The sequence below is a fragment of the Pedobacter sp. AK013 genome (assembly GCF_014205835.1).
GTDB lineage: Bacteria > Bacteroidota > Bacteroidia > Sphingobacteriales > Sphingobacteriaceae > Pedobacter.
Map to the genome: position 1 here is coordinate 1 of NZ_JACHCQ010000024.1, position 112317 is coordinate 112317.

Annotated in this window: 99 protein-coding genes and 1 riboswitch; of the genes, 46 read left to right on the forward strand and 53 right to left on the reverse strand. The window is 37.2% G+C overall.

Annotated elements, in window-relative coordinates:
- The coding region (locus tag HDC90_RS15965) for a transposase (RefSeq protein WP_184468094.1) at positions 1 to 162 on the forward strand (162 nt) is incomplete at its 5' end.
- Between the two features lie 174 nt (positions 163 to 336).
- Positions 337 to 1689 carry a PhoH family protein gene (locus HDC90_RS15970; RefSeq protein ID WP_184468096.1) on the forward strand — a complete coding sequence of 451 codons (1353 nt, stop codon included), beginning with the start codon at positions 337 to 339 and terminating at the stop codon, positions 1687 to 1689.
- 15 nt (positions 1690 to 1704) lie between these two features.
- Here HDC90_RS15970 and HDC90_RS15975 read toward each other — a convergent pair whose 3' ends face one another.
- Both HDC90_RS15975 and HDC90_RS15980 read right to left on the reverse strand, forming a co-directional pair.
- Entirely contained in the window at positions 1705 to 2097 is a 393-nt protein-coding gene (locus HDC90_RS15975; protein ID WP_184468098.1) for a hypothetical protein, read from the reverse strand.
- A gap of 17 nt (positions 2098 to 2114) precedes the next feature.
- Positions 2115 to 3326: a TCR/Tet family MFS transporter gene (locus HDC90_RS15980; RefSeq protein ID WP_184468100.1), complete on the reverse strand. Its 1212-nt coding sequence runs from the start codon at positions 3324 to 3326 to the stop codon at positions 2115 to 2117.
- A 363-nt stretch (positions 3327 to 3689) separates the two neighbouring features.
- Here HDC90_RS15980 and gyrA point away from each other — a divergent pair, with 363 nt between their 5' ends.
- From gyrA to HDC90_RS15995, 3 genes are all read left to right on the forward strand, one after another.
- Positions 3690 to 6281, forward strand: a complete 2592-nt coding sequence (gene gyrA, locus HDC90_RS15985) for a DNA gyrase subunit A (RefSeq protein ID WP_184468102.1) — start codon at positions 3690 to 3692, stop codon at positions 6279 to 6281.
- 26 nt (positions 6282 to 6307) lie between these two features.
- A complete protein-coding gene (locus HDC90_RS15990) occupies positions 6308 to 7396 on the forward strand; it encodes a lipopolysaccharide assembly protein LapB (protein ID WP_184468104.1) in 1089 nt (362 codons plus the stop codon).
- Positions 7397 to 7499: 103 nt separating this feature from the next.
- The gene (locus tag HDC90_RS15995; RefSeq protein ID WP_184468106.1) at positions 7500 to 8645 is read left to right on the forward strand and encodes a lipopolysaccharide assembly protein LapB; all 1146 of its coding nucleotides are present in this window, start codon (positions 7500 to 7502) and stop codon (positions 8643 to 8645) included.
- A 132-nt stretch (positions 8646 to 8777) separates the two neighbouring features.
- Here HDC90_RS15995 and HDC90_RS16000 read toward each other — a convergent pair whose 3' ends face one another.
- Positions 8778 to 13583, reverse strand: a complete 4806-nt coding sequence (locus HDC90_RS16000) for a RecQ family ATP-dependent DNA helicase (RefSeq protein WP_184468109.1) — start codon at positions 13581 to 13583, stop codon at positions 8778 to 8780.
- 177 nt (positions 13584 to 13760) lie between these two features.
- On the opposite strand from HDC90_RS16000, the gene HDC90_RS16005 reads away from it, so the two are divergent.
- The gene (locus HDC90_RS16005; RefSeq protein WP_184468111.1) at positions 13761 to 14462 is read left to right on the forward strand and encodes an endonuclease V; all 702 of its coding nucleotides are present in this window, start codon (positions 13761 to 13763) and stop codon (positions 14460 to 14462) included.
- 63 nt (positions 14463 to 14525) lie between these two features.
- Positions 14526 to 14678: a PLD nuclease N-terminal domain-containing protein gene (locus HDC90_RS25760; protein WP_184468113.1), complete on the forward strand. Its 153-nt coding sequence runs from the start codon at positions 14526 to 14528 to the stop codon at positions 14676 to 14678.
- A 27-nt stretch (positions 14679 to 14705) separates the two neighbouring features.
- On the opposite strand, the gene hemF is transcribed toward HDC90_RS25760, so the two are convergent.
- The 4 genes from hemF to HDC90_RS16030 all read right to left on the reverse strand — a co-directional run bounded on the left by hemF (position 14706) and on the right by HDC90_RS16030 (position 17717).
- Positions 14706 to 15620 carry an oxygen-dependent coproporphyrinogen oxidase gene (gene hemF / locus HDC90_RS16015; protein ID WP_370576641.1) on the reverse strand — a complete coding sequence of 305 codons (915 nt, stop codon included), beginning with the start codon at positions 15618 to 15620 and terminating at the stop codon, positions 14706 to 14708.
- 110 nt (positions 15621 to 15730) lie between these two features.
- The gene (locus HDC90_RS16020; RefSeq protein WP_184468115.1) at positions 15731 to 16963 is read right to left on the reverse strand and encodes an MFS transporter; all 1233 of its coding nucleotides are present in this window, start codon (positions 16961 to 16963) and stop codon (positions 15731 to 15733) included.
- 101 nt (positions 16964 to 17064) lie between these two features.
- Positions 17065 to 17286 carry a coproporphyrinogen III oxidase gene (locus HDC90_RS16025; protein WP_184468117.1) on the reverse strand — a complete coding sequence of 74 codons (222 nt, stop codon included), beginning with the start codon at positions 17284 to 17286 and terminating at the stop codon, positions 17065 to 17067.
- 122 nt (positions 17287 to 17408) lie between these two features.
- Positions 17409 to 17717 (reverse strand): phosphoribosylpyrophosphate synthetase, encoded by a 309-nt coding sequence (locus HDC90_RS16030; protein WP_184468119.1) that lies wholly within the window; start codon positions 17715 to 17717, stop codon positions 17409 to 17411.
- Between the two features lie 80 nt (positions 17718 to 17797).
- On the opposite strand from HDC90_RS16030, the gene HDC90_RS16035 reads away from it, so the two are divergent.
- The 3 genes from HDC90_RS16035 (at position 17798) to HDC90_RS16045 (ending at position 20465) form a co-directional block, all read left to right on the forward strand.
- Entirely contained in the window at positions 17798 to 18283 is a 486-nt protein-coding gene (locus HDC90_RS16035; protein WP_184468121.1) for a PaaI family thioesterase, read from the forward strand.
- 10 nt (positions 18284 to 18293) lie between these two features.
- Positions 18294 to 18923: a helix-turn-helix domain-containing protein gene (locus HDC90_RS16040; protein WP_184468123.1), complete on the forward strand. Its 630-nt coding sequence runs from the start codon at positions 18294 to 18296 to the stop codon at positions 18921 to 18923.
- Positions 18924 to 19106: 183 nt separating this feature from the next.
- On the forward strand, positions 19107 to 20465 hold the full coding sequence (locus HDC90_RS16045; RefSeq protein ID WP_184468125.1) for an MATE family efflux transporter: 1359 nt from the start codon (positions 19107 to 19109) through the stop codon (positions 20463 to 20465).
- A gap of 141 nt (positions 20466 to 20606) precedes the next feature.
- Here the strand turns inward: HDC90_RS16045 and HDC90_RS16050 are convergent, their stop codons facing one another.
- The 7 genes from HDC90_RS16050 to HDC90_RS16080 all read right to left on the reverse strand — a co-directional run bounded on the left by HDC90_RS16050 (position 20607) and on the right by HDC90_RS16080 (position 26359).
- Positions 20607 to 21341 (reverse strand): hypothetical protein, encoded by a 735-nt coding sequence (locus HDC90_RS16050; RefSeq protein WP_184468127.1) that lies wholly within the window; start codon positions 21339 to 21341, stop codon positions 20607 to 20609.
- Positions 21342 to 21379: 38 nt separating this feature from the next.
- Positions 21380 to 22063 carry a pseudouridine synthase gene (locus HDC90_RS16055; protein ID WP_184468129.1) on the reverse strand — a complete coding sequence of 228 codons (684 nt, stop codon included), beginning with the start codon at positions 22061 to 22063 and terminating at the stop codon, positions 21380 to 21382.
- 41 nt (positions 22064 to 22104) lie between these two features.
- Positions 22105 to 23007, reverse strand: coding sequence for a histone deacetylase (locus tag HDC90_RS16060; RefSeq protein ID WP_184468131.1), 903 nt, complete (start codon positions 23005 to 23007; stop codon positions 22105 to 22107).
- Positions 23007 to 23867: a bestrophin family protein gene (locus tag HDC90_RS16065; RefSeq protein ID WP_184468132.1), complete on the reverse strand. Its 861-nt coding sequence runs from the start codon at positions 23865 to 23867 to the stop codon at positions 23007 to 23009. The genes HDC90_RS16060 and HDC90_RS16065 overlap by 1 nt, the downstream gene beginning before the upstream one ends.
- Before the next feature lie 37 nt (positions 23868 to 23904).
- Complete coding sequence (kynU, locus tag HDC90_RS16070; protein ID WP_184468134.1) at positions 23905 to 25194, reverse strand: kynureninase; 1290 nt, start codon at positions 25192 to 25194, stop codon at positions 23905 to 23907.
- A gap of 65 nt (positions 25195 to 25259) precedes the next feature.
- Positions 25260 to 25865, reverse strand: a complete 606-nt coding sequence (locus HDC90_RS16075) for a DNA-3-methyladenine glycosylase (protein ID WP_184468136.1) — start codon at positions 25863 to 25865, stop codon at positions 25260 to 25262.
- A 14-nt stretch (positions 25866 to 25879) separates the two neighbouring features.
- Positions 25880 to 26359: a GAF domain-containing protein gene (locus HDC90_RS16080; RefSeq protein ID WP_184468138.1), complete on the reverse strand. Its 480-nt coding sequence runs from the start codon at positions 26357 to 26359 to the stop codon at positions 25880 to 25882.
- A gap of 130 nt (positions 26360 to 26489) precedes the next feature.
- Here HDC90_RS16080 and HDC90_RS16085 point away from each other — a divergent pair, with 130 nt between their 5' ends.
- Positions 26490 to 27179 carry a DUF3291 domain-containing protein gene (locus HDC90_RS16085; protein WP_184468140.1) on the forward strand — a complete coding sequence of 230 codons (690 nt, stop codon included), beginning with the start codon at positions 26490 to 26492 and terminating at the stop codon, positions 27177 to 27179.
- Positions 27180 to 27195: 16 nt separating this feature from the next.
- Entirely contained in the window at positions 27196 to 27447 is a 252-nt protein-coding gene (locus tag HDC90_RS16090; RefSeq protein ID WP_184468143.1) for a hypothetical protein, read from the forward strand.
- 592 nt (positions 27448 to 28039) lie between these two features.
- Here HDC90_RS16090 and HDC90_RS16095 read toward each other — a convergent pair.
- The 7 genes from HDC90_RS16095 to HDC90_RS16125 form a co-directional block, all read right to left on the reverse strand.
- Positions 28040 to 28405 (reverse strand): Dabb family protein, encoded by a 366-nt coding sequence (locus tag HDC90_RS16095; protein ID WP_255497711.1) that lies wholly within the window; start codon positions 28403 to 28405, stop codon positions 28040 to 28042.
- 62 nt (positions 28406 to 28467) lie between these two features.
- A complete protein-coding gene (locus HDC90_RS16100; RefSeq protein WP_184468145.1) occupies positions 28468 to 28962 on the reverse strand; it encodes a YMGG-like glycine zipper-containing protein in 495 nt (164 codons plus the stop codon).
- A 126-nt stretch (positions 28963 to 29088) separates the two neighbouring features.
- Positions 29089 to 29814, reverse strand: coding sequence for a diphthine--ammonia ligase (locus HDC90_RS16105; RefSeq protein WP_184468147.1), 726 nt, complete (start codon positions 29812 to 29814; stop codon positions 29089 to 29091).
- On the reverse strand, positions 29804 to 30490 hold the full coding sequence (locus HDC90_RS16110) for a Sir2 family NAD-dependent protein deacetylase (RefSeq protein WP_184468149.1): 687 nt from the start codon (positions 30488 to 30490) through the stop codon (positions 29804 to 29806). Before HDC90_RS16110 ends, HDC90_RS16105 begins: the two co-directional genes overlap by 11 nt.
- A gap of 12 nt (positions 30491 to 30502) precedes the next feature.
- Positions 30503 to 31462, reverse strand: coding sequence for an ABC transporter substrate-binding protein (locus HDC90_RS16115; protein WP_184468151.1), 960 nt, complete (start codon positions 31460 to 31462; stop codon positions 30503 to 30505).
- Positions 31463 to 31639: 177 nt separating this feature from the next.
- On the reverse strand, positions 31640 to 32227 hold the full coding sequence (locus HDC90_RS16120) for a DUF6580 family putative transport protein (RefSeq protein WP_184468153.1): 588 nt from the start codon (positions 32225 to 32227) through the stop codon (positions 31640 to 31642).
- A gap of 41 nt (positions 32228 to 32268) precedes the next feature.
- Positions 32269 to 34137: a TonB-dependent siderophore receptor gene (locus HDC90_RS16125; protein WP_184468155.1), complete on the reverse strand. Its 1869-nt coding sequence runs from the start codon at positions 34135 to 34137 to the stop codon at positions 32269 to 32271.
- Positions 34138 to 34234: 97 nt separating this feature from the next.
- Positions 34235 to 34430, reverse strand: a riboswitch (cobalamin riboswitch).
- Positions 34431 to 34514: 84 nt separating this feature from the next.
- Between HDC90_RS16125 and HDC90_RS25555 the strand changes: the two genes are divergently transcribed.
- From HDC90_RS25555 to HDC90_RS16135, 3 genes are all read left to right on the forward strand, one after another.
- Positions 34515 to 35150, forward strand: a complete 636-nt coding sequence (locus HDC90_RS25555; protein ID WP_255497712.1) for a class A beta-lactamase-related serine hydrolase — start codon at positions 34515 to 34517, stop codon at positions 35148 to 35150.
- A gap of 42 nt (positions 35151 to 35192) precedes the next feature.
- Complete coding sequence (locus HDC90_RS25560; protein ID WP_255497713.1) at positions 35193 to 35762, forward strand: hypothetical protein; 570 nt, start codon at positions 35193 to 35195, stop codon at positions 35760 to 35762.
- Positions 35763 to 35874: 112 nt separating this feature from the next.
- Positions 35875 to 37278: a sigma-54 dependent transcriptional regulator gene (locus HDC90_RS16135; RefSeq protein WP_184468157.1), complete on the forward strand. Its 1404-nt coding sequence runs from the start codon at positions 35875 to 35877 to the stop codon at positions 37276 to 37278.
- Between the two features lie 200 nt (positions 37279 to 37478).
- On the opposite strand, the gene HDC90_RS16140 is transcribed toward HDC90_RS16135, so the two are convergent.
- The 6 genes from HDC90_RS16140 to HDC90_RS16165 all read right to left on the reverse strand — a co-directional run bounded on the left by HDC90_RS16140 (position 37479) and on the right by HDC90_RS16165 (position 44937).
- Positions 37479 to 39269, reverse strand: a complete 1791-nt coding sequence (locus HDC90_RS16140) for a chloride channel protein (protein ID WP_184468159.1) — start codon at positions 39267 to 39269, stop codon at positions 37479 to 37481.
- A gap of 75 nt (positions 39270 to 39344) precedes the next feature.
- The gene (locus tag HDC90_RS16145; protein WP_184468161.1) at positions 39345 to 40067 is read right to left on the reverse strand and encodes an RluA family pseudouridine synthase; all 723 of its coding nucleotides are present in this window, start codon (positions 40065 to 40067) and stop codon (positions 39345 to 39347) included.
- 240 nt (positions 40068 to 40307) lie between these two features.
- Positions 40308 to 40997 (reverse strand): response regulator transcription factor, encoded by a 690-nt coding sequence (locus HDC90_RS16150; protein ID WP_184468163.1) that lies wholly within the window; start codon positions 40995 to 40997, stop codon positions 40308 to 40310.
- A gap of 103 nt (positions 40998 to 41100) precedes the next feature.
- Positions 41101 to 42213 carry a TlpA disulfide reductase family protein gene (locus HDC90_RS16155; protein ID WP_184468165.1) on the reverse strand — a complete coding sequence of 371 codons (1113 nt, stop codon included), beginning with the start codon at positions 42211 to 42213 and terminating at the stop codon, positions 41101 to 41103.
- Positions 42213 to 43676 (reverse strand): Asp-tRNA(Asn)/Glu-tRNA(Gln) amidotransferase subunit GatB, encoded by a 1464-nt coding sequence (gene gatB / locus HDC90_RS16160; protein WP_184468167.1) that lies wholly within the window; start codon positions 43674 to 43676, stop codon positions 42213 to 42215. Before gatB ends, HDC90_RS16155 begins: the two co-directional genes overlap by 1 nt.
- Positions 43677 to 43788: 112 nt before the next feature.
- Complete coding sequence (locus HDC90_RS16165; protein WP_255497716.1) at positions 43789 to 44937, reverse strand: ATP-binding protein; 1149 nt, start codon at positions 44935 to 44937, stop codon at positions 43789 to 43791.
- 357 nt (positions 44938 to 45294) lie between these two features.
- Here HDC90_RS16165 and HDC90_RS16170 point away from each other — a divergent pair, with 357 nt between their 5' ends.
- The 3 genes from HDC90_RS16170 to HDC90_RS16180 all read left to right on the forward strand — a co-directional run bounded on the left by HDC90_RS16170 (position 45295) and on the right by HDC90_RS16180 (position 47129).
- Positions 45295 to 45897, forward strand: coding sequence for a hypothetical protein (locus HDC90_RS16170; protein WP_184468171.1), 603 nt, complete (start codon positions 45295 to 45297; stop codon positions 45895 to 45897).
- A gap of 98 nt (positions 45898 to 45995) precedes the next feature.
- Positions 45996 to 46511, forward strand: a complete 516-nt coding sequence (locus HDC90_RS16175; protein WP_184468173.1) for a hypothetical protein — start codon at positions 45996 to 45998, stop codon at positions 46509 to 46511.
- Positions 46512 to 46619: 108 nt separating this feature from the next.
- Entirely contained in the window at positions 46620 to 47129 is a 510-nt protein-coding gene (locus HDC90_RS16180; protein WP_184468176.1) for a hypothetical protein, read from the forward strand.
- Positions 47130 to 47207: 78 nt separating this feature from the next.
- Here the strand turns inward: HDC90_RS16180 and alaS are convergent, their stop codons facing one another.
- The gene (gene alaS / locus HDC90_RS16185) at positions 47208 to 49853 is read right to left on the reverse strand and encodes an alanine--tRNA ligase (protein WP_184468178.1); all 2646 of its coding nucleotides are present in this window, start codon (positions 49851 to 49853) and stop codon (positions 47208 to 47210) included.
- A 116-nt stretch (positions 49854 to 49969) separates the two neighbouring features.
- Here alaS and HDC90_RS16190 point away from each other — a divergent pair, with 116 nt between their 5' ends.
- From HDC90_RS16190 to HDC90_RS16215, 6 genes are all read left to right on the forward strand, one after another.
- Positions 49970 to 50305 (forward strand): MerR family transcriptional regulator, encoded by a 336-nt coding sequence (locus HDC90_RS16190; protein WP_029274329.1) that lies wholly within the window; start codon positions 49970 to 49972, stop codon positions 50303 to 50305.
- 149 nt (positions 50306 to 50454) lie between these two features.
- Complete coding sequence (locus tag HDC90_RS16195; RefSeq protein WP_255497718.1) at positions 50455 to 52686, forward strand: helix-hairpin-helix domain-containing protein; 2232 nt, start codon at positions 50455 to 50457, stop codon at positions 52684 to 52686.
- Between the two features lie 3 nt (positions 52687 to 52689).
- A complete protein-coding gene (locus HDC90_RS16200; protein WP_184468180.1) occupies positions 52690 to 54777 on the forward strand; it encodes a ComEC/Rec2 family competence protein in 2088 nt (695 codons plus the stop codon).
- A 1-nt stretch (position 54778) separates the two neighbouring features.
- Positions 54779 to 55555: an enoyl-CoA hydratase/isomerase family protein gene (locus HDC90_RS16205; protein WP_184468182.1), complete on the forward strand. Its 777-nt coding sequence runs from the start codon at positions 54779 to 54781 to the stop codon at positions 55553 to 55555.
- A 23-nt stretch (positions 55556 to 55578) separates the two neighbouring features.
- Positions 55579 to 56226, forward strand: a complete 648-nt coding sequence (locus HDC90_RS16210; protein ID WP_184468184.1) for a DUF4412 domain-containing protein — start codon at positions 55579 to 55581, stop codon at positions 56224 to 56226.
- A gap of 98 nt (positions 56227 to 56324) precedes the next feature.
- Positions 56325 to 58493, forward strand: coding sequence for a S9 family peptidase (locus HDC90_RS16215; RefSeq protein WP_184468186.1), 2169 nt, complete (start codon positions 56325 to 56327; stop codon positions 58491 to 58493).
- Positions 58494 to 58526: 33 nt separating this feature from the next.
- On the opposite strand, the gene HDC90_RS16220 is transcribed toward HDC90_RS16215, so the two are convergent.
- Positions 58527 to 59237, reverse strand: coding sequence for a DUF3307 domain-containing protein (locus tag HDC90_RS16220; RefSeq protein ID WP_184468188.1), 711 nt, complete (start codon positions 59235 to 59237; stop codon positions 58527 to 58529).
- Entirely contained in the window at positions 59237 to 59848 is a 612-nt protein-coding gene (locus tag HDC90_RS16225; protein WP_184468190.1) for a SatD family protein, read from the reverse strand. Before HDC90_RS16225 ends, HDC90_RS16220 begins: the two co-directional genes overlap by 1 nt.
- 155 nt (positions 59849 to 60003) lie before the next feature.
- On the opposite strand from HDC90_RS16225, the gene HDC90_RS16230 reads away from it, so the two are divergent.
- From HDC90_RS16230 to HDC90_RS16250, 5 genes are all read left to right on the forward strand, one after another.
- Entirely contained in the window at positions 60004 to 61032 is a 1029-nt protein-coding gene (locus HDC90_RS16230; RefSeq protein ID WP_184468192.1) for a ligase-associated DNA damage response exonuclease, read from the forward strand.
- Positions 61033 to 61034: 2 nt separating this feature from the next.
- Positions 61035 to 62624 (forward strand): ATP-dependent DNA ligase, encoded by a 1590-nt coding sequence (locus HDC90_RS16235; RefSeq protein ID WP_184468194.1) that lies wholly within the window; start codon positions 61035 to 61037, stop codon positions 62622 to 62624.
- Between the two features lie 455 nt (positions 62625 to 63079).
- Positions 63080 to 65557 (forward strand): ligase-associated DNA damage response DEXH box helicase, encoded by a 2478-nt coding sequence (locus HDC90_RS16240; RefSeq protein ID WP_184468196.1) that lies wholly within the window; start codon positions 63080 to 63082, stop codon positions 65555 to 65557.
- 72 nt (positions 65558 to 65629) lie between these two features.
- The gene (gene pdeM / locus HDC90_RS16245; protein WP_184468198.1) at positions 65630 to 66268 is read left to right on the forward strand and encodes a ligase-associated DNA damage response endonuclease PdeM; all 639 of its coding nucleotides are present in this window, start codon (positions 65630 to 65632) and stop codon (positions 66266 to 66268) included.
- 20 nt (positions 66269 to 66288) lie between these two features.
- Entirely contained in the window at positions 66289 to 67413 is a 1125-nt protein-coding gene (locus HDC90_RS16250) for a hypothetical protein (protein WP_184468200.1), read from the forward strand.
- On the opposite strand, the gene trxA is transcribed toward HDC90_RS16250, so the two are convergent.
- The 5 genes from trxA to HDC90_RS16275 all read right to left on the reverse strand — a co-directional run bounded on the left by trxA (position 67403) and on the right by HDC90_RS16275 (position 73885).
- Complete coding sequence (trxA, locus tag HDC90_RS16255; protein ID WP_184468201.1) at positions 67403 to 67699, reverse strand: thioredoxin; 297 nt, start codon at positions 67697 to 67699, stop codon at positions 67403 to 67405. The genes HDC90_RS16250 and trxA overlap by 11 nt on opposite strands.
- Before the next feature lie 160 nt (positions 67700 to 67859).
- Positions 67860 to 68474: a hypothetical protein gene (locus tag HDC90_RS16260; RefSeq protein ID WP_184468203.1), complete on the reverse strand. Its 615-nt coding sequence runs from the start codon at positions 68472 to 68474 to the stop codon at positions 67860 to 67862.
- 83 nt (positions 68475 to 68557) lie between these two features.
- Entirely contained in the window at positions 68558 to 69919 is a 1362-nt protein-coding gene (locus HDC90_RS16265; protein WP_184468205.1) for a dihydrolipoamide acetyltransferase family protein, read from the reverse strand.
- Positions 69920 to 69975: 56 nt separating this feature from the next.
- Positions 69976 to 71220 carry a competence/damage-inducible protein A gene (locus HDC90_RS16270; protein WP_184468207.1) on the reverse strand — a complete coding sequence of 415 codons (1245 nt, stop codon included), beginning with the start codon at positions 71218 to 71220 and terminating at the stop codon, positions 69976 to 69978.
- A 4-nt stretch (positions 71221 to 71224) separates the two neighbouring features.
- Positions 71225 to 73885: a putative LPS assembly protein LptD gene (locus HDC90_RS16275; RefSeq protein WP_184468209.1), complete on the reverse strand. Its 2661-nt coding sequence runs from the start codon at positions 73883 to 73885 to the stop codon at positions 71225 to 71227.
- 74 nt (positions 73886 to 73959) lie between these two features.
- On the opposite strand from HDC90_RS16275, the gene HDC90_RS16280 reads away from it, so the two are divergent.
- The 3 genes from HDC90_RS16280 to HDC90_RS16290 all read left to right on the forward strand — a co-directional run bounded on the left by HDC90_RS16280 (position 73960) and on the right by HDC90_RS16290 (position 76734).
- A complete protein-coding gene (locus HDC90_RS16280; RefSeq protein ID WP_184468275.1) occupies positions 73960 to 74823 on the forward strand; it encodes an N-acetylmuramoyl-L-alanine amidase in 864 nt (287 codons plus the stop codon).
- A gap of 12 nt (positions 74824 to 74835) precedes the next feature.
- Positions 74836 to 75612, forward strand: coding sequence for an N-acetylmuramoyl-L-alanine amidase (locus tag HDC90_RS16285; protein WP_184468211.1), 777 nt, complete (start codon positions 74836 to 74838; stop codon positions 75610 to 75612).
- Positions 75613 to 75780: 168 nt separating this feature from the next.
- Positions 75781 to 76734, forward strand: coding sequence for an MlaD family protein (locus HDC90_RS16290; RefSeq protein ID WP_184468213.1), 954 nt, complete (start codon positions 75781 to 75783; stop codon positions 76732 to 76734).
- A 188-nt stretch (positions 76735 to 76922) separates the two neighbouring features.
- Here HDC90_RS16290 and HDC90_RS16295 read toward each other — a convergent pair whose 3' ends face one another.
- The 4 genes from HDC90_RS16295 to HDC90_RS16310 form a co-directional block, all read right to left on the reverse strand.
- Positions 76923 to 77828, reverse strand: a complete 906-nt coding sequence (locus HDC90_RS16295; protein WP_184468277.1) for a ribonuclease Z — start codon at positions 77826 to 77828, stop codon at positions 76923 to 76925.
- A gap of 67 nt (positions 77829 to 77895) precedes the next feature.
- Positions 77896 to 78273 (reverse strand): STAS domain-containing protein, encoded by a 378-nt coding sequence (locus tag HDC90_RS16300; RefSeq protein WP_184468214.1) that lies wholly within the window; start codon positions 78271 to 78273, stop codon positions 77896 to 77898.
- Between the two features lie 43 nt (positions 78274 to 78316).
- Positions 78317 to 79261 carry a phosphoribosylaminoimidazolesuccinocarboxamide synthase gene (locus tag HDC90_RS16305; protein ID WP_184468216.1) on the reverse strand — a complete coding sequence of 315 codons (945 nt, stop codon included), beginning with the start codon at positions 79259 to 79261 and terminating at the stop codon, positions 78317 to 78319.
- A gap of 104 nt (positions 79262 to 79365) precedes the next feature.
- Entirely contained in the window at positions 79366 to 80325 is a 960-nt protein-coding gene (locus HDC90_RS16310; RefSeq protein ID WP_184468218.1) for a PhoH family protein, read from the reverse strand.
- A gap of 103 nt (positions 80326 to 80428) precedes the next feature.
- Between HDC90_RS16310 and HDC90_RS16315 the strand changes: the two genes are divergently transcribed.
- Together HDC90_RS16315 and HDC90_RS16320 are read left to right on the forward strand one after the other, a co-directional pair.
- Positions 80429 to 81208: an S-adenosyl-l-methionine hydroxide adenosyltransferase family protein gene (locus tag HDC90_RS16315; protein WP_167295546.1), complete on the forward strand. Its 780-nt coding sequence runs from the start codon at positions 80429 to 80431 to the stop codon at positions 81206 to 81208.
- A gap of 180 nt (positions 81209 to 81388) precedes the next feature.
- Positions 81389 to 81907, forward strand: a complete 519-nt coding sequence (locus tag HDC90_RS16320; protein ID WP_184468220.1) for a hypothetical protein — start codon at positions 81389 to 81391, stop codon at positions 81905 to 81907.
- Between the two features lie 177 nt (positions 81908 to 82084).
- Here HDC90_RS16320 and HDC90_RS16325 read toward each other — a convergent pair whose 3' ends face one another.
- The 8 genes from HDC90_RS16325 to HDC90_RS16360 all read right to left on the reverse strand — a co-directional run bounded on the left by HDC90_RS16325 (position 82085) and on the right by HDC90_RS16360 (position 91327).
- Positions 82085 to 83035, reverse strand: coding sequence for a D-2-hydroxyacid dehydrogenase (locus HDC90_RS16325; protein WP_184468222.1), 951 nt, complete (start codon positions 83033 to 83035; stop codon positions 82085 to 82087).
- A gap of 77 nt (positions 83036 to 83112) precedes the next feature.
- Positions 83113 to 84186 (reverse strand): 3-phosphoserine/phosphohydroxythreonine transaminase, encoded by a 1074-nt coding sequence (serC, locus tag HDC90_RS16330; protein WP_184468224.1) that lies wholly within the window; start codon positions 84184 to 84186, stop codon positions 83113 to 83115.
- 217 nt (positions 84187 to 84403) lie between these two features.
- A complete protein-coding gene (locus tag HDC90_RS16335) occupies positions 84404 to 86830 on the reverse strand; it encodes a TonB-dependent receptor (protein ID WP_184468226.1) in 2427 nt (808 codons plus the stop codon).
- An 84-nt stretch (positions 86831 to 86914) separates the two neighbouring features.
- Positions 86915 to 87586 carry a ribulose-phosphate 3-epimerase gene (rpe, locus tag HDC90_RS16340; RefSeq protein WP_184468228.1) on the reverse strand — a complete coding sequence of 224 codons (672 nt, stop codon included), beginning with the start codon at positions 87584 to 87586 and terminating at the stop codon, positions 86915 to 86917.
- 339 nt (positions 87587 to 87925) lie between these two features.
- Positions 87926 to 90061 (reverse strand): polyribonucleotide nucleotidyltransferase, encoded by a 2136-nt coding sequence (pnp, locus tag HDC90_RS16345; protein WP_184468230.1) that lies wholly within the window; start codon positions 90059 to 90061, stop codon positions 87926 to 87928.
- Between the two features lie 175 nt (positions 90062 to 90236).
- Entirely contained in the window at positions 90237 to 90521 is a 285-nt protein-coding gene (gene rpsO / locus HDC90_RS16350; RefSeq protein ID WP_025146265.1) for a 30S ribosomal protein S15, read from the reverse strand.
- Between the two features lie 116 nt (positions 90522 to 90637).
- Positions 90638 to 91114, reverse strand: coding sequence for a hypothetical protein (locus HDC90_RS16355; protein ID WP_184468232.1), 477 nt, complete (start codon positions 91112 to 91114; stop codon positions 90638 to 90640).
- 9 nt (positions 91115 to 91123) lie between these two features.
- Positions 91124 to 91327, reverse strand: coding sequence for a hypothetical protein (locus tag HDC90_RS16360; protein WP_184468234.1), 204 nt, complete (start codon positions 91325 to 91327; stop codon positions 91124 to 91126).
- Positions 91328 to 91425: 98 nt separating this feature from the next.
- Between HDC90_RS16360 and HDC90_RS16365 the strand changes: the two genes are divergently transcribed.
- The 4 genes from HDC90_RS16365 to HDC90_RS16380 all read left to right on the forward strand — a co-directional run bounded on the left by HDC90_RS16365 (position 91426) and on the right by HDC90_RS16380 (position 96613).
- Positions 91426 to 91845, forward strand: a complete 420-nt coding sequence (locus tag HDC90_RS16365; protein WP_184468236.1) for a thioesterase family protein — start codon at positions 91426 to 91428, stop codon at positions 91843 to 91845.
- 277 nt (positions 91846 to 92122) lie between these two features.
- Positions 92123 to 93547, forward strand: coding sequence for an MATE family efflux transporter (locus tag HDC90_RS16370; RefSeq protein ID WP_184468237.1), 1425 nt, complete (start codon positions 92123 to 92125; stop codon positions 93545 to 93547).
- A gap of 313 nt (positions 93548 to 93860) precedes the next feature.
- On the forward strand, positions 93861 to 95648 hold the full coding sequence (lepA, locus tag HDC90_RS16375) for a translation elongation factor 4 (RefSeq protein WP_167294524.1): 1788 nt from the start codon (positions 93861 to 93863) through the stop codon (positions 95646 to 95648).
- Between the two features lie 83 nt (positions 95649 to 95731).
- A complete protein-coding gene (locus HDC90_RS16380) occupies positions 95732 to 96613 on the forward strand; it encodes a bifunctional 5,10-methylenetetrahydrofolate dehydrogenase/5,10-methenyltetrahydrofolate cyclohydrolase (RefSeq protein WP_184468239.1) in 882 nt (293 codons plus the stop codon).
- Between the two features lie 345 nt (positions 96614 to 96958).
- Here HDC90_RS16380 and HDC90_RS16385 read toward each other — a convergent pair whose 3' ends face one another.
- Complete coding sequence (locus tag HDC90_RS16385; RefSeq protein ID WP_184468241.1) at positions 96959 to 97294, reverse strand: Rieske 2Fe-2S domain-containing protein; 336 nt, start codon at positions 97292 to 97294, stop codon at positions 96959 to 96961.
- Positions 97295 to 97401: 107 nt separating this feature from the next.
- On the opposite strand from HDC90_RS16385, the gene HDC90_RS16390 reads away from it, so the two are divergent.
- From HDC90_RS16390 to HDC90_RS16400, 3 genes are all read left to right on the forward strand, one after another.
- On the forward strand, positions 97402 to 98025 hold the full coding sequence (locus HDC90_RS16390; protein WP_184468243.1) for a 7-carboxy-7-deazaguanine synthase QueE: 624 nt from the start codon (positions 97402 to 97404) through the stop codon (positions 98023 to 98025).
- Positions 98026 to 98063: 38 nt separating this feature from the next.
- Positions 98064 to 99950, forward strand: coding sequence for an OmpA family protein (locus HDC90_RS16395; protein ID WP_184468246.1), 1887 nt, complete (start codon positions 98064 to 98066; stop codon positions 99948 to 99950).
- A 298-nt stretch (positions 99951 to 100248) separates the two neighbouring features.
- Positions 100249 to 100899 (forward strand): YceH family protein, encoded by a 651-nt coding sequence (locus tag HDC90_RS16400; protein WP_184468248.1) that lies wholly within the window; start codon positions 100249 to 100251, stop codon positions 100897 to 100899.
- 269 nt (positions 100900 to 101168) lie between these two features.
- Here the strand turns inward: HDC90_RS16400 and fabF are convergent, their stop codons facing one another.
- The 4 genes from fabF to HDC90_RS16420 form a co-directional block, all read right to left on the reverse strand.
- Positions 101169 to 102419, reverse strand: coding sequence for a beta-ketoacyl-ACP synthase II (gene fabF / locus HDC90_RS16405; protein WP_184468250.1), 1251 nt, complete (start codon positions 102417 to 102419; stop codon positions 101169 to 101171).
- A gap of 218 nt (positions 102420 to 102637) precedes the next feature.
- Positions 102638 to 103408 carry an SDR family oxidoreductase gene (locus HDC90_RS16410; RefSeq protein ID WP_184468252.1) on the reverse strand — a complete coding sequence of 257 codons (771 nt, stop codon included), beginning with the start codon at positions 103406 to 103408 and terminating at the stop codon, positions 102638 to 102640.
- A 13-nt stretch (positions 103409 to 103421) separates the two neighbouring features.
- Positions 103422 to 103907, reverse strand: a complete 486-nt coding sequence (locus tag HDC90_RS16415; RefSeq protein WP_184468254.1) for a PaaI family thioesterase — start codon at positions 103905 to 103907, stop codon at positions 103422 to 103424.
- A gap of 38 nt (positions 103908 to 103945) precedes the next feature.
- A complete protein-coding gene (locus HDC90_RS16420) occupies positions 103946 to 104533 on the reverse strand; it encodes a TetR/AcrR family transcriptional regulator (RefSeq protein WP_184468255.1) in 588 nt (195 codons plus the stop codon).
- Positions 104534 to 104679: 146 nt separating this feature from the next.
- Here HDC90_RS16420 and HDC90_RS16425 point away from each other — a divergent pair, with 146 nt between their 5' ends.
- From HDC90_RS16425 to HDC90_RS16440, 4 genes are all read left to right on the forward strand, one after another.
- Entirely contained in the window at positions 104680 to 105591 is a 912-nt protein-coding gene (locus HDC90_RS16425) for an AraC family transcriptional regulator (RefSeq protein ID WP_184468257.1), read from the forward strand.
- 82 nt (positions 105592 to 105673) lie between these two features.
- Positions 105674 to 106513 carry an SDR family NAD(P)-dependent oxidoreductase gene (locus tag HDC90_RS16430; RefSeq protein ID WP_184468259.1) on the forward strand — a complete coding sequence of 280 codons (840 nt, stop codon included), beginning with the start codon at positions 105674 to 105676 and terminating at the stop codon, positions 106511 to 106513.
- 193 nt (positions 106514 to 106706) lie between these two features.
- Positions 106707 to 107558 (forward strand): SDR family oxidoreductase, encoded by an 852-nt coding sequence (locus HDC90_RS16435; protein ID WP_184468261.1) that lies wholly within the window; start codon positions 106707 to 106709, stop codon positions 107556 to 107558.
- A 130-nt stretch (positions 107559 to 107688) separates the two neighbouring features.
- Positions 107689 to 108102: an EamA family transporter gene (locus tag HDC90_RS16440; protein ID WP_184468263.1), complete on the forward strand. Its 414-nt coding sequence runs from the start codon at positions 107689 to 107691 to the stop codon at positions 108100 to 108102.
- Between the two features lie 219 nt (positions 108103 to 108321).
- Here HDC90_RS16440 and HDC90_RS16445 read toward each other — a convergent pair whose 3' ends face one another.
- On the reverse strand, positions 108322 to 110607 hold the full coding sequence (locus tag HDC90_RS16445) for a GH92 family glycosyl hydrolase (RefSeq protein ID WP_184468265.1): 2286 nt from the start codon (positions 110605 to 110607) through the stop codon (positions 108322 to 108324).
- A 424-nt stretch (positions 110608 to 111031) separates the two neighbouring features.
- Between HDC90_RS16445 and mnmA the strand changes: the two genes are divergently transcribed.
- The gene (gene mnmA, locus HDC90_RS16450; protein WP_184468267.1) at positions 111032 to 112123 is read left to right on the forward strand and encodes a tRNA 2-thiouridine(34) synthase MnmA; all 1092 of its coding nucleotides are present in this window, start codon (positions 111032 to 111034) and stop codon (positions 112121 to 112123) included.
- Positions 112124 to 112317: the final 194 nt, after the last annotated feature.

Sequence of the window (112317 nt, forward strand, 5' to 3'; positions counted from 1 at the left end):
ATCCAGTCACATTATCTGTATATCCTTAACTTCTTTATCAACAGAGCAACAAACGCTTCAGCAGAATCTTTCAATGCCAAGATCAAAGCTTTTAGAGCAACCTCTAGAGGTGTAAGGGATATTAAATTCTTCTTATTCAGATTGTCGAAAATATATGCTTAAAACATCCCCCCCAACTTTTCCGCTTGATCCTTTGTTTGGCCTCGCAACAAAGCCTTTCTTCAGCTCGCCGCCGAGTAGCGATCGCATCAGATAATAGCTTAAATTTCTAAACATTTTAGAAATATCATTAAGGGAATTTGCTTTATTTAATCCCTAAAATATTAAATTTACCAAATGGCCAAAAAAGGTAAATCAATCTCCAATCCGTCAAAAAAGATATTCGTTTTAGATACCTCGGTTATTTTATACGATCATGATGCGATAAATAACTTCCATGAGCACGATGTAGCCATTCCCATTCAGGTTTTAGAAGAGCTCGATAATTTTAAAAGCGGCAACGATACCCGAAATTTTGAGGCCAGAAGTTTTATCCGTCTCATTGATGAAACTTCAAAACAAAAACTGATCAGCGATTGGATTTCGCTAAAAAGTCCAGGATCAGGAAAATTTAAAGTAGTTTTAAATGAAAGGCCACTAATCACAAATGCAGAAGAAGTGTATGGGAAAGGCAAAACAGACCATAAGATTTTAAATGCAGCATTAAGTTTAAAAGAAGAATATCCAGATAAAAAAGTAGTGTTGGTATCGAAAGACATCTGCCTGCGGTTAAAAGCAAAAGCTCTGGATTTAAATGCAGAAGATTACGAAACAGGTAAGATTAAAAATGTAGATGAGCTTTACGCCGGGAAGACAGAACTTATAGATTTTCCAATTGAGATTATTGAGGAAGTAAAAAAACAGCCTTTTATTGATGCTGGCGAGATCGAATTACCGCCAAAAAACGCCAATCACTTTTATATTTTAAAGAATAAAAGAAAAACTGCAAACGTATTTTATAACAATAGTTTAAAAACCATTTCTGCGGTTTCTACCGATGCCATATTCAAGATCAAACCTAAAAATATTGAACAGGCTTTTGCCATACATGCGCTGCTAGATCCCAACATTAAACTGGTAAGTATACAAGGAAACGCCGGAACAGGTAAAACTTTGCTGGCTCTGGCAAGTGCTTTAGAGCAACGCAAAAATTTCAGGCAGATCTATGTTACCCGACCGATTGTTTCCCTGAGCAATAAAGACATCGGTTTTTTACCAGGCGATGCCAAATCGAAAACAGACCCTTTTATGGCACCTATCTGGGATAACCTGCGGTTCATTAAGGAGCAATTCATTGGTGATGATAAAATGTCGGAAAAAATTGATGAACTGATTGTAACCGAAAAAATAGCGATTGCACCATTGGCTTTTATCCGCGGAAGAACCCTCACTAAAATTTTCTTTATTATTGATGAGGCACAGAATTTAACGCCTCATGAGGTTAAAACAATAATTTCGAGGGCAGGAGAGCATACCAAGATTGTTTTTACCGGTGATATTTACCAAATTGATACGCCTTACCTCGACTCGGAAAGTAATGGACTTTCCTACCTGATTGAAAATGCAAAGAATCATCCGCTTTATGCGCATATTACCCTGCATAAAGGCGAAAGGAGCGAATTGGCTAATTTGGCCAATGAATTACTTTAAGTCGTCATGGTAAGATTATTTAACTCTTTTCATTCTGATGTCATTAGGATTTGATGTTAGAGGAAAGCCTCTATGCATAAAATAGTAATCATTTCTTATGTTTTTAATTTGTATAATCCAATCACCTTTTTTTATAAATGATAAACCTTTTCCTCTGGTATTTCTCTCGAAAAACAAAGTAATTGTATGCTCGTCAGGAAATTCTGTATTACACAATTGATCCGTAAACTCAGTTGTCACTAAAGCCTTATATTTTGCATTGACTTTATAGATCTTAATTTTAAAATTCGCTTGATAATTTACTGTATACGTTCCCTCCCAGTCAACTACTTTATCTTGAGCACAACATTTATTTTCAATAATAAATAAGGAATAAAATAAAAATGTAAATAGTATTATTTTTTTCATAAAAGAGTAAGTTTTGGTTAATGATACTTCTGCAACGCCCTAATAGCGATAAACAATCCGATTAAAGTTAAAACTGCGCTAAGGATAAACGGTGCGCCTGGAAAATAAACCGGTGCTTTCCCTTCTATAAAATAAGCAAATATATGTGTCATTACCCAAGGCGCAAATATGGCTGCTAAACTCTGTAAACCAGTTAAAACACCTTGCATTTCGCCCTGTGCATTCGCAGGCACCTGATTGGAAATAAGCCCCTGCATAGCAGGCCCGCCGATTCCGGCCAAACCATAGGGGAGCATAAAGGCAAACATCATCCAGCCTTTTGATGCAAAAGCGAAAGCAATAAAGCCGATTATATACAAAACGAGACCAAAATAAACGGCCTTCTTTTCTCCGATTTTTGGTAAAATGATCCTGATTAATCCGCCCTGAACAATGCCGATAACCAAACCCACAAATCCTAACGAATAACCTACCCATGCAGCATTCCACTTAAATTTTTCCATGGTATAAAAGGTCCAGTTAGACTGAACCGAATGACTGGAAAAATACAATAAGAATAACGTAGCCATTAAGCCGGCTAATGCCGGATATTTACCAATACTCCGCAACGAGCCAATGGGGTTTGCTCTTTTCCAGTCAAACGCCCTCCGTTTTTCCACTGGTAGCGATTCTGGTAAGATAAAATAACCATAAAGCCAGTTAATTAAAGATAAACCTGCAGCAATCATAAAAGGGACCCGGGTACCAAAATGACTAAAAACACCACCTAAAACCGGGCCTAAAATAAATCCAACACCAAATGCAGCACCAACAAGGCCGAAGTTTTGTGCTCTTTTTTCAGGAGGTGAAACATCAGCAATATAAGCTTGTGCGGTTGTAAAACTAGCCCCTGTAATCCCAGCAATAATCCTTCCTACAAATAACCAAATAATGGAAGGAGCAAAGGCTAAAAAAATATAATCGATACCTAAACCGAACAAAGAACTTAATAATACTGGTCTTCGTCCGTACCGATCGCTCATCGCACCAATAATTGGAGAGAATATAAATTGTACCGATGCATAAGCAAGTGTGAGCCAGCCACCATATTCTGCGGCCAAACCAAAGCCGCCACCAGTAAAATCCTGTATAAGTTTTGGTAACACCGGAATGATTAGCCCAAAGCCTGTAAAATCGATCAGGAGGGTAACCATAATAAAACTCATTGCAGATTTCTTTTCATTTGCCATATAAAACAAAAGTATCAGAATTACTCAAGAATGTAAATTTTAGTTCTCTACAACCTATCAGGTTTCAAAAAATCTTGGAGCGGTAATAGGCAGCAGACCACCACTCGCGTAGCAAGCTACATTTACAAAAAAAATTACCAGACCAATCAGACAAACTTGGCACGTCTCAAAAAGTTACAAAGTTGAGATCAAAAAACGCTTAAACTAGCCTTCACTAACTTAAAATCATATTGGGCGTAAAAAACCTATAACAAAGGTCAAAACTTTTCCACAATACCTTAATTCGCCTAAATTTTGTTAAATTCGCAAGGTTATAGTAATACCCTTTTTTAATATCGTTTTAAGTAACGAGAATAATAATTTATGGCAGAAGATTTAGAAAATCAACAGAACGACAAAATCATTCCAATTAACATAGAAGAGCAGATGAAATCGGCTTACATTGATTACTCAATGTCGGTAATTGTATCGAGGGCCTTGCCTGATGTACGCGATGGATTGAAACCGGTACACCGCCGTGTTTTATATGGCATGCTCGATCTTGGTGTAACCAGTAATAAACCACATAAAAAATCTGCCCGTATTGTAGGGGAGGTTTTAGGTAAGTATCACCCTCATGGTGATGCATCTGTATATTTCACCATGGTTCGTATGGCTCAGGATTGGAGCTTACGTTATCCAATGGTTGATGGACAAGGAAACTTTGGTCACATTGATGGTGACTCTCCGGCTGCAATGCGTTATACTGAGGCACGTTTTTCGAAAATTGCTGAAGAAATGCTTGCCGATATCAATAAAGATACGGTAGATTTTCAGTTAAACTTTGATGATACCTTACAAGAACCAACTGTTTTACCTGCAAAAATCCCTAACTTATTGGTTAATGGATCTTCTGGTATTGCGGTAGGTATGGCTACCAACATGGCACCTCACAACTTAACCGAGGTAATTGATGGTGTGGTAAACTATATCGACAATAGAGACATTACGATAGAGGAATTAATGAAGTTTGTAAAAGCCCCAGATTTCCCTACTGGTGGTATTATTTATGGTTATACCGGTGTAAAAGAGGCTTTCGAAACAGGTCGCGGCCGTATCGTAATGCGTGCAAAAGCAGAAATCGAGAACATTAAAGACCGTGAGGTAATTATTGTTACCGAAATTCCTTACCAGGTTAACAAAGCACAGATGATTGAGCGCACCGCCGAATTGGTTGGTGAGAAAAAACTTGAGGGTATTTCTAACATTAAAGACGAATCGAACAAAGATGGTATCCGTATCGTTTATGAAATTAAACGTGATGCAAATGCTTCTATCGTTTTAAACAACCTCTATAAGTATACCGCATTACAAACTTCTTTCAGTGTAAATAACATTGCATTGGTAAAAGGCCGTCCACAAATGTTAAATCTTAAAGATTTAATTGTGCATTTTGTGGATCACCGTCATGATGTGATTGTTCGCCGTACCAAATACGAATTAGCTGAAGCTGAAAAACGTGCACACATTTTAGAAGGTTATTTAATTGCTTTAGATCATTTAGATGAAGTAATTAAATTGATCCGTGCATCTGAAACACCAGATGAAGCCCGTTTAGGCTTAATGGAGAAATTCGGACTGAGCGATATTCAGGCCCGTGCGATTTTGGATATGACGCTTCGTCGTTTAACAGGACTAGAGCGTGATAAGATCAAAGAAGAGTATGCCGAATTAATGAAAACCATCGAATACTTGAAATCTATTCTGGCAGATGAAGGTTTACGGATGAAGATCATCAAAGATGAACTTGAAGAAGTTAAACAGAAATTTGGTGATGAGCGTAAAACAACTATCGTTCACTCGGCCGAAGATATGAGCATGGAAGATTTCATCGATGATGAAGAAGTGGTCATCACCATCTCTCACGAAGGTTATGTAAAACGTACTCCAGCAACCGAATTCAGAGCGCAGGGTAGAGGCGGAAAAGGATCTAAAGGCAGTACTTCAAAAAATGAAGATTTTATAGAGCACATGCTCGTGGCTACAAACCACAATTATATGTTGTTCTTTACCGAAGCCGGAAGATGTTTCTGGTTAAGGGTTTACGAAATTCCTGAAGGTTCGCGAACCAGTAAAGGAAGAGCGATCCAGAATATTATCAATATCCCGAAAGAGGAAAAAATTAAAGCCTATATTAAGGTTAAAAACCTTAAAGACCAGGAATACTTAGAGAACAATTTCATTATTATGTGTACTAAAAAAGGTACCATTAAGAAAACTTCTCTTGAGGCGTATTCACGTCCACGTGTAAATGGTATCAATGCCATCAACATTAATGAGGGTGATGTACTGTTGGAAGCTTGTTTAACCAATGGCGAAAGCGAAATTGTGATGGCATTACGCTCAGGAAGGGCAATCCGTTTCAATGAAAAAACAGTTCGTCCGATGGGCAGAACGGCTACTGGTGTACGCGGTGTTAGGCTCGCGCACGATGAGGATGAGGTTGTTGGCATGATTGCTGTAAACAATCCGGAAGTTACCGTGTTAGTAGTATCAGAAAAAGGATATGGTAAACGTACAGATATTGAAGATTACCGCGTAACTAACCGCGGTGGTAAAGGGGTAAAAACAATTAATGTTACTGAAAAAACCGGACAATTAGTTTCGATTAAAGACGTTACAGATAGCGAAGATTTGATGATCATTAACCGTTCAGGCATTGTAATCAGAATTCCGGTGTCAGCATTAAGGGTAATGGGCCGTGCCACTCAAGGTGTTCGTTTGATCTCGCTAAAAGGTGACGACGAGATTGCATCGGTAACCAAAATTGATCACGAAGAGGACGAAGAAGAAACAGTAGATTTAACTGATGTTGTAGTTACAGACGGTGAAGAATTAGAAGCAGATAACACTCCAGAAGTTGACGATACGGAAGAAGAGGCTGATTCAGATAACGAAACGGAAGAAGAAAATTAACTAAAAATAAGATTAGAATAAAAATTATGAAAAGAGTATTTCTAAGTATAGTTCTAGCAGGTGCGGTAAGCGCTGCATTTGCTCAGAAAAGTGAAGTAACCGCAGCAAAAAACGATTGGGGTTTGTTCCAGTTAACTTCTTCAAGTGCATCAACGCCATTGGCGAAGAAACTTGAGTCGTTAGCGAAAGGGTTGGCTCACACAGATAAAGCTATTGCTGATGAAAAATCTAAAGTAATGCCTGAAGCATGGTCTTATCGTGCTTTATTTGCTTCTTCTGCAGCAATTTTAGATTCAACAAGCACTGCAAACGCTGATGCAAATTTGAAAATCGCTCAAGAAGCTATTGTCGAAGCAAAAAAACTGGATACTAAAGGTACTGAGAAAGATAACATTAATTCAGCTGAAATCAATATTAGTAACGCAGTTAGAAATGGCGGTGTAATTGCTTACAATAAGAAAGATTACAAAACTGCTTATGCAAAATTCGTAGCAGCAACAGTGATTAATCCAAACGATACTGCGATGTATCTAAATGCGGGTATTGCGGCAAGGCTTAATGAAGATTATCCAAATATGATTACCCAGTTCAAAAAAGTAATCTCTTTGAATTCTCCACAGTCTAAAGATTTATATTCTGAGATTATCTCAACTACATTAGCTAAACAAAAAGATACAACCGCTGCTTTGGCTATTATTAAAGAAGCAAATGCGAAATTCCCTGATAATACCGACTGGATTAAAACTGAGACTCAGATTTATATTGATAGGGGTGATGCAGCAAAATCTGAGCAAATGTTAGTGGCTTTAGCAACAAAAGAACCTAACAATGCTAACTATCAGGTTTTATTAGGTAATATCTATTTCAGTCAGGCTTTAAAATTACAGGCTGACAGAAATAAAATTGATCCTAAGAAAGTAAAAGAATTTAACGAAGTAACAGCCAAAATGAATGCATTGTTAGATAAATCTCTTCCTTTTTACAAAAAAGCTTTAGAGGTTGATGCCAAAAACCAGGGTGCATTAGAAACCCTGAAAACGATCTACGCTTTTAGAAATGACACTAAAAATTACGAAGACATCAAGAAACGTTTAGATGCATTGCCTAAACAATAATTCTGATACCGATTTAAAAAAAGAGCCCTGAAATTTCGGGGCTCTTTTTTTTATGTTTATTTTTATGGTTTATTACGTACGGTTTTACCACATTATTTATCTTATGCAAAATTGCTTTAAAATATTATTAATTGCCTTAATTTTCGTCTCTTTTAATGCTGTGGCCCAAAAAACTCAAATCCTTATTGCCAGAAATGCTGTGGGTAAACTGCAAGCATCTATTGCCAATAAAGAAGATGAGAAAAAGCAACTTGCTATTATAAATGAAGGTTTAAAGTCAATTGAGTCTGCAGAAAAAGATAATAAAACAAAAAACTGGGCCGAAACCTGGTCAATAAAATCTTACTTAATGTCATTTGCTGCATTAATAGATACCGATCCCAATAATGCAACCAAATTTTACGATAATGCCATTGAGGCTGTTGCCAAAGCAAAATCACTTGATCGCTACAATGACAATGGGGGACTTATTAAGGCATCAGAGCACAACATTCTGATTAAAAAGCAAGATAAAGGCAATGAAGCCTACTTTAACAATGAATTTAAAGAGGCGTTTGCAGACTTAAAAGAAGTATCAGATAATTTTCCAGCCGACACCACTTTAGCATTAAATACCGCAATATGCGCGTTAAACATTCAGTCATATGATGAATCTTTAACTTATTTTAAGCGTGCTAAAGAAAACGGCATTAAAAACCCGTCTGTTTTTCAGAAAATGGCTCAGATGTATGTCGTTAAATCAGAAAACGAAACAGCAATTAAAACATTAGAAGACGGGCTCGCGCTTAATCCATTCAACCGTTTTTTAACGAACGATTATATCAATCTTTTACTCGATACCGAGAATTACAGTAAAGCACAGGGCTTAATTGAAAATAACTTAAAAGTAGAAAAAGGAAGTAAACTACTATATTTTCTTTACGGTTATCTGCAACAAATTGGCGGAAATAATGCTACAGCAATTATAGCTTATGATAAAGCATTGTCTACCGATCAGAATTATTTTGACGCGCTATACCAATTGAGTCTAGCTTATATCAATACAGCCAACGAGACCCTGAGTAAAAATGAAGCAGATAAAGCTGCTAAGTATAATGGACTAATTAATCGCGCGCAGTTCGCATTGCAACGTGCAAATGAAATTAATCCGAACGACAAAAAAACAGTTCAGTTACTGATCGATATCTACACGAAAAAGAAAGCTACCGACAAAGTTCAGGAGCTTAACCGAAAACTTCAGGAACTCTAATTTACAGTTTTTTTTAAGTGGAATAGGGTTGTATTTAAAGATACAACTTAACATAATATTAATTATAAGACAAAAACATAACGCATTTTGCACAATAAAGAATGCAGGGCCCATACCATAAAAACAGTGTACTTATACCTTTTGCAGCAACAACGACGGCAAAATGATCTTAGATTCTTTTTGTTTGGCTTCGTCTTTCCAGTACACTACAAAATTTATCCTGGCAGCAGTAATTTTAAATCCCTGATCGAAGCGCTCCTGTAAGATTGCCCTGAATTTTTGAGAATATTTAAGAATGAGTTCACCCTGGGTATTGGTCAGACCTTCTTGTGATGGCTGCAAAGATGCGCCGCTAAAAAGTGAGTTGACGCGGTATTGTACATATTCGAAATAGCCCAGTTGCACATCTCTAAGGGTGAGGTGCATAGATATCTGTTGCGGCTCCAGGTACAGGTTTTCATCTTCAGTATAAACAAGCCCTTCTGTAGAAAAAGGCTGAAGATACTGGCCCTGGTAGTGTATGCTAAGCTTGGTTTTAGCTCTGGTAATGGCTACATAAAATTGCCGTTTGTGCTCATCCGTAAGTGGTTTAAAATGCTGCAATAAAAGGTATATGTTGTCAAACTCTTTGCCTTTGGCTTTATGAATGGTAGAAGTGTATATCATTACGGTATCAATATCCAGGAAGTCTTCTACTTTAGATTCAAAAAGAAAAGCCTTCCAGTCACTCTTATATTTTCTGGCTGTATTCACTTCTTCAAATGTACGGATGGCAGCAGCAGCCAGGTTTTTCTGTTCACTGGTGTGAATATGTTCCATTAAACGTCGCTTGGCATCAATCCATTCTTCTTCGGTTACCAGCGGGCTGTCTGCATAGCTATCAATCATATCGGAGAAAAAACGCAGCTCGTACAGATTGCAGAGGTTAAAGCCATCGTTTGACTGGATAAGCCTTGCCTGTACCCCTTGTTGCAGGAGCAGACCACAGAGCAGCATGGCCTCGTCGTTGGTTTGGGTGAGTACGCAGGTAGACCCGGATAGTTCTGCCTTGCTTATAATTCCAGCCAGTGGAACGACAATGTGGTTATGAGCATATTGCGTGATGTAAATAGGCCCATTTTGATGTTGGCTGGCAAAGCAAGATTCGGTTTTGAGCCGATGGCTGATGGTGGCGGCCCATTGGTTGGCCAGCGATACAATATTGTTTTTACTGCGGTAGTTTACCGTAAGCTCGTACTTAATTGCATCTTTTTCGGTAATAAGTGCTTGCATATAGGCTGAATCTGCCCCGCGAAACCCATAGATATTCTGGTCGTCGTCACCAACCAATATTACCCGCATATCTTCATTTTGCTGCATCAGAACCTTTACCAGGTCATATTCTTCCCTATTCATGTCCTGCGCTTCATCTACCACCAACACGGATTTGGTGATCCTGAAGGGTTCCATCTCGCCAGCATTTATTTTCTCCACTGCAGTCTGTATAATATTTTCAGATTCTGTAAGGCTTCCTACTCTACCTAACAGATCAAAGCAATAAGAATGAAAAGTTTTGATTTCGGTATAATGGGCTGCATTGCCAATCAGTTCCATCAGTCGTTTTTTAAATTCTGTGGCTGCTGCTCGTGAAAATGTAAGCATCAGCAACTGCTCATGTTTTACATCCTCGGCCATCAGCAAGGAGGCCAGTTTATGTACCAATAGCTTTGTCTTGCCACTACCAGGCCCGGCAGCCACTACAATGTACTGGCTGCTGGTATCGTTAATGATCTTTAATTGCGTTGGCGAAAGCGCACCAAATAATTTCATGAATTTTGCAGGCGTGAGGGTGCGTTTTATTTCATCCTGTCGGCTTCCTGGGAAATATTTAGATAGAAAAGAAGGATAGTTTAATTTGAAATAATCGTCTACAAATTTTAGCGCTTCGTTATAGTTACGGATCATTTTTTGGGCATATTCCCCAACGATATGGATTTGCTGTACTTTTTGCTGATAAAACTGTTTTAACTTGTCGTAGTCACTTTCTTTATATTGTATGCGGTTGTTCTTTTGAATGCGCTCAATGGTGAGCTTATTATGTACAACCATGAAGCCACCTTCGATCTTTATGGCTCCTATGCGCGACAGGTAAAAAAGGCTGTCTTCGACATCATCGATATCAGTATGTATAGAAAACATGCCTTGCTCCTTCTCAACCATCTCTTTAAGTTCCTGTACCGAAAACTCGATCAATACTTCTTCCTGCTGATTATCGGGTGCGACTAGTGCTACTGCTTTTTTGTGCAGGTACTCCGTAATCATCCTGGCGAGTAAATGCCGTTTTTCCTGCTTTTCGCGAAAGGTATTTTTGTCTACCAATAAACCAATTTGGATATGGTTCTTTGTGTGTTCAAGACTGCGGCGATTGATCCATTTTTTTATCGCCCAGAAATTAATAATGGTCTTTAACTGGTTAAGCGAGCTGTCTTTGATGTCTGATTTCAAAAATACCTCAATGATCTCTTTTAAATAGTAAGCAGCTTCTTCGTTTTTTAACTGCGCCAATAAAAGTTCTTCCTGTTTTCTAAAGCTTTCTACTATGGCTAATGATCTGCTGACAGATTCTGTTTTCTTAATAAAAGCGGTCAGATCTTTGGTATGGGCGAGTATATTTTCATCCCGCATTAACTCAATTGCCCGGATTACATGCTCTTTGTTCATGCCCAGCTGATCGGCTATATAATCTACTCTCGACTCAGCCACTTCGTCTGTAGACAATCTTTTACTTTTGCTGGAAAACAGTTTTTTAATAATGCGCACTGCTTGATCCCGCTGATTTTCAGAAAACTTTTCTGATGCGTTGATCCGCGCTATCGCCTCTTGCGCATTTTTACTCAGGATACTGGTGGCAAAAACCCGTGGCATATTTTGCCCTCGCCTTAAATAGCCGGCATCTTCCAGGGCAGCAATAGCAGTGGTCACCCTGGTTTCAATCTCACTAATACCATCGTCCCAGCCTGCCTTCCTGGCAATCTCCAATGCTGAATTGGAAGCCTTATCCCTCGACCTGGTTAATTCCTTTATAGCTTTCCATACCTGGTTAATCTCTTTACTGCTAATTTTGGTTTGATTGAGCAGGATGAAATGTTTGTCCAGATCTTCCTCGTTAAATAGTACGAAACACTCGGCCTGTAACTGTTCATCACGTCCTGCCCTTCCCGCCTCCTGCACGTAATTCTCCAGTGAGTCCGAAATGTCGTAATGGATAACCACACCCACATCACTTTTGTCAACCCCCATGCCAAAGGCAGAAGTAGCCACCATAATATTGACCTCACCATTCATGAAGGCATTTTGATTTTGCGACTTCTCGTCTTTCTCCATCTTGCCATGATAGGCTTTGGCTACAAATCCATCACTGGTTAGCTTTTGAGCTAACTTCCTGGCCCTTTTCGTACGTGACACATATACAATGGTAGGACAATTCTTTTCTTCAATGATGTTCCTTAGCTGATTGTATTTTTCTTCCTCATTATCCCGCTGGTATACCCGGTAATGCAGGTTGGTGCGCGAAGCATCAGCCCGGAATACCCTCAAATCGAGTTGTAATTTCTCCTTGAAATAAGACCGGATATCTTCAATTACCCTTTGCTTTGCGGTAGCCGTGAAGCATGACACCGGAATGGTATGATCGAGCCCTTTCTTTTGCTGGAGATTTTTGATAAAATCTCCAATATACAAGTAATCTACCCGGAAATCCTGCCCCCAGGATGAGAAACAATGTGCTTCGTCAATCACAAACCTAGCGATCTTTCTTTTGAGCAACAATCGTTCAATAGTAACTGAACGGAGCGATTCAGGCGAAATATAAAGTAAGCTTGCATGTCCATTTTCAATGCGTTCAATGGCTTTTTGCCGATCTACCGGATTTAGCAACCCGTTGATGGTAACCGCTTCTGTAATATCTTTCTTCTCGAGATTATCTACCTGGTCTTTCATCAAAGACTGTAAGGGCGCAATTACCACTGTTAAGGCTTTTGCATTTTCACCACTCATCAATGCAGGTACCTGGAAAGTAATAGACTTACCGCCTCCTGTAGGAAATACAGCCAAAATTGATTCGCCCCGGATAGCTGCCCTAACGGCATCTTCCTGCAGCGGTTCATCACCATATTTGCGGAAGCCTGAAAAAGTGAAATGCTTTTTTAAAGCCAGCAGCGGATCATGGGCACGACTGCAGTAATCGCATCCCTCCAAACAGGGATTGTTCCGCATCATGAAAAGCAGACGCTCTACATCGGGGTAGTTTTTTAATACCCATGGTGGAGTAATAGAGAAACGATCATCACAATGAAGCAAGGCTAAAGTATAAGCCAAAGCAACAGGAGTTGTATCTATAAAATGATCGAGTTCACTTTCTTTGCAAATCTTACCTTGAAATAAGGTAATGATATTGGTCTTCAGCTGTTCTTTATTCACTTGTGGGGAATAATCAAAATACCTGAAAAAATTATCAAAGCCGGTTTGATCCCGCAAAAGACCATATAAGATCAACTTAAATGTATCATCAAGCGTTCCAAAAGCGCTTAATTCATCGTAAAACAGATCTCTAGCTTTTTTTGCATCATTTAAAGGATTGTTTCTTTCTTCTGTTTGAACTTTATCATCTTTGAGCAGGCGATGATAGGGCTGCCTCGGAAACAATAAAGGCGATAATAGCAGCGTATCGATAGCCTTATCGAGACCCCATTCAGTACGACCAAAATGCCTCTGCAGGTAAGCCAGATCGTGTGCCACAATATTATGTCCGCAAATAAAACTGCACTGTCCGATAAACTGTGCAAATTCTTCGGGTTGGTTTTTATGAAAGCCTGCCCCATCCGACAAAATACAGCCGATATCAAGCAACTGCTTGCCTGTAGCATTTAGTTCTATATCAAAAAAGGCTATATCGGTCATTTTCAAGACAAAATCTGGTATATACCCCTAAAATACTTAAAGTATTGAAATTTAATACTACTTTCCTAGTTATTACAATTATAGCATTGCTAAAAAAATTAAACCCACACGCTGATGGTTTAACTGTTGCAATTAGGTTTAATCAAACAATTTACAGCATTAACTTGTACTAAAACCATGTATGATCATTTTAGCTTCGAAGATGCAGCCGCTTACCAAGTTGAATTAGCCAAACAGTTAAAGTTTCAATCACTTGATAAAGTCCAAACCATTGCCGGTGCAGATATTTCATTTAATAGAAACAGTACAACCATGTATGCTGGAATAGTGATCTTAACTTATCCTGGCATGGTTTTAAAATCATTTGCTTTAGAAACTTATGAAACCAGTTTTCCATATAAAGCCGGATTTTTAGGCTTTAAAGAAGTTCCTGCATTATTAAAAGTTTGGGAATTGATTGTAGATAAGCCAGATGTTGTAGTGTTGGATGGAAATGGAATTTTGCACCCGAGACGAATGGGCGTTGCTTCGCATTTTGGCATTTTGGCTAATCAAGCCACAATCGGCTGCGCAAAAAGTCTTTTACACGGAAAAAATCATGAGCCAGAAAATGCCAAATATAGTGCTACAGAAATTAAAAATAATGCAGGCGAAATGCTTGGCTTTGCACTGAAAACAAAAATCAACTGCGCGCCTGTTTATATTTCTGCCGGACATTTAATTACGCAAGAAAAAAGTCTTGAGGTGATAAAAAAAAGTATCAGAAATTATAGAATCCCTGAACCAACCCGAATGGCCCATAATGTTGTGAATGATTTTAGAATCGGAAAACTGAAAGCTGGTTTTCATGAGATAGCGCCATCTTTAACCTTGTTTTAAAATTGACTATATTTACGTATGAACGCTTATTTAATAATTCTCGCTATTGTCGTAATGCTCATCATGTTAGTAAATATTTACGTTATTTTAGACATTTCGAAATTTCCATACAGCAAAAGACGTCAAAAATGGATGTGGACCAACGTAGTATTGTTTTTACCACTTTTCGGTTCTCTAATTTATTTTTTGATCGGAAAGAAAACACTCAGCGAATGAAACTTAACGGTTTCTTAGTGATTTCATTTAAACCCAGTTAATCCCTTTTTTAAGCAGCTGCAAAGTTTTATATTCTTCCGAATCTACTGCTGGCTGAACATTATAGCCCCAGTTGGCCTGTGGTGGTAAACTCATTAAAATAGACTCGATCCGGCCATTGGTTTCTAAGCCGAATTTTGTTCCGGAATCATATACCAGGTTAAATTCTACATAACGGCTACGACGCTGATATTGCCATTGTTTGTGTGCTTCGGTAAATTCTTTATCCCGGTTACGATCAATTAATTCGGTATAAATGGGCAAAAATGTTTCGCCAATATTAATGGAGAAATCCAGAATCTGTTCCCAAGACAGATTGGTGTTTTCAGGCTTTAGTCGGTCGTAAAAAATACCGCCAATACCGCGGGTTTCTTCACGGTGCTTAATAAAGAAATAATCATCGGCGTGTGTTTTGAATTTTGGATAAAACTCAGCACTGAAATCGTCGCAAGCCTGTTTTAGTTTATGGTGAAAGAAACGGGCATCGTTTTCGAACACGTAATGTGGTGTTAAATCAATACCTCCACCGAACCAGCGTGTTTCTTCGTTCAGTTCAAAGTAGCGGATATTCATGTGGATAATCGGAACCAATGGATGATTTGGGTGAATCACAATTGAAACTCCAGTAGCAAAAAAATCATCTTCTGTTACATTAAAGGCTTTTTTTACCGCTTCAGGCAACTTACCATGTACAGCAGAGAAATTTACTCCACCCTTTTCGATAATTGCACCATTTTGCATAATCCGGGTACGTCCGCCTCCCCCACCATCTCTTTCCCAAAGCTCCTCTTCAAATTTCCCTTTGCCATCGGCAATTTCCAATCCCCTGCAAATTTCATCCTGTATTTGCTTGTACCGTGCTGCTACTTCTTCTTTAAACATGATGATTTTTTCTATTTCCATACAAATTTAAAGGTATTAAAGCAGCAATATTGATTTATGTTTAGATAGTACATTTTGTTGACATTGCTGTTAGTCTGAAGTCTTTAGTTCTTAATCCAAAGCCCTAAAAATTAATGTTCTAAATAGTTGAGGTCTTTATTAAAGCTTTCTTTTAAAGAAGCAACAGAGATCATGGCAATTACGGTTACAATTCCCATAACTATAAAACCGGCCGAAACAATATTGTAACGGTGTACAAAAAATTCGAAAACAAATGTGATTGGAATTAACGCTCCGCGTACAAAATTTGGTGCTGTAGTGGTAACAGTCGAACGGATGTTAGTGCCAAACTGTTCAGCGGCAATAGTAACGAATGTTGCCCAATAGCCAACTGCAAAGCCCATAAACAGGCAGATCAGGATAAAACTGCTCTCGGTTAAACCTGTACTATTTAAATAAACAAGTACGGTAATCACCGATAAACTTTGAAAAATAAGTACTGTTTTTTTTCGTGATTTTAACACCTGAGCCAAAAAGCCACATACCACATCACCAATGGCAATACCAAAATAGGTGTACATAATCCCTGTACCCGCATTTAATAAATCTTTAGCGCCCAGCGCTTTACCAATTTCTGGCGATTGAGTAACTAAAATACCTACAATAAACCAAAGTGGAAGTCCTAAGCAGATACAGGCCAGGTATTTTAAAAATCTTTTCCGATTGGAGAAAAGCATAAAAAAATTACCTTTCGAAACCTCCTTACTTTGATCGGCATGTTTAAACATACCCGATTCGAAAGTACCTACACGTAAAAGCAATAACAAAAGTCCCATGCCACCCCCTACAAAATAAGAAGTTTGCCAGGTAAAATGTTTGCCAATTGTAGCTGCTGCTGCTGCTCCCAGTAAACCGATACCAGCTACCACCATAGTACCGTAACCACGTTTTTCTTTATCCATGGTTTCGGTAACAAGGGTAATCCCCGCGCCTAACTCTCCTGCCAAACCAATGCCCGCTATAAACCTGATAATGGCATAAGTATGTACATCTGTAGCAAAACCATTGGCTATATTCGCTAACGAATACATCAAAATTGATCCAAATAATACTTTTATTCTGCCAAATTTATCGCCGATAATACCCCAAAGTAAGCCTCCAAGCAATAAACCTAACATCTGCATATTAATCACATACTCTCCTTCGGTACGCATATGCGCTGCAGAGACGCCGATATCGGTAAAACTTTTTACCCGTACAACAGAAAATAGAACAAGATCATAAATGTCTACGAAGTAGCCCAAAGCAGCTACAATAACTAAGAAAATTACATTGCGGTTGTTTGCGTTTGCTTGAAGATCCATTTAATATTTGGTTTAAGCGTTGAAAGTACGCAATAACACAAATATTTAAAATAGTTTTTTAAAATAAAAGCCACTCTTGCGTTAGAGTGGCTTTTACATTCCTACATTGGAGGATTTTTTTTCGTTGTATCAGGTGGCATTTTGGTAGTGTCAGGCACTTTTTTAGCGGTTGTGTCTGGCATTTTTTTAGTTGTATCCATCATTTTTGTAGAATCCGTCGCAGTACTGTCTGAAGAACCAGCCATATTTTTAGACGAATTGCATGCTGAAGCGGCTATCATAAGAGAACCCGCAAAAGCAAGACTTAAGATTATTTTTTTCATAGTTTTTATTGTTATCTATCAAACTAACAACCTTATAATCATTTGGTTTTATTTTTTTTTATTTCACACCGCCAATTTTTTATCGATAATATTGATTATTAATATGTTACAAAATAAAAGTATTATTGATGATGGATCTTTAACTTATTCAGCAATTCTGACGATATATTTTCAGCATATACCCCATAACCATCTACCAATACGCCTTTTAAACTTCCTACATTTGACGAAATGGCGTAAACAACCGAGCTATCAGCCGGATCAGTCATTCCTTCGAAACGGTATACCTCATCTATTTCAAATTCTTCAGGCTTCAGGAATAAATTAACTGATTTACATGCTAAAGCATCAGCCGTTAAATTGAAATCTAAATTATAACCACGACTATCTAAATCTATTAAAGCGTCGGTAATGGTATCATAAACATACATATTTCTAAATTACGGAAATATTACTAAAACAAGATCTGCAAAACTTTAAAAGGTGATAAAACTTTCTGATATTAGTAAGTATGATTATTTCTCAAAATACCCTCAAATGGGTAATGCGTTTTTACCCACCCCTATTTTTTCAACGCATTTGGGTTCAGAGATTTGAAAATGATTTTAGAAGCTGTACGGTTAAGCTTAGTAAGAGTTTTCTGAATAAAAATTATAACGGCTCTATTTTTGGAGGTACTATTTATGCAGCTACAGATCCATTTTATGCCCTGTTATTTGATCAATTAATGCAACGCCGGGGCTTTAAAGTCCGTGTATGGTTAAAGAGTGCCTCTATCCAGTATTTAAAACCCGGTCGTTCTACCTTATACTTTACCATAACAGTAACTGATGATATGCTGAATGAGGCTGAACATGCATTAAAGACCATTGGGAAGTTTGTAAAAGCCTACCCGATGGAAATTACAAATAAGGATGGTGAGCTCTGTGCTACCGTGATGAATGAAGTGTATATCCGAAACCTGCATCAGGGCGAAACGCCTAGAGTTGCTTATTAATTTTTAGATTATGCCGAGTATTAAGAGTTTAATTTTGCAGGGTGAGGGCGTTATGCTCGATTTTAAGAAAACCATTACCAGTACCGAGAAAATTGCCAAGAGCTTGGTTGCTTTTGCCAATAACAAAGGTGGCAAATTATTAATCGGAGTGGCTGATGATGGATCTGTTAAAGGCGTAAAATCAGAAGAAGAGGAAAAATATATGATCTTAACTTCTGCGCACCAGTTTTGCAAACCGGCAATTGAGCCTTACTTCGAGGAAATTTATGTAGATGATAAATTGGTTTTGGTAGTTAATATTCCCGAAAGTGATACCAAGCCACATTATGCACTTGATCATCAAAAAAAATGGTGGGCTTATATCCGCATTGATGATAAAAGTGTTCTAGCTAGCCGGATTATTCTTGAAGTACTTAAGCAGGAATATAAAAACAGTGGGGTTCTTATTTCCTATTCTGAAAATGAAAAAAAACTGCTTGAATACCTGGAGCAAAACGAAAAGATTACCTTAAAAGAATTTAGCAAACTGTTGCGCAGCTCGTACCGCAAAGCCCAGAAAGTATTGGTTAATTTAATTCTGACCAATGTGATCAAATCGCATACCACAGAAAAGGAAGAGTATTTTATTGCAGTGAAGTAATTTTTCTTGCAAGCCCATTACCTGCCCCCCTCATCCTGAACTTGTTTCAGAATCTAAACAAACCGATTTTTTGCATGATAGATGCCGAATAAATTCGGCATAACGATCATCTTTCGAAAACCTTACATTAACTTTTCTACATCCCTATTTTTTGAGTTTTAAAAACCCGACCTTTGCAAACCTATGTTTTCTAAAATTTACACCAAGTACAAGCCCTATTACAAGGAAAATCTTCATTTGGCGCTGCCAATTGTAGGCTCTCAGGTGGGCCATACTTTGGTACATATGGCCGATAGTATTATTGTAGGTCATTTTACGAATACCGTTCAATTAGCTGCGGTTTCGTTAGTGAATAGTATATTTATGCTTATCCTCGTAATCGGGTTAGGCATTTCTTATGGTTTAACACCACTTATTGCACAGGAAAACGGTCGTCAGAATTATGGCGAATGCGGAAAGCTTCTTTCAAACAGTCTCATCATTAATATTTGTGTAGGTATATTTTTATATATACTTGTTCAATTGGGGATATTTTTTGTGATCGATCACCTGGAGCAAACACCTGAAGTAGTACGTTACGCAAAACCTTATCTTAATCTTTTATCTGTTTCGATCATTCCTTTATTAATTTTTCAGACTTTTAAACAGTTTGCAGAAGGCTTAGGCTTTACTAAACAAGCCATGTTTGTTTCTATCTGGGGAAATGCCATCAACATTATTTTAGGAATCATTTTCGTGAAAGGAATGTTCGGTATTAAATCAATGGGTGTTAGTGGTGTAGGTTTAAGCACATTAATCGACAGGATTTTAATGGCTACCGTAATGTGTTTTTATGTACTGCGTTCCCAGCACTTTAAAAAATATCTGATCAGTTTTAAAGCCACTTTCTTTGATAAAATAAGAGCAATTAAGATTGCTAAAATTGGGATGCCAGTAGCCATGCAATATTCTTTTGAAATCAGTGCCTTTAGCGGTGCAGCTGTACTGATAGGCACAATTGGTGCGGTAGAACAGGCTGCACACCAGATCGCGATTAGCTTAGCCGCCATGACCTATATGATTGCCAGCGGTGTAGCATCAGCAGCTACCATTAAGACGGGAAATAACTTTGGCAAGAAAAATTTCGACGATTTACGTCATTCTGCCATAGCCAGTTACCACGTTATTTTGTTGTTTATGTCTATCACAGCAGTGATTTTTGTTTTGGCAAACAACATAATGCCCTTTATTTATACAGAAGATGCTGCCGTTATTCCTATTGCTGCCCAGTTATTGATTATTGCTGGCTTTTTTCAGCTGTTTGATGGCACACAGGTGGTTGGTTTAGGTGTTTTACGTGGTATTGGCGATGTTAACGTTCCTACTTTTATTACCTTTTTAGCTTATTGGGTGGTTGGTATTCCTATAGGTTATATACTGGGATTTCATTTTAATTTAGGTGTTAATGGTATTTGGTATGGACTAACACTAGGTTTGTTAACGGCTTCTATCCTATTGTTTATGCGTTTTCAGAATAAAACAAGGAGTTTGAAAGCAGGGTAATGTTATTTTGAGTAGCCGCAAAGAATCTTAGCTAGTGGTCTTCGACGTGCTGAGACTGACATTTTTTTTATTAATGGATTAAAATACCAGCTAAATTATTTGTTATGCCATCCTGAGCCTGTCGAAAGGGCTTTACTCATACTATTTACCCCCTACATTAACCACAACACCGATGGTAAAGATAGAATTGCCTGCTGACATGTATTTGCGGCTCTTTAAACCAATATTACTGCTTGTGGTATATTGCAACTGAAAAGTTTTACTGAGTGCCATACGCGTAAAGAATACGGGTTCAAAGAAAATATTGTCTTCTTTTGGCTGAACAACGCCATTTAAAAAGAACCTATCCATCTTGATATGACTAATCCTTAATGCCGTACCGTAGTTAATTGGGAAGTCGGTTCCAAATAAATGCAGGTTGTTTTTCTTTTTCGAACTATAATTTACCTGTAAAAATGTTTTCCGGTAATCTACTTCCTGCAATTCGGAACTGATAAGGATATCATCTTTATAATCGCGGAAGGTAATATCGCTCCAACCCTTTCCTACACCTGCATAAACTTCTATAATCCGGTTATTGTCAGGCCCAAAAGTATCAAAATATCCTCCACCAATTTCAATAAGTTTGTGCCCAAAATCCTTGCTTTTTCTTTCGCTATTCATCCTCGATCCGCTAAAAAGCACACCAATATGATCAGAAACGGCATAAGCGCCATTAACACTGGCGTTGCCTTTTAAAGAGATATGTGCACCACCACTAAATTCACCCTGTTTACTCAACATGGGGGTATTTGGAACGTTTGGCATATAAACAGATGAACAACTGGCTGCAAAAAGCGCTAAAACTGGGAGTGTAAAACGTAAGTATTTAATCATAGATGCTATATAAACAGATTTTAATGGCAAAAATTGTGTTACTGTGCCATTTTCATAAAATCCATCACTCTTTTAAACTCATTGTGCAAACCAGCTTTTAAATGGATTTTTGCTTTTGTGATGGGATGAGAGAATGTTAATTCTGAAGCATGGAGCAGCATAGTTGTCATATCCCACTGTTCCTTGAAAAATTTGTTTTGTTTATTGCAGCCGTGCGTTCTGTCTCCAATAATTGGATGTAATATATGGCTAAAGTGCCTTCTCAGTTGATGCATCCTCCCCGTTTTAGGTGTAGCCTCTACCAATGAATACCGCGATGTAGGATGCTTACCAAAAGCTACTGCTACCTCTGCCCTTTGAAGTGTCCTAAACGAAGTGAAAGCATCTTGCATGGTTCCGTTTTCTTTGGCTAACGGATAGTCGATATCCATGGTATCGGGTGTGAAACCACGTAGGATAGCCAGGTATTTTTTATCGGTCTCTGCGTTCATAAACTGCTGATGCACAGCAATTTCAGGCGATTTATCAAAAGCAAACAATAAGATTCCGCCGGTCTTTCTATCCAATCTATGCACCGGACTAACATGTTTGCCAACCTGGTCTCTTAATAACTGAAGCGCGAACTCTGTGGCATCTCTCGCAATGGAAGATTGATGTACCAATAATCCATGTGGTTTGTTAATTGCAATTAGATTTTCGTCCTGATAAATAATCTCCAACATATAGCCGCGAAGATAAGGATATTATGGTTTTGTGTGTGGGCTTAAACAAATAAATCAAAAGCCAGCCGGTAGGTATTACAATGTGCATCTACAATATCTCTGATATCGGCGGAGTAACCACCGCCCATACTCACCTGCACCGGTAGATTTTTATTTTTACAGGCCTGCAGTACCATACTGTCACGTTCTTTGCATCCTGCTTTACTTAAAGCTAGTTTACCCAGTTTATCAGTAAAAAGCACATCTACCCCTGATAGATAAAATACAAAATCAGGCTTTGCTCTTTCGAATGCCTTTTTTAAATTTACACTTAAAGATGACAGATATTCTTCATCTTGTACACCATCATCTAAAGGCACATCCAAGCTTGAAATTTCTTTTCTAAAAGGGAAATTTTTATCGCCATGCATAGAAAAAGTGAATACCCTTGGCTCGTTTTGAAAGATTTCTGCAGTGCCATTCCCCTGGTGCACATCTAAATCGATTATTAAGATTTGTTGAGCTAAATTTTTATTTAACAGATAATTAGCCGCAACGGCCTGATCATTTAGCAAGCAAAAACCCTCTCCCCAGTTGCTGCCTGCATGATGTGTGCCTCCTGCAACATTAAAGGCAATGCCGTTAGTTAATGCAAAATGGGCAGCATCGATTGTGCCCTGTGTAATTCTCAGTTCACGCTCTAAAAGCTGCGCATTTAAAGGAAAACCTATCCTTCTTTGGTCTTTTGCTGATAATGTTAAATCCCTAAGCTGTTCCCAATATGCTTTTTCGTGAGATAGGAGAATAATGTCTTCAGAAACCTGCTCAGGATTAAATAAATTCTGCGATGTTATAGTGCCTTCATGTAAAAGTTGTTCAGGTATCAATTCATATTTAAGCATCGGAAAACGGTGCCCTTCGGGTAAAGGATGCGCGTAGAGTGGATGCCAGGCAATCTTAATCATTAACCTAAAATCTCCTCTACGTGTTTTTCGATGTTCGTACAGATCTGATCTACCGGGAGGTCGTTCGCATCTTCTCCAAACGGGTTCTCTATTTCTTCAGCTATCAGCTCCAAACTCGCTAATACATAGAGAATAAAGGGAACAATCGGCACCACAAAATAACCTAAACTAAATACCCATCCAAAAGGTAAAGTAATAACGTAAATAAAGATAAACTTCTTGATAAAAGCACTGTAAGAATATGGGATCGGTGTATTTTTGATACGTTCGCAAGCGCCGCAGATATCAGTAAATTGATTAAAATCGCCTGAAAACACAATAAACTGCTCCTGTGAGATAGCACCTTTTCCGAGTAATTCGTATAACCTGCTAATCAAGCTCCCTGCAATCTGATTTGGAATGTGTTTACCTTCTTCAACTTCTATTAAAAGACTATTTTTACCAAAATACATTCTTTCGCGTAAATGCTCCTTTAAGGCAAAAGCATATTTTGGAATACCGTATTCAAAAAAGCGAATATCCTCTTCTGTCAATTTAAGCGCTTTTATTTTCATAGCCAGGTTGCGGCTCACATTTGTTAACGAGCCCAATAACTTTCTTCCTTCCCACCATCTGTCGTATGCCGTATTTGTTCTAAAAACCAATAACATCGATAGCACAAAACCCAACAAGCTATGCATCATACCAATATTGGTTACATAACTGCTTTTCGAAAGTTGAAAAAAACTGAGTTCTGCAAATGCTACCAAGCCCGAAAAAACAGCTACTGCAAGCATTAATGGCCACAGTTTCCGAAAAGTGTCGCTTTTGTGAATATGAAAAATGAAGGTGCTCCAGTCTTTAGGATTGTAATTAATCATTTCTTAGTTTTTTTATTTGATGAGCGTTTGCGCTTCTTTATTGTAAAACTGCTTTACTTACTTTTAAAAGTGCTTGTCCGGCATGATAAACATCTTCGAAAGAATTATAAAGTGGGACAGCACTTAAACGGATCACATCAGGCTCGCGCCAATCGCCAAGTATATGATTGGCCATTAAACCATCAAAGATCTGTTTACCATTACGTTGTGCAATGATAGATAATTGCGCCCCTCTATCTTTAGCGATTTTAGGCGTAATGATCTTAAACTGCTCTACACCTATTTCTTTATTTACTTTATTTATAATAAATTCAAGATAAGCAGTTAAAGTAATACTTTTACTTCTTAATGGCTCCATAAAGCCTGCCTGTTCAAAAATCTGAAGAGACGCATGATATAAAGCCATAGGCATTACCTGTGTACAGCTTATCTGCCAACCGTCTGCCCCGGCTTCTGGAACAAAACCTTTTTCCATTTTAAAACGCTTACTTTCCTGGTAACCCCACCATCCGGCAAAGCGATTTAGTTTGGTATTATTGAAATGTTTTTCATGAACAAAGATCCCGCTTATTCCTCCCGGCCCTGAATTTTGATATTTGTATGAGCACCAGCAGGCAAAATCTATACCCCAATCGTGAAGCTTCAAAGGTACATTACCTGCAGCATGGGCCAAATCCCAACCTACAATTGCCCCAATTTCATGCCCTGCTTTTGTAATGGCTTCCATATCATACCATTGCCCGGTGTAATAATTAATTCCACCGAATAACACCAATGCAATTTCACCTGCATTTTCTTTGATCTGAGCAACGATATCTTCAGTACGAAGTATTTCTTCACCTTCTTTAGGAAAAACCTCTATAATCGCTTCTTTTGGATCAAAACCATGAAACCTCACCTGGCTTTCAATAGCGTATTGATCAGACGGGAATGCACCGCCTTCCATAATAATTTTGAAACGCTTGCCTTTGGGCTGATAGAAACTAACCATTAGCAAATGGAGATTTACAGTTAAGGTATTCATTGGGCATACCTCCATTGGAAATGCCCCGACAATCGGAGCTATTAGATCCTTTAGTGCTTTATGATAGAACATCCAGGGCTCATTTCCATCAAACCACCCCTCTACAGCATAGTTCGCCCAGTTATTAAGCTGATTTTCTAAAACTTCACCAGCTACTTTAGGTTGAAGACCTAACGAGTTACCACACAGGTAAATAAAATCTTTTCCATTATGGTTTGGGAATAAAAAATGAGACCGAAAATTACGTAACTCGTCAGCTTCGTCTTGTGTTTGTGCAAATAATAAGTTGTTTTCAAAATTCATCGCCTCAATATTACAAAAAAAGCAGGTATTGTTTCCAAACCTGCTTTTCAATTTATGTTATTTTATTAAACCTTATTTGGTTTACTCACATATTTATTGCCTTTTACAAAGAAGCGCCAAGGCAACAAAGCATGTTCCTGAGCGTATGCAATCCCTACGCGTGACGCAGCTACAATATCTTCGTTTTGATATCGAATAGCATGGTCTTCGATCCAGATTTCATCACCGGTAAGATTTTTGGCATTAAAAGTTTTATCAATCCCTAATGCTTTTGCCGCAGAGCCCGGACCTGCTGAAATGGCGCCTTTTGTATGCGACATGTTTCTCCTCTGCTCAATAATATCAACCCCAACCAAAGGCTCAATACCCCTAATCAAAACAGCATGAGGATCGTTTTCTTTGGAACTTACAATATTGAAGAGATTGTGCATGCCATAACAGAGGTACACATAAGCAATACCGCCACTACCGTACATAGTTTCTGTTCTGTTGGTCCTACGACCACCATAGGCATGTGAAGCTTTATCCTTTATGCCAAAATAAGCTTCGGTCTCTACGATAATCCCTGCGGTAATTTCGTTATCAATTTTGGTATACAATACCTTACCCAACAGATCTTTAGCTAAGCTAACCACATCTTCATTAAGGTAATATTCTTGCTTTAACTTCAATATATTTATATTAACTATCTATTCAATATAACCGATATAACTTTCTCTAAATAAACCTTATCTGTTTCATCAAATTTATTTAAAACTTCGCTGTCCACATCTAGAACCCCTATCACTTCTCCGTTCACCACCAATGGTAAAACAATTTCTGATCTGGAAGCAGATGCACAGGCGATGTGACCAGGGAATTCTTCCACATCCGGAACAATAATGCTTTTTGCCTGTTGCCATGACGTCCCGCATACCCCTTTCCCTTTTTTAATGCGTGTACAGGCTACCGGGCCTTGAAATGGCCCCAGTACCAATTCATCCTCTTTAACCAGGTAAAACCCTACCCAGAACCAGTTAAATTGTTCTTTTAGTGCTGCTGCTACATTTGCAAGATTTGCAATGAAATCTGTTTCACCATAAAGTAAAGCGTCGATCTGCGGGATGATCGATTGATATTGTTCTTCCTTTGATGCGTTTCTGGTGATGGTTAAATCTTCGGCCATTTTTTAATTTCTATAATCAAAGTTAATTATGATTTATGAAATACAGGCTAACCAAGGTTTTTAATGACGAAAATTTGAATGATAACCTATCCTTAAAATTCTTAGTTTTGGCCTAATTAATCATGAGTTTATGATCGTAGCCTTAACCATTACCAAATTCCGCGGCCTCGCCGTGCCTTTTGCCTTTATAGGAATGGCAGTTTTAAGGCTACCATTATGGTTAAATAAAAGATGTAGGTTCTGGAAATTAATGGGAAGCGGGAAAGATGCTCAGGTAGACCTAGCCCCCAATTATAAGCATTGGGCAGTACTTACAACCTGGGATGACCAGAATGATTGTGATGCTTTTTATCGTGATTCTTTTGTACTGAAATGGTTTAGTTTCTTTGGAATTGAAAACTTTTCCATCTTATTAAATCCTTTATCTAGTCATGGTTTATGGTCAGCAGTACAGCCATTTAAAACTGAAGAAACAAACAGAAGTCACTCAGGAAAAATTGCTGTAATTACCAGAGCTGCAATTAAATATAACAGGTTAAAAGAGTTTAGGCAGAATATTAAAAGGGCAGCCGATGCCATGCGCATTGCCCCAGGTTTTATTTTATCAGCAGGTATTGGAGAAAATCCATTTTTCGATCAAGCCACGTTCTCAGTCTGGACTGATTCGGATAGCATGAAGAACTATGCTTACAAATCTATTGATCATGCTGATGTGATTAAACTTACCAGGGAACGCGAATGGTATAAAGAGGAGTTATTTGCCCGTTTCTCGATTGTAGATAGTTGGGGCACGCTAAATGGTATATCTGTTGAATTGTAAATAAAAATATAAATAAATGAGAGTAGTAGCAGAACTTCCACATCCGGAATGTAAGATTACCATTTTTTCGATGAATCAAAAATACATCGTAAAGTTTGAACAAGGTACTTTTGAGCAAAGTTATAAACTTGCAGAACTTGATCTAAGTGGAGGTGGAGTTAATGATGTGTTTGAAATTATAGATGAAGTGTTTATTCAAACAGTAATAGCACGTTTTAAAATAATGCGTTCTGATTTTACATCTGCATATAACAGACATCAATATTAATAATTAAACAATGTAAATAATTGATTATTAATCAATTAACTAGTTATTCGAAATTATATTTTGATTTTATCGCTATTTTTCGCTGCTGGCATCATGCTCAATGCCAGTTTTCATTTAAATGATTTACGGTAACTTATTGATATACTTTATTTTAAATATATTAACAAAATATAATTCTTAATGCTTATTTAACCAAATAAATGGGAGGTTTGGTACTTTAGGCGATAAATTGTTATTTTATCAACGATGACTTATCCATAGTTCAAAGATTTCTTAACTCCGTTATCATTCACAGTTTTTTAAGAAAAGTCGTCATTCCCATTCAAGTGGTAAATCTTAATACAATCTCTGTCATTGAGAAAACTAACAATAAAGATTTTTCACTACCTCTACTACTAGCAGATTCCAATAACGGCTGTCATTCTCGTATGGCATTAAGATTCCCAATCACGTTGGGAATGACGATTTCTTGAGGATTATCACGGCTTAAAATCTCATTGCGATTAATATTGATTTTTATACCAATAAATTATCCCTCAAGATGATGAAACGATGGAATTCCATTTACCCCATGTTTCCTTGGCTAATACGATTAAGAAATGACCGTATCGTGTACCACTACCCTATACCAGTTTTTCGAAAATTTCTCTACAGCGTCCAGATGCGCTTTATCTTCCTGATAAGCATTATGGTCTGCGATGTTGGCGAACGTAATGGTTAGCGAATAAGTAAAAGAGTTATCGGTTACTGGACGTACAGGTGTGTTAGCGGCTAGACCGTAGCTTAATGTTTTGATATATTTGATTGGCTTTAAGCTTTCGAAGAAATTAGCGAAATCTGCAATTTCGGTTTTGGTTAGTTGAGGTTTTAACCAGAACATTACGAAGTGTTGGATCTGTCCTTTATCTGCGGTTTGAGTTTCTATCATGGTTCTTTTTTCGTTAAATATATAAATCATTTTTTTGGGCACAAAAAAAGTCCCGATTTACATCGCGACTCCATATATTTTAAAAACCTTTTTTAGTTTTTAGGCTGCACACGACCAGATTTTCTATCTTCACCTCTGCCGATTAAATATCCGCCACCTGCTCCAACTAATCCACCGATTATAGCACCTCTACCTTTTTTCTTATCGATTAAAGCACCACCAACTGCTCCTGCTGCACCCCCGATAACTGCACCTTTAGCTGCATCACTCCAACCTTTTTTCTTAGCTGTTGGTTGTGCACCACCATAAGCGCCAGTAGAACCACCACCAGAACTTGCATAAGATCTAGATGAGCTTGCCCTTCTTGCAGCAGCTAGTTCTGCCTGATGTTTAGCTTCTTTTTCTTGCTCTACTTTCGCAACTTCAGCTTTTTTAAAGCTATCTAATCTTAAACTATCCTTAATGGCCTTAATAGCCAACTGTTTTTCGGCCTGTTGCTGTTTTAATGCTGCTTCTTCTTTTGCCTTATTGTTACAAGCAAATAACACTGAAGAACTTAATGCGATTACTACCAATATCTTTTTCATAAACCTAATTTTTAATGATACTTGTTTAGCTACCTAACCTTGCTAAACAGGTTTCAAACGATGTGTGATTTAGTTAATTATTATTGTTAAAGAAAAAATGATGCCAAAATGTTTTTAAAAGAAAAATTATTCCAATAAATCTATATACCAGAAGCCAGAAAGTGCAGTGGTTGAGCAGGGTGAATCATCATCAATTGCGGTTTTGCTTGGGGCATTATAGGTTCTGAATACCTTCTCTCCCGTCGTAAAGGCAATTTTATTTTTGAAAATTGGTCCTTCAAATGCAAAGGTATGAAACTCTCCATTTTCGCCACAGGGATCAATATCTGTGGGAAGCTGCTTGATTAAATCAAGGCTGATTACTTTTCCACAGAAATTTTCGAGATTTTGCTGCGTGCAGACAATGATGGTTTTATAGTTCAGGTTTAGAAATTCTTCAATTAAATGTTGTGTTTCTTTTTTCCAAAGCGGGAAAATAGCCTTAAGCCCAATTTCTGCCAATTTGTTTTCGCGATAAGTACGTAAGTCGGCTAAAAAGATATCACCAAAAATAGAATGGGTAATCCCCTCCTCTTTAAATTTAGAAAGATGATGCTTCATGGTACTGTCATAGCTTGCCATATCGGGCATTTCGCTCAAACGGATCTGATACAGTGGAATGCCAATACTTTCAGCCTGTTTGATTAGTAAAGCTTCTCTAACACCATGCATGGAAACACGATTATATTTTTCAGTAACTGTAGTAATCAGGTATCGGATTTCGATAGTGGGATCTTGCAAAGCATAATGCAAAGCCAATGTGCTGTCTTTACCGCCACTCCAATTAAAAATACAAATCTTTTTATCTGGCATTGATTAGGATTTCTTTTAACGCCGCAACGCCTTCTACTGCATTTTTTTCAATGTTGATTACGTTCTTATAACGTTTTACATCGGGTGTTTTTGGATCAATAATGTATTTATTAACAAAGGAAGGCACAAAATCGATTAAACCTGCTGCGGGATAAACAGCTAACGAAGTTCCGATAAGCACAAACAGATCGGCCTGTTTGCAGCGTTTAGCGGCTACCTCAATCATGGGTACGGCTTCGCCAAACCAAACTACATGTGGACGAAGTTGAGAACCTAGCTCACAAAGCTCGCCCATTTTAATTTCTGAACCTACAATGGGATAGGTTAAATCTGTTTTTTTATCAGATTGAGACCTGGTAATTACACCATGAAGATGCGTAACTTTAGTAGAACCTGCCCTCTCGTGCAAATCATCAATGTTTTGGGTAATAATCTCAACATCAAAATCTTTTTCTAATTCAGCCAGTATCTGGTGAGCAAGATTGGGTTTTGCAGCTAAAACCTGACGTCTTCTTTCATTATAAAACGCTTGTACCAATTCCGGATTTCTTTCCCAGGCTTCGGGGGTAGCAACATCATAAACATTATAACCCTCCCATAAACCATCAGAATCCCTAAATGTTTTTAACCCACTTTCGGCACTGATTCCTGCTCCTGTTAAAACAACTAATTTCATAAATATGATTGATTACACAGACTTAAATGATTGCATCGATATTGGTGATTTTATGGATTGCGAAAAGTTAATAAACTTCTTAGCTAAGTTTTTGTCAGCTATAAAAATCTCTGGGTGAAACATACAAGCTAAAGCTTCGATACCCTCAACTAGCGTACCTATACTGGGCTGGGTAAACATATCAAAATCAGCAATATAAACCTGGTTGCTTTTTACGGCCTCTAACTCTTTCCAACCTGTTTTTGAGGTTAGCAGCTCCATTTCTTCCATGCTTCTTTCCATATCAAAACCACATGGGGCAATAACTAAAACCTCTGGATTATATTTCAGAATTTTATCCCATTGCGTTACGATAGAGTCTCCACCGGGATTAGACAGCATATCAACACCACCAGCGGCAGCAATCTGAAATGGAATCCAATGTCCGCAGTTGTAGATCGGTTCGATCCACTCCATTAACATCATCCTTTTTAAAGGCGCACGGTTTGCCCTAAGCTGATCTAAAATATGATCTGTTTTCTTTTGCAGCCCTGCCAGATAGTTTAACGCTACCTCTTCCTTTCCTAAAGCCCTGGCAATGATAATGGCACATTCAAAAACATCCTGTAAGTTATTTGGCGATAAAGGAACGAGTATAGGTTGTTTACTAAGCTTCATTACGGCTGTTTCGGTACAAACCGTATCGATGTTGCACACTTCGCATATATCCTGTGTAAAAACCACATCAGGGGCGATGCTTTCCAATAGTGCATCGTCTACCCAATACAAACTTTTGCCTTGTGCTTTTGATGCTGAAAATATACGGTCTATTTCGACGCTTGAATAGTTTTTGCCTTCTAATATGCAGCGTACAACTTTAGGCTGAACTGCTGCCTCTTTAGGACACTCGAATGTTACCCCATGGAGATATTCTTGCAGGCCCATATCGTAAATCATTTTTGTAGCAGCAGGTAAAAAGGAAACAACTTTCATATCAATATTTTATGTGTTATCCTGAACTTGTTTCAGGGGCTGACAGTCTTTGTTAGATGCTGAAATAACTCAGCATAATGAAGAGTCTAAGTTAAAAAAAATCCTCTTTTGAATCGAATCAAAAGAGGATTTCTATGTTGTTTTCGCTTGATTGGTATTATACCAAACAATGGATATCTACAACTTTTGTCTTTGCAGTTTCAATACTGGGTATCTTGCTTTTAAAATTTCAAAAGCTCCAAAAAGTAATGCACCATAAATCACTGTTCCCTCTAAGAATCTGATCTCGAATGGAATGGCTTTAATTAAACAATCTATAAACCCATTGAAGTTTTGTGTATATAGCGGGTTCTTATACCATGAGCCAATATCACTTACAATCCAATGGATAAATACGATTACAATTGTAGAAAGTAATAAGCTGGCAATATTTACCTTTTTTAATAAGAAACGACTCGCCAAAACCATTAATGCAATTGCAAGGTAGGTCCAAAGTTCCTGAATTAAGAATATATCTACATACTTTTTATAGATGGTTGTATAAAGCACTAAATCGCTTAAAAATAAACTCAATAGCGGAAAAGCAAATGCTTTAAGATGATCTTTAAAATATGCTCCGCCAAATAAAGCTACCGCTCCTATTGATGAAAAATTAGCAAACTTTAATTCATCTGAGTTAAATGTTACCAGCAAACGGAAAGCCGTTATTGCCAATATCATTAACAACAAAATTAAAGTACGTGGATTAAATTTTAAATGAGACATCCTATTTTTGGTTAATATGTATGCTGCAAAGTTAAATTTTATTAGTGTATATTAAAAATTACTCCGGTATTAAAGTTGAAACCTAAGCTATTATAACCAATAATCTCGTTGTATTTTTCGTTCAGGATATTTTTAGCATCGAAAAACAGTTTTACACGTTTTTTAGCCAAAGCGTATTCTGCACAAGCATTTAACAACTTGTAAGCAGGCAAATTATCTACCGTGTAAGTGGCAAAATTACCATCTTTACGCTTACCAAAGTAACGGAAATTGGCACTTAAATATAAATTACTTGTAGCCTGTGCGCCAGCAGTGATCCCAAATGTATGTTTTGGTCTGCGGAAAAGATAGTTAGCAACGGCATTATCAACAAAGTTAAACTCATTCCCTTCTACGTAAGCATAATAACCATTGATGTTAAACACACTGAATTTAGCCCCTGGTTCAACTTCGAAACCTTTAGCTTTCTGACTTACCTGGTTAATATATCCATTAGGATAAGCATAAATGATTGCATCAGTTAAATCTCGCTTGTAACCTGCTAAACGTAAGCTAAATTTGTCGTCAGCAAAGCTAAAATTAACACCAGCCTCGTAATTCTTAGATTTCTCAGGCTTTAAGTCCAAATTAGCCCCAAACTGACCAAAAAGCATGTTCAAGGTAGGCACTTTAAATGCTGTTGAAACTGTTCCAAATAACTTTATTTCCTTAATGATGTTAATACTTGGGGTGATGGAGTAAGTATAGTTTTCGCCATATTGTTCGTGTTTATTGTAGCGTCCGCCAACTTCAAGGTTAAATACACTTAAATCGTGTAAGAATAATGATCCATAAGCAGCAAAAATATTAGTTTCGGGCTTATTCGTTGCTGATGATAATTTCATCACACGGTTATCGATACCCACCAATAAATCGAGTTTGTTTCCTAACTTTTGGTTGTAGAATAAATCCAATAATGATACACGACCTTCATTAACACTAGGATATTGGCTGTGTGCATCGTTTCTGGTACTTTCGAAGCTATAGTTTAAAGTTACTTTACCGGTAGCAAATTCATATTTGGCATTGGTACCTGCAGCAAAGTTTTTCAAAATCGAATAATTGTTGGCGTCGGTGAAAGCACCACCATCAAATTTATAATTACCATAATAATAACGTACAAATGGATTTACCGAGAAATGATTATCCAATTTGATTCCAAAGTTTGCATTTAGGGCATCGGTTTTAAAACCGTCTTTATCAAATATCGCTGCGCTTCCCACTGGTGTTGCTCCTTCTGAAATCCCATCGGTTTTAGCATGGGTATAGTTAATGTTATAAGAAAAACCTTCAACTCCACCGTTTAAACCAATGGTTCCTTTATAAGTTTCGTAACTACCCGCACTGGCCACACCATAAACGGTATTTCCTTTCGGGCCACCCTTTTTGGTGATAATATTGATTACCCCTGCAACGGCATCAGAACCATAAATGGTAGACTGGCCTCCTCTTAAAATTTCAATGTGATCGATCTGATCGATAGAGATCAATCTTAAATCGAATGCGCCTCCGTTTCCTGATGGATCGTTCTGTACAATACCATCAATTAAAACCACTGCATAAGCACTTCCTGCACCTCTAAAAAATACCGACTTGTTTAATCCAGGGTTGCTGCTAGCACCCGCTACAATAATCCCTGCCTGCTCGCTAATAAGTTCTGGCAATGATTTCCCGTTACTGCGCTCCAATACTTCGCGACTGATGATAGTGACCACTTTTCCGGTCTGGGATTGTTTCTGGTCATTTTTGGTTGCAGAAATTACAACATCTTTGAGCTGCAAACTATCTTGAGTTTGAGCATTAGCCACCTGGCCAATCATTAACTGTGCGAGCCCCAGCCCTGCTACAGTTAGCATACTTTTTTTGTTCATTTGATTGTGAGTTTTGCTCACAGCCAACAGATTAGAAAAGGAAATGAAAATACGAACAACGTTAATATCTCAATCCAAGCTTCAATCCCCGAAAGCTATGAAATTAAACGCTAAAGGCAGGTCTTCTGACTTACTCCCGTTTTTTCTGTCTTCCCGCGCAGTAGTTAATTGGGCAGTGACTTAAGAATTGAAAAACGTTATAGAGCTTACAGCTGCGGGACAGTTACAGATTTACACTGTATTCCCTTTTAATCCCGGGTGTAAAGCCGGAAACCAAAAGCGCTGCAAAAGTAACAAATTTAAACAACATGTAAAATGGATGATGGAAAATGGTGGTTTTAATAGAAAAAGCTAAATTAGAAATCAAATTTCTACTCATGAAAAGGATTTTAATTATAGCATATTCGTCAATCAGTATATTTGCTATGGCACAAAAAACAGATACTGTTTTTCTCAAGAAACTGATGGAAACCAAACCAGAACTTTTTTCTTCAGTACTTAACCATCCTGATAAAAACCAGATTCAAATCCTTTATACCCAAGTTAACCGTGATGTAAAAAACAGACCTACTTTTAAAACGCTTAGCTATAATTTAGATCCGCACCATTATTTTTATCCTGCAAGTACTGTTAAACTTGCTGCAGTAATTTTTGCCCTGGAAAAAATAAACCGATTAAAAAATACCGGTTTAACCGCTAAATGCACTATGATTACCGATAGTGCTTATAAAGGGCAAACGAAAGTTTTAACAGACACAAGTGCTAAAAATGGGCTTCCATCGATAGAACATTACGTTAAAAAGATTTTGCTTACCAGTGATAACGATGCCTTTAACCGTTTATTCGAATTTATCGGCCGGGCAGAAATTAACGAAAAATTAAAAGCAAATGGATTAAACGATAGTCGCATTTTAAACCGCTTGGCCATTGGTGATGCTGGAGAATCTGCCAAACATACCAATCCTATTAAATTTTATAATGACAGTCGGTTGATTTATGATCAACCGGCATAATACGATCCAAAAGATTACGAATTGCAGTTAACCAACCTGGTAATGGGCAAAGGCTATTTGGACAGTGCCGATAAATTGGTGAATAAACCATTTAGTCTAGCAGGAAAAAATGCTTTCGCCATCAATGATCAGCAAAAACTGATGCAGAAATTAATTTTCCCTGAGGCTTTTCCAACTAATGAAAGGTTTAACCTGACTGTAGAAGATTATAAGCTGATTTATACCTATATGAGTAAATATCCAACAGAAAGCGATTATCCTAAATACGATCCTAAAGAGTTTTGGACAACCTACGCGAAGATGCTGTATTATGGAAGAGAAAAGATAACACCAGATCCAAACATTAGAATTTTCAACAAATATGGCGATAGCTATGGCTACATCATTGATAATTCTTATTTCGTTGATTTTAAAAATGGGATTGAGTATTTCTTAACGGCGGTGGTACAGAGCAATGAAGATGGCATATTTAACGATAATAAATACGAATACGATACCGTTTGTTTCCCCTTTATGAAAAATTTGGGCAAAAGCATTTATGAAGTGGAATTAAACCGCAAGAAAATGCGCCAAACAGATCTGAGCAGATTTAAACTCGATTATTCCTACTGAGATTAAAACCTTTAAGTCCTTTTCAGGTTTATAGCGTAGAAATTGTATAAAAAACTATACATTAATTAAAAAACAATATATTCGCATTTCAAAATTAAAGAATACATCTCTAATGGCTAAATTATTAATAATTGACGATGAGCGTGCGATAAGGAGTACCTTACGCGAAATTCTAGAGTACGAAAATTACGATGTTGAAGATATCGATAACGGTATTGACGGTCTCGAAATGATCAAAAAAGGAAATTTCGATCTGGTTCTTTGCGATATCAAGATGAATAAGATGGATGGTATGGAAGTGCTCGAACAGGCACAGATCATTAAACCTGATTTACCATTTATTATGATATCTGGTCATGGAACAGTTGAAACTGCCATTGAAGCCAGTAAAAAAGGAGCTTTTGATTTTATTTCAAAACCACCTGATTTAAACCGTTTACTGATTACTGTACGTAATGGTTTAGACAGGGGAAATTTAGTTACCGAAACGAAGGTTTTAAAACGTAAAGCAAGTAAAACCCGTGAGATTTTAGGAGAATCGGAAAGCATTTCTAAAATTAAGGAAACCATTGAGCGTGTTGCGCCTACCGAGGCCCGTGTATTAATAACCGGCGCAAATGGTAGTGGTAAAGAATTGGTAGCCCGTTGGTTACACGAAAAATCTAACCGAGCAGACAGCCCTTTAATTGAGGTTAACTGCGCTGCTATTCCATCAGAGCTAATTGAAAGTGAACTGTTTGGTCACGAGAAAGGCTCTTTCACCTCTGCTGTAAAACAACGTATTGGTAAATTTGAACTGGCTAACGGCGGAACCTTATTTTTGGACGAGATTGGCGATATGAGCCTGTCTGCCCAGGCAAAAGTTTTACGTGCTTTGCAAGAGCATAAAATTTCTCGTGTGGGTGGCGAAAAGGAAATCGAAGTAAATGTTCGCGTTTTAGCGGCAACCAATAAAGATTTATTGAAAGAAATTGAAGATGGTAACTTCCGGATGGATTTGTACCATCGATTAAATGTAATCAATATCCATGTTCCACATTTAACAGAGCGAACTGATGATATTCCTGTTATAGCCCAGAACTTTTTAGAAAGTATCTGCAGCGATTATGGAATGCCGGTTAAGAAAATAAACGATGGCGGAATGGCTGCCCTAAAAGCTTTGCCTTGGACGGGTAATGTACGCGAGTTACACAATATGATTGAGCGTTTGATTATTTTAAGCGATAAGGTTATTACCGAAAATGATGTGCGTGCTTTTGCTAATCCAGGTGGTGGTACAAACATTGGTGCCGCAAGCAGTGCGCAGATTGCGGGTGCTGGTGGATTGAGCCTGGCCTCTTCTTTTGATTCGTTCAATAATTTTCAGGACTATAAAGATCACGCGGAACGTGAATTCATCAAGTTCAAGCTGGAAAAAAATAACTGGAATGTATCAAAAACGGCTGACGAAATTGATATCCAAAGAAGTCACTTATATAGTAAAATTGAGAAATTTGGTCTAAAAAGAGCGGAATAAGATGTAGTTGTAAGTACAACTAAGTTTAAGGAGAAAACAAAAATATTGTCATCCTGAGCCTGTCGAGGGAAAAATATTTTTGTTTTCTCCTATAAAAAGTCTTCGACAAGCTCAGACTGACAAATGAAATTAAAAAAATCTATTCTAAAGGAGCTCCTTGAGAATACTACGGTTGAAATGACGATCCTCAGAAATTAGAATCAACCCATATAATCATTCTGCCTCATCAGTAATGCCCTATATTTATTAAAAATAGCCGTTTTAGAAACAAAACCTAAATACTGGTTTTGCATGGTTAACACTGGTAAAATCCATACATTATCCTGCTCCATTTTTTCTAAAACCGTTTTCAGGTCATCATTTTCAGTAATGGTATTTGGTACAGGTTGTACCAAATAAGAAGCTTGTAAATTTTCCTTATCAGGGTGATTTAGCATCTCATTAAATAGTTCTTCTATGTAAATGATCCCCTTAAAATCGCCTAATTCGTCCGTAACCGCACAGATATTTTTATGCGATTGCATAATCTCATTCATCTTAACCGAAATCAGATCGTTCATATTTAATTGAGGGTAAGTTTTCTCGATCAAATACTTCAGCTTCATCTGGTTCAGAACGGTAGTATCTTTATCATCATGCGATAAGAGTTCGCCTCTATCAGCCAGCGCCTTGGTATAAATAGAGTGTTTTTGGGCACTGCGATTAATGGCATAAGAAATGGCAGTGGTAATCATTAACGGCACCATTAAAATATATCCCCCCGTAATTTCGGCAATCAAAAAAATACCCGTTAAAGGAGCGTGCATAATCGAACCTAAAGCAGCTGCCATACCTGCAACAATAAAGTTAGATATGTTTAATTGCGCCAAACCAGATAGATTTACCACATAGGCAAAGATAAACCCAATTAAACCGCCCATAATTAAACTTGGCGCAAATGTTCCACCATTACCTCCTGCACCTAAGGTAACCAAGGTGGCGATCGATTTCATAAAAATGGTGATAACAGTAAACAGTACAACCACCGCCGAAATAGAGCTATAATCGGCAAAAATACTATTGTTGATTACGGTATTATAATCACCTTTTAATAATCCTTTTATTGTGATGTATCCTTCACCATATAAAGTTGGAAATAGAAACACCAGGGCTCCCAACATCAACCCGCCTACAATCACTTTGGTATAAGGATGTTTTATTTTATAGAACAATCCTTTTACTGCATAATTGGCTTTTGTAAAATAAATTGAGAATAAGCCAATAAAACAAGCCAGTATTACATAGTAAAACAAAGCATTAACTTTCCAGCCCTCTGTAACCAAAAAGAAAAGCTGCTGCGTATAAAATAACCTCGCCACTACTGCCGCCGTTGCTGCCGATAATAGCAACGGAATAAATGCGGGAATGGTAAACTCTGGTAATAAAATTTCGATAGCGAAAACAATACCCGCCACAGGACTATTAAATGCTCCTGCAATGCCAGCTGCTGCACCACAGGCCACTAACATGGTAATTTCGCGGTAAGATAAGCCCAGTAAACGGCCTAGATTTGAGCCTATTGCCGATCCACTGGTAACAATTGGAGCTTCCAAACCTGTTGATCCACCGAAACCTACTGTAACGGCTGCCGTAATAATCTGCGAATAAATATTGTGTGCTTCTACTTTGCTCGATTTTTTTGAAATAGCATAAAGTAAAGGGGTTAAACCCGTTTCGAATTTTGTTTTGCGAATAAAGTATTTAATGTACAAAACCGTTAAGAAAATACCGATCATCGGAAATATAAAGTACAGGTAATATTTATATTTCCAGTGCCAGTCTGATTGAAGAAATTCTTCGATATGGTGAGTTAAACTTTTTAAAACAGCTGCAGCGAGTCCTGCTAAAATCCCAACAATTACGGCAAGGATAATTAAGAAATTACGATTTGATATTTTAGATTTTCGGTACTGGTTAATCTTATCAAGGTAATTTACAAATCTGATGTACATTCTATTGCTTTTTAATAGAGGGCGAATAGCCCAAAAGTAACAAAAACAACGAAACGAGCCAATTAAAGAGTCGTTTTATGCATCAAATTTATCTAATAACTTAATTAAGGTTGCAAAATCTTTTGGATAAGGTGCATCGATCACAATATCCTTATCATCTAATCCTTTAAAAACCAAATGTCTGGCATGTAATGCGAAACGTTTCATAATAGGTTGCTCCTCCTCACCCTTGGCTAATTTATAACCTCTCTTAATTGACGAAAGAAAAACAGGTTTCCCTTTGTACATATCATCACCAACAATGGCCGCTCTTTGTGTAGCCAGGTGAATGCGGATCTGGTGCATGCGGCCAGTTATTGGCTTGCACTCAACCAGTGTATAATGTTTGTAGTATTTTAACGAATCGAAAATGGTTTCTGCTCTTTTACCTTCTGCCCTATCAATGGTTACATTTTTATTGCCATCGTTCAAGATCGGAAGGTCAACCGTTAACTGGTCGAAAATGACGTGCCCATCTACTACCGCATGATAGGTTTTATTCACCTTTCTTCTTTCAAACTGCATGGAGGCATGGCGATAACCTTCAGGGTTTTTGGCAATAATTAAAGCACCAGAAGTTTCTTTATCCAAACGGTGACAAACCTGTGCATCATCGCTATACTGTTTGGCCAAGCGTAACACATTGGTTTCTCCAGATCCACCACGTTCATCAAGCGAGGCTAAAAATGGAGGTTTATTGATTACAATAAAATCGTTGTCTTCGAAAAGAATAAGGTCTTTAAAATTTGGAAACTTCAAACTGTGCTATATTAATGAGGCACAAAAATACGATTTTATTTTTTTAAGGCAGGCGTCACCCTGAATTTATTTCAGGACCACATTCTGGAAAGATGCTGAAATGAATTCAGCATGACGAATTCTTTACGCGTATCGTCCTCCTGAACTTGTTTCAGGATCTAATTGAAGATTTTAAGTCCAAAAAAGCCGCTCCGATGTTGATCAGAGCGGCTTAATAACTTTAGCTTTTATAATTATTACTTAAGAAAGCTCAAACTTATAACCTACCCCTTTTACGGTTGATACATAAGTTTCGCCTAATTTTTCTCTTAGTTTACGAATGTGAACATCAATAGTTCTGTTTGTTACCACTACCGAATCTTCCCAGATGTTTTTAAGGATCGATTCGCGGGTATAAACTTTTCCCGGTTTTGATGCCAATAAATATAAAAGCTCAAATTCTTTTTTGGCCAATACTACCTTGCTACCGCCTTGAAAAACTAAATAAGCTTCTCGGTCAATTACTAAATCGCCGATTTCCAATTTGTTTTCAGATACTTCTTCTGTTCCTGTATTCCGCCTTAAAATTGCATTAATGCGGCTAACTAAAGCACGTGGTTTAATTGGTTTTGCGATATAATCATCAGCACCCACATTAAAACCTGCTATTTCTGAATACTCTTCACTTCTGGCAGTTAAGAAAACCATAAATGTATTCTTAAATTCGGGTATTGCCCGCATTAAACGGCAAGCCTCAATTCCATCCATTTTAGGCATCATAATATCCAGAATAATCAGATCTGGATGTACCTTTTTCGCAACAGTAATTCCTTCTTGGCCATTGGTAGCTGTGAAAACCTGATAACCCTCTTTTTTAAGGTTATATTCAATAAGTTCCAGAATATCTGGTTCATCATCAACAATTAATATTTTCTGACCTGCGTTGTTCATAGTTAAATATTTGTTACGAAAGTAGTGCCTATGATGCAATATTTAGTTAAGCCTAAGTTAAGAAATTGTTAATTACTTAAATTAGTTTAACATGGAATTTCTTTTAACGTAACGTTTTGGCTAAAAATGCCTCCAGTTGGTCGCCACGCAAGTTTTTAGCCACAATTTTTCCAGAAGGATCAACCAGGTAGGAAGTTGGAATAGCTTGCACCTGGTAATTTTTTACTGTTACACCGTTAAAATCTTTCAATTCCGAAACGTGTGTCCAGGTTAATCCGTCAGCTTTTACTGCACCTAACCATGCGGCCTTATCGGTATCCAGCGATATACCAATAATATCAAAGTTCTTATTTTTATATTTATTATACACCTTAACTACGTTCGGATTCTCCTGGCGGCAAGGCTGGCACCATGATGCCCAAAAATCGATTAGTACGTATTTTCCCTTATAGTCTGATAAGCTCACTGGTTTGTCATCCGCTGTATTAATGGTAAATGCTGGAGCAACCTGTCCTACCTGAACCGCTTTTAAAAGTGCCATCTGTTTTACAAAAGCATCAACAGTGGCATTGCCTTTAATTTCTTCTTTAACTTCATCTGCAAATTGTACCAGTTCTGCTTCAAATTCCTGTGGACTTAAAGTATTCATAGCATAGAAACTGGCAAGCGTACCTTTGTTGTCTTTAGCAAATTTTATAATCTGCATATTCAATTGATTGATGTACGATTCGTATTGGGGTTTCATTGATTCTAGTACAGCCGCCCTGTTTTGAGGTTGTGTTGCTACTTTTGCTTCGAAATCGGCCTGTAGCTTCTCTACCTGTTTGGCAAAATTATTTCTAATCGCATTTAGTTCTGATAATTTTTCTACTTCATTTGCCCCTGAAATCTTATAAGCCATTGTTTTGTCGGCCAAATCAGCTTCCAATTTAATATCGTCGCCATTTTTTGCAATTAACATAAACTCATGGTTACCTACCGATACCCTAAAGAAATCAACTGATGGGGTTTTACGGATAAATTTAAATTCACCTTTTTCTGATAAATTAGTTGAATCGATTGCAACCATATTGCTATTTTGCATCCCATATAAAAATACTTTCTTCTCCGTACCCGGGTTTTGGAATGTTCCATCAATCGTAAAGCTATCTTTGGGTTTACATGCAGTGAAAGCAATCGCGATCAGCATGATCAGGCTCAATTGTTTTAGTCTCATTATTTTAGTTTTTCAAGTATTAATTCGTTTAATTTTTTAGCATCAGCTTTTCCTTTGGCTAGTTTCATTACATCGCCAACAAACAAACCTAAAACGCCCTTTTTGCCTTTCTTGTACGCTTCTACCTGTTGTGGGTATTTATTTAACACTTCATCAATAAAACTACTTAATTCATCTCCGTTTTCAGAGATTAGTAAGTTTAATGATAGTGCCAAATCGGCAACTTTTGCATTTTCTTCCAACTCAATCGCTGGTAATAGTTGTTGAATCGCAATTTGCTGTGTAATTTTTTTATCATCAACCAGATTAATAGCCTCTGCCAGTTGTGTTGGATTTACTTTGAAATCGGAGATCGTAATCCCTTTTTCATTTAAAACAGCTCTAATCGGACCAATTAACCAATTTATTAAGCTTTTTTTGTTGTGAACAGCTAATTGAGCCTGGTTAAAGTAATTTAACAGGTCTAAATCTTCAGCAAAAAGTGCTGCATCAGCTTTACTGATCCCATAGTCAGCAATCATTTGCTGAGAAATTTCATTTGGTAAAGCCGGCATTAAAGACTTAATCTCTGCTAACCAATCATCAGAAATATAAATGGGTTGAAGGTCCGGATCTGAAAAATAACGGTAATCATTCGCTTCTTCTTTAGTACGCATTGGGGAAGTAGTACCTTTCTCAGAATCAAAGTTTAAGGTGCTCTGGATAATTCTTCCTCCGTTGCTAATCACTTCTACCTGGCGGCCAAATTCGAAATCCATTGCTCTACGTACGTTACGCATAGAGTTTAGGTTTTTTACTTCGCAGCGTGTTCCAAATTCGGTAGTACCCTGTGGCCGTATAGAAATATTAGCATCACATCGCAAACTGCCTTCTTCCATGTTTCCGTCGCTTACATTCAAATGCCTTACCAGTTTCCTGATTTCGCTTAGTAAAACAGAAGCTTCTTCCGAACTGCGGATATCCGGTTCGGTCACAATCTCAATTAACGGCACCCCCGCACGGTTTAAATCAACCAACGAATAGTTATCGTCCTGATCATGAATACTTTTTCCAGCGTCTTCTTCCAGGTGAATGCGATTAATTCCGATTTTCTTTGTAGTACCATCAGCCAATTGAAGTTCCAAAAAACCATTTACACAGATTGGTTGGTTATCTTGCGTAATCTGGTACCCTTTCGGCAGGTCAGCGTAAAAATAGTTTTTCCGGTCGAAATGATTGGTCTGGTTAATGGTACAGTTTAAAGCTAAACCTATACGGATAGCTTTTGCTACTACTTCTTTATTTAACTTGGGTAAAGCTCCAGGCAATGCCAGTGAAACCGTAGATATGTTTTGATTGGGTAAAGCCCCGAAAGATGCACTATCAGCAGAAAATATTTTAGTATGGGTATTTAACTGAACGTGGATTTCTAATCCAGAAACGAGTTCGAAAGCAGTTTGGGGGCTTGTTTCTTGTAAAGGCATTTAAAGCTTCGTGTTATTATAAGTTTTATTAACCATAGCTTGTACTGTTCAATACAGATTTAATCTATGGTTAATATTAATGTGTCAAATATAGTTATTATTTAGTCTTTCCTTAAAAAAGGCTCGATGGAGAAATTTTTAGAAACTCCTGCCAAGGCAGCCCTCCTGCTCCTACTAAAAGTATTTTATCAGGATTATACATTTTGCTAAAAGCATCCATTCCCGAAGTACCTGTCACCTGGCCTGTACTTTTAACTTCTATGCCAATTATTTTACCTCGTTTCTCTAAAATAAAATCCACTTCATCATTTCTGTGTCTCCAATAAAACACCTTATAACCTTCTACAAATGAGAAATTTAATAAATGCGCGCCTATTGATGATTCTACAATTCTCCCCCATTCTGCTGGTTGTTTTTTTATCTCTTCAAAGAATTCATTTCTTTGGGCACTTACCAAAGCATTATTATGTACCTGGAATTTTGGACTGGATGAACGTTTACGGATCATATCGGCTGCAAATTTTTCAATCCCACCCAATAAACCCGCCGTATCTAATAACTGTAAATAATGAGACAATGTTGTGGTATTACCTGCATCAGAGAGCTGACCTAATATTTTAGTGAAAGACAATATCTGACTGGAATATAGACAACCCAATTCAAACAAGCGTTTCATTAAAGCAGGTTTATCTACACGGGTGAGCATTAAAATATCTTTCGAAATACTGGTTTCTATCAAAGCATTTGAGACATAATTTTTCCACCGCTCTTCGTCGTTGATGAGGTTTGCGGCGCCTGGATAGCCACCAAACCACACGTATTGTTCGGCAGTAAAACCAAAAGCACTTTCCATTTCAGAAAAGCTCCAATGTCCTAAATAGGTTAATTCGAACCTCCCTGCTAATGATTCTGTTAATCCTTGTTGAATTAGCAATCTAGAAGACCCCAATAAAATTACTTTTAAGTTTACCCCATTTCGCATGTCTTCATCCCACAAGCGCTTCACAATTTCGCTCCAATTATCAATTTTCTGAATTTCATCAATCACAAGAAGATATTCATCAACACCAGGTTCCTTTAACAGTTCTCTGGTATTAAACCATATCAGCTCTATCCAGGTCCTATCTGAAGCAGCAACTGCATCTGCAGATTCGAATATATAAGGTGTATTAATTTCCTTGACCAATTGGCTGATCAATGTTGTTTTACCTATTTGCCTAGGCCCCACAAGGACTTGAATAAACCTTTTTGGCTCATTCATAACCTTTGTAAGCTTCTGTAAATAAGATCTTTGAAACATATTTAACAATTTACTCATTATATTGAGTAAAATTACTCAATGTATTTAGTAATTCAAAATGGCTGCTAAATTCAATTAATTCTATAATATAAAAGTAGCCTTCATTTACTAGTTTTTATATTAAAAAATACTTATTAAAATACTGTAATAAGCCATTTATATCAATTTTTACAAATTACTCAGTAAAATGAGTAAAATTACTCATTAGCATCTACAATCGTTAAAGAATGTTAAATGGAATGACGCTGATTAAACCAGATCATATTAGCGCTGTCTATCCCAGCAACACATATAAGAAACCTTTAATTAAAAAACATTATGAAAAAATTAGTTTTATTTGCTGCAGTTCTGATGGTCTCATTATTCAGCATAAATAATGCAAAAGCGCAGGTTAGCTTAAATATCAATATTGGTTCGCAGCCAGTTTGGGGACCAACCGGATACAACCATGTAGATTATTATTATTTCCCAGACATTAATGCCTATTATTATGTGCCTTCTGCACAATACATCTATCCTAATGGAAGACATTGGGTTTGGGCAAATAGCTTGCCTGCCCAATACAGGAACTTTGATGTATATCGTACCTATAAAGTGGTGATTAATGAGCCGAAACCGTATTTAAGAAACAATATCTATGCTGCCAGGTACGGTAAGTATAAAAATTACGGTGGTCGCCAAAGCATTATAAGAGACAGCCGTGATACGAAATACTATGTAGTAAAAGGGCATCCAAACTATAATGAGAATAAAACTGTAGTGATTAATAATAACCGCCCTTTACGTAGAGAGAAAAGTGTTGTAAGGGTAAATCAAAATTTAAGACCTGGCCGAAACAATGAACAAAGAAACGATAACAGAGACGGTAATAACCGCCCTGGAAGAAATAACAATCAAGGCCGCGGTAACGAACGTCATTAAATATTTAATTGTAAAAAAAGGAGCCTCAAATGGGGCTCCTTTTTTTGTTCACCTGCTTTTGGCACGCGGTTTGGCTATAAAAACTAAATGACTTGATTATGAAAAAATTATTTTTAATGGCTGTATTGATGATGGTTTCATTATTCAGCATCCCTGCGAAAGCACAGTTAAACGTGAATATTAACATTGGTTCGCAGCCGCTTTGGGGACCAACAGGTTATGACCATGTTGATTATTATTATCTCCCTGATATAGAGAGTTATTATTATGTTCCGCGAAAACAGTTTGTCTATTTAAACGGAAACGAATGGGTTTTTTCTAACTCTTTACCGCCAAGATATGGCAATTATGATTTATATAATGGCTACAAAGTTGTAATTAATTCACCTAGGCCCTATCTGAATTTTAAAAGCGATAAGATAAAATATGCTAAATATAAGGGCAATAAAGATCAGTTTGTAATTAGAGATAGCCGTGATAGTAAATATTATGTTGTAAAAGGACATCCTCATGGCATGCCTCCAGGACAGGCTAAAAAGATTTACGGAAAACAGAATAATGGTAAAGGCCACGGAAATGGTAAAGGCCATGGAAATGGTAAAGAAAAGGATTAATAAATTTAAAAGGAGTTTCAAAAGCTCCTTTTTTTATATATCTGTTACAATAGAAATTTTGGCACAGCGTTTGAATTGTTAGAGTACACACAAATAAAATAGATTATTATGAAAAAGTTATTTATCATCTCCGCGATTTTGGGTATCGTGGCTTTAACATCTAATCAATCTAACGCTCAAGTAAGTATTAGTGTAAATATTGGTGCTCAACCAGCTTGGGTTCCTGCAGGTTATGAAAACGTTAACTATTACTATCTTCCAGAAGTTCAATCTTATTATTGTGTCCCTCAAAGGCAATTTGTTTATTTAAGTGGAAACAGGTGGACAAGATCTAGATATTTACCAGCAAGATATAGAGGTTACGACCTGCATCATGGAAGAAAAATTGTAATGTATGGAAACAACCCTTATCGCAATTATAACACACATAGGGTAACCTATGTTAGCCGTGAAAATTATTACCGTGGCTCTTATGGTGGTAGGAACAGAATGAGATACAATTCTCCAAGAAATAACTACAGAAACCACAGGGAAGATAACAGGTACCACGATAGAAATGTGAATGCGAGTTTGTTCTCCAGAGGGCACCGGGAAAAACATGGTCATGGTAGACATTAAAAAAAAGAGGCTTTAGGGCCTCTTTTTTTATGAATATCGATCAATAAGATTGCTTCGTTCCTCGCAATGGCGATATTTTTAAGGAATAAAACTCTCTGCTTTTTCCAACACAATTTTTAATCCTGCTGGGTTTTTACCTCCTGCAGTAGCATAAAAAGGTTGTCCTCCGCCACCACCTTGAATCTCTTTACCTAATTCGCGCACAATATTTGAAGCATTTAATCCTTTTTTCACCAGGTGATCGGAAAGCATTACGGTTATTCCTGGTTTACCATCAATTTCTGTAGTAAAAACCAGAAACAAATTATCAACCATATCTTTCAAAGAGAAAGCCAGATTTTTAACAGCCTCGGCACTTTGCAGGTCGATGTGTTTAGCAATCAGGTTAATGCCATTAATTCCTCTTACATGATGTACGATTTCATGTTTTAAGGTATTTACACGTTCTATTGTAGACTTCTCAATTTCCTTTTTCAGTTTTGCATTTTCATCCAATAAAGCCTGAACAGATGCCGATAAATCTTTACTTCCATTTAGTAATGTTTTTAAATGGCCTAGTTCTTTTCTTTGATCTAAGAAATATTGCTCAGCTTTATCAGCAGTAATGGCCTCTATGCGGCGAACACCAGCTGCAACAGCACTCTCAGAAATAATTTTGAATGAACCAATCTGTCCTGTAGCTTTTACATGTGTACCACCGCAAAGTTCTTTAGAGAAATGGTCGTCAAAAGTAATCATACGGACAAAATCGCCATATTTTTCGCCAAATAGAGCTGTTACACCGCTTTCAATAGCATCTTGATAAGGAACATTACGCTGTTCCTTTAACTTAATGTTCTGGCGGATTTTCTGGTTCACGATTACCTCTATCTGTGCTAATTCTTCATCGGTTACTTTGGCAAAATGCGAAAAATCGAAACGCAGATAATCTGCATTAACCAACGAACCTTTCTGGTTAACATGCTTGCCTAAAACTTGTTTAAGGGCTGCATGCAATAAATGTGTTGCAGAGTGGTTATCTTCAGTTAAAATGCGTTTATCTTCATCTACAACGGCCCAGAACTTACCTTCCAGATTATCAGGTAAAATATCGGTAAAATGAACCGTTAAGCCATTCTCTTTTTTAGTATCGGTAATGTCTACCCAAAACTGACGGCTGTGGTCTTCTAAACGGCCGGTATCTCCTACCTGACCACCACTTTCTGCATAGAAAGGTGTTTGGCGCAAAACAATCTGATATTGTTCTTTGCCTTTGGCTTTTACTTTACGATATTTTAAAATTTCGGTTTCGATTTCTAAGTCATCATAACCTACAAATTCACTTTGATCGTCTGCATTTACTACAATCCAATCACCTGTATCTATGGCTGTTGCAGCGCGAGAGCGATTTTTTTGTTCGCCTAATGCATTATTAAAACCGTTCATTTCAACAATCCAGCCCTTTTCTTTTGCCATTAACTCCGTTAAATCTATCGGGAAACCAAAAGTATCATACAGCTGAAATGCAAATCTTCCTTCTATCATTTTATAGGATGGATGTTTTTCATCTCGTTGATTAATTGAAGCGTTTATATATTCATTAAATCTAGTAATGCCATTGCCTAGTGTTTTTAAGAATGAGACTTCCTCCTCTAAAACTACTTTTTGCACAAAATCCTGTTGCGAAATTAATTCATCAAATACACCTTTAAATTGTTCAGCCAATAAAGGAACCAATTGATTTAAAAATGGCTCTTTAAAATTTAAAAACGTGTAAGCATAACGTACGGCTCGGCGTAAAATTCTTCTAATAACATACCCCGCACCATTACTTGATGGTAGTTGCCCATCTGCTATTACAAATGAAATTGCACGGATATGATCAGCCATAACACGCATAGCAATATCTGTTTCTTCATTTGTACCATATTTATTTCCAGATTTTTCAGCAATAAATTGAATTAGCGGTTGAAAAACATCTGTATCATAATTTGAGGATTTTTCCTGTAAAACACGAACTAAACGCTCAAACCCCATACCTGTATCTACATGCTTAGCAGGTAAGCTTTGCAATGAACCATTTTTTAAACGGTTAAACTGCATAAATACATTATTCCAGATTTCGATTACCTGGGGATGATCTGCATTTACCAGGGTAGCCCCATCAACTAAAGCTTTTTCTTCATCGGTACGACAATCTACATGGATTTCAGAACATGGCCCACATGGTCCGGTATCGCCCATTTCCCAAAAATTGTCTTTTTTATTTCCAGGTAAAATATGGCTTTCATCAACATATTGTTTCCATAAATCGTAAGCTTCCTGGTCTTTCTCCAGACCTTCTTTTTCGTCGCCCTCGAAATAGGTAACATATAATTTTTCTTTCGGGATTTTGTAAACTTCGGTCAGTAATTCCCAACTCCAGGCAATAGCTTCCTTTTTGAAATAATCGCCAAAGCTCCAATTGCCCAACATTTCGAACATGGTGTGATGGTAAGTATCAATACCCACTTCTTCCAGGTCGTTATGTTTACCAGAAACACGTAAACAGCGTTGGGTATCAGCAACACGAGAATATTTTATGACCGCCTCCCCTAAAAACAGATCTTTAAATTGGTTCATGCCCGCATTGGTAAACATTAAAGTTGGGTCGTTTTTAACCACAATGGGTGCGGAAGGAACAACATGATGTTGTTTTGATTCAAAAAAACTAAGGAATGCCTGTCTAATCTCTTTTGCTGTCATTTCAATATTATTGGAGGGAACAAAATTAAAATTTTATTGCGTTAATAAGGAAAAATCGAGCTACATTTGAATACTTTAATTAATCGATATAAAACACTCATAATCAATCACAAAATATGCCGTATAAAGAAAGAGACATTAATAAAATGTATTATACCATGGGTGAGGTGACTGAAATGTTTAATGTTAACGCATCGCAGATCCGTTTTTACGAGAAAGAATTTGATATCCTCCAGCCTAAAAAAAATAAAAAAGGCAATCGTCTTTTTACGCCAGAAGATATTGAAAACCTAAAAATTATTTTCAATCTGGTTGACGAAAAAGGTTTTACATTAAAAGGTGCTAAAGACTATTTGAAGAACAATAAAACAGGTGTTAGAGAGAATCAAAAGATTATTGATTCGTTAGAAAAACTGAAAGGTTTTTTAGTAAACCTGGCAGAAGAACTTTAAACGCTCTATTCATTCACTTTTGTAGATTTTATCCATTAATATAGGTAATTAAAAAATACATTTTTTGTAATTTTTTAATTATTTCTCTATATTAGAATCACCAATACAAAAATCACCCTATTTTTTATTAACCAGTTTAACCCCTGCTTATGAAAATATGGTGTGCGTTATTGCCCGTTCCTTTCCCCTATTATTTATTTCCCAAGAAACATTTGGGTGTCGTTCTATTTGCATTAGTTGGTAATTGGTTGCCACCAGTAAATCCTTATGGAGATACAATATTTCGCAGCTATAAAACGGTAATTTCATGGCTTACTGATCTTTACAATAAACTTCTAACTGGAAGTCGTTATGCGTTTAAGATATTAATTGCTGCCTTTGTGATGATTGGATTTATGGCAAATGCCCAAACCCATGCACAAGAAACAGATATACGCGATATTTTGGAGAGTATAGCTGAAAACCTGCCTGATGATTATGATATGACCGAGTTGGTTGATATTTTGGAGAAATATCGTAAACATCCAATTAACCTGAACCGTACCTCAGTTGAAGAATTAAAAACTTTGGTTTTCCTATCACCCTTACAGATTGGTAATTTTTTTACACATATAAAGGAAAATGGTCCGCTTGCAGATGTACTCGAATTACAAAGTATTGCTGGCTTTGATATTAAAACAATCCAAACCTTGCTTCCATTTGTAACATTAACCAATATCGCCGAATATCAGGAACTCAGTTTTAAAAACCTCATACGTGCTGGTGAAAATGACCTGATGATGCGTTTCGCGCAAACTTTGCAAAAACAGAGGGGTTATACCGATTTACCTGGGAACAGGTATTTAGGTTCGCCAGAAAGATTTCAGATGCGTTACCGGTATCAATATAATTCAATCCTATCAGCTGCCATAACTTTAGATAAAGATGCCGGAGAAAAATTTATTGGTAAGCCTTTCGATTTTTATTCAGGAAATATCACGCTATTCAAATTGGGTAAATTAAAAAAATTGGTAGTTGGCGATTATACACTGCAATTCGGCCAGGGCTTAACCTTATGGTCGGGTTTTTCCTATGGCAAAGGGCCCGACGTAACCAGCGTAGCTAAAAAAGATTTAGGTTTAAGGCCTTACAATTCTACCAATGAATATTCCTTCTTTAGAGGCAGCGCTGCAACAATTAATTTATTTAAGAATATAGACATTACTCCTTTTGTCTCATTCCGCAATCTTGATGCTAGTCAAAAGTTAGATTCTGATGGAAACTTAATTCAGTCTACAATTAATCAAACTGGGTTGCATAGAACGCCTACAGAGATTAAGAATAAAGGTGTTTTGGCACAGAGTGTGTTTGGAACTACAGTTCAATATGCCAAAAACGAATTTGCTGTTGGTGCTATAGCTTATCATACCAATTATAAGAATCGTTTTATTACGCAAGCTGCAGCCTACGACTGGTATAGTTTCACTGGCAAATCGTTAACTAATTTGGGTATATTTTATAATTATACCTACAATAATATGTACCTCTATGGCGAGGCAGCAAAAGGTTTAGGTGGTGGCTATGCTTACATTAATGGTGTACTCATTAGTTTATCGCCAGCCGTTTCTGCAGCCTTAACCTATCGCAATTATGCTAAAGATTATCACAGTTTCTTTAATCAGGCAGTATCCGAATCGAGCGAAGCTGTAAATGAAAAAGGATTGTATGCGGGTTTAAATGTTAACCCGAATAAACAATGGGCCTTTTCTTTCTATGGTGATTTTTTTCGGTTCCCATGGTTAAAATATCGTGTTGATGAGCCCTCACAGGGTTATGAGGTTTTAGCCCAAGCCGTTTATACACCAAGCAAAACCTTTAAAATTTTAGTTCGATTTAAAACAGAATATAAACAACAGAATACTGATCTGGATGTTCCTGTAAATTTTTTAGACCCTGTAAAAAGAGAAGGTTACCGAGCAGAGGCAAACTGGCAATTGAATAAGAGTTGGCAGTTTCAAAACCGTTTAGAGATTTCTCAATATAAGAAAGGGAGTGCAAATAGGGAATTTGGCTACCTTGTTTATCAGGATATAGACTATTCGCCCATGTTCGCTAAGCTAACAGGCAATATAAGGTTTGCCTATTTCAATACCCCGAGTTATAACAGCAGGATTTATGCGTATGAAGATGATGTTTTATACAGTTTTGCTTTTGGAATGTATAACGGAAAAGGTTTTAGAACCTACCTCAACCTGAGGTACAACGTAGTTAAAAAACTAAACGTTTGGATTCGATATGGGTTATTCGTTTATAAGGACGTAGAAACAGTAGGGACTTATCTGGACGAAATTAAGGGTAATAAAAAATCGGAAGTTAAAATTCAAGTACGCTATCAATTTTAAACCATGTTTAAGACCGAATATGTTTTTGTCAGGATCCTATTTCCTTTCATTTTAGGTATCTATATTTTTTATTTCTTTCCAGCATTAGTATACATTAAATGGTTGACTTTAACCCTATCTGTTATTTTACTGAGTATTTTATTTTTAAATGTCACTTATAAAAGATTCAATGTATATCGTTACAAAGGTGCTGTTGGTATTTTAATTTATATACTTTTTTTCAGTCTTGGCGGTTTGTTTTGCCTGCTCAATAACGAAAGTTTAAACCAAGGTTACTTTGCAAAAGCTGGGTGCGATTATTTAAAAGTTTGGATTAATAATGAGCCTCAGCAAAATAGTAATATTGTACGCTTTAAAGCAAAGGTATTAACTGGATACAAAAAAAATAAGCAAATGAGCTTATCGGGCCAAATGCTGCTTACTGTAAAATTAGACAGTTTAAACCCCATCAAACTAAAGTATGGCGACGAAATGATGATATCGGTAAAATATACCGAAGTAGAACCTCCATATAATCCTGCAGAATTTGATTTTAAAGCTTGGCTGGGCAGTCAGAATATTTATCACCAGGCATTTATAAATCAGGATCATATCGTTAGCACCAAAAACAATGTCGGTAATCGGGTGATAAAGACGGCTTTAAATATAAGAGAAAAGCAAGTAGCAAAATATAGAACCTTAATTAAAAGTGACGAAGCTTTTGCCGTAGCCTCTACTCTTATTTTAGGCTACCGTGCCGATTTAAGTAAGGAAACTTTATCTGCGTATTCCAATACAGGAACGATCCATGCTTTATCGGTGTCAGGTGCGCATGTGGCAATCATCTATTTCGTTTTAGATTTTATGTTCTTCTTTTTGAATAAGAATCGGGCATTAAGGATGATAAAAATATTAATCGTCTGTACTTTAATTTGGGCATATGCTCTGCTAACCGGATTATCGCCTTCTGTCGTTCGCTCAGCCATAATGATCAGTATTTTAATAACGGCTAAAGTTTTATCTAAGAAAACAAATAGTTATAATGTTTTAGCCTTTTCTGCATTCTGTCAACTCGTTTACAATCCATTTTTAATCTGGGATGTTGGATTTCAACTCTCCTACCTGGCCGTTTTCGGATTAATTTATCTTCAGCCTAAAATTTACAACCTTCTTTATACAGAACATAATTGGATAGATAAATTATGGAGTTTCGTATCCATGTCTTTAGCTGCACAAATAGTTACGTTTCCATTAAGTATTTATTATTTCCATCTATTTCCACTTTATTTCCTTTTTGCGAATCTCTTCATCACCATCCCATTAATATTAATGATGTATTTAGGGATTGTAGTATTAATCCCATCATTCGGATTTTTGGCTCCGGTTTTCGAATGGATAATAAATTTCACAAATGCTACCCTAAAGTGGATTGCTGATTTGCCATATGCCAGCCTTTCATCAATATGGATTAATTTGCCCGAATTTTCCTTATTGAGTCTCTCGTTAGGCTTGTTTATTTATGCATTGACAAAATTTAACAAACAACTTTTGTTTTCTTCTCTACTCCTGTTTGTCTGTTATCAACTTTTAATTGTGCGCGATGATCTAAAGATTTTTAACCAGAGGAAAATCATTTTCTTTTCCCTGAGAAAAAATTATGCGGCGGCATTTATTAATGGAAAAGAAGCTGTTTTAGTTTCAGATTTAAGTAGTGAAGATAAAAACTATTCCTTTTCTATTCAACCGGCATTAACCCAATTACAATTAAAAAAAATATCTATTATTGATTTTAAGAAAGACACCGTTTTAGGGCAGTTCGTATTAAAGAACAATCAAATTGCCTTTTTTCACTATAGGATACTCTTGATTGATGAGAATCTGAATAATAAAAAGATAAATGGAGATGCTACCTTTTCGAGTATTTGGTTAAATGGAAATACTAAATTTAACTTAACCAAAATAGATACTGGTATAAGATATAAAACGGCCATAATAGATGCCACCAATAAAGATTATAAAATTCAGATCTTAAAGAAGTATATCGAGAATAATGATATAGATGTACAGGTTTTAAAGAAAAATAAAGCATATTTGGTACAACTAACCCAATAACATGGAAAATCTGGTTTTATATCAGGTTGCTGAAAGAATAGCAACGATAACGATCAACAGGACCGAAAAGAGAAATGCATTAAACCCTCAACTTATTGCTGAATTAACCTCCGCATTTATAAAAGCATCAGAAGATGACCTGGTAAAAGTAGTCATATTAAATGCAAATGGTGGTGCTTTTAGTGCTGGTGCCGATTTAGCATATCTTCAGCAATTACAGCACAATACATTTGAAGAAAACGTAGCCGACTCTAATCATTTAAAAAAACTATTTACAACCATTTATTATTTGCCAAAGGTAGTTATTGCCCAGGTAGAAGGTCATGCCATTGCTGGTGGCTGTGGTTTGGCAACCATATGTGATATTGTTTTCGCTACCCCTGAAAGTAATTTTGGTTATACTGAAGTAAAAATAGGTTTCGTACCAGCAATAGTTTCTTGTTTTTTAAAACAAAAGGTGAGCGAATCCATCGCCAAAGAAATTTTACTAACAGGCAAAACCTTCTCTGCCGAGCAGGCATTGAAATATAATTTGATAAATTTTGTAACAAATTCATCCGAAATTCATCAAAAAACAAGAGAATTTGCATTAAGTTTGTGTACAGAAAGTTCGGGCAATTCATTAATGGTTACCAAACAGCTGATTACTCAAACTGTTAATCCGAACTTAGAAAAGAGTTTGGAAACCGCGGTACAGATCAATGCCATGGTAAGAGAAAGTGAAGATTTTAAAAAAGGGATTTCTTCGTTTTTGAAAAAAGAAAAAATTAATTGGTAAATAACTAAAAACTGAAATAAAACATGTTCAAATCAATCAAAACCAGTGTTGTAGCTTTAATCTTGGTAAGTACTGCTATAATTGCCCATGCACAAAAGAAAATTGCTGAAGGTACTTTGGTATTTGCAGTAACGGCTAATGGCGCAACAACTGACATTAAAACTAAATTTAATGGTAGTTTAACCAAAATAGAAATTGAAAATGGCCCAGCCATGGTGAATATCATTTCAAATACGGCAGATAAAACCGGATTATTATTAATTGATGTTCCGGTGGCTCAAAAACAATTCGCGGTAAAGGTGAGCAAAGCAGAAACAGAAGCACAAGAAGCTTTATTACCCAAATATTCTGACTATAAAGCAACTGGAGAAAAACAGACAATTGCTGGGTTTAGTGCTGAAAAATACACTTACAAAGATGACAAAGGTGGAGCGCATGAGTTATGGGCAACTAAAGATGTTGATATTGCGGCAATTACCAATGGTGGTTTCTTCAAAGGTTTGGGAGCTCTTCCTGTAAAATATTCGGCAGTAATTAATGGTGTAAATTCAGACTTGGTTCTAAAATCTCTTTCTGAAGCTAAAGTAGGCGCCATTAATACTGAAATTCCTACTGGTTACGAGGTAGTAACTATGGACGAATTGAAAGCAATGCAAGGTGGTGGTGAATAATTAACCAATTCCAGATAATTTACAGCTTTTTAACTGCAGGCTTTTTATTTAAATTAGCCCGAAAGTTAAAAAGCTTTTTTTATGTCCAAAAATTATATATGATTAAAAGATTATTATTCAGGTTATCAATTGCTTGTATAGCATTTTGTTCGATAATTGATGCAAAAGCTCAAAATATCAATTGGGCAAAAGACGGCAACTCCTACTACCAGATTGCAAATGGAGAAATTATTTCGGTTACTCTCCCTAAAAGCGACAGAAAAACAATTTTATCGAGGGCACTGTTAACGCCTGCCGGAAAAGATAATGCCATAGCAGTAAGAAGTTTTCAATTGTCTGATGATGGTACAAAAGCATTGATTTATACCAACAGTAAAAAAGTTTGGCGTTACGAAACGCGTGGCGATTATTGGTTGGCAGATTTAACTGCTAATAAGATTACCCAGATTGGAAAAGATAAACCGGCCTCATCTCTGATGTTTGCGAAATTATCGCCCGATGGCAGCAAGGTTGCTTATGTAAGTAAACACAACTTGTATGTAGAAAATATTGATGGCACTGGGGCAAAGGCCTTAACTACTGATGGTACCGCGCGAATGATTAACGGTACTTTCGATTGGGTTTATGAAGAAGAATTTGATTGCCGTGATGGTTTTAGATGGAGTCCGGATGGCAAATCTATCGCTTATTGGCAACTTGATGCAACGAAGATCAAAAATTTCTTAATGATCAACAATACAGATTCCATTTATCCGTACACCATCCCTGTTGAATATCCAAAGGTGGGAGAAAATCCGTCTGCCTGTAAAGTTGGTGTGGTTGATGTTACAACAGCTAAAACAAATTGGCTGAATGTTCCTGGAGATAATATTCAGCACTATATTCCACGTATGCAATGGGTTCCGAACAGCAATAATATCATTTTACAGCAGCTTAACCGCGAGCAGAACGAAAGTAAGGTATTTATCTGCAATGCCGGTACAGGTGATGCAAAAGTTGTTTATACTGAAAAGGCAAAAGCATGGATCGATGCACAGGATGAATGGAAATGGCTTAATGACAATAAAGAATTTACCATCGTATCAGACAAAGATGGTTGGGATCACCTGTACAGGATCAGTATTGATGGAAAAAAAGAAACTTTGGTTACGAAAGGCAATTATGATGTGATTGATGTAAAATTGATCGATGTAAAAAATAACTTGGTTTATTTTCTGGCCTCACCAACAAATGCTACTCAGAAGTACCTTTTCAAAACTAAATTAGATGGCAAAGGTAAATTAGAACAGGTTACGCCTTCGGTTTTACCGGGAACACACAATTACGATATTTCGCCTAATGCTGCTTTTGCACGCCATTCGTATAACAGTTCGCTTGTTAAGCCAATTGCAGAGTGGATGAACTTTACTACAGGGAATCCATTTACAATGGATGGAAGCATTACTACACAATTAGCTAAACAGCCGGCAACCAAAAACAAAGTTGATTTTTTTAAAGTAACTACTGAGGATGGCATTGAAATGGATGGTTGGATGAAAAAACCTGATAACTTTAATCCAAGTAAGAAATATCCTGTTCTATTCTATGTTTATGGCGAGCCTGCAAGTGCAACGGCGACAGATGTTAATGGTGCAGGTACAAATCGTTTATATGATGGCGATATGGCTAAAGATGGTTATATCTATATTTCGATGGATAATAGAGGCGCACCTCTTCCAAAAGGAAGCTCGTGGCGTAAAAGTATTTATAAAAATATTGGTGTGATCAATATTCGGGATCAGGCTATGGCCGCTAAAAAATTATTGGCTACCCATGCTTATATGGATAAAGACCGAGTGGCTGTTTGGGGCTGGAGTGGTGGCGGTTCTTCTACATTAAACCTAATGTTCCAATATCCTGAAATTTATAAAACAGGTATTGCAATTGCGGCTGTTGGCAATCAATTAACTTACGATAATGTTTATCAGGAACGTTATATGGGTACACCTTTTCCAAGTAAAGAGGCTTATATTAAAGGCTCTCCCATTACTTATGCCAAAAACTTAAAAGGTAATTTATTATACATCCATGGCACAGGCGACGATAATGTGCATTATCAAAATGCCGAAATACTGATTAACGAGCTAATTAAAAACGAAAAGGTTTTTCAATTGATGAGTTATCCAAACCGTACCCACAGCATCTCTGAGGGCGAAGGAACCGGTAAACATTTATCTTTAACTTATACTAAGTTTTTAAAAGAAAATTGCCCTCCAGGAGCAAGATAGAAAAATTTAAAAGCAGCTTTCGGGCTGCTTTTTTTATGCGATAAACATTTGAATAAGCATGGCAGTTACAATAGCTATACCAAAGCTTAACAAAGTGCCAATTAGTACATATTCTGTTAATTTAAGGTCGTGCGCTTCTTTTAAATCGCCGAACCGAAATATAGATTTGGCTGCAAGTAAAAAGCCAACGGCTTCGAAATGATTGGTTAAGATAAACAAGAAAATCAGCACTCTTTCCAATATCCCGATATATTTACCTGCATTCTCTAACGATTTTGGGCTATCAGGCTGATTATCTGGGATCCATTTAGCAATGATCACCTTCATTACAATCGATGTAGGCATAGTTAAAAACAAAGCCCCCGCTATTAAAAGCCATGTTTTGGTTTCATTAAAAAAACTGATGTTTAAACTTCCTTTATAAAAAAAGTGCCACACCACTATTATCGAAGTAAAATGCAGAACCTGATCAGCAAAAAACAGTATCCGGGCATTTTTCTTGGTCTGAAAAATTGATTTTAGCGCATCAATCAAAAGATGAAATACCCCTATTGAAAATGCAACCTTCCAAACGCCAAAGTCTAAAAAAATAAGGAATATCAAAGCTATGTGGATGACCACATGCAAATAGAGCTTTATTGAGCTTAATTTCTTCCTTTCTTTATCTTTTACCCAAGCGTTTGGTTGTAAAAAGAAATCTCCAATTAAATGGGCAAGAATAAGCTTGATTAAATAGATATCCATTATTTTAAAATCATTTGGTTCAATTTTTTACGGTAAAGCTTATCCATTTCCATAATTTCGGTATAATGTGCACGTTTCAATGCTTCACTTACGGATGATTGCGTTCGGCCCGAAATGGCTGCCAGTTCACTTTGTAATAGGTTATTGTTCTCTAACGCAAGTTTTACCATTTCAGCAGCTACAACTCCCCAGCTATCCATTGATATTAGCGAAAGCTTTATTAAGACATTAATTTCCTCATCAAAATCAGCGGAATCAGTTTTAATGGCTAAATTAACCTTAGCTTGTTTTAAACTATCAAATGCCGCTCCTGAATTTACAAAAGCATCTCCACTGGATTCTGAAAGTTTTTTCCGCTTGTTTTTGATATCACCAATTCCAATGCCCATCCTTACATCCGCAGGTTTATTTATCCTGATACATGCTTTTAAATACGCAGCAGCCCTGATGGCATTTTCTGGCTCAACTTCTACCTGGAAACTATCTCCCCGGTAAATCTCCCACTTGCTATTCTGATCGGAAACAGCTTTTAAAGCAGCTTTTAGACTTAATAACCAAGTATCTTTAATCTTTCTTGAGCCTACAATATCGCCTGTTATAATGCAAATCATATTACAATATCGAACTTATTATCCATATTTCAAAACTAATATCGGCTAATTAGCCGATATTTCTATTTATCGGGTAATTAGCCGATATTTTAAATTATCGGGTATTTAGCCGATATTCATATAAAACTAATTAATAACTTTATTGTTTAGTAGCTATGGCATTAATAGAATTTACCAAAAGAGGAATCTACTGTAAACAGGGTGATTTTTACGTAGACCCCTGGTGGCCTGTAGATTATGCTGTAACCACACATGGGCACAGCGATCACGTACGTTTTGGAAACAAATATTACCTGTGCCATACTTTAACCAAACCCATAATCAAACGCAGGATCAGTGAAGATTTAAATATAGAAACACTAGGGTATGGAGAAAGCATTACCCGTAATGGCGTAAACATTTCTTTTTTTCCTGCCGGGCACATTATTGGCTCCGCACAGGTACGTTTGGAATATAAAGGTGAAATTTGTGTAATCTCTGGCGATTATAAAATTGAAGACGATGGCATTACCACTCCTTTTGAGCCTGTGAAGTGTCATTCTTTTGTTTCAGAAAGCACTTTTGGCCTGCCAGTCTACAAATGGCAAAAACAGGAAATTGTTTTCAACGGAATTAGGAGCTGGGTGCATGATAACATCAATCAACAGAAAACAAGCGTATTGATTGCCTATAGTTTGGGCAAAGCACAGCGTTTAGTTAAAAACCTGGCTGGCGATATCCCTATTTATGTACACAACAGTATTGCCAACCTGAATGAAGTGATTATGGAAGCCGGAGTAAACCTTCCTAAAACCATCAGAATTACTCCTGAAACCACTAAAGATGAATTACAAAAAGGAATTGTAATTGTACCGCCTGCTATGAGGGATAGCCGATGGATCAAAAATTTATCGCATCCCGTTACCGGTATATGTTCTGGCTGGATGCAGGTGCGGGCACACCGCCGATGGCAAAGTGCCGATGCTGGTTTTGCACTGAGCGACCATGCAGATTGGCCAGGTTTAATGGCGGCCATTACCGCAACAGGTGCCGAAAAAGTATATGTTACCCATGGTTTTACAGCTGCATTTAGCCGCTTTTTAAATGACGAAGGTATAGAAGCGGCAGAAGTTTTGACCAGGTTTGGCCAGGAAGATGATGAAGAAAATAAAGTAGATTTAGTTGATCAAAATGAAAATAAATAACGATGAAACGTTTTGCTCAATTGATCCAGCAGCTCGAATTGAGCAATAAAACCAACGATAAAATTGCGGCATTGGTTAATTATTTTAACTACGCTGATGATAAAGACAAAGTATGGGTTATTGCGTTATTTACAGGTAAAAAACCTAAAAGACCAATTAAATCAGCCCTGCTTAAATACTGGGCCATAAACATTACCAGAACCCCCGAATGGTTATTTTCCGAAAGTTATGCCAATGTTGGCGATTTAAGTGAAACTATTGCGCTGTTATTACCTCCTGCCGAAAATACCTCTGATTTTCAATTGCATACCTGGATAGAAGAGTTGCACAATCTGGAGGGTAAAGATGATGAAACCAAAAAAGAATTTATTCTGAGCGCATGGAATAAACTTGAAACACAGGAACGCTTTATTTTTAATAAACTGATTTCGGGCAATTTCAGGATCGGTGTTTCCAATAAAATGTTGGTGAATGCATTGGCCAAACAAAGCAGTTTAGATAGCGCCCAGATTATGCATAGCATTATGGGAAAATGGAATCCTTATGAAATCACTTTTCATGAACTGATAAATGGTATCCATGTAAATACCGATAATTCCTGGCCTTACCCCTTTTGCCTGGCCTATGCCTTAGAACAAGCGCCAGAAAAACTGGGAGATATTTCTGAATGGCAGGCAGAATGGAAATGGGACGGTATACGTGGGCAGATTGTAAAACGGAATGGAGAACTCTTTATCTGGAGCCGTGGCGAAGAGCTGGTTACAGATCAATTTCCCGAATTGCATTTTATGATCGGTGTTTTGCCCGATGGGGTGGTCTTAGACGGCGAAATACTGGCTGTGCAAGATAAACAGGTTTTATCATTTAGTACATTGCAACAACGCTTAAACCGTAAAACGATTAGTAAAAAACAATTGGAAGATGCACCCATCGTTTTTTTTGTTTATGATATTTTAGAATATGAAGCCAAGGATTTTAGGGAAGAACCTTTAAGCGCTAGAAGAAAGATACTTGAGCAACTGATGGGTGGTTTAGACGGAAGTCCGGTGATGATATCTCCCGTAATCAATTGCAGTTCGTGGGATGAACTGGCCGGTTTAAGACAAACTTCGCGCTCGATTAACAGTGAAGGCATTATGCTTAAAAAGCTAACCTCTCATTATCATAGTGGACGAAAACGGGGTGATTGGTGGAAGTGGAAAATCAACCCGTACACGGTTGATGCCGTAATGATCTATGCGCAAAAAGGAAGCGGTAGAAGGGCCAATTTCTTTACCGATTATACTTTTGCTGTTCGTGATGGAGAAAATCTGGTAACTATTGCAAAAGCCTACTCGGGCTTAACCGATAAAGAGATAAAAGAGGTAAACAGTTTTGTAACCCGCAATGCAATCGAAAAATTCGGCCCGGTACGTACGGTAAAACCCGAGTTGGTTTTCGAAATTGCATTTGAAGGAATTGCTGAAAGTAAACGACATAAAGCAGGTTTAGCTTTGCGTTTTCCACGTATATTGCGGTGGCGAAAAGATAAAAAAGCCGATGAAATTAATACGTTGGAAGATTTGAGGCAGTTATTACAATCTACCTTGTAAGGAGATTCCATGATCCGTTAGGATAAAAGTCAGGGAAGTAGTTTCAGTAATCTGCAAATTTGATAACTAAGTCTAACAAAGTAGTTTTTAGAAAATCAGGTTCCTGTGCGCATCGGAATCGAAAGCCCTGCCATTCGCTTTACTTCGCCCGATGAAAAATCGGGCTTGTGTTCGCTACTGTCAGGTTTAGCATACTTAGATTTGCCTCTCGATTTTAAACCCGACAGCAGCGATACCCTTTTTTGTTATTAATAAATTAACATTTAACCGTAATTAAAAAAAAGGTAAAGCGAATGGCGGGACCGCTGTAACCGAAGGATTACTGTTATTGATTTCCAAGAAATAATATTAAGCCTTGGTCTGTGTCTGCACAGACAAATTATATAATTCGGGAATTTTCGGTCTGAGTGAACACAGGCTGAGGAACATAATTATAAAAAGAAACAATACTGAGAATGGACCAAACCAAAACCAAAGGTTATAAAAAGATAAAAGCCTGGCTAAAGACCAATAAACGCAAGCCCTTTCAGTTTCAGGAAGATGCATGGCAGTATTATTTGGATGGTTATAGTGGCTTGGTAAATGCACCTACGGGCTTCGGAAAAACTTTTTCTTTATTTCTAGCGGTAGTGATTGAAGCCTTAAATGCCTCAGATGCTAATAACAAGAAAGCAAAAGATCGTTTGCAGTTAATCTGGATTACCCCGCTCCGCTCCTTGGCCAAAGATATTGCAAGGGCTATGCGCGAAACTTTATTGGAGCTGGAACTGGATTGGCACGTAGGTGTCCGCAATGGCGATACCTCCCAAGCAGAAAAATTGCAGCAGAAAAAATCAATGCCTGAAATTTTGTTGATTACCCCGGAAAGCCTGCACTTATTATTGGCACAAAAAGGCGCTTCAACTTTATTCAGAAATCTTAAGTGTATTGTTGCTGATGAATGGCACGAACTTTTGGGGAGTAAACGTGGTGTATTGGTAGAATTGGCGATATCACGGATTAAAGGGCTACAAAAATTAGAGAAAAACCAGTTTTTAAGAATTTGGGGAATCTCAGCAACCATTGGAAATATTGAGGAAGCTTTAGATGTATTAGCGCCAAATTTAGAAGCCAAAAGAATCATTGTTAAGGCCGATTTGGAAAAGAAAATTCAGATCAAATCAATCTTACCTGATGACATCGAAACATTGCCCTGGGCAGGGCATTTGGGTTTAAAACTAGCTTATAAACTTTTACCGATTATCGAGAAAAGTAAAACTACTTTAATTTTTATCAATACCCGTGGGCAATCGGAAATGTGGTACCAACATTTGTTGAATATTGAACCAGAACTGGCTGGTCGGATTGCCATACACCATGGATCTATAGATTTCGAACTCCGTAACTGGATTGAAGATGCCTTACATACCGGGCAGCTCAAAGCAGTTATTGCCACTTCATCGTTAGATCTGGGTGTAGATTTTAAACCTGTTGATACGGTAGTTCAGGTAGGGTCGCCAAAAGGTGTAGCAAGGTTTTTGCAAAGAGCGGGGCGCTCTGGCCACTCTCCTCACGAAATATCTAAAATATATTTTTTACCTACCCATGCTTTAGAATTGGTGGAAGCAGCAGCAATTAAAGAAGCAGCCAAAACAAACAATATAGAAAGCCGTGAGCCTTTTATTATGGTATTTGATACCCTGGTTCAGTATTTGGTTACATTGGCCATAGGCGATGGATTTGATGATAAAATTATTTACGAAGAGATTAAGAACACCCATGCTTTTAAACTTATCCTCCCCGAAGAATGGACCTGGGTAATGCAGTTCATTACCTCTGGAGGAGACAGTTTAAGTGCCTACACCGAATTTAAAAAAGTGGTTAAGGATGAAGATGGGCTTTGGAAAGTGAAGAGCAGACAATTGGCTATGCGGCACAGGTTACATATCGGAACAATCGTAAGTGACGCGATGCTGAAAGTTAAATTCATTTCTGGTGGTTACATTGGCATGATAGAAGAATATTTTGTTACCCGTTTAAAAGCTGGCGATAATTTTAGGTTGGCAGGAAGAGTTTTAGAATTTATCCAGGTAAAAGACATGACTGTTGTGGTGCGGGTTAGTAAACAGAAAAATGCAATCTCTCCGAGCTGGAATGGTGGCCGTTTACCCCTCTCTTCCAATTTAGGTTCAGTTTTAAGAAAAAAATACAACGAAGCATTGGATAAAACACATCAGGATGAAGAATTAGATTTAGTATATCCTTTGTTTTTACTTCAGGAAAAACGTTCTCATGTGCCCAAAAACGACGAATTACTGATAGAACTCATTAACAATAAAGAAGGTTTTCACCTCTTTGCCTACCCATTTGAAGGGCGTTTGGTGCATGAGGTTTTGGCGGCGCTAGTAGCCTATCGTTTAAGTAAATTGCTGCCCATCAGTTTTTCTATTGCCATGAATGATTATGGCTTCGAGCTCTTGAGCGAAACAGAAATCCCTATGGATGAATCGATTGCCTACGAGGTTTTTTCGCCGGAAAATTTAACTGAAGACATTACATTGAGCATCAATTCAACAGAAATGGCAAGACGAAAATTCAGGGATATTGCCTGCATTTCGGGACTCGTTTTTCAGGGCTATCCGGGTAAATATGTAGCCAATAAGCACCTCCAGTCATCTGCTGGTTTATTTTTTAATGTTTTTAGCGATTACGATAAACATAATTTACTTTTGCGACAGGCATACGACGAGGTTTTTTACCAACAACTGGAAGAGCCAAGATTGGCAGCTGCATTAGATCGAATCCAACATGGAACGATTGTGATTACCAACCCAAAAAGCTTTACACCGCTATCCTTCCCAATTAAAGTGGATAGTCTGCGTGAAAATATGAGTTCGGAAGAATTAGAGCAGCGGATTGTCAGAATGAAAGCCGAAGCAGAAAGAATTAAATAGATCATCTTCTTGTGCCCCGTTGAAGTTTAAAAGATCCTTCTACGGGCTCAGGATGACAATAGCATAAAATAAATGACCATTACAAGCCAAGGGGAAGAGTTGATTCTAGATAAGGAAAGGGCTTTATTTTTACCCAAGCATCAGCTTTTAGCTATTAGTGATTTGCATTTGGGTAAATCCGCACATTTCCGTCAGGCGGGTTTGCAAGTGCCTGCTACTATTGCCCAAACAGACCTTCAACGCCTAAGTTTACTAATTAAACAATATCATCCTAAAACATTGTTAATTAATGGAGATATGTTTCATCATGGTTTGAATACCGATATTGATGAATTTTCAGCTTGGAGAAAACAATACCAGGAGCTTAACTTTCTATTGGTAAAAGGGAATCACGATAGGCTTTCGGACGCCAATTATGCTGCAATGAACATAGAAATACATGAGCCTAGCTTTTGCCTAGGGCCATTCTGCTTTATTCATGATGCTCCAAATGGTATGAGAGAAGAATTATATCCAATCAGTGGTCATATCCATCCAGGAGTTACCATTGTGGGCAAAGCCAAACAACGGCTAAAGTTTCCATGTTTCTTCTTCGGGAAAGAATATGCCGTTTTACCTGCCTTTAGTTTATTTACGGGCTTATATACCATTTATCCTAAAGCTAGCGAAAGAATATTTGCTGTAACGCCTAAATGTGTTTTAGAGGTGTAGAAAACTTTTATATTAGCACAATGTTTTTACGACGCCTGATTTTCGGCCTATTTCTCACCACTCTCAGTCATTCAGCTAATGCTCAAAAGGCATACATAAATCCTGGAGTAGATACAACAGATGTAAGGATAAAAGAAGTTATTCAATTCTATCAAAATTATTTGGCCGATTTTAAAGGTAAGAAATTACCTGATTTTAATAAGTATTGGTCAGCTGAAGACTGTAAAAACTTTAAAATCCCCGATCCATCAGTTTATGGTATCGGCGGCGATTATCCAACTGTTTCTATGGCAACGGTAAAAACTATTTTTTATGTGAAGCCCTTATCCGATTCGCTATTTATCCTTAAAACTACTGGTGGCTGGATAGACTCTCTTAAAACCTACAATTTGTTGTATAATTCCAATCACTATATCAAGAAGACGAAATTAAAACGTTTGGAATTTATTACACCGTACCAATACTCTATTGATCAATGGGAATCTAAAAAAGTTAGAAATGTTACTTTTTTTTATCCAAAAAAGATAAAATTTAATAGTGCCCGGGCAGATGAGTTAATTAATCAGATTAAAAAACTAGAAAAAGACTGGAACACCTCTCCCATTGAGATTAAGTATTTTTACACATTAACGTATGATGAAATTCAATTTATAAGAGGTTTCGATTTTACAATGGGTTTAGGAAATGCAGACAAACCCACTGGTATTTCAAATCAAACAGATAATATTGTTTATTGTGCTGGAAGCGGCGAGAATTATTTTCATGAGGTGGTTCATATTTACCTAAATCCAATGCATAAGAATTCTCCACTAAATGAAGGATTGGCAGTATTTTATGGTGGTTCAATGGGGCACCCACTTAAATGGCATATTAAGCGTTTACAAGATTACTTAATCAACCATCGTGCAATAGATTTGGGCAAACTGGATAATTTTTACTTTATGGATAATTATACCAATCCCAATAGTACCATACTTGGAATGTTTTGCCAGTTAGCTTATGATCGGGATAAAATAAACGGACTAAAGCGAATGATGGCTTATACCTCAATAAAAGAAATATTAGATAAAGAATTCAATATCAGACCTGAAAATCAAAATGAAGCATTAAGAAAGCTGATTTACAATTACAAAGCTATCGATTAGCATCGATAACCTGTTTCAACTGTGCTGCCTGTGCCACACCGCTTTGACGCCAAACGGGTCTGCCTTGCTTAAATAGAATTAAAGTGGGGACACTTTGTACATTAAAAGCAGCCGCCGCAGGTTGGTTTTTATCTATATCTACTTTAATAATCGATACCGAATCGCCCACTTGTGATTTTAATTGTTCCAAGATCGGTTTCATCATTTTGCATGGGCCACACCACTCAGCAAAAAAATCAACAAGAACGGGCTTATCACCGTTAATTAAATCTGAAAACTTAGCCATGATATTTGTCTTTATTTAGAAACAACTATAAATTAAATTGGTTTTTAAAGAAAATTCGTCATTTCGAACAAAGTGCAACGTAGTTGAGAAATCTATTATAGAACTCTCCATTCCGCTATGCTTCAGTCGAGATGACGAATTTAATTGACTAATTATTCAATTAAGCGCTTATTGGCAACTCTGTGGCTAAGGCTGTAACCCAACCATCAAATAAAGCTTTTTCGATTTTGATTACCTCAGTTGCATGGTTTTCCCAATCATTTGAAAAACTAACCAGTTGGTTTATCATTTCTTCTAAGTGGCCTTCTTCTTCTAGTATAATCGATTTAACATTTACCTTGCTTTTTGCATCATCTAAAACCGCCTGATAAATTGGATACAATTCATCGGCTCGCACTTCGATGGCGTAAGTAACAAATAAATAGGCCGCGAATTTTAAATCGTAACCGGAAAGATTAAATACAGCTTTTAAATAACGGCAAACCGCAATATCTAAAGCATGTAAATAGTATTTTGTATGATTTGGAGATAACAACTCGGCATTGGTGTAAGTTTTACAAAGTGCCCCGTCTATCTTTGAAATCTGCTTTTTTAAATAATAAGCATGCCGATGTTCTTCTGCAGCGTGTTTGAGAATAATCAGGTTTACATTTTCTTTATGCTCTGAAGCCGAAATTTTCTTTGCACCTGCATTTTCCATATAAGATAATGTATTTAACCATTTGGCATGCAATACATTATCAGAAACTATTGATTTTAAATTTGACGTTAACATTCTCGATTGTTAAACTAGTAAATTGTTTTAATTATCGGCATTATGCCAACTAAAAACTGTTAATTACAAAGACTATGACCTAATTAAATCTCCCTGTTTAGATCCCAGCTTTCTAAATAATCAGCCACCCTGCGCACAAACATTCCTCCCAAAGAACCATCTACAACCCTGTGATCATAAGACAGGGAAAGGAACATCATATGCCTGATTGCAATTACGTCGCCATGCTCAGTTTCCAGCACTGCAGGTTTCTTTTTTATGGCGCCTACCGCCAAAATAGCCACCTGTGGTTGGTTAATAATTGGCGTCCCCATTACATTTCCGAAACTACCTACATTGGTTAACGTAAAAGTTCCACCTTGCGTTTCATCAGGTTTTAATTTGGAGTTTCTCGCTCTTGCAGCTAAATCATTAACTGCTTTTGTTAAACCAACTAAATTTAACTGATCGGCATTTTTAATTACAGGAACGATTAGATTCCCGCTCGGTAAAGCAGCAGCCATACCGATATTGATATTGCCTTTTTTGATGATCTGCGTTCCGTTGACCGAAACGTTGATCATCGGAAAATCTTTTATTGCTTTTGCCACAGCCTCTACAAATATTGGCGTAAAGGTTATTTTTTCATTTTCGCGCTTTTCGAAACTGTTTTTCACTTTGTTTCTCCATAAAACCATATTGGTTACATCGGCTTCAACAAATGAAGTAACATGTGGCGAAGTGCTTTTGCTCATAACCATGTGGTCGGCAATTAGCTTACGCATCCTGTCCATCTCAATAATTTCATCGCCGCCACTTACTGATGTGGTAGATGGTTTACTGGTAACAGCAGGTTGTTCCGCAAGATTAGCGTTAGATTTGCGCTCACTTGCTATTTCAACCGGAGGTGGCGGAGCCAAAATAACAGTTTGCGATTTAATTACATTTTCACCATTTCTGTTGGCGATATAATTCAATAAATCGTCTTTATTTAAACGTCCATCAGCACCAGATCCTTTAATAGCATCTAATTCAGCCAGTGATATATTTTCCTGGGCAGCAATACTTTTAACCAAAGGGGAATAAAAGCGATCAGACGAGCTAAAATCAGCTGCTGTAGTTTTATTTTCTGACGGAAGCTGCTCAATACCAGGAATGGCTTCAACTTTTTCTTCCATAGCAGGTATTTCAGCAACAGGTGTTTCAACCGTAGGATGATCCCCACCTTCAGTTTCAATAATGGCAATTACATCGCCAACCTGGGCAACTTCATCTTCCGCAAATAACTGTTTTACCAATTTACCGGCAACCGGAGAAGGAACTTCAGAATCTACCTTATCAGTAGCGATTTCCAGAATGGTATCATCTAAATCAATAGAATCACCTGGTTGTTTTACCCATTTAATCACGGTTGCTTCCGCAACACTTTCACCCATTTTTGGTAACAATAGTTCGTATTGAGCCATATTAAATTACAGTATTTTATATTGGTAACGCTGCAAAAATACAGTTTTTATTCTTTCTAAACTGTTTCTTTAAGTAGATTTAATAGCATGGCTAGTGCCGATGCTGCAGAACGCTCGATGTTCTGAATACGTTTATTACTGAAATTAAACACTTTAGCTACAGTTTTGTGTTTTGAAGAAATAGCAATCCATACAGTACCTACTGGTTTATCTGCTGTTCCACCATCTGGTCCTGCAATGCCGCTGACAGCAATGGAATAATCGGTTTTAAAATGTTTTATCGCGCCTTCGGCCATTTCTGTAACGGTTTGCTCACTTACTGCGCCAAAAGTATTTAATGTATGCTGTTTTACTCCCAGAATAGATTCTTTCAGTTCATAGGCATAGGCTACTGCCCCGCCCCAATAAACTGAAGAAGAACCTGGATGTTGTGTAATTAAATGTGCAATGTATCCACCAGTACAGCTTTCTGCTGTCGATAAAGTTAGTCCTTTACTTTTCATTAGGTCCAGAATCGCTTTTTCCAAGGGAATATCTTCATCAGTTACAACAAACTTATTCACTTTTGAAATGATCTGTTTGGCGTAAACCTCAACCTCTTTCTTTAATTCTGCTTCATTATTGCCTTTGGCCGACAAACGCAAACGTACTTGTCCTAATTTTGGCAGATAAGCCAATTTAATATGTGCGGGTAAGCTATCTTCGATTTCCTCAATCTCTTTAGCTAGAAATGATTCGCCTATATTTGCTGTGAGTATGGTTTTGTGAACAATAAAAGGCAATTTAAACCTGCTTGTAATTCTGGGGAGGATTTCGTCATCCATCAGGTACATCATCTCGTAAGGCACACCCGGCATCGATACAAAAATGGTGTTGTTTTGTTCAAACCACATGCACGGAGCAGTGCCATTTTTGTTTACAATAACCTCACAACCATCAGGAACATCAGCTTGCTGAATATTGATATCCAATAGTGGACGCTTGTATTTTTCGAAAATCTGACGAACCATTTCCAATGCAGCTGTATCGTTACGGAAACCCATATTAAAATACTTTGCCAAAGTTTTCTTGGTAATATCATCTTTGGTCGGGCCCAGGCCACCTGTAATCAAAACAATATCTGCTCGTTTTTCAGCAAGTGCGAGGGCTTCAATAATATGTTGCTCATCATCAGAAACTGAGGTAATTTGCTTAACGGAAACGCCAATTAAATTTAACTGTTTAGCCATCCAGGCAGAATTGGTATCAACGATTTGGCCAATGAGAATCTCATCACCAATGGTAATAATTTCGGCTAGCATAAATTTATCGGTATGTACTGTAAAAACCTTGTCTCTTGCTCAATTTTAAATCCTGCAATATCGAAGCTTTAACTTTTATAGTAACGGAATAACTTTTGTAAGCACCGTATGGAACCCAGTTTACACTCATATCCCAGCAATGTAAATCGCGGTAAATAGCTAAATTCATTGGAGTTAAGCCATTGTTCTTAAAATCATAACCTGAGTTAAAAGTAACTTTCCACTTTGGTGTTAAGTTAACATCGCCATTAAAGTTTAGTGTGTTCGAAATGGTACTGTTGTTTCCATCATTCGAAAATTGAAAACTGTAAGAGAACGAGAAATTCCACGGAATGTTAAAATCAACAAATGCATTCGGATCGCGACTTATAGCCGCCAATTGTTCAGACTGTATATCAGTCAATCCTTTTTTATTGGCCGCCTCTCCTAATTTGTCGTTAGCCTCGTTCTTACGCTTTAATGCTTCTGGATTTAAACTATAATCAAATGAGAAACCAAAATTGGTTAAGCGTGGCAGGAATTTGTTCTTTTGGAAAAATAAGCGGTCTTCTCTTATTTTAATGGTCTGACCATTAACCGTTGTATCTTTTAAAGCATAGGGATCTAATGTTCCGTTGTAGTTTATCCCTAATTTATCGGTAAACTGCGATCGGCCACTAAAACCAATGGTAGATAATTTATAAGATGGAGCCAAGAAATTATATGAACCACTGAAACTCAAACCTTGAATAATCGGGATCTTTTTTGAACCTGTTCCGGTTGTATCATTTTTGTTCCTCACCTTTAATTCTACCGTATTATCCAATCCGAAACCAATGGATGCATTGGGGCCACCAAAAGAGCCTGGCTGTGCCATACCATCAAAAATGGAATATTTTAAAGGTTGTCCACTAGCATAAATTTGATTACCATTCTGGTCTATTGCCGGTCTAAAAGGCCCTGCTCCTGCTTTGGTAAAATCGGGAGAGTAAGAGAAGGAAACATTTGGCGTCATTACATGCCTTAATGCCTGAATTTTACCTGCTGGATTAAAATCTCTTCTTCCATAAATTTTAGTCGACATACTGGTTGACAAACTGTAACTACCTGCCCTTTTAAAACCGCTAATGGTATCTTCTCTAAAGGAATAGGTGTTATCGGCGAATTGTGTATATCTTCTGTTTACACTCTGGAAATTCCATACTTCGTTATATGTACCACCCAAGCTAAAATTAAGATATTTTAAAGCTGTGAAAGACATGTTAACAGGTATACTGTGTGAAAAACCGCTTCTTAAACGTTTCAAACCATCATTTTGAAAAAGCAAACTATCGAAAGTATCAATTCGGTTGGTTCCTTGTAAACTGTAACCTACCGTAATTTTTTGATACCATTTTTGCTCTCCTACAGCATTTTTGGGACTAAATGGATTAAATGTAGGTACGTTGAATGTCATTTCGGGTAACCTAAGCGATATGGCTCTTGTGCTTAGGGTCTGATCACTTGATGCAGCCAAAGAGAAATTCATACCGTTAGAATAAGCCTTAGCATAACTAATACTACTACTTGTTGAGTTAGTGGCAATGGTGTTAATATCGTAAGTAGTACCCGCTGCAGTATTTTTATAGTATCCCTTTCTTCCTGTTGATACCAATCTTACACTGGCACTAAATGTAGTACCTGGATTAGCATTGGCATTTTGACTATGGCTCCAGTTAATGCTAAAGTTTTTGGTTGGGTTTTTAAAAGCTTCAGTACCCTCTAAACCATCTTTAAAACTAGAGTAAGCTAAGTTAATGTTACCGTTATATTTATATCTTTTGGTGTAATTACTCAGTACACTTGCTTCATAAGAGCCATTGGTATAAATAGAACCTAAAAGTTTAGCATCCCAATAATCGTTTAATCCGAGATAATAACCACCATTCTGTAAGAAAAAACCCCTCGTTGCATCCTCACCTGGTGTTGGCAGGATTACACCCGATGTCCGTTTATTTGGTTTAGGAAAAAATGCAAATGGTAATCCTAAGAAAGTGGGGATATCTTCGATAATCATATAAACTGGCCCCGTAATAATCTGTTTCTCCGTTACCACCCCTTTAGAAATCATCAATCCAAAGTGCGGATGTGGAAGATTACAGGTACTGTACATTACATTTTTAATGTGCAGCTCATCATCTATTTGCTTTTTACTTTGTCCACCAGAGAAGAAACCTCCTTCTTGCTCAGAAAAAACACCGTATACTTTGGCCCGGGTTGTTTCTGAATTGTAAAAAATAGAATCAGCTATGGCAGTACCTTCAGCACCAGATTTAAAGATTGGTTTCCCTGTATATCTACCCGTTTTCGGATCTTTAATGCCGCGCGCAAAAATAGAATTTTGCTTTTTATCGTATTTGATATAAGCCGCATCTAGTTCAAAATCACCATATACTACCCTTGCATTTCCATATAAATAAACAATGCTGTTATCGGCACTCATTTTTACCGAATCCTCTGCTTTGTATTCTACTTTCTGGTCGATACTACTATTATTTTTACCTGTCTTTTTAATTGTATCCTTTTTGGTTGTGTCTTGCTTGATGATCTGTTGCAATGAAAAATGAGAAAATGCGTTAGCTTTACCAACAACAAGTGTTAATAAAATGACAGATATTAGTAAAATAGAGCTCTTAAGAAGTTTCAAATTCGTATTTGAATGTTATTTTTGCACAAATGTTTAATCAAAAACGTTCAAAATTAGTGAAAAATATACCATTGATGTATCTTAAATCCATTTTAACAATTATTATTTATTTAGCATTATCAAACACTATTGATAATCAAGTATTTGCACAAGAATATAAAATTAAAACAATTGTGATCGATGCTGGTCATGGTGGTAAAGATGGTGCAACCCACGGTGTATATTCTAAGGAAAAAGATGTGGCACTTAAAACGGCTCTAAACCTTGGCCGTGCACTTCAGGATAGCTTGAAAGACATTAAAGTTATTTATACCCGTGAGTCGGATGTATTTATTCCTTTATATGAGCGTATCAATATTGCAAATAATGCAAAGGCTGATTTATTTATTTCCATCCACCTAAACGATATGCCTGTTAGGGTATCGAGAGTAGTAGATTATTATAAAAAAGTAAGAGGCAGAAAAGTACCTGTTTACAGAACGGTTACATCTAAAAGTACTTCAACTCGGGGAACAGAAACCTTTGTATCAGGAACCGGCCGTTTAGGTGAACAGGATGAGGTGATTAAAAGGGAAAATGCATCTATGTTCCTGGAAGATAACTATCAGAAAAACTATGAGGGATTTATTGCGAATACGCCTGAGAGTGACATTATGTTATCATTAATGAAACAAACCAATAGAGATAGGAGTTTAAAGTTTGCCTCCATGCTTCAACAAGAATATGTTAATGCTGGCCGTATTAACAGAGGTGTACAAGAGAAAAGTCTTGCGGTGCTGGCCCGTGCTGCTATGCCTGCTGTGTTAACTGAAATAGGTTTTGTGAGTAATCCAGATGAAGAAGACTACATGAACTCTCCTGAAGGACAAACGGAGATTGTTAATGGAATTATTAAAGCAATTAAAAATTATAAACGCATAGCTGAAACATCATTTTAACATCCCTCGTGCATGAAGATTAAACTTCTGATTACAATACTTTTATTTTCATTGCTGGTTGCCGAAAAAGCATCCGCACAAGGTTATAAGATCAAAACTATTGTTATAGATCCTGGTCACGGTGGCAGAAAACCTGGTGCTTCTGGTAATTTTTCGAAAGAAAAAGACATTTCGTTAAAGGTTGCATTAAAGTTGGGTGCATTGTTAAAAGAGGAAATGCCCAATATTAAAATAATTTTTACCCGTAAAACGGATATAGATGTTGATTTGTACAGGAGAGCAGAAATAGCGAACGAAGCCAATGCTGATCTTTTTATATCGGTACACTGCAATTCGATGCCGCCTGGTAATAAGCACATTAAAGGGGTAGAAACATTGGTTGCAGGCTCACATCGGTTAAAAGAACAAGACGCAGCCATTCGTGAAAATGCCGATATTAAATTGGAAAAAAATTACAAAAGTAAATACGATGGCTATGATCCAAGTAATCCAAGTAGTTTTATCCTTTTATCGCTTTTAAAAAATACCTTTAGAGACAAAAGCATTAAATTTGCCAAATTAATACAAAACAGCTATATCAGCAGAGATGAGCGATTAAGCCGTGGTGTTAAAGAACAAGGGGTTTTGGTACTGCAGCGCTGTGGTATGCCTGCCGTGTTAACAGAAGTGGGTTTTATCTCGAATACAGAGGAAGAAAAATATATTAATTCGCAAAATGGACAAAATGAGATCGCTAATTCTATTTTGGAAGCAATAAAAACATACAAAAAAAATATTGAGGTTAAATAAGTGGCATTATAAATGATAGTTATTTTAACTTTGAAAAAAATATAAAACAAGATACCAAACAAATAGTGCAAACTTTGTGTATTTAAAGTTTAGCACAACAAGTTAATTACGCTCAAACAAGTGAGAAAAGAATGCTTTAGCGCTTGTAGCCATTAAATAAAAACACTCATGAAGATTAAGAACGAAACCAAAGTAGGTATTTTAGCTGCATTTGCCATTGCTTTATTAATAATTGGATATAATTTTCTAAAAGGAAATTCAATTTTCTCAAATGAAACCACATTATATGCAAAGTATACCAGGGTTGATGGTTTAACAGTATCGAAACCTATCCTAATTAATGGTTATCAGATTGGCAGGGTGGCCAAATTGGAGTTGCAGACAGACGGCAGTATTATTGCTACCTTAAGTGTAAACAGCAAGTATGAAATTCCTGAAAACAGTATTGCCCGCTTAGAAGGTACTGATCTATTGGGTAGCAAGGCCATTGTAATGTCGTTAGGTAACTCAAAAAAAATGGCTGAAGATGGTTACACCTTAAATGCTAATGTAGAAAAAGGCTTAATGGAACAGGTGCAGCCGGTTCAAAAGAAAGCCGAATTAATTATTGGTAAAATGGATTCTATTTTGAGTAGTGTAAATTCTATCCTGAATCCGAACTTTCAGAAAAACGTTGATAAGAGTTTTAACAGTATAGCCGGCACATTGGCCTCGTTAGAAACAACCTCTAAAAAAGTTGATGGTTTAGTGGGTTCCGAAAGTGCTCGTATTGAAGCGATCTTCAAAAATGTTGAAGGCATTACAGCTAACTTAAATAACAACAATCAAAAAATTAGCGATATTTTAACCAATATCAATACCGTTACGGATAAGTTTGCTGCTGCTAACTTTAAACAGACTTTGGATAATGCAAACAATGCCATTGCTAACTTACAAAGTGTGATTTCGGGAATTAAAGATGGAAAAGGCAGTTTAGGATTATTATTAAACGACGATAAAATGTATCAGAATTTAAATAATGCTTCAAAAAACCTTGATGCGCTAATGATCGATTTAAAAGCTAATCCTAAACGTTATGTACACTTCTCTGTATTTGGTGGTGGCAATAAAAAAGACAAGTAATTTAATTTTTATAAATCTGAAAGCCTTGCAGTTTTAAATTGCAGGGCTTTTTTTGTTTTATCGTTCGTCATGCTGAATTTATTTCAGCTAGGCCCCGAAATAAATTACCTTCGGTGAGCTCGCTAAGGCTCGGTTCAGGGTGACGTCTCAATATTACAGTTTAATTTTTAAAGATAATCTGACTCGAGTTAAAGATGAAAAGTTCTTCCTTCTACAGCCAATTCTGTATTCTCAAAAACAGATTGAGCCTCTTCCAAAAGCATTTGTAAGGTTTTATAACGTGAAGAAAAATGGCCAATGAGTAATTTCTTTGCTCCGGTAATTTTTGCTACCTCTCCTGCTTGTAAAGCAGTTGTGTGATGTGTTTCTTTAGCTCTATCCAATAAGTCGTGCATAAAGGTAGATTCATGATATAAGGTATCACAATCTTTTATGGTATCAAAGTAGCTTTCATCAAATAAGGTATCAGAGCAATAGGCATAACAGCGTGGTGCATCTGCAGCTGTGGTATAATCTTCACTGCGCAAAATCTCGCCATTGGGCAGCTCCACATCAATTCCTTTTTTCAAAGCTGTATAATAAGCCATAGGTACTTCATCGGCTTTTTCTTTGATCAGTTTGCGCTGACGTTTCTTTTGCTGGAAGATAAAGCCTGTAGTGGGAATACGATGATTTAAAATAATTGTCTTAACTGTTAAATCGCTGTTCTCGAATATCTGTACAGACTGATCGGCTTCGATTGGAAAAAACTCAATTGGATACCTCAACACTGTATCAGAATATTTGAACTGGATTTCTAAAATTTCTAATAAAGGTTTGGGGCCAAATATCTGTATGGGTTTTAACCTACCGTTTAAATGCAAACTGGATAGCAGTCCGATTAAACCGAAGTAATGATCGCCATGTAAGTGGCTGATAAAAATATAATCGATACGGGCTGCTTTAAGGTTGAACTTGGCCAGTTGTTGTTGTGTACCCTCACCACAATCGATCAGGTAATATTTTTCATTACAATTTAAAAGCTGTGCCGAAGGATTCCTGTTAAATACAGGAGTTGCAGAACTGCTTCCTAAAATTGTAACTTCAAATTTCATCATAAGATATAAAAAGCCTCGTAGATTTTTAGAAACTACGAGGCCAGAATGTTATTTAAATATTTTGTTATTTAGCGCCTCTAAACTCTTTTTCCAACTCATCCATAAAGATAAAATCAGTAGCTTCTTCTATTGTATTAACAAACGTAACAGATTGAAATATGTTTGATAATTCGATAATGGACGCCAGTTCATCATTAATTCCGGTTACAATAAATAACCCTCCTGCCGATTTGCAAAGCCTGTCGCCAACCAATAAGCAGCTTAAATCCTGCGCATCATTACACTCAGTAACATGACTTAAATCAACAATTATATTTTTAAATCCCTCTGCATTGAGCAAATAGAACTCTGATTTCAAACCTGGAGCATTATCGTTTGTAAACTTATGTTCTTCTAACTTTAAGGTTACATATTTATCGTGTTTATCTACTGAAAATTTCATCTCTCTAATCTTTATTTTACTAATGTATAAATTTCTTTCGAATTTAAAGTGTTTCTAATGCCTTTAAAACATTAGTTTCAATGCGGCTAGAAATTGCATCAGCTTCAGCTTTTATAAAGGTCTCTCCAACAATTTTTTCGTAAAGTTCGATGTAGCGTTCTGAAATCGAATTTACAATTTCTGGTGTCATTTCTGGAACAACCTGTCCATCTTTTCCCTGGAAGCCATTTTCAATTAGCCATTTCCTTACAAACTCTTTTGAGAGTTGTTTTTGTGGCTCATCTGCATTTTGGCGTTCCTGATATCCATCAGCATAAAAATAACGTGAAGAATCAGGTGTATGAATTTCGTCGATTAAATAAATTACACCATCGGCTGAGCCAAATTCATATTTCGTATCCACCAGGATTAATCCACTTTTTGCTGCAATCTCAGTTCCACGTTGGTATAATGCATAAGTGTATTCTTCTAATTTTTCATAATCAGCTATGGGAACAATACCTTTTGCTAAAATATCTTCTTTTGAAATGTCTTCATCATGGCCTACCGATGCTTTGGTGGTTGGTGTAATAATAGGTTGAGGTAGTTTATCGTTTTCTTTCAACCCATCTGGCAAAGAAACTCCGCAAACTGAACGCTTACCGCTGCTGTATTCGCGCCAGGCATGACCGGCTAAATAACCTCTGATAACCATTTCTACTTTAAATGGTTCACAGATACGGCCAATGGTAACCATTGGATCTGGAACGTCTAAAACCCAGTTAGGGACAATATCTTGAGTCGCTGCTAAAAATTTAGCCGCAATTTGGTTTAACACCTGCCCCTTAAAAGGAATAGCTTCAGGTAATACCACATCAAAAGCAGAAATACGGTCAGACACCACCATTACCATAAACTGGTTGGCTATAGTGTATACATCGCGGACTTTACCCTTGTAAAAATTACTTTGATTCGGGAAATTGAAATGAGTTTCTTTTAGTGCTTTCATGAGGGCATAAAAATAGGAAAAAAGTTGGGAAGTCGGAAAGTCTTTAGTCCATAGTCTATAGTCGATTTAGACTCAAGACTATAGACTACCGACTCAGGACTCTTCTACTGAATATCGCCGTAAGCTTTCAAGATATCTTTCACCAGTTTATGTCTTACAACATCTTCACCGCTTAAGTAAATAATATCGATTCCTTTAATATCTTCTAAAATCCTCAATCCGTTAAATAATCCAGACATCTGTTTTTTAGGTAAATCGATCTGTGTAACATCTCCTGTAACGATAAATTTAGCCGTAGGCCCCATACGGGTTAAAAACATTTTTAACTGCATATCTGTGGCATTTTGGGCCTCATCTAAAATCACAAAACAATTATCTAAGGTACGCCCGCGCATAAATGCTAAGGGTGCAATTTCTATCGTACGGTTTTCGATGTAGAATTTCAATTTCTCAGCAGGGATCATATCGTCCAATGCATCATACAGCGGGCGTAAATATGGATCGATTTTTTCCTTTAAATCGCCTGGTAAGAAACCAAGGTTCTCCCCTGCTTCAACTGCCGGTCGGGTTAAAATAATCCGCTTAATTTCTTTGTTCTTTAATGCTCTAACCGCTAGCGCTACAGCGGTATACGTTTTTCCGGTTCCGGCTGGGCCAATGGCAAATAGAATGTCGTTTTTAGCAATACTGCTCACCATTTTGCGCTGATTGGCAGTTCTTGCCTTTACCAATAAACCGTTAGTACCAAAAACAATTACCTCGCCTCCGCCTCCGGTAGGTTGTTCAGCATCTTTTTTTGCAACACCAGCCGCCTTTGCTCCCAGTATAGATTCGACATCGTTATTGGTAAGTGAGCTATATTTTTCGAGGTGTGCAATAAGCTGGTTAAACTTATCCTCAAAAGTCTTAAGTTCCTGTTCATCACCGAGAACCTTAATGTCACTACCTCTCGCTACCAGTTTCAACTTCGCGAAAGCACCTTTAATCATTTCGTAATTCTCGTTGTTCGGCCCCCAAAAGTGAGCAGGATTTACGGTATCCAGAGTTAATTTTAATTCGTTCAAACTGTAGTATTTTAAAAAGTTATCGGGGTATATTAATTAAAATTTGAATATTTGCAGACGCTTAGGCCTGTACACAAGAATAAGCAATAATAATGAATTTTTAATGGGGATAATTACTTTAACAACAGATTTAGGTTCAAAAGATTTTTACCAGAGTGCCCTTAAAGGTAGTCTGTTGAGTCTTATGCCTAATGTTAATTTAGTTGATATTACCCACGAGGTTCCATCATTCAATATTTCGTACGCTGCCTTTGTTCTAAAAAACGCTTATCCTTATTTTCCAAAGAATACCGTACACTTAATTGGTATCGATTCTGTTTATAGCGAAAACACCAAATACATTGCTATAAAGCATCGTGATCACTTTTTTGTTGGGGCTGATAACGGTATTTTCTCCCTTCTTTTTGATGATATCCCTGAAGATGTGGTAGAGCTGAATATTATGCAGGATTTAAAATATCTGCACTTCCCTCTGGTTGATATTTTTGTTAAAGCAGCAACGCACCTGGCTAAAGGTGGTAAACTGAAAGACATTGGTTTACCTGTATCAGAAATTGAGCAGAAGATGCTTTTACACCCTGTAATCGAACGGGATGTGATTCGTGGAAGTGTGGTATATATTGATACTTTTTGCAATGTAATTACCAATATAACCAAAGACCTTTTTACCAAAATACAGAAGAACAGAGATTTTACTTTGCACTTTAGAAAAAGTGAAACCATTACCCAACTGAGCTGGCACTATAACGAAGTGCAGGAAGGTGAAAAACTTTGCCTGTTCGGTATTAGTAACCATCTGGAAATTGCCATTAATAAAGGCAAAGCAAGTGGTTTATTGGGTTTGCACTTAGGTGATATTGTGCGGGTAGAATTTCATCCTTAAGAAGGATCAGTAGTTCATTGGCTCAATGGTTCATTTGTCATGGTGCCTAAACAAACTAATTGCAGACTATTTTTATGCACTCGCAATGATGAAAAACGGAATAGCCACTTTGCAAACCAATGAACTAATGGCTAATGAACCAACCAAAACAACTTCCATCCTTTTCACGTTTATATCCACATGAAGAACTATTTTTACCTGCTCCCGATTATTTTGTTAGCCTTTCAAACTTATGCTCAACAAGATACCACCGCCTACGCTGCGCAACGTGCGAAGATAAATTCGTTACTTGCAGAAAGAAGCACCAAATTTGGTCAGTATGATGAAAGTTTAAATCAGCGAACCGGAATATTTGGTTGGCAAACCAAACGTGATATTAAAAATTCCAATGAAATTCTTCGTCAGGTGGTTTTAACGGATAATAACATTTTCAAAGAACTGAAAGTATTAATGGATTATAAAGATCTGCAGAACCAGCAGAAAGTAGCCGTGGCAGATAATTCGCAACAACGTATTGAGGCTTACATGGGTACCATTAAAAAACTTCAGGACCAAAATGTGCAACTTAAAGAAGATTTAGATAAAAAGAATAAAGGAAGTTTATCAACCTACATCATCGTATTTCTGATTTTAATAATGGGAGGTGGGTTTTATTTCTTTAATAAAAAACTACAACGATATGAGAAAAGGACTGTTTAAAATCCTAGCGAAGATAAACAAGGCCATCTTGCCTAGTTTGTATAAAAAAGACCCAAATAAGCTCACTTCTTTCCAGAAGGTTATATTGGGTTATCGGTATTGGGTATTAACAAATGCGTTGGACTAGTTTATAAAAACCTTGCAGGTTTTGAAAAACATGCAAGGTTTAAAACATTGTTATTTCTTAAAATGCTCGATAATTAAGGTTGCCAATTCTGTACCAATACGTTCTTGTGCTTCGTTGGTTGAAGCTCCAATATGTGGTGTTAGGGAGATTTTAGGGTGTGTTAAAATTTCTGCCAATGGTGTTGGTTCGTTATCGAAAACATCTAAGCCAGCGAAAGAAACTTTACCAGAATTTAAGGCTTCAATTAAAGCTGGTTCATCAATTGTACCACCGCGAGAACAGTTTACAATACCTACCCCGTTTTTCATCTTCGCAAACTCTTCTGTACCTAAAATCGGTTTGTCGGCAAATGGAGTGTGTAAACTAAAGAAATCACTTCCTGTAATTACTTCGTCTAATGTAACTGTTTTAATTGGAATACTTACTGATTTACCGCCCTGGAATTCTAAAATAATTTCAGATTCTGATGGATATAAATCGTAAGCCAATACATTCATACCTAGCCCTAAAGCCACTTTTGCTGTAGCGCGACCAATACGACCAAAGCCAATAATACCAATGGTTTTACCACTTAATTCAGTTCCTTTAGCATAAGCTTTTTTAAGGTTATTGAATTGCGTAGCACCTTCAACAGGCATTTTACGGTTAGCATCCTGTAAAAATCTGATACCGGTGAATAAGTGAGAAAATACCAATTCAGCAACTGATAATGAAGAGGCAGCTGGAGTATTTACAACTGCAATCCCTTGACTACGTGCATACTCCACGTCGATATTATCCATGCCTACGCCACCTCTACCAATTAATTTGATATTTGGAACGGCATCGATTAACTCTTTTCTAACTTTTGTTGCACTACGAACGGTAATGGCATCATAGTTTTTTAAGGCTTCGGCTAATTTATCCTGAGGAATAGTTTCTGTATCAACCTGGAAACCTGCTTTTTCTAATAATTCTTTTCCGATCGGATCAATCCCATCGTTTGCTAATATCTTAATCATTGTATATATGATTGCACAGATCTACTTGATTACACTGATTAAGCAATCGCAGTATTCATCTGTGGTTAAAATTTAAATTAATTTACTTTTGCTTGTTGTTCTTCGAATGATTGCATTGCGTCTATTAACGCATGAACACTTGTAATTGGCAGCGCATTATACATTGAAGCACGGAAACCACCAACACTTCTGTGACCTTTAATACCCACAATACCTTGTTCTTCTGCATATTTTAGGAATGGTTTTTCCAATTCTGCATTTTCCATTACGAAACAAACGTTCATTCTAGAGCGGTCTTCAACTGCACAGGTTCCTTTAAACAAAGGATTACGGTCTATTTCTCTGTAAAGTGCTTCGGCTTTTTGTTTATTTTCTTTTTCAATTTCAGCAACTCCGCCTTTCGATTTTAACCAGCGAAGATTTAGCAAAGCAACGTATATAGAGAAAACCGGAGGAGTATTGTACATCGAATCATTATCAATATGCGATTGATAGTTCAACATTGATGGAATTTTACGGTCAATTTTACCTAAAACTTCATTCTTAACAATAGCGATGGTTAAACCAGCAGGACCAACATTTTTTTGAGCTCCAGCATAAATTAAATCAAATTTTGAAACATCGATTACACGGCTCATAATATCAGAAGACATATCACAAACAACTGGTACGTTTGTTTTAGGTACTTCGAAAAGCTCCGTTCCATAAATAGTATTGTTTGAAGTATAATGAAAATAAGCACTATCGGCTGGGATTTCAAAATCCTTCGGAATAAAAGTATAGTTTGCATCTTTTGAAGAAGCAACCACATTTACATTACCGATAAATTTAGCTTCTTTTAAAGCTTTGGTTGCCCAAACGCCAGAATCTAAATAACTCGCCGTTTGTCCATCGCCCAATAAGTTCATCGGAACCATTGCAAACTGTAAACTTGCACCACCTTGTAAAAATAAAACGGAATAACCGGACGGCACATTTAATAATTCTTTTACCAATTTATCAGCTTCAGCAACAACTGCCTCAAATTCGGTTGTTCTGTGCGAAATTTCTAAAATTGATAATCCATCGTTAAAATCTAAAACAGCCTGAGCTGCTTGTTTAAACACTTCTTGAGGTAAAATACAAGGGCCTGCGCCAAAATTATGCTTCATCTTATTATATAATGTTTTATGGGCGTAAATGTAAAATTTTTAAAGCAGTTATGCCCATAAAATCGTTACTTAAAAAATTAAATTTTGTTAAAAATCTTGACAAAATTGAGCGTTTTGTTGCAGTTTTTGCAAAAGAATTCATTAATCAGAAAGACCAAAAGATAAAGATTGTTTTGTCAAACCTATCAGGTTTTTAAAACCTGATAGGTTTAGTAGTTTAAGGCTTATTTTTCAACTTCACAATTAACTTCAGATTAAACTGCCTGCCTGTTAAATAATTTGGAATAGCATATTGAACATTATCTACATCTTTTAGCCATAAATAAGAAACCGTGTTGTCGATATTCAGCATATTAAAAACCTCAAAAAATAAAATAACCGAACTGAAATTTCTGTCCAGGAACTTAGGTTTATGTAGTGCGGCGTCATCAAGAAAATCTTTGGAGAAACCAATATCTACACGTTTGTACGATGGAATAAAAAATTTATCCAAATACCTTGGTGTTTGCGATGGACCAATTGGCAAACGCGAACCATAAAGCGCATTAAGATGTACTTTATATGTAGGACTGTTCAGCAGCCTATCCTGAAAAAATATGGAAAAATTTAAGCGTTGATCTGTTGGCCGTTTTAAATAACCAGGATAAATTGTGGTTCCATTTTGAACATAACTATCATCAATAATATCTTCATTTGCATGCATTACCGACACTCTGAAATAAGAAACCAGATCTTTAACAAACTCACCACCAATACTAAAATCAGCACCGTAAGCGTAGCCTCGCGACACTTCGTTCGCCAGGTATTTAATCCTCAGGTTATCAATCTTATAAGGAATTAACCGATCTGAATATTTAAAGTATGCTTCCGAAGTAAATTTCAATCTTGTTCCGAAGGCATCAAACGCATATTCATAGCCTAAGGAAGTATTGTAAGAACTCTGTGCTTTCTGATTGATATTTAACACACCCGAAAAATCGCGAATGGTTCTGTAGGAAGGTGGTTGTTTATAAACACCCGCAGAAAACCTTAAAATTTTATTGTTCGAATTGGGCCGGTAAGCAATTAAAATCCTTGGACTGATTAACAATTGCCTACTTAGCGAACTGTAAGTAGCACGCGCTCCCAGCTGCAACTCAGCTGAACTGGAAAGCGAATAACTATCCTGAATGTAAGCACTATAATTTTTAATATCGAGGTTATTCTTAACATTAATCACATTCTGTAAAATGATATTTTTCGAATTGTTTGGCAAAATATATCCTGCCGAATCGGTATAGTTGTATTCATTCAACTGATCATTGTACTTAGACTGGTCGAATTTCAGTCCCCATGAAAAAACATGACTGTTAAAATTCTGATCGACCTTTATTTCTGAAGCAAAAACCTGGGTATTTAAACTATTCCGCCCATAATTATAATAACTGCCTATGCCTCTATTTTTATTGATCACACCAAAATTTTCACCTGAAAAAGTATTATCCACTTCAGCGAAAATATAACTACCATTGATATCGAACCGTTCTCTTTCAATGGTATTGAAGTAACTGTTGATAAACTTGATAACCAGATTAGGTTTAGGAGAATAAGTAGCTGTAACGGCGCTTCCTAAGGTTCGGTAATCATCTATTTCCCGACCGGTATAATCAACGTTAAGTCTTAAGGTGGTACTTAAAGTTCCAAATTGGGTTTCTCTATTGGTGGGTACCAATTTGAACTGGCCAAGATTAAAACTGCCGAGGAAACTTACATTGAATTTAGGTGAAAAATCATATTGATAGAGCAATTGTGCATCAGCAAAATTTGGGCTATAACTTCCTTTTTCATCCTGTTTAATTAATACGTTTGAATTATTTTTATACCGTAACCCGGTTAACAGAAAACTGTTTTTGAATATCTTTTTTGTACTTAATGACGTGTTTAAAAGACTGGTACTAAAAATAGTTTGATTACTATCCGGCTTATCATACCTGACATCTAAAACCGAAGAAAGTTTGTCACCATATTTTGCTTCAAAGCCACCTGCAGAGAATTTTGCTTTACTCACTAGATCTGAATTGATAAAGCTTAGCCCCTCCTGCTGTCCGTTGCGGATTAATACTGGCCTGTTAATTTCAACCTCGTTGATGTAAATCAGATTCTCATCAAAGTTCCCTCCCCGAACGCTGTATTGGGCACTTAATTCATTATTTGTAGACACACCAGGAAGGGTTTTAAGCATGCTTTCAAAATTGCCAGAAACCAATGGCATTGATGAAACATCGCCAATATTAATAGTTGTGGTGTTACTTAGCTGATTCTGTTTATTGGTAATGTTAACCTGCTCTAATTCATTGATATTGGCTACTAAGTTTACCTGTTTAATAATTCGAGCTCCCGAGCGCTCACTAAACTTTATAATTTGAGGTTGATAGCCCAAAAGCGAATATTTAATACTAAATGTTTTCGATTTTGAATAAATGGTATATACACCAAATTCGTCAGTAACTGTTGATTGCGCTTGCCCGAGAACGGTAACGGTAACCTGAGATAATGGCAACTTTTCATCGCTATAAACTATTCCCGAAACCCTAACTAAAGGCTGAGCGATAGCAAAGCTGCAGCCAACAATTAAAAGGAAAAGGATCAACCGAAATTTGAGCATTTTTAATATCAAGACAAACGTATCAGGCATTAAGACTGTATCCGCCTCATCCTAAAAACAATTTAGCAATAAAACATTTAACAATTAAATATTTATAGTGCTAGCTGTCAGACTTTTCATTTTGGAAATAGTTTCTGTCGGATTATCTGTTGCAAAAATAGCATTTCCGGCCACAAAAGCATTGGCACCTGCTGATACTAATGCAGTGATATTTTGCAAACCGACACCACCATCAACCTCAACAATTAAGTTTTCGTTTACCCCTTGAATTAAGGCCTTTAGATCCTTTATTTTCTTATAGGTATTGTGAATAAAAGCCTGCCCGCCGAAACCCGGATTAACAGACATAATGAGTACCAGATCAAGATCTTCTATTACATCCTGCAACAAGGTTACTGGCGTATGTGGATTTAAGGCTACACCCGCTTTACAACCAGATGCTTTAATTAACTGGATTGTTCTATGCAGATGTGTGCAGGCTTCGTAGTGTACGGTAATCCTATTCGCACCTGCCTTGGCAAAATCCTCGATGTATTTATCCGGATCAACAATCATTAAATGAACATCTAAAGGTTTGGTTGCATGTTTTTTAACCGCTGCCATAACCGGGAAGCCAAAAGAAATATTGGGCACAAAAACACCATCCATCACATCAACATGGAACCAGTCGGCATCACTGTGATTGATCATTTCAATATCGCGCTGTAAATTGCCAAAATCGGCCGAAAGTATAGATGGAGCTATGATGTATTTCATTTAATTATTTTTTAATCTTTTAATTTCAAATTCCGCTATTAGTTCTTAAAACAACACTGATCAACCCTTATCACCCTGACCTGTAGCGAAGCGGAAAGCTACGATTAAACCGAACCCTAAGCGAGCTCACCGAAGGTAATTCATTTCAGGGCCTTAATAGTAGAACAGATGCTGAAATAAATTCAGCATGACGCTACGATGCAAGTTACAAAAGAACTGAGAAAGTTTTTAGTTGAAAACGCCGATGTTAATTTTTATATCACAAAAAACCCTTCCAGTAAACTGGAAGGGTTTTTATTATTGAGATGCTGAAACAAGTTCAGCACGACGTATCGATTATTACGCTTGCGGCGCAGCTGGTTTTTCTGGTCTTGGTAATAAAACCTTACGAGAAAGTTTCATTTTACCTTGTTTATCGATGTCTAACAATTTAACTTCGATTTTATCTCCTTCTTTCAATACCCCATCCATGGTTTCTAAACGCTCCCATGAAATTTCAGAGATGTGTAATAAACCATCTTTGCCTGGCATTACCTCAACAAATGCACCAAACGGCATAATTGATTTTACTTTACCTTGGTAAATTTCACCAATTTCTGGTTTAGCAACAATATTGCGGATACGGGTAACCGCTGCATCAATTGCCGCTTTGTTATCAGCAAATACTTCTACAATACCTTTACCATCAACTTCTTCTATAGAGATTGAAGCACCGGTTTCGCGTTGCATTTCTTGAATAATTTTACCTCCAGGGCCAATAATTGCACCGATAAATTCTTTATCAATAGTTAAAGAAACAATACGAGGAGCATGTGGTTTGTAATCTTCGTTAGGTGCTCCGATGGTTTTCTTCATCTCGTTTAAGATATGTAAACGACCATCTTTAGCCTGTAATAAGGCTTTGGTTAACACTTCGTAAGATAAACCATTGATTTTTAAATCCATCTGACAAGCAACAATACCATTTTCTGTACCGGTTACTTTAAAGTCCATATCACCTAAATGATCTTCATCACCTAAAATATCAGAAAGAATAGCATATTTACCAGTTTTCTCATCGGTAATTAAACCCATTGCAATACCCGAAACTGGAGCTTTGATTTTAATACCCGCATCCATAAGTGCCAATGTACCCGCACAAACAGTTGCCATTGATGATGAACCGTTAGATTCTAAAATATCAGAAACCACGCGGATAGTGTAAGGATTTGCTTCGCCCTGTGGCAATACTTTTTTCAACGAACGCTGAGCTAAGTTACCATGGCCAATTTCGCGACGGCCAGCGCCTCTGTTTGGTCTCACCTCGCCAGTTGAGAAACCTGGGAAATTATAGTGCAATAAGAATTTCTGGTAACCATTAAAGAAAGCACCATCAATCATCTGCTCATCATCTTTGCTACCTAAAGTAACTGAAGTTAATGATTGAGTTTCGCCACGTGTAAATACAGCCGAACCGTGAGCAGCAGGCAAATAGCCAACTTCACTCCAGATAGGACGGATTTCTGTAGTTTGACGACCATCTAAACGGATACCTTCGTCTAATAATAAATTTCTGATCGCGTCGTACTGAACATCATGATAATAATGTTTAGCCATTGCCTTGGTTAAATCAGCAGTATCTTCTGGCATTGCTTCGAAGAATTCGTTAATGATTGCTGTAAAACCTTCTTTACGAACATCTTTATTACCACCAGCTTTAGCCACGGCATAAACTTTATCGTAAGTATCAGCATAAACCTTCGCTTTTAAATCGGCATCGTGATCTTCGTGGCTGTATTCGCGTTTTACAGTTTTACCTGTTGCTTCGGTTAATTCAACCTGAACAGCACATTGAACTTTAATTGCATCATGTGCAAATTTTAAAGCCTCAACCATTTCATCTTCCTGAATTTCATCACACTCGCCTTCTACCATACAGATATCGTTAGCAGAACCTGCAACCATAAACTCAAGTGTAGCACGTTCTAAATCGCTGGCAAATGGGTTGATTACCAATTTACCGTCAATTTTAGCCACACGTACTTCAGAAATTGGACCGTTGAAAGGAATATCAGAAACTGATAATGCAGCCGATGCTGCTAAACCTGCCAAACAATCTGGCATGATATTTTTATCAGCAGAGATTAAAGAAATCATCACCTGTGTATCAGAGTGATAATCGGAAGGGAATTGTGGGCGTAAAGCTCTATCTACCAAACGCGAAATTAATACCTCGTAATCAGACAATCTTGCTTCACGACGTAAAAAACCTCCTGGGATACGACCTGTAGCTGCATATTTTTCCTGATAATCAACCGATAAAGGCAAAAAATCTGTACCTGGTTTAGCACCAACAGTAGATACAACTGTTGCTAACAACATAGTATCGCCCATTTTAACTACAACCGAACCATCAGCTTGTTTAGCCAGTTTCCCTGTTTCAATTTCTACAATTCTGCCATCGCCCAAATCGAACGATTTTTTTATTACATTCATTTAATTAGAATTATGATGTGTTTTCCTCTTTCTACACACCGTTGTTTATATATGTTTTTGTTTTTGCAAACGAAGATAGGATTAAAAAAGCCTATCATAACAAATCCCGTTAAAAAAATTAACAGGAAAGTAAAAAGCCACTCCCGTAAGAATGGCTTTCGCTGATAAAATTCGCTTATTTTTGTTTAATGATATCACGAAGCGATAAAGCTTTGATGATAGCACGGTAGCGCTCAATATCTTTTTTGTATAGGTAAGCCAAAATACCGCGACGTTTACCTACCAATTTTTGAAGTGACAACTGAGTAGAAAAATCTTTACGGTTTTTCTTTAAGTGTTCTGTTAAGTGCGCAATACGGTATGTAAATAACGCTACTTGACCTTCTGCAGAACCAGTGTTGGTTTCTACTTCGCCGTGTTGTTTAAAGATTTCGGCTTTCTTTTCTGGACTTAAATACATTTCTTGAATAATATTAAAGCAATAAAAATTAATTAATTGTGGCGCAAATATAAGGTTATTTTTAATTAGAAGCAAGTATTGTTAAACGATAAACAAAAGTCCATTTTAGGGCATACTTAGTTTCTCTTATTAATGCGCTCCAATTCTAAAACATCTAATAGATCTTTCGGCCTATTTGTTGCCCGTTTATTATCTAATAGATGGTTATAATGCAAAAACCTTGCTTTAATTCCATTAATTTCATCTACAGTAGCCATTTGAAAATACTCATCGAATTTTTGTTTATCCAGCCCAGGAATATCCGTCATCAGATCTGCATACATGCCATCATCCATTAAAACTTCGCAATAGCCTGCAATAATGGGCACATCCAACAACATGTCATATCTGCCATATCCCATTTTATCAAGGGCGTAAATTAGATTTTGTCTATTATCTTTAGTATCCTTAAGGTAAATATCCAAATCTCCTGTAGTACGGTTATAACCATACCGGTTAACGGCGAAACCACCTACAATCAGATAATTAACATTAAACTGCTCAAATGTTTCCAACAACAAAAGCATTTCAGGATTTTCTTTATCAAAAGACATAAAGCAAAATTATATGGCAGGCTTACAGATTACAAGCCCTTTGCCTTGAGGAGATTTTAATGGCTTACCTCCGTTCATGGTAACTGAAATATGATTAAGTTCCAAAACGCCAAAGAAACGCTGCTCAGGGCTACGGCTTAAATAAACACCATCACGCTCTTCAACAATTGTTTCGCGCGGAGTATTAATATCATATAATTTAAGTTTTCCCATTTCATATCAAAAATACGAAAAATAGACGATATATCTTTACGTCAATACATCTTTATATAAAGATATCAAAAGCTTACTTTTGCACAAAACATTTACCTTTGGAAAAGAATCAATACAGCATATTTGAAAGCGAATTACGCGTCCGTCCGGATGATATCGATATGTTTAACCATGTACATAATAGCAAATATTTAGACTATGTACTAGCGGCACGTTATGAGCAGATGGAAAAATTTTACGGCATGCCCTGGGAGCACTTTACCCAACAAGGGCTAGGCTGGGTGGTAAGCCGCGTTGATATTAATTTTAAACGCCCGTTATTAATGAATGATTTAATGCTGATCCGCACAGGAATCTTAACCATGCACGAAAAAGGCTGCTCGGTACAGTTCGAAATTATCAACCAAAAAACAGGAAAAGTAGCTTCAGATGGTATTTTTGATTACGTGCTAATAGATTTAAACACAAACAGGGGCACGAAAGTTACTGAAGAAATGATTAAAGCCTATAGTATCTAATTTGATTACACGGATTAAATTAAAGAGATTAGAAAGATTATAATTCTGTACGTTCCATACTTCTGTTACAAAATTCAATCAATTTTAAAAAATCAGTCATCAAAATTTGACATTTAGGATTTTTCCTTATCTTTGGTTTATCAAAAGACCAGAGCCATGATAGTATCTGCAATCCGTTTGAGGTTTTAAGTAACTGAGGATTCCCTCCATTTCAATTTTAGGTATATACGCTTAACCGCGTATCATTGGTTTATACATCACAATTTATTTATATTATATGTCACAGTCTACAAAGGCACAGGGCAAACTATCTTCATTTTTCGATATTCTGATCCAGTCTTTAAAAGGTCATGAAGTTGACCTTACCTCCATCAGTATTAAACGCGCAATTATTTTATTGGCCATTCCGATGATGTTGGAAATGGCTATGGAATCGGTTTTTGCTTTAGTCGATTTATATTTTGTTGGCCACTTGAAAAATAGTAGCCATGCGATACAAACCGTTGGTTTAACAGAATCTGTACTAACTATTATTTACTCATTGGCCATTGGCTTGAGTATGGCCGCAACTGCGGTAGTTGCACGGAGAATTGGCGAGAAAAATCCTGAAGCGGCATCAAAAGCTGGGATGCAAACCATTGTGATAGCTGTTTTCGTAAACATTATCATCAGCATACTGGGCTTGATCTACGCCAGAGATATCCTATTGCTAATGGGCGCTTCAACTGAAACTGCTGATCAAGGTGTGGCATTCGTCCGTATTATGATGGGTGGAAGTATTATTATTGTATTGTTATTCTTAATTAATGGAATTTTTCGAGGCGCAGGTAACGCAGCAATCGCAATGCGGAGTTTATGGATCGCAAATATTGCTAATATCATCCTCTGCCCTATTTTTATCAATGGTTTAGGTCCAATACCAGCTTTTGGTTTAATGGGTGCTGCAATTGCAACCACAATTGGTCGTGGTTTGGGTGTTACCTATCAGGTTTACAATTTGTTCAGTGGTAAAAACATATTAAAAATACGCATTAGCCACTTTTTGCCTGATTTCGCACAAATTAAGGCTATCGTTAAGATTGCTGCTCCAGCTATCTTTCAGTTTGTAATTGCGAGTTGTAGCTGGGTATTTTTAGCAGAGCTAGTGGCCACTACTGGTGGTGATACGGGATCGGCTGGTTACCAAACTGCACTACGACTTATGATGTTTTTTATGTTACCCGCCTGGGGCTTAAGTAATGCGGCAGCTACGCTGGTTGGTCAGAATTTAGGTGCAGGGCATATAGATCGGGCCGAAAAATCGGTTTTCCAGACCCTGAAGTATATCATTATTTTCATGGCAGTAGTAAGTGTGCTGTTCTTAACCTGCGGACATTTGTTTGCTGCTTTCTTTACTGCAGATGAAAAAGTAATTGCCATTGCTAGCCAAGCTTTGAAAATTTTAAGCATTGGTTTTGTTATTTATGGTGCTGCGATGGTTTTTAGCAGTGCTTTTAATGGTGCTGGCGATACCTGGACGCCAACCAAAATTAATGTTTTTGCCTTTTGGCTATTTCAGATTCCATTGGCTTACTTTTTAGCGAAATATTTAGAAATGGGCCCTACAGGTGTTTTTATTGCCATCCCTACGGCTGAAGCTGGTATTGCAATAGCTGCCTTTATCTTGTTTAAAAAAGGCAAGTGGAAGAAAATAAAGGTTTAGTCTTTAACCACAGATAGGCACAGATGTTACTAAACTGAACATTATTATCTGCCTATTTGTGATTAATTTTAGGCATCAGGTATAAAACCCTCAAAAGAATTACTACTATTGGTTAAATAAACTGATTGGAACGGACATCCCGGTTTTCTACCACTCGAACCAGCATTGAACCAACACCGGTATAAAGTGGAAAGCAGTTCTGCGGTAACCGAAAAATCGCTGATTTTGCTTTCCAAAACAATAAAAAAATGGCAAATATGCATTCCATTTTCCCTCTTACATTTTCCATTAAAAACCATATCTTTGCGCAAAGATGAAGCATATACGTAATTTTTGCATTATTGCACATATCGACCATGGCAAGAGCACCCTGGCTGATAGGTTATTAGAATATACAGCGACGATTTCGCAGCGTGAAGCACAGGCGCAATTGCTCGATAACATGGATTTAGAGCGTGAGAGAGGCATAACAATTAAAAGTCATGCCATACAAATGAACTATAAAGTTGGTGATATTGAATACAATTTTAACCTGATTGATACACCAGGCCACGTCGATTTCTCGTACGAGGTTTCGCGTTCCATTGCAGCCTGCGAGGGCGCTTTGCTTATTGTAGATGCTTCGCAAGGGATTCAGGCGCAGACTATTTCCAATTTATATCTGGCTTTAGAGCACGATCTTGAAATTATTCCGATTTTAAATAAAATGGACTTACCTGGGGCTATGCCTGAGGAAGTTAAAGACCAGATTATTGATTTAATTGGCTGTAAACGCGAAGATATTATTCCTGCATCGGGTAAAACCGGTATGGGTATCCCTGATATTATCCAGGCTATTGTAGATCGTGTTCCAGCCCCGGTTGGCGATCCGGAAGCACCGTTACAGGCATTGATTTTCGATTCTGTTTTTAACTCATTCAGAGGGATTATCGCTTATTACAAAGTGGTAAACGGCGAAATTAAAAAGGGCGATAAAGTAAAGTTTATTAATACCGGCAAAGAATACCTTGCTGATGAAGTTGGCATTTTGAAGCTAGATATGTCGCCGCGTAATGTGGTTAAAACTGGCGATGTGGGTTATATTATTTCTGGCATTAAAGAGGCCAGAGAAGTAAAAGTTGGGGATACGATTACAACTGTGGCCAGGCCATCATTAGATGCCATTCAAGGTTTTGAAGAAGTTAAGCCAATGGTTTTTGCAGGTATTTACCCTGTAGATACTGATGAGTTTGAAGAATTACGTGAGGCAATGCACAAATTGCAACTAAATGATGCTTCTATCGTTTTCGAGCCAGAAAGTTCTGCAGCACTTGGCTTTGGTTTCCGTTGCGGTTTCTTAGGGATGTTGCATATGGAGATTATTCAGGAGCGTTTAGAGCGTGAATTCGATATGACCGTAATTACAACGGTTCCCAACGTATCATATATTGCATACACCACCAAAGGTGACGAGATTACCGTAAACAATCCTTCAGATTTACCGGATCCTAGTAAATTGGATTCGGTTGAAGAACCATATATTAAAGCGAATATTATTACCAAAGCTGAATTTGTTGGCCCGGTAATGTCGCTCTGTATCCAAAAGCGTGGTATTATTGTAAACCAATCCTATCTAACTTCAGACCGTGTTGAACTGGTTTTCGAAATGCCAATGGGCGAAATTGTATTCGATTTTTACGATAAACTGAAAACAATTTCTAAAGGCTATGCCTCTTTCGATTATCATCAAACAGGTTACCGCAAATCGGATTTAGTGCGTTTAGATATGTTACTGAACGATGAGCCTGTAGATGCTTTATCTTCACTGATCCATAGAAGCAATGCTTACGATTTCGGAAAGAAAATCTGTGAGAAATTAAGAGAGCTGATCCCTCGTCAACAATTCGAAATTAAAATACAAGCCTCAATAGGTGCTAAAGTTATTGCCCGCGAAACACTTAGTGCCTTACGTAAAGATGTAACAGCAAAATGTTACGGTGGTGATATTTCCCGTAAACGTAAGTTATTGGAAAAACAGAAAAAAGGTAAAAAACGTATGCGTCAGGTGGGTAATGTAGAAATCCCGCAGACAGCCTTTATGGCGGTTTTGAAATTAGATTAAATTAGAATCGAGATTTAAGTATCAAGTAGCAAGATAATTTGCAAATCTTGACACTAAATACTTGCTACTTGATATTTTGAAAAATGAAATTATTAGACGGTAAATACGTATCAGAAAAGGTTAAAATTCAGATTGCAGAAGAAGCTGCTGAATTTTTGAATAAAACAGGTCGCAAGCCACACCTAGTAGCCATTTTAGTTGGTAACGATGGCGGAAGCGAAACCTATGTGGCCAGTAAGATGAAAAACTGCGAAAAAGTTGGCTTTAAATCATCGCTACATAGATATGATAACTCTGTAACTGAAGCTGAGCTATTGGCAAAAATTGAAGAAATTAATCAGGATGATGATGTGGATGGATTAATTGTTCAGTTGCCTTTGCCTAAACATATTGATCCAGAGAAAGTAACTGAAAAAATCGATTATCGTAAAGATGTAGATGGTTTCCACCCTGTAAATTTAGGCAGGATGATGCGTAACCTACCTTGCTTTATTCCGGCAACACCTTATGGTATTTTATTAATGTTACAGGAGTACGGTATAGATACTACAGGAATGCACTGTGTTGTTGTTGGTCGCAGTAACATTGTGGGTAGTCCAATGAGTATTTTAATGGCCCGCAATGCAAACCCAGGTAACTGTACCGTTACGCTTACCCATTCGCGTACCAAAGATTTAAAAGAACAGGTTCTCCAAGCCGATATTGTGATTGCAGCCATCGGTAAAAAGAATTTTGTTACTGCCGATATGGTTAAGCCAGGTGCAATTATTATTGACGTGGGTATTAACAGGGAAAATTCTACTGAAACCAAATCGGGCTTTAAGTTATATGGTGATGTAGACTTCGAAAACGTAGCACCTAAGGCCTCTTACATTACGCCTGTTCCTGGTGGTGTAGGTTTAATGACTATTGTAGGTTTATTGAAGAATACACTGGCATCGGCTAGGAAAGAAATATACGCTTAAGGTGCTAAGTGTAAAGGTGGAGGGTTAAAATAATCCAAAGCTAAAAATATCTAAAAGCGGTTCATTAAGTTGAATCGCTTTTTTAGTTAAGTGATTGAGAGCTACTCCTCCTAAGTTTTATACCGCGAAGACACGATTATAAATTGGAAGTAATTCAATCGCTATAACAGTGATCATATTAGCTGATCATTAAGAAGTTAAGAAAATTAAGACTTAGCAATTGTAGTAAACAATGCATTATTAATCTATTGGTATGGTGTTTGACGTCGATAACCGATTAACGGTCGGCCAATAACTACAAGCTATTGACCAACGAACTAATGACCACTGAACGAATGAACTAATTTACCCCCAAAGTTTACTCCACCAACTCTCTTCAAAACCAATGTACAGGCCATCTTCACGTAATTCAGTTGGGTAAATGTTGATGTAATCGCCCTGTCCTTCTGCTCCCCTTCCGGTGGTTAAACTGTACTCATATCGATGGATTGGGCAAACCAGGTTTCCATTTTTACACCAGCCACCACTAAAATGGCCACCAGCATGCGGACAATGAGATTGGGTTGCAATAATTTTATTATCATTATTGATCAGACAGAGCTGTTTTCCTGCCACTTCAATCGTTTTAATCGTATCCGAACGAGGAATTTGATTATTATTTAGTGCCTTAAACCACTTCATTCTGCTAAAATACAGCAAATAAATATCACTCTTATTTCATCTTTCTATTAAATTTCAAAAGAGGAACAGCATCACCATATTTTTTTAGGATATTTGCATCCTCAAAAATGAAACAAGAAATACCAGAAGACGGCACACTACTTCCTTTAATGGAAGAATTTTACACTATACAGGGCGAAGGATTTAATACTGGTAAAGCAGCTTATTTCATCCGTTTAGGGGGCTGCGATGTAGGCTGCCATTGGTGCGATGTTAAAGAAAGCTGGGATGCCGAAATGCATCCACTTACCCTTTCTGACGTTATTGTAGAAAATGCCGATAAATTTCCAGGTAAGGCTGTTGTAATCACTGGTGGTGAGCCCTTGATTTATAATCTGGATTATTTAACCAATAAGTTAAAAGAAAGAGGTATCCTTACCTTTATCGAAACCTCTGGTGCCTATCCACTTTCTGGAAATTGGGACTGGATCTGCCTGTCGCCAAAGAAGTTTAAAGCACCCAGGCCAGATATTACGCCATTTGCAAACGAATTAAAGGTTATAGTTTTTAACAAAAGTGATTTTAAATGGGCTGAAGAATATGCTGCAATGGTATCTCCTACATGTAAATTATATCTTCAACCAGAATGGTCTAAGTCAAAAGAAATTACACCATTAATTATTGAGTATGTAATGGCCAACCCTAAATGGGAGATTTCTTTGCAAACACACAAATTTTTAAATATTCCTTAAATTAGTTTACATTAGCTTTGATAACCAAATGTTAATGTATGAGGTTTTTCCTATTCTTATTTTTTAGTTTATTCAGTTTTTATGTGTTTGCTCAGGGTTCGAACAATAAAAAAGCACAAAACTTTTTCGAAAAAGCAAATCCATTCATTCAAAAGCAAGACTATGCTTCAGCAGAACAGGCTTTAAAAAGTGCTGTTGAAGCCGATCCATTATTTCAAAATGCTTATGTATTGCTTGCTGGGGTCTACAAAGCGCAAAAAAAATATCAGGATGCCAGAACAGCTTACGAGAAAGCAATATTAATTAATAAAGCGCTAGCGCCTGAAGTAATTTATAGTCTCGCAGAAACAGAATTTGCTACGCAGGACTATCTAAAGGCGAAACAGCACTTCAGTGATTTTTTGATACAAGATTCTTCATCTGATCAAGCAAGAAGAGCTAAAAAATACCTTTTAGATTGCGATTTTGCTACCATTGCGATAAGGAAACCTGTAAAATATAGTCCAACAAATTTAGGCCAAGGTGTAAATACAACTGATGCTGAGTACTTTCCTGCAATAACTGCTGATGGAGAAACTTTGGTTTTTACCCGTCAGGTAAATGGCAATGAAGACTTTTGGTCTTCTCAGTTAAAAAACAATGTGTGGAGTCTAGCCACCCCGTTATCAAGCAAGATAAATACCACTAGATATAATGAGGGTGCGCAAACCATTTCTCCTGATGGTAAGTATCTATTTTTTACGGGATGCAACCGCCCTGATGGTCTAGGTAGATGTGATATTTATGTTTCTCACCGGGAAGGAAAAGATTGGGGTGAGCCCTATAATATTGGAGAACCAGTTAATTCTGAATTCTGGGAATCGCAACCCGCTATAAGCCCCGACGGGCGAACATTATATTTTATCAGTAACAGACCTGGTGGATCAGGCGGTTATGACATATGGAAAAGCACCATTACCGATGATGCGAAATGGGGACCCGCCATTAATCTTGGACCGGATATCAATACAGCTTTTGACGAGAATACGCCTTTTTTGCATGCAGATGGCAAAACGCTGTATTTTTCTTCTAATGGTTGGCCAGGTTTTGGAAATAAAGACATTTATTATAGCAAACAGGGAAGCGATGGCAAATGGCAAAAACCTGTCAATATTGGCTATCCGATCAACTCTTTTGAAGACGAAAGCGGTTTGGTGGTAAGTGCTGATGGTAATTCAGGATTATTTTCATCAAATTTAAAAGGTGGTTATGGCTTGCAGGATATTTACAGTTTTGGCTTACCTGAATCAGCAAAACCTTCAAAAGTTTCTTACATAAAGGGCATTGTAAAGGATAAAGACACCAAAAAGACAATCGAAAGCAACGTACAGGTAATAGATTTGAAAACCAATAAAACTGTTTTTGATGATTATACCGATCCAGAAACTGGCCAGTTTTTAGCGGTAATGCCCATTGGAAGTAATTATTTATTTAATGTAAATGCCGAGGGTTACCTGTTTTACTCAGAAAACTTCGAGCTTAAAGCGGGTGATATTAATAAACCTTACCAGATTGAAGTTTACATCGAAAAAATAAAACAAGGTGGCAATGTAACCTTGAGAAATATTTTCTTCGATACCAATAAGTTTAATCTTTTACCTGCTTCTATTCGTGAACTGGATCTGTTAATCGATTTTTTGCATCAAAATGAAAATATACAGATTGAGATTCAGGGGCATACCGATAATGTTGGCGATGACAAATTGAATAAAAAGTTATCTTTAAATCGGGCCAATGCTGTTTACGAATACCTGGTTAAAAACAGTATTGATGCAAAAAGACTTACTTTTAAAGGCTTCGGAGCCAGTAAACCTATCGCGGATAATAAAACTGAAATAGGGAGAAAAAATAACCGCAGAACGTCGTTTGTGATTACAAAGGTTTAATTTTTCTCGAGGCCTTCTCTATTCAGAATTTGTTTCAGAATCCCCACTAAGTTATAAAACAGATTGTACCATATGTTGTAATTCATATCGATTTTGACGCATTGAGCCTTTCGAGACTATTTAAATAGGCCCTTTCGACAAGCGCTCTGCAGAAGTCCTCTGGACAGGATGACAATTTTATTATAGCAATCCGGAAATCAGATCTTTTCTATCGGGCAATATTTTCATGTAACTCCTTAGAAACAAACCATTAACAAAATAATTTTCAAAATGCTCAACCAATTTATACTTTTATAACATGGACAACGTAAAACCACTACCCGATCTATCAGCAGAAGAACAACGTGTTTTAGGCTCATTAATAGAAAAAAGCCGCACTACGCCCGATTATTACCCAATGACTTTAAATAGTTTAACGGCTGCATGTAACCAAAAAAGTTCGAGAAATCCTGTAGTAAATTACGACGAGGAAACCATAACTTTAACGCTAAACCAACTTAAAATAAAAGGTTTAATTTCAACTGCCACAGGTGGATCAAGCCGCGCAACCAAATACAAACATAATCTGGCCATTGTTTATCCTTTATTGCCTTCAGAGTTAGCTATAATCTGTCTTTTGCTTTTACGCGGACCGTTAACGCCCGGCGAAATTAATAGCAATTCGGGAAGATTATATGAATTTGAAAGTATTGAAGAGGTCTTGGAGCAGCTTCAAAAATTATCAGATGAAGCGCCTGCATTTGTAAAGCAGCAGGCAAAGAAAGCTGGTCAGAAAGAAGCACGTTTTGTTCATCTTTTAGGCGAGCAGGCTGAAACCACCACAACGCCTGAAACGGAAACAATAGCCGTTTCACCGTTTGATTCTACTGAACTTGAAAACAGAATAGAAAAACTAGAACTCGAAGTAGAAGAACTAAAAGAACTGGTTAATTTGTTGATGGATAAGTAGGTTCACTGGTTCATTTGCCATTTTTTGTTGGTTTTCCACCCGCAGTTATAACTAAAGCGGGTTAGTCTGAGCGTAATCGAAGAATTTCTGTGTTAATTGAAGTAACTACGAAGAAGTATGCAAGTAAAAGCTTCTCGCTGCTAAAAGATTCTTTCATTGCGTTCAGAATGACAGAAAGTAATTTTAGAGACAGCACAATTAAAACTACAATCATAGAAAAAGTGCCTGGCGATTAGCCAAGCACTATCCAATATGGCCGATAAAACTAATTAAGCCTCATACTTTTTAAAAATAGTACTCGCGGTATGCCCGCCAAAACCAAATGTGTTATTTAAAACATAATTGATCTCCTTTTTAATACTTTCTCCTAACACAAAATTTAATCCTTTTGGAATATTTTCATCCAGATTTTTAGTGTTAATGGTAGGCGGAATTATATTATCTCTGATTGATAAAATACTGATTAAACTCTCAACAGCACCGGCAGCACCTAATAAATGTCCTGTCATAGATTTTGTTGCACCAATGATCACAGGTAAGCCTTTAAAAACAGTATTAATTGCCTGTAGCTCACTTAAATCACCCAATCCAGTCGAAGTGGCGTGTGCATTAATATAGTCGATTTTATCTGCAGTAATCCCTGCATCTTTTAATGCTTTTGACATCCCTAAAGCTGCACCAACCCCATCAGGTGGTGTTCCGGTTAAGTGATATGCATCAGCTGCCATTCCACCACCAATAATCTCGGCATAAATATGTGCACCACGAGCTAAAGCATGATCCAGATCTTCTAAAACCAATGCACCTGCCCCCTCGCTCATCACAAAACCATCTCTGTCGGCATCAAATGGTTTTGAAGCACCTTGAGGATCATCATTGTTTTTTGATAAAGCCTGAGCGGCATTAAAGCCACCTACGGATGATTTGGTGAGCGCGGCTTCAGAACCACCGGCAATCATTACACTTGCTTTGCCTAAACGAATGGTATCGAAAGCATTAATAATAGCAGTATTAGACGATGCACAAGCAGATACCGTACAATAATTCGGCCCACGTAATTTATGGCGGATCGAAATGGCTCCTGCGGCAATATCAACAATCATTTTCGGGATAAAAAATGGGCTGAACCTAGGCGTACCATCACCTGCATGAAATTCTTCCAGCTGTGCTTCGAAAGTACCGATACCACCGTTCCCTGTTGCCCAGATTACACCAACTTCAGCCAATTCATTATCGCTCATAGCGCTAAAATCCAAGCCCGAGTCTTTTATCGCCTGATCGCTTGAACCAATGGCGTATTGGGTAAACAGATCAAACTTTTTAATTTCCTTTTTATCAAGGTATGTTTCAGGATTAAAATCCTTTACTTCGCCTGCAAAATGAGTTTTAAATTTACCCGAATCAAATTTTGTAATGAGACCAATACCACTTTTCCCAGCTAATATCTGTTGCCAAAAATGCTCAACGGTATTACCTAACGGTGTTATTGCACCTAAACCTGTTACTACTACTCTTTTCATTTTATTGTTTTTTAGTCAATCCCCCTGGATAAAAATCAACTTTAATTATCCAAAAGGCATTTTAATATAGCAGGAATAGCTGCAAAGCCCCTATCGTTTCATTAAAGTTGATGTAAACCCAGGATTTACACTTAACGCCGCGAAAGTAACAATTCCTGTATTTAAAACCGTCATCTAAATGGAAACAACAATTTCTTTAGCTTTCCTGCTATATCATTTTAATGCTCAACAGAATCGATCCAGGCTTTTCTATTTGCATTCATTACATTTAAAGCATCAACCGGCGACTGTCTGAACAATTCGTAAATCTTTGCGGTATCGCCCACCCTGATTTCAAATTCATCATTAGCTAGCGCAGCTAAGAGCTCGTCGGCCACAACCGAAGGTTTAATCCCGTTATGTCCGCCAATTTCTTTCGAAAACTCAGTATCAACTAATGGTGGCATCAATTCAAAAACTTTAACAGTTGTTTCTTCTAAACTTAACCTTAATGAAGTGCTGTAAGAATGTAATGCTGCTTTACTGGCCGCATAAGTTGGCAAAGTAATCCCCGGCACATAAGCAACTATAGATGATACGTTTACGATAGCTGAAGCTTCCTGCTGTTTTAGCACAGGCAATAACTTTTGGTTAATTCTGATGATAGACAGGTAGTTGGTTAACATTTCATCTTCTGCGTTAGCAAAGGCATCCTGGTTTGGATCGGCCAAACTGTAGAGCAACGCTCTTCCTGCGTTATTGATCACGATATTCAATTTAGGAAATTCGGCTTTGATGCGACTTACCAGTTGATCTACATCTTCAGCTTTGCTCACATCAGAAAGAATAGTGGTTACATTTTGTAATGATACAGCAGCTGCATCAAGCCTTTCCTGGTTTCTGCCAGTAATAATAACATGGTTATCCAAAGCAGTTAACTGTTTTGCAATTTCTAAACCGATACCAGCTGTTCCGCCGATCAATAAAACGGTATTTTGTGAAGTTTTCATTTTATATTTTTTTTTAAAATTTTAAGATTAAACAAGTGCTCACTGCGTGAGCATAAACGGTATTATTTTCATCTAGTAATTGTGCTTCCACTAAGGCTGTACGGCCTCCAAGATTGATTACTTTACCTGTGGTTTTTAATTTTCCTGTTTGGATGGTAACGGCTTTTAGGAAATTTACCTTAAGCTCTAAGGTGGTATATCCTTTTCCAGCTTGTAACAGCGAGTGCACAGAACAGCCCATAGCTGAATCTAAAATAGCTGTGATTACTCCGCCATGCACGGTACCTATTGGGTTGTAATGAAATTCCTGAGGGATGAATTCGAAAACGACATTACCCTTTTCGATTATACTTACACTAAAATCTAAAGTATACAACAATGGTGGCAAAGGAAATGTATGATCACTCATGGCTTTCAGATAATCAATACCATCCATTTGCATGGCTTCCTTGGCTCCTTTAATAGGGTCTTCCCAACTTATTGTTCTGGTTCTTTTCATAATAAAATACCAATCGGTATATTTTTGTTTAAAAATTTTTAGCCAAGACTATTGATATATTTTTTTAACGAATCCATAATTAAATTCCAGTGCGCAGGTTTTGCGGTAAGCCTCGAAATCATAATCCCACCTTCTATTATGGCAATAATAGTTAGCGCAACCTGCTCTGGATTGTGATCTGCATTGATTTCATTAGCAGAAATACCTGTTTCAATCAATTTAGCAATTTTATTTTTCCAGCCTAAAACTGCCCTCAAAACTTTTTCCCGCAATTGGGGATGGGTATCATCAGCGTCAACTGCGGTATTTAAAACAGGACAACCTCCTTCTGATACTGAACCATCGATAAATTTCTGGTAAATATTGATGTACACCAAAAGCTTATCCTTTACACCGACTTGTTTGTTCATGTCAGCATCTATCCTTGATGAAACATTTTTCAGGTTATAATCAAATGCCGCCAATGCCACTTCATCTTTATTAGCGAAATTGCCATAAATACTGCCTTTGGTTAAACCCGTAGCAGCGGTAATATCATTTAAAGAGGTACCCGCATAACCCTTCATATTAAAAATAGGTGCTGTTCGCTCTACAATGAAATTTCTCGTTTTTTCTGCCTTAGTCATGCTCTTTTAAATTGACAGCACAAATATATACCAATCGGTATATTTAATGCAAGTATTTTTATCATCGCAATCTCCTTTTAATTTCAGGCCTGGCTTTCGTCAATTGCAGTAATTTATTTTACGTTTGAATTTTGTAACTTTGACATATGAACAAACCAGAAACCATTGAAGATTTTTACCAGAACAAATTTAAGTTCCTGCCAGATAACTTACAGAATGGTGTAGGCCATTTTAACGTTTTTAAGCTGGAAGATTGTTTAAGGGATGATCATAAACCTATGAGTTATAACCGCAGGGATTATTACAAAATCTGCCTTACCCGCGGCCATAACGTTTACCACTATGCAGACAAGAGTATCGAGATTAACGGTACAGCTTTAATCTTTTTTAATCCACTTGTACCTTATACATGGGAACTGGCCAGTGGCAAACAAAGTGAGGTGACGGGCTATTTCTGTATTTTTACAGAAGCTTTTTTTACCGGAAAGATCCGCGGAAACATTAGCGATTTGCCAATGTTTACCCATGGAGGAAAACCTGCATACATTTTGAATGAACAGCAGGACAAGCAAATAGAAACTATTTTCTCAAAAATGTTTGAGGAAATTAACACCGATTATATCTATAAATATGACCTGTTACGCAATTACATTACAGAAATTACACATTTTGCATTAAAAACAGAGCCATCAGAAAATTTATTCAAACATACTGATGCCAACACCAGGATTACTTCTGTCTTTACAGAATTACTGGAGCGGCAATTCCCTATCGAAACCACTACCCAAAGGTTTACCATGCGCTCGGCCAAAGACTATGCTTCACAGCTTTCGGTACATGTAAACCACTTAAACCGTGCAATAAAAGAAACAACTGGCAAAACCACTACGCATTATATTACTGAACGTTTATTAAGCGAAGCTAAAGCTTTACTTAAACATACAGACTGGAATATATCGGAAATAGGTTATTGCCTGGGATTTGAAGAACCTACCCATTTTAACAACTTTTTCAAAAAACTGACCAACCATACCCCTACTTCTTACCGAATTGTTTGAATTTCGTAATCATCAGTTTGATTAACGTAATAAAGCGAATTCATCTGCCCCGTAATTTTGTCTTAACAAAAAGGATAAAACTATGGGCAAGAAAAAAGTTTGGTTTATTACCGGAGCTTCAAAGGGCTTAGGATTAAGTTTAGTTCATCAGTTGTTAAATGCTGGTCAATATGTTGCGGCCACATCAAGAAATATTGGTGAACTTAAAAAAGCAGTAAATAATGATAGTGGAAAATTCCTTCCACTAGCCGTTAACCTGGCCGAAGAAAAAAGCGTTGAGAATGCAATAAAGACAACCATCACTAAATTCGAAAGAATCGATGTTGTGATCAATAATGCAGGTTACGGAATCGGGGGAAGCATTGAAGAGCTTAGCGACGCGGAAACGCGCAGTAGTTTTGATGTTAACGTTTTCGGAACATTAAATGTCATCAGAAAAGCTTCACCATATTTAAGGGCGCAACGAGCAGGGCACATCATTAACATCGCATCAATTGCAGGCATCGCAGGCGCAACAGGCTGGGCGGTATATGCGGCAGCAAAATCGGCTGTGATTGCACTCTCGGAAGTATCAGCTGAAGACCTCAAAGAATTCGGCATAAAAGTAACTGTTGTGGCTCCAGGCGCATTCAGAACGAGTTTCTTAACTGCTGATTCGCTAATTTTGGCAGCCAATCCTATTGCCGAATATGAAGAAGTACGGGCAACACACGGCAAATACCTAAAAATGGACGGTCAGCAGATCGGCGATCCTGAGAAAGCTGCTGCTGCAATGATCTCATTGGCAAGCATGCCAAATCCACCACTTCATTTACTTTTAGGGAACGACGCATTCCAAAGAGCAAACAACAAGTTAGAATCGCTTCAGAAGGAATTTAAAGACTGGAGACCTATTACAATTTCAACCGATTTCGACAATTAATCAAATGCTAATGGCGAATGAGCAAGCGAAAGAGGTTGTTTTATAATTATAGAATTGTCATCCTCTCCAAAGAACTCCTGCGAAGAGCTTGTCGAAGAACCTGCCATAAAACTGTTTAAGGCGTTTCGACAAGCTCAAACTGAGAAACATCGGGATACAACCTCAATAAACATTTCATTCTAAAAAAAATATCATGGAAAATCAAAAAGTATGGTTTGTAACAGGCGCATCAAAAGGCCTGGGGCTTACATTAGTAAAAACATTATTAAGCAATGGCGTTAATGTTGCTGCAACTTCAAGAAACCTTAACGAGTTAATAAATGCAGTTGGCGAATACGAAAACTTTTTACCGCTAGCTGTTGATCTGATCGACGAAAGTAGTGTAGAAGCGGCAATTAGTCAAACGATAAGCAAATTTGGTCAAGTAGATGTCGTGGTAAACAATGCGGGCTATGGAATGCTGGGTGCTTTAGAAGAATTAAGCGATAAAGAATCGCGTCAAAATTTCGATGTGAACGTTTTTGGTTCGTTAAATGTAATCAGAAAGGTACTTCCTCAATTACGGAAACAACAATCGGGTCACATTTTCAATATCTCTTCAATCGGTGGATTTTCAGGCAACTTCCCTGGTTTTGGAATTTATTGTGCTACAAAATTTGCAGTGGTTGGCTTTACCGAATCGTTGGCAGCTGAAGTAAAATCGATGGGCATTAAAGCAACAATTGTAGAACCGGGTTATTTCAGAACAGCATTTCTTACAGCAGGTTCATTGGCTGTACCGAATAACCCTATTGATGCTTATAAAGAGGTACGCGACTCGCAAGCTGCTCACCAGAATGATATCAATAACCAACAGCCAGGCGATCCTGCCAAAGCAGTGGAAGTGATTATCGAAGCTTCGAAAAGTGAAAACCCACCACTTCATTTATTCTTAGGACCTGATGCTTACCAAGTAGCCGATGCAAAAATTGCAGATGTACAACGGGATATGGCAAATTGGAAATATCTGGCTACTGCAACTAATTTTGATGAAGTAAATGCTTAAAATTTAATTTATCACGGATCAATGGCCAATTGATTCGTGATAAATTACTTAAGAACTATTTTTAAACTCCTCCGTTTGTCTCTAAAAAATTTAATCATAAATATTTGTATTTTGAATTAAATTTTAAATCATGTGGAAATTTTACGCAATACTCTCTGCCTTGTTTGCAGCTGCAACGGCTATTTTAGCCAAAGTTGGACTAAAAGGTGTTAACGGAAATATAGCAACTGCTATACGAACAGTTGTGATTCTATTTATTGCCTGGGGCATCGTTTTAGCAACCGGAGAAATTTCCCAGCTTAAAACATTGAGTAAAAACAACCTGATATTTTTAGGTTTATCGGGTTTGGCAACAGGCTTATCGTGGATTTTCTATTTTAAAGCGCTCGAAACGGGTAATGTTTCTAAAGTAGCCCCAATTGATAAATTAAGTGTAGCCATTGCCATGGGTCTGGCCTTTTTGATCTTAAAAGAACCAATTGATGCTAAAACATTGATTGGTGGTGGGATGATTGTAGCGGGTAGTTTGGTGATATTGCTTTGAAGATTTGACGTGTATTTTTAGCCACGTAGGTACGGAATCGAATACTAATCATTAAGAATATTAAGGAAATAATTAGATAGGTTTAATCAGTATTAAGTCATTAATCCATAGACTATTAGACTACAAAACTTAAACTATCAAATTATTGACTATGCACCAAATAAAAAAACCGTCGACTAATTAAAGTCAACGGTTCAATTTGTACAGGGATGAGAAAAATTATTTCTTAGGTTTTCCACTCATATAAAAAGTCAGCTTTCCACCATTTGTGATATCAGCATGCCTAATTTTATGATCGGTAATTTCTTTGCCGTTCAGTAAAACTTTCTCTACATAAACATTTTTATCGCTTTGTTTAATGGCCTCAACAGTAAAGGTTTTACCGTTTTCTAAGTTAATTACAGCATTGTTAACCAACGGACTGCCTAACGAATACACATCAGAGCCCGGTGCTACTGGATAAAAGCCTAATGAAGAAAACATGTACCAGGCGCTCATCTGCCCACAGTCGTCATTCCCACCTAAGCCATCAGCTGTAGGCTTGTATTGCATGTTTAAGATGTGGCGAATCTGCGCTTGTGTTTTCCATGGCTGATCGGCCCAATTGTACAGATAAGCAATATGGTGCGCCGGCTCGTTTCCGTGCACATAACCACCAATAATACCTTCGCGGGTAATGTCTTCAGTATGTGCAAAAAACTCGTCGGGTAAATGCATGGTAAACAAAGTATCTAAGCGGGTTGCAAATTTCTTTTTGCCACCCATCATTTCAATCAGTGAAGTTGGATCTTGTGGTACAAAGAAACTGTAGTTCCAGCTGTTGCCTTCAATAAAACCCTGTCCTTCGGTATCTTTTGGATCAAATTGTTTTTTAAAGGTTCCATCGGCCAATTTCGGACGCATAAAACCCGTAGCGCTGTCGTAGTTATTTTTCCAGTTGTTAGAGCGTTTGATAAACTCGTCATACACATCCATACGGTTTAATTTCTTAGCCAGTTGTGCAATCGACCAATCATCATAAGAATATTCTAAATTATTGGAAACAGAAATTCCCGATTTTTCTGCCGGGATATAGCCTTTATCCATATAATAGCCAATTCCCTCATAATCGCGGTGTTTTGCTGTTGCAATACAGGCATCTAATGCTTTATTGGCATCACCATTATAAGTACCTTTTATAATCGCATCAGAAATTACAGAAACACTATGGTAACCACTCATGCACCAATTATCGTTAGCATAATGCGACCAGATCGGCAACATATGCAAGCTACTTTGATCATAATGCGCCAACATCGATTTCACCATATCGTTACTGCGGCTTGGCTGCGTAATATTAAAGAATGGATGTAAGGCCCGGTAAGTATCCCAAAGGGAGAAAGTGGTGTAATTGGTAAAGCCATCTGCTTTGTGTACACCCTGATCTAAACCTTTATATTCTCCGTTAATATCGGTATATGTGGTTGGATTGATAAAAGCATGGTATAAAGCAGTATAAAAATTGATTTTATTGTCACTAGAAGTATTTACCTGTATTTTATTCAATTCTTTATTCCAGGTAGCCTTTGCCTGAGCTTTCACTTTTTCGAAATCCCAGCCAGAAATTTCTGCACGCATATTCTGCAAGGCATTCTCCTGGCTAACAGGCGATAAAGCAAATTTAATTTTAATCTTCTCTCCTTCCTGAGTATCGAAATCGAAGAACATTTTCAATTTTTTACCCGCAATTTCAGGGAAGTTCTGCTCCTGGTTAAATTTACCCCAGAAACCCCTGTAAGCCTGTTTAGCATCATAGCTTTTACGTCCATAGCTTTTAAAAGGTTTAGAAAAACTCATCGCAAAATATACCGTTCGTGTTCTGGCCCATCCGTTGGTTTGACGGTAACCTGTAATTAAGGTATCATTTATTACACGAACATAGGTCCACACCGTTTTTTCTTCGTAATTATAAATACCCGCCATCAGATCTAAAATAATATGCGATTGATCCGATTTAGGAAAGGTGTATTGATGCATTCCTACTCGTGTAGTTGAGGTCAGCTCGGCGGTAATGTTATCGTCATCCAGTTTCACTTTGTAATAACCTGCCTCTGCAACCTCATTTGCATGAGAAAATGCCGAACGGTAACCACCTTTTGGATCTGATGCAGTACCGGGATTCAACTGCAATTTACCTTGAGTTGGCATAATCAGAAAGTCGCCTAAATCTGAATGCCCAGTACCACTAAAATGCGTATGGCTAAATCCGGTAATGGTTTTATCTTCATATTTATAACCTGCACAGTATTTATATACATCTCCATTGTACTTTCCGTTTACTTCGTAAGATAAAGTATCGGTTTCGGGGCTTAGCTGTACCGAACCAAATGGAACTGTAGCACCTGGATAAGTATGTCCCATTTTAGATGTACCAATAATGGGCTTAACATACTGCACTAGGTTCTGCTGTGCCGAGGTAACCAGCGCCGATAGCAAAAGACAAGGCAGGATAATTTTTTTAATCATATCTTTTTAAAATTAGCTTGTTTTGTTGAAAATCCTAAGGTATTAATTTATCTTCAAATATGCATAAAACGAAAGACTAAAACGTTTAAGTAAAACAAAAAATACATTTTAAACTATTGAAGATACAACTTGTGGCATTTTCTAACTGGATATACTCCAAACCACTCAGGTTTTGTTAAACAAACCTGATAGAACGAAAAGCCCATATCCCGATTTTTCATTAAGAGGACTTGAAGTGATAGCAGGGCTTTCGGAACCGAAGCACTCCAAACCCTGTTTTTCAAAATGATATTAACCAACTAATCTACCTGGTACAGCTAAGAGGTGAATGTAAGTAATTTAGCCGACGCTTTTTACAAGTAACTGACTTGCTTTAAATAATTTCAGCTAAATAAACCTTATTTTTGCATCCAATATTTTTAAGATGAGTAAACACGGTAGAATTCTGGTTGCCATGAGTGGCGGGGTTGATAGTTCGGTAGCGGCTGTAATGTTGCATGAGCAGGGTTATGAAGTTATTGGATTAACCATGAAGACCTGGGATTATGCAACGTCTGGTGGTAGCAGTAAGGAAACTGGCTGTTGCTCATTAGATAGCATTAACGATGCCCGTACACTTGCCGTAAACTATGGCTTTCCGCATTATATCCTTGATATCAGGGACGAATTCGGCGATTACGTAATCGACAATTTTGTGGATGAATACCTTGCCGGAAGAACACCAAACCCATGCGTTTTATGCAATACGCATATTAAATGGGAAGCACTTTTAAAACGTGCCAATAAACTCGATTGCGAATTTATTGCAACCGGACATTACGCCAACATCCGCCAGCAAGATAGCGGCCGTTATGTAATTTCGAAAGGAAAAGACGAAAATAAAGATCAGTCTTATGTACTATGGGGTGTTTCGCAAGAGAACCTTTCGCGCACTAAATTCCCATTGGGCAGTTTTGCAAAATCGGAAATCAGACAAATGGCTTTAGATATGGGACAGGAAGAACTGGCAAAAAAATCAGAGAGTTATGAAATCTGTTTCGTACCGGATAACGATTACAGGGCTTTCTTAAAACATAAAGTAGAAGATTTAGAAGACAGGGTTGCCGGCGGAAATTTCATTTTAAGCAATGGAATGGTTGTTGGCCAACATAAAGGTTATCCTTTTTATACGATCGGTCAGCGTAAAGGTTTGGGGGTAGCATTCGGAGAGCCGATGTTTGTAACCCAGATTTTGCCAGAAAGCAATACCGTGGTTCTAGGCAGGGCTGAAGAACTTGAACGTAAAGAAGCCATGGTACGCAACATTAACCTGATAAAATACGCAAGCATTGAAGAACCAATGAATGATGTAATTACCAAAATCCGTTACAAAGATGCGGGTATGTTAAGTACAATTGTTCAGGAAAAAGATAAAATGCGTGTAGTATTCGATCATAACGTTTCAGCAATTGCACCTGGCCAATCGGCTGTATTTTACGAAGGAAATGATTTATTGGGCGGAGGGTTTTTAGTTTAATACTTCCCCTCTATGTGATAAAAAAACGAGTTGCCAATGGTAACTCGTTTTTTATTTGATTATCAGCGTATACTAGACGATTCGTCATGCTGAATTAAGTTCACTGTTGTCCGGAGAAATATTTTTTTGTTTATAAAAAAGGGTAGCTTTAAGTCTACCCTTTGTAGTGTTATATTTGAGTTACCACACCTAAA

What these genes read in the sequence shown, in the direction of transcription:
- trxA (WP_184468201.1), bottom strand. Translation starts at nt 67,699, where the DNA reads ATGGCTAAGTTTTCAGATTTAATTAACGGTGATAAGCCCGTTCTTGTT.
- HDC90_RS16180 (WP_184468176.1), top strand. Translation starts at nt 46,620, where the DNA reads ATGAAAAAGTTATTTATCATCTCCGCGATTTTGGGTATCGTGGCTTTA.
- HDC90_RS16420 (WP_184468255.1), bottom strand. Translation starts at nt 104,533, where the DNA reads ATGACTAAGGCAGAAAAAACGAGAAATTTCATTGTAGAGCGAACAGCA.
- pdeM (WP_184468198.1), top strand. Translation starts at nt 65,630, where the DNA reads ATGACCATTACAAGCCAAGGGGAAGAGTTGATTCTAGATAAGGAAAGG.
- gatB (WP_184468167.1), bottom strand. Translation starts at nt 43,676, where the DNA reads ATGCCTTTACAAGAAACAAGCCCCCAAACTGCTTTCGAACTCGTTTCT.
- HDC90_RS16195 (WP_255497718.1), top strand. Translation starts at nt 50,455, where the DNA reads ATGAAAATATGGTGTGCGTTATTGCCCGTTCCTTTCCCCTATTATTTA.
- HDC90_RS16100 (WP_184468145.1), bottom strand. Translation starts at nt 28,962, where the DNA reads ATGAAAAAGATATTGGTAGTAATCGCATTAAGTTCTTCAGTGTTATTT.
- HDC90_RS16395 (WP_184468246.1), top strand. Translation starts at nt 98,064, where the DNA reads ATGAGGTTTTTCCTATTCTTATTTTTTAGTTTATTCAGTTTTTATGTG.
- HDC90_RS16080 (WP_184468138.1), bottom strand. Translation starts at nt 26,359, where the DNA reads ATGGCCGAAGATTTAACCATCACCAGAAACGCATCAAAGGAAGAACAA.
- HDC90_RS16370 (WP_184468237.1), top strand. Translation starts at nt 92,123, where the DNA reads ATGTCACAGTCTACAAAGGCACAGGGCAAACTATCTTCATTTTTCGAT.
- serC (WP_184468224.1), bottom strand. Translation starts at nt 84,186, where the DNA reads ATGAAGCATAATTTTGGCGCAGGCCCTTGTATTTTACCTCAAGAAGTG.
- fabF (WP_184468250.1), bottom strand. Translation starts at nt 102,419, where the DNA reads ATGAAAAGAGTAGTAGTAACAGGTTTAGGTGCAATAACACCGTTAGGT.
- HDC90_RS16285 (WP_184468211.1), top strand. Translation starts at nt 74,836, where the DNA reads ATGAAGATTAAACTTCTGATTACAATACTTTTATTTTCATTGCTGGTT.
- hemF (WP_370576641.1), bottom strand. Translation starts at nt 15,620, where the DNA reads ATGGAAATAGAAAAAATCATCATGTTTAAAGAAGAAGTAGCAGCACGG.
- HDC90_RS16440 (WP_184468263.1), top strand. Translation starts at nt 107,689, where the DNA reads ATGTGGAAATTTTACGCAATACTCTCTGCCTTGTTTGCAGCTGCAACG.
- HDC90_RS16105 (WP_184468147.1), bottom strand. Translation starts at nt 29,814, where the DNA reads ATGCCAGATAAAAAGATTTGTATTTTTAATTGGAGTGGCGGTAAAGAC.
- HDC90_RS16295 (WP_184468277.1), bottom strand. Translation starts at nt 77,828, where the DNA reads ATGAAATTTGAAGTTACAATTTTAGGAAGCAGTTCTGCAACTCCTGTA.
- HDC90_RS16315 (WP_167295546.1), top strand. Translation starts at nt 80,429, where the DNA reads ATGGGGATAATTACTTTAACAACAGATTTAGGTTCAAAAGATTTTTAC.
- HDC90_RS16135 (WP_184468157.1), top strand. Translation starts at nt 35,875, where the DNA reads ATGGCTAAATTATTAATAATTGACGATGAGCGTGCGATAAGGAGTACC.
- HDC90_RS16005 (WP_184468111.1), top strand. Translation starts at nt 13,761, where the DNA reads ATGTATGATCATTTTAGCTTCGAAGATGCAGCCGCTTACCAAGTTGAA.
- mnmA (WP_184468267.1), top strand. Translation starts at nt 111,032, where the DNA reads ATGAGTAAACACGGTAGAATTCTGGTTGCCATGAGTGGCGGGGTTGAT.
- HDC90_RS16225 (WP_184468190.1), bottom strand. Translation starts at nt 59,848, where the DNA reads ATGATTTGCATTATAACAGGCGATATTGTAGGCTCAAGAAAGATTAAA.
- HDC90_RS16215 (WP_184468186.1), top strand. Translation starts at nt 56,325, where the DNA reads ATGATTAAAAGATTATTATTCAGGTTATCAATTGCTTGTATAGCATTT.
- lepA (WP_167294524.1), top strand. Translation starts at nt 93,861, where the DNA reads ATGAAGCATATACGTAATTTTTGCATTATTGCACATATCGACCATGGC.
- HDC90_RS25560 (WP_255497713.1), top strand. Translation starts at nt 35,193, where the DNA reads ATGGGCAAAGGCTATTTGGACAGTGCCGATAAATTGGTGAATAAACCA.
- HDC90_RS16355 (WP_184468232.1), bottom strand. Translation starts at nt 91,114, where the DNA reads ATGTCTTTTGATAAAGAAAATCCTGAAATGCTTTTGTTGTTGGAAACA.
- HDC90_RS16325 (WP_184468222.1), bottom strand. Translation starts at nt 83,035, where the DNA reads ATGATTAAGATATTAGCAAACGATGGGATTGATCCGATCGGAAAAGAA.
- HDC90_RS16205 (WP_184468182.1), top strand. Translation starts at nt 54,779, where the DNA reads ATGGAAAATCTGGTTTTATATCAGGTTGCTGAAAGAATAGCAACGATA.
- HDC90_RS16270 (WP_184468207.1), bottom strand. Translation starts at nt 71,220, where the DNA reads ATGCTAGCCGAAATTATTACCATTGGTGATGAGATTCTCATTGGCCAA.
- HDC90_RS16140 (WP_184468159.1), bottom strand. Translation starts at nt 39,269, where the DNA reads ATGTACATCAGATTTGTAAATTACCTTGATAAGATTAACCAGTACCGA.
- HDC90_RS16165 (WP_255497716.1), bottom strand. Translation starts at nt 44,937, where the DNA reads ATGAATGAGCCAAAAAGGTTTATTCAAGTCCTTGTGGGGCCTAGGCAA.
- HDC90_RS16335 (WP_184468226.1), bottom strand. Translation starts at nt 86,830, where the DNA reads ATGCTCAAATTTCGGTTGATCCTTTTCCTTTTAATTGTTGGCTGCAGC.
- rpe (WP_184468228.1), bottom strand. Translation starts at nt 87,586, where the DNA reads ATGAAATACATCATAGCTCCATCTATACTTTCGGCCGATTTTGGCAAT.
- HDC90_RS16300 (WP_184468214.1), bottom strand. Translation starts at nt 78,273, where the DNA reads ATGAAATTTTCAGTAGATAAACACGATAAATATGTAACCTTAAAGTTA.
- HDC90_RS16065 (WP_184468132.1), bottom strand. Translation starts at nt 23,867, where the DNA reads ATGATTAATTACAATCCTAAAGACTGGAGCACCTTCATTTTTCATATT.
- HDC90_RS16385 (WP_184468241.1), bottom strand. Translation starts at nt 97,294, where the DNA reads ATGAAGTGGTTTAAGGCACTAAATAATAATCAAATTCCTCGTTCGGAT.
- HDC90_RS16035 (WP_184468121.1), top strand. Translation starts at nt 17,798, where the DNA reads ATGATTATTTCTCAAAATACCCTCAAATGGGTAATGCGTTTTTACCCA.
- HDC90_RS16250 (WP_184468200.1), top strand. Translation starts at nt 66,289, where the DNA reads ATGTTTTTACGACGCCTGATTTTCGGCCTATTTCTCACCACTCTCAGT.
- HDC90_RS16115 (WP_184468151.1), bottom strand. Translation starts at nt 31,462, where the DNA reads ATGAAAGTTGTTTCCTTTTTACCTGCTGCTACAAAAATGATTTACGAT.
- HDC90_RS16090 (WP_184468143.1), top strand. Translation starts at nt 27,196, where the DNA reads ATGAGAGTAGTAGCAGAACTTCCACATCCGGAATGTAAGATTACCATT.
- HDC90_RS16190 (WP_029274329.1), top strand. Translation starts at nt 49,970, where the DNA reads ATGCCGTATAAAGAAAGAGACATTAATAAAATGTATTATACCATGGGT.
- rpsO (WP_025146265.1), bottom strand. Translation starts at nt 90,521, where the DNA reads ATGTATTTAAGTCCAGAAAAGAAAGCCGAAATCTTTAAACAACACGGC.
- HDC90_RS16415 (WP_184468254.1), bottom strand. Translation starts at nt 103,907, where the DNA reads ATGAAAAGAACCAGAACAATAAGTTGGGAAGACCCTATTAAAGGAGCC.
- HDC90_RS16155 (WP_184468165.1), bottom strand. Translation starts at nt 42,213, where the DNA reads ATGAGACTAAAACAATTGAGCCTGATCATGCTGATCGCGATTGCTTTC.
- HDC90_RS16265 (WP_184468205.1), bottom strand. Translation starts at nt 69,919, where the DNA reads ATGGCTCAATACGAACTATTGTTACCAAAAATGGGTGAAAGTGTTGCG.
- HDC90_RS16150 (WP_184468163.1), bottom strand. Translation starts at nt 40,997, where the DNA reads ATGAACAACGCAGGTCAGAAAATATTAATTGTTGATGATGAACCAGAT.
- HDC90_RS16020 (WP_184468115.1), bottom strand. Translation starts at nt 16,963, where the DNA reads ATGGATCTTCAAGCAAACGCAAACAACCGCAATGTAATTTTCTTAGTT.
- HDC90_RS16435 (WP_184468261.1), top strand. Translation starts at nt 106,707, where the DNA reads ATGGAAAATCAAAAAGTATGGTTTGTAACAGGCGCATCAAAAGGCCTG.
- HDC90_RS16045 (WP_184468125.1), top strand. Translation starts at nt 19,107, where the DNA reads ATGTTTTCTAAAATTTACACCAAGTACAAGCCCTATTACAAGGAAAAT.
- HDC90_RS16175 (WP_184468173.1), top strand. Translation starts at nt 45,996, where the DNA reads ATGAAAAAATTATTTTTAATGGCTGTATTGATGATGGTTTCATTATTC.
- HDC90_RS16380 (WP_184468239.1), top strand. Translation starts at nt 95,732, where the DNA reads ATGAAATTATTAGACGGTAAATACGTATCAGAAAAGGTTAAAATTCAG.
- pnp (WP_184468230.1), bottom strand. Translation starts at nt 90,061, where the DNA reads ATGAATGTAATAAAAAAATCGTTCGATTTGGGCGATGGCAGAATTGTA.
- HDC90_RS15975 (WP_184468098.1), bottom strand. Translation starts at nt 2,097, where the DNA reads ATGAAAAAAATAATACTATTTACATTTTTATTTTATTCCTTATTTATT.
- HDC90_RS16000 (WP_184468109.1), bottom strand. Translation starts at nt 13,583, where the DNA reads ATGACCGATATAGCCTTTTTTGATATAGAACTAAATGCTACAGGCAAG.
- HDC90_RS16240 (WP_184468196.1), top strand. Translation starts at nt 63,080, where the DNA reads ATGGACCAAACCAAAACCAAAGGTTATAAAAAGATAAAAGCCTGGCTA.
- HDC90_RS16305 (WP_184468216.1), bottom strand. Translation starts at nt 79,261, where the DNA reads ATGAAAGCACTAAAAGAAACTCATTTCAATTTCCCGAATCAAAGTAAT.
- HDC90_RS25760 (WP_184468113.1), top strand. Translation starts at nt 14,526, where the DNA reads ATGTTAGTAAATATTTACGTTATTTTAGACATTTCGAAATTTCCATAC.
- HDC90_RS16200 (WP_184468180.1), top strand. Translation starts at nt 52,690, where the DNA reads ATGTTTAAGACCGAATATGTTTTTGTCAGGATCCTATTTCCTTTCATT.
- HDC90_RS16230 (WP_184468192.1), top strand. Translation starts at nt 60,004, where the DNA reads ATGGCATTAATAGAATTTACCAAAAGAGGAATCTACTGTAAACAGGGT.
- HDC90_RS16220 (WP_184468188.1), bottom strand. Translation starts at nt 59,237, where the DNA reads ATGGATATCTATTTAATCAAGCTTATTCTTGCCCATTTAATTGGAGAT.
- alaS (WP_184468178.1), bottom strand. Translation starts at nt 49,853, where the DNA reads ATGACAGCAAAAGAGATTAGACAGGCATTCCTTAGTTTTTTTGAATCA.
- kynU (WP_184468134.1), bottom strand. Translation starts at nt 25,194, where the DNA reads ATGAATTTTGAAAACAACTTATTATTTGCACAAACACAAGACGAAGCT.
- HDC90_RS16095 (WP_255497711.1), bottom strand. Translation starts at nt 28,405, where the DNA reads ATGATTTATATATTTAACGAAAAAAGAACCATGATAGAAACTCAAACC.
- HDC90_RS16060 (WP_184468131.1), bottom strand. Translation starts at nt 23,007, where the DNA reads ATGATTAAGATTGCCTGGCATCCACTCTACGCGCATCCTTTACCCGAA.
- HDC90_RS15980 (WP_184468100.1), bottom strand. Translation starts at nt 3,326, where the DNA reads ATGGCAAATGAAAAGAAATCTGCAATGAGTTTTATTATGGTTACCCTC.
- HDC90_RS16055 (WP_184468129.1), bottom strand. Translation starts at nt 22,063, where the DNA reads ATGTTGGAGATTATTTATCAGGACGAAAATCTAATTGCAATTAACAAA.
- HDC90_RS16030 (WP_184468119.1), bottom strand. Translation starts at nt 17,717, where the DNA reads ATGTATGTTTATGATACCATTACCGACGCTTTAATAGATTTAGATAGT.
- gyrA (WP_184468102.1), top strand. Translation starts at nt 3,690, where the DNA reads ATGGCAGAAGATTTAGAAAATCAACAGAACGACAAAATCATTCCAATT.
- HDC90_RS16400 (WP_184468248.1), top strand. Translation starts at nt 100,249, where the DNA reads ATGGACAACGTAAAACCACTACCCGATCTATCAGCAGAAGAACAACGT.
- HDC90_RS16445 (WP_184468265.1), bottom strand. Translation starts at nt 110,607, where the DNA reads ATGATTAAAAAAATTATCCTGCCTTGTCTTTTGCTATCGGCGCTGGTT.
- HDC90_RS16170 (WP_184468171.1), top strand. Translation starts at nt 45,295, where the DNA reads ATGAAAAAATTAGTTTTATTTGCTGCAGTTCTGATGGTCTCATTATTC.
- HDC90_RS16390 (WP_184468243.1), top strand. Translation starts at nt 97,402, where the DNA reads ATGAAACAAGAAATACCAGAAGACGGCACACTACTTCCTTTAATGGAA.
- HDC90_RS15970 (WP_184468096.1), top strand. Translation starts at nt 337, where the DNA reads ATGGCCAAAAAAGGTAAATCAATCTCCAATCCGTCAAAAAAGATATTC.
- HDC90_RS16290 (WP_184468213.1), top strand. Translation starts at nt 75,781, where the DNA reads ATGAAGATTAAGAACGAAACCAAAGTAGGTATTTTAGCTGCATTTGCC.
- HDC90_RS15990 (WP_184468104.1), top strand. Translation starts at nt 6,308, where the DNA reads ATGAAAAGAGTATTTCTAAGTATAGTTCTAGCAGGTGCGGTAAGCGCT.
- HDC90_RS16320 (WP_184468220.1), top strand. Translation starts at nt 81,389, where the DNA reads ATGAAGAACTATTTTTACCTGCTCCCGATTATTTTGTTAGCCTTTCAA.
- HDC90_RS16280 (WP_184468275.1), top strand. Translation starts at nt 73,960, where the DNA reads ATGTATCTTAAATCCATTTTAACAATTATTATTTATTTAGCATTATCA.
- HDC90_RS16430 (WP_184468259.1), top strand. Translation starts at nt 105,674, where the DNA reads ATGGGCAAGAAAAAAGTTTGGTTTATTACCGGAGCTTCAAAGGGCTTA.
- HDC90_RS16210 (WP_184468184.1), top strand. Translation starts at nt 55,579, where the DNA reads ATGTTCAAATCAATCAAAACCAGTGTTGTAGCTTTAATCTTGGTAAGT.
- HDC90_RS16120 (WP_184468153.1), bottom strand. Translation starts at nt 32,227, where the DNA reads ATGTCTCATTTAAAATTTAATCCACGTACTTTAATTTTGTTGTTAATG.
- HDC90_RS25555 (WP_255497712.1), top strand. Translation starts at nt 34,515, where the DNA reads ATGAAAAGGATTTTAATTATAGCATATTCGTCAATCAGTATATTTGCT.
- HDC90_RS15995 (WP_184468106.1), top strand. Translation starts at nt 7,500, where the DNA reads ATGCAAAATTGCTTTAAAATATTATTAATTGCCTTAATTTTCGTCTCT.
- HDC90_RS16050 (WP_184468127.1), bottom strand. Translation starts at nt 21,341, where the DNA reads ATGATTAAATACTTACGTTTTACACTCCCAGTTTTAGCGCTTTTTGCA.
- HDC90_RS16425 (WP_184468257.1), top strand. Translation starts at nt 104,680, where the DNA reads ATGAACAAACCAGAAACCATTGAAGATTTTTACCAGAACAAATTTAAG.
- HDC90_RS16260 (WP_184468203.1), bottom strand. Translation starts at nt 68,474, where the DNA reads ATGTTAACGTCAAATTTAAAATCAATAGTTTCTGATAATGTATTGCAT.
- HDC90_RS16110 (WP_184468149.1), bottom strand. Translation starts at nt 30,490, where the DNA reads ATGAAATTAGTTGTTTTAACAGGAGCAGGAATCAGTGCCGAAAGTGGG.
- HDC90_RS16025 (WP_184468117.1), bottom strand. Translation starts at nt 17,286, where the DNA reads ATGAAAAAAATAATCTTAAGTCTTGCTTTTGCGGGTTCTCTTATGATA.
- HDC90_RS16410 (WP_184468252.1), bottom strand. Translation starts at nt 103,408, where the DNA reads ATGAAAACTTCACAAAATACCGTTTTATTGATCGGCGGAACAGCTGGT.
- HDC90_RS16360 (WP_184468234.1), bottom strand. Translation starts at nt 91,327, where the DNA reads ATGGGAAAACTTAAATTATATGATATTAATACTCCGCGCGAAACAATT.
- HDC90_RS16085 (WP_184468140.1), top strand. Translation starts at nt 26,490, where the DNA reads ATGATCGTAGCCTTAACCATTACCAAATTCCGCGGCCTCGCCGTGCCT.
- HDC90_RS16040 (WP_184468123.1), top strand. Translation starts at nt 18,294, where the DNA reads ATGCCGAGTATTAAGAGTTTAATTTTGCAGGGTGAGGGCGTTATGCTC.
- HDC90_RS16125 (WP_184468155.1), bottom strand. Translation starts at nt 34,137, where the DNA reads ATGAACAAAAAAAGTATGCTAACTGTAGCAGGGCTGGGGCTCGCACAG.
- HDC90_RS16235 (WP_184468194.1), top strand. Translation starts at nt 61,035, where the DNA reads ATGAAACGTTTTGCTCAATTGATCCAGCAGCTCGAATTGAGCAATAAA.